Here is an 83,028-nt window from a genome sequence, read left to right on the forward strand (position 1 = left end):
TTACGGGGTTTTTTTTTATTCTGGTTTTATCCCCCCCTGCTTTTTTCTGGGGGGGCACCCCCGCCCCTCCGTGTTGGGGGGGGCTCCCCCCGCGATGCTTTTTGCCCCGAATCGCCTTCGTGCCAAGCCTGCATATCACTCAGCGCACTTGAACTCGTCACCAGTCAAATATGCCTAACAACATACTGAGAATCCCAATCATTACCAACGCCACCCAACACAACGCTCCCAGCAACGCACAGACCAACTCTGTCATCGATAGCTCTGTATTGCCCCTTCCCACAGGATCGAACTCGCAATAATTGATTGCTTGCTGAGCCCGACCAATTATCCAGAAGCACATAACACCCAGCGGAATCAGTACAACCAGTACTTCCGAAACCGGGACCCTTCCATATGTATGCTCACTGATATGAAGCAGCACTGACGGTGACGCGGCCGCGAGCATAACACCCACACTCAACAGTGCTGGCGACCATGCATATTGCCGCCCCGTGGATCGAATCCGACGGTCAACCAAACTCAGCAACAAGTAAAAGGAAAACACGCTCAACAGGCTTCGCCAGACAGGGTCGACGTTTTCTCCTGTGGCTTGCCGATAAAACATCCAATTACGGCAGGACCAGTAAAACGAGTACAGACCCAACGTGAAGAAAGTCATGATGAACAGCTTTTTTATTGAAACCACAAAGAACATCGGCTCACGGCTTATTAGCCGATTGTCATCGCTCGATGCCGGGGGAAGGGTACTTGTAGACATGGGAAAAGTCCTGATGCAGTAGTCCCCCATAGAACCCCGACGCAGCCAAAAAATCCTGTAGTTCCAATCTGTACATGTTGCAGGAATATTCGGAATGCCAACGTGAGCGTGTCCATGGCCTGCCCTCGGACGACACCTCCATTGCCCTGGAGTGCCTGGCGGACGAGTGCGCGTTGAGCGTCAACGGCGCTGCGACCGGTAATAACGCCAGCTTGATGACGATCGGCAGATCGTTATGCTGCCCTGCAATTAGCCCATGGACAAATTACCGTTCAAGGCCGCGAAGCACTTACTCCACCCCTCTTGCGTCCCTTAACCCGAGATAACCACCACAAGCTCCAGACTTTCACTATTTCTGAGCCGACTACCAACATGAACCAAGGGACATAATCTGTAATCCACCTGGGCCAAAGCAATAGCGTGGAGATTGAAGGAATCAAAAACACAACACGAAATGGAATCTGCACCATCGCCAAGTAACAGCCCACTCTCCAACCCACAGCGAACAAGACACACGTCACGATGACGGAAAAATGCGCGATCAAGCCCATTGCCCCCATGACCATGGCAAAGTCGCTGTGGCTATATCCCAATAAAATAATATTGTCTATATCAGTGAGATACGGCACATCGCCTCGCCGAAGGCTGCCTTGCAGATAATACAAAATATAAAAACCATCCATGCCGGCCCAGCATAATTGAAGTTGACGCTGCGGACTCTTCTCTCTCCACCTCAACGATGACCTTCCTTGTACTCGTACACTACGAAGGAACTTGATTAGATTTTTCGCCCTTCTGCCATCAAGGCATGCTTTCCCAGATACCTGCATGAAATTTCCCAACGGCATGGCGTCCAGACATGGACCTGTCCCTCGCTATCACCCTCATCAATCTTGCTGGTCACCTCAGCACCCCGTTCCTACACTCGACCGATCTCATCGACCGGACTGCCGTCATGCCCGAGACCCTGCTCAGCGCCCGCAACCTGGCCTTCGAACTCTACGAAGTGCTCGACGCCGAGGCCCTCACCCAACGCCCGCGTTTTGCCGAACACACTCGCGAAACCTTCGACGCGGCGCTCACCACCGCCCGGACCATCGCCGAGAAGTACTTCGCGCCGCACAACCGCAAGAACGACGAGCACGAGCCGCGCTATGAGAACGGCAAGGCGATCCTGATCCCCGAGGTGAAACCCGCCGTCGATGCCTTCCTCGAAGCCGGTTTTCTCAACGCCACCCGCGATTTCGAGGTCGGCGGCATGCAGTTGCCCACCCTGTTGTCGCAGGCCTGCTTCGCCCACTTCCAGGCCGCCAACGCCGGCACCACGGCCTACCCGTTCCTGACCATGGGCGCCGCCAACCTGATCGAGAGCTTCGGCACTGACGAACAGAAACGCCTGTTCCTGCAACCGATGATCGACGGCCGTTACTTCGGCACCATGGCCCTGACCGAGCCGCACGCCGGCTCGTCGCTGGCCGACATCCGCACCCGCGCCGAACCGGCCGGCGATGGCAGCTACCGTCTGCGTGGCAACAAGATCTTCATTTCAGGCGGCGACCACGAGCTGTCGGAGAACATCGTGCACATGGTCCTGGCCAAGCTGCCGGACGCACCACCGGGGGTGAAGGGCATCTCGCTGTTCACCGTGCCCAAGTACCTGGTCAACGCCGACGGCAGCCTCGGGCCGCGCAACGACGTGCTGCTGGCCGGTCTGTTCCACAAGATGGGCTGGCGCGGCACCACCTCGACCGCGCTGAATTTCGGCGACAACGGCCAGTGCGTCGGCTACCTCGTCGGCAAGCCGCACCAGGGCCTGGCCTGCATGTTCCAGATGATGAACGAGGCGCGCATCGGCGTCGGCATGGGCGCGGTGATGCTCGGCTACGCCGGCTACCTGTACTCGCTGGAGTACGCGCGGCAACGCCCGCAGGGACGCCTGCCGGACAACAAGGACCCGGCCACCGCCGCCGTGCCGATCATCAGCCACAGCGATGTGAAGCGCATGCTGCTGGCGCAGAAAGCCTATGTCGAAGGCGCCTTCGACCTGGGCCTGTATGCGGCGCGCCTGTTCGACGACACCCAGAGCGGCGAGACCGAGGCCCAGCGCCAGCAGGCCCACGAGTTGCTCGACCTGCTCACCCCGATCGTCAAGTCCTGGCCTTCGGAGTTCTGCCTCAAGGCCAACGAACTGGCGATCCAGATCCTCGGCGGCCACGGCTACACCCGCGAGTACCCGGTCGAGCAGTATTACCGCGACAATCGCCTGAACCCCATCCACGAAGGCACCCACGGCATCCAGTCGCTCGACCTGCTCGGCCGCAAGCTGGCGCAGAATGGCGGCGCCGGGCTCAAGCAACTGGTGCGCCTGACCGCCGGCACCTGCGAGCGTGCCTGCCAGTTCAGCAGCCTGGACCCCCTGCGCATGCCCCTGGAGCAGTTGCAGGTACGCCTGCAAAGCGTGACCCTGGAATTGCTCGGCGACCTGGCCCAGGGCCGGGTCAACAGTGCCCTGGCCAATTCGGCGCTGTACCTCAAGGCCTTCGGTCACTGCGTGATCGGCTGGCGCTGGCTGGAACAGGCGATCCACGCCGAACAGGGCCTGGCCCGCGACAATCCGGCGGACCGGGACTTCTACCAGGGCAAGTTGCAGGCCGCGCGTTATTTCCTGACCTGGGAAGTGCCGGGCTGCCATAATGACCTGGCATTGCTCGAGGCCCGCGACGACACCTGCCTGGGCATGCACGACGAGTGGTTCTGAGGGGGAACCACCGTACTCACGGAGGTTCCTGCATGTTCGAAATGACCGCCTTGCTGCGCCAGCGCTTCGCCGCCCTGCGCAGCAATGCCGACTTCTTTTCCCTGCGGCATGTGCAGCAGTCCCAGCAACACCTTTCTGTACGCAAGAACGTTGCCGAGCCACCGTTCCTCCAGCGTGACGAAGGGGTGATGCTGACGGTCCGGCTCAAGGGCGTTGAAGCCTATGCGGCCACCGCCGACCTGTCCCAGGCCGGCCTGCAGCGCGCACTGGAACACGCCGAGGCGCTGGCCCGGCAGATCGGTCGCTGCGCCTTGCTCGACCTGCGTGAACAACCGGTGGCCAGCGCTCGCATGGACTACTGCTCACCGAACCTCGAACAACCCGTGGCCTCCCTGGCCGACTGTTTCGACCTGCTGGCCCGCGAATCGGCCAGCGTCCCCGCTGACAGCCGACTGGTGAACTGGCAGGCAAGCCTGGGCATCAGCCACGTCGAGCAGATCTACCTGAACACCGCCGGCGCCGAGCTGCGCCAGGCCCAGCGCTTCATCTACCCAGGCTTCACGGCCACTGCCTTCGATGGCCAGGACAGCCAGAGCCGCAGCCTGGGCCGGGAGAATTTCGGCCAGCAAGGCGGCATGGATGTGATCGAGCGCTGCGGCCTGGTGAGTGCCGGGGCCAAGGTCGCCGACCAGGCCCTGCAACTGCTGCTGGCGCCCAACACCCCGAGCGGGGTTCGCGACCTGTTGCTGATGCCCGACCAGATGATGCTGCAGATCCACGAATCCATCGGCCACCCGCTGGAAATGGACCGCATCCTCGGTGACGAGCGCAATTACGCCGGCACCAGCTTCGTCAAGGCCAGCGACTTCGGCACCCTGCAATACGGCTCGAAGCTGCTCAATGTCACCTTCGACCCGACCCTGCGCGAAGAGCTGGCCAGCTACAGCCATGACGACGACGGCACCGAGGCCAACAAGCAGTTCCTGATCCGCGACGGCTTGCTGCTGCGCCCTCTGGGTGGCGCCCTGTCGCAGTTCCGCTCGGGCCTGGACGGCGTCGCCAACAGCCGCGCCTGCGGCTGGAACCGGGCGCCCATCGATCGCATGGCCAACCTCAACATCGAGCCGGGCGACCAGAGCCTGGAGCAGCTGATCAACGGCATCGAGCACGGCATCCTGATGCGCACCAACCGCTCCTGGTCCATCGACGACGCGCGCAACAAGTTCCAGTTCGGCTGCGAATGGGGCCAGCTGATCGAGAACGGCGAGCTCAAGGGCGTGGTCAAGAACCCCAACTACCGGGGTATTTCGGCAGGCTTCTGGGGCAACCTCAGCGCCGTCGGCGACGCCAGCACCTTCCAGGTCCTGGGCACGCCCAACTGCGGCAAGGGCGAACCGAACCAGGTGGTGCGGGTTGGCCACGCCTCGCCCGCCTGCGTATTCAGCCAGATCGACGTATTCGGAGGAGACGCCTGATGGCTGCCACCCCTTTGCACAGTTTCCAGCGCCTGGTCGAGCGCCTCCAGGAGCAGCTCCGCGCAGCGGAGCACTTCACCCTGGGCTACAGCGCCGAGCACTCGCAGTTCATCCGTTTCAACCATGCCAAGGTACGTCAGGCCGGTGAAGTGCAGCAGGCCGCTTGCGTGCTCAAGCTGGTCCGGGACGGTCGCCAGGCCGAACTGCAGTTCACCCTGGGCAATGACCCCGAGGTCGATCAGCTGCGCCTGACCCAGGCGCTGGAGCAACTACGCCAGACCCTGCCGCTACTGGAGGCCGACCCCTACCTGCAACTCGACGACAGCGCCTGGCAGAGCCACAGCGTGCAGGACCAGCCGCTACCCGAGGTTGACCAGGTGCTGGCGCAGATCGAACAAGGCGCCGGGCAGCTTGATCTGGTCGGCATCTACGCCGCCGGGCCGATCTGCCGTGGCTTTGCCAGCTCCTTCGGCGCCTTCGGCTGGCACCAGGCCAACAGCTTCAACTTCGACTGGAGCCTGTTCCACAGCAACGGCCAGGCGGTGAAGGCCAACTATGCCGGCCAGCGCTGGGACAGCGACGCCCTGGCCCTGCGCCTGCGCCAGGCCCGGGAACAGCTGGAATACCTCGGCCGCCCGCTCAAGACCCTGGCGCCCGGCGAGTACCGCGCCTACCTGGCCCCGGCGGCGATGGACGAGATCATGGGCATGCTCTGCTGGGGCGGCTTCTCTGCCCAGGCCCTGGCGACCAAGAACAGTCCTCTGCAACGCCTGTACGCCGGCGATGCCACCCTGCACCCTGGCGTCAGCATCGCCGAACAGGTCAGCGGTTCGCTGAGCCCGGCCTTCTCCGATGAAGGCACGCCGCGCAGCGACCTGCGCCTGATCGAACAGGGCCGCGGCCTCGATCGCCTGGTCTGCGCCCGTAGCGCCGCCGAGTTCGAGCTCAGCGCCAACGGCGCCGATGGCCACGAGTCGCCCTGTGCCCTGAGCATGGCCGCCGGTGACCTGCCACAGGCAGACATCCTCGCGCGCCTGGGCACCGGCCTGTACATCAGCAACTTCTGGTACCTGAACTTTTCCGACCTGCCGGCGGCACGCATGACCGGCCTGACCCGCTTCGCCACCTTCTGGGTCGAGGACGGGCAGATCCAGGCGCCGGTCAGCACCATGCGCTTCGACGACAGCGTCTACAGTCTGCTGGGTTCACAGCTGGAAGCCCTGACCCGCGAGCGCGAGCTGATCCTGTCGACCAGCACCTATGATCAGCGCCAGACCAGTTCGAGCCATTTGCCGGGAGCCCTGGTCAAGCGCCTGACCCTGACATTGTGATACGCCTCATCGCGGGGCAAGCCCGCTCCCACAGACCTGTGGGAGCGGGCTTGCCCCGCGATTGCTTCTAGAGATCCGAATGCCGGGTCTCTTTCAGGCACAGCACGGCAATCAGGCTGAGCACAGCCGCCGCCGACACATAGCCCCCTACCCAGCTCAACCCACCCATCGCCACCAGCTTCTGGGCGAAGAACGGTGCCGCCGAGGCCCCGACGATGCCGCCCAGGTTATAGGCCGCCGACGCACCGGTGTAGCGCACATGGGTCGGGAACAGCTCAGGCAGCAAGGCGCCCATGGGTGCGAAGGTCACCCCCATCAAAAACAGCTCGATGGCCAGGAACAGCGCCACCCCGGCGGTGGAGCCCGAGGTCAGCAACGGCTGCATGGTAAAGCCCGAGAGAATCGCCAGGATCGCGCCGACGATCAGCACCGGCTTGCGTCCGTAGCGGTCACTGAGCCAGGCCGACAGCGGAGTGGCCAGGGCCATGAACAGTACTGCAAAGCACAGCAGGCCGAGGAAGGTCTCGCGGCTGTAGCCCAGCGTGCTTACCCCGTAGCTCAAGGAGAACACCGTGGAAATGTAGAACAGCGCGTAGCACACCACCATGGCCGCCGCGCCGAGCAGCACCGGCATCCAGTACTGGGCGAACAGTTCGACCACCGGCATTTTCACCCGCTCGTGGCGCGCCACGGCCTTGGCGAAGATCGGGGTCTCTTCGAGCTTCAGGCGCACGTACAGGCCAACAATCACCAGCGCCGCGCTGAGCAGGAAGGGAATGCGCCAGCCCCAGCTGCGGAACTGCTCGTCGGTCAGGACCATGGCCAGGGTCAGGAACAGGCCGTTGGCAGCCAGGAAGCCAATCGAAGGGCCCAGTTGCGGGAACATGCCGAACCAGGCGCGCTTGTCCTTGGGTGCGTTCTCGGTGGCCAGCAGGGCCGCGCCGCCCCATTCGCCGCCAAGGCCCAGGCCCTGGCCGAAACGCAGCACGCACAGCAGGATCGGTGCCCAGGCGCCGATGCTGTCGTAGCCTGGCAGCACACCGATCAGCGTGGTGCACACGCCCATCAGCAGCAGCGAGGCGACCAGGGTCGATTTGCGCCCGATGCGGTCACCGAAGTGGCCGAACAGCGCCGAACCCAGGGGCCTGGCCAGGAAGGCGATGCCGAAGGTAAGGAAGGCCGAGAGCATCTGTGCGGTGCCCGAGGTCTGCGGGAAGAACACCGGGCCGATCACCAGGGCGGCAGCCGTGGCGTATACGTAGAAGTCGTAGAACTCGATGGCGGTGCCGATGAAGCTGGCGGTGGCCACCCGTGCCGGCGAGTTGCCGGGACTGGCCTGGGTGGTTTCAGAATAGGTGCTGCTGGTCGTCATGCGATTATCCCTGACAGTCGAGTGCTCCATGGGCGATGCGGTCAGACTGCACGGGCAGCCGACAACGCAAACGCGAAGCGAATTGTTATTGGTCGCGTGACTGAGCATACGCCCATAGGGGATAAGGGCGGGCGCGAACACTGTTCGGGGTGTGAAGCAGTGCAGAATTGCGCGCGGTATTCAGTAGTGCGGGCGGGCCGAGCAATGCCTTGCGGGTAGCGGGCTAGACGGCCGGGCTGGGTAAGCGTGACCCGAGTATAGCTAGCGAGTCACGGTCCAGACCAGTATGCGGCTGGCACAATTGTCTTCGGTTTCGAGGATTTCCAGGCGATAGCGGCCGATTTTCAGGCACACGGCACTGGCCGGGATGCTCTCCAGGGCTTCGGTGACCAGGCCGTTGAGGGTCTTGGGGCCGTCGCTGGGCAGGTGCCAGCCCAGGCTGCGGTTCAGTTCGCGGATCGACACGTTGCCTTCGATCACATAGCGCCCGTCGGCCTGGGGGTGGATGTGCGGGTTGTCGAGGCTGTGCTCGTCCTCGAATTCGCCGACGATCTCTTCGAGAATGTCTTCCAGGGTGACGATGCCCTGGACTTCGCCGTACTCGTCGACGACCACGCCCATGCGTCGCTGCTGCTTATGGAAGTTGAGCAGTTGCAGTTGCAGGGGCGTGCTCTCGGGGACGAAATAGGGGTCGTAGCAGGCTGCCTGCAGGGCCTCGCGGGTCAGGGTCGCCTTGGGCAGCAGGTGGCTGATCAGCTTGGTGTTGAGCACCGCTTCGACCTGGTTGATATCGCTGTGATAGACCGGCAGGCGAGTGTGGCGGCTGATGATCAGTTGCTCGATGATCTGCTCGATCGGGTCGTCGAGGTTGATGCCGTCGACTTCGTTGCGCGGCACCAGGATGTCGTTGACCGTGATCTTGTCCAGGGCCAGCAGGCTTTCGGGCAGGTTCATGCGCTGATCGGCCTGTGGCACGTCTTCGGCGGCGCTGTCGTCGTCCTGCTCATGCAGAGCCACGGCATGGGGCTGGATCCGGAACGGGCGCAGCAGTACCCGGGCGCAGCCATCGAGCAGCCAGGCCAGGGGTTGCAGCACCTTGAGCGGCACCCTGAGCAGGCTGTTGCCCAGGCTGATGAAGGTTTGTGGATGACGTCGGGCCAGTTGCCGCGGCAGGTACTCGGCCAGCACCAGCAGCAGGGCGGCGGCGCCCAGGCCGGCCAGCCAGAAGCCATGTTCGCCGCTGAGGCGCTGCCCCATCAGGCAGGCCAGGGCCAGCACCAGCAGCTTGCCCAGGGTCGAGCAGAGCACCAAGGCCTGGGGGGTGACCTTCAGTTCAGGGTGTTCGCCCGTCTGCTCATTGCGCCGGGCGCCGTTGAGTTGCTGCTGGGCGGCATCCACGGCAGTGAACAGTGCCGACCAGAGCAGGGCCAGTGCCAGTACGCCGAGTAAAGGGCCTAGGGGCAGGGCGTCCATTTACCTGTGCCTGTCAGACATGCAGGATGAATTCGCGGACCAGCTTGCTGCCGAAATAGGCCAGCATCAGCAGGCAGAAGCCGGCCAGGGTCCAGCGGATCGCCTTGTGACCGCGCCAGCCGAGGCGGGTGCGGCCCCACAGCAGCACACCGAAGACGATCCAGGCCACGCAGGCCAGCAGGGTCTTGTGTACCAGGTGCTGGGCGAACAGGTTGTCGAGGAACAGCCAGCCGGAAATCAGCGACAGCGACAACAGCCCCCAGCCGGCCCAGAGAAAGCCGAACAACAGGCTTTCCATGGTCTGCAGGGGCGGGAAGTTGCGAATCAGCCCGGAGGGGTGCTTGTGCTTGAGCTGGTGGTCCTGCACCAGCACCAGCAAGGACTGGAACACGGCGATGGTGAACAGCCCGTAGGCCAGGATCGACAGCAGGATATGCGCCAGGATGCCCGGCTCCTCGTTGATCAAGGGCACCGTGCCCGAAGGCGCGAACTGGGCGATCAGGGCCGTGGCCATGCCCAGCGGGAACAGTAACAGCAGCAGGTTCTCCACCGGAATGCGCAGGCAGGCCAGCAGGGTCAGGGCGATCACCGCCGTGGCGATCAGGCTGGCGGCACTGAAGAAGTCCAGGCTCAGGCCCAGGGGCGTGAGCAACTGCCAGCACAGCGCGGTGCCCTGGGCGATGACCGCCAGCGCGCCCAGCAGGCCGAGCAGGCGTTTGTCGGCCTTGGCGCCCTGGGCCAGGCGCGAGCCTTGATAGAAAGTCGCGGCGGCATACAGGCAGGCGGCGATCAGATTGGGTAGCAAGCTGGGTGACAAGGGGAGCATAAGTCCTGTTAGGCAAGCCCGAAAGGAGTCGAGTTTGGCATAGAACGCGCCCGCCAAGGAAGACTGCCAGCCGACGGCGAGGTGTGCGCTGGCTCCAGTCTTCGTTATAATCGCCGACCTGCCCCTGCCCAAGGCCCGTCGAACACGCCGAGGCAGCTGATAAACCTCGGTTCTACAGAGCCCGAAAGGATCACCATGTTTGAAAACCTGACCGACCGCCTGTCACAGACGCTGCGCCATGTCACCGGCAAGGCCAAGCTGACCGAAGACAACATCAAAGACACCCTGCGTGAAGTGCGCATGGCGTTGCTCGAGGCTGACGTCGCTCTGCCGGTGGTCAAGGATTTCGTCAACAAGATCAAAGAGCGTGCAGTCGGCACCGAGGTGTCGCGCAGCCTGACCCCGGGCCAGGCATTCGTGAAGATTGTCCAGGCCGAGCTCGAAGACATGATGGGCGCGGCCAACGAAGAGCTGGCCCTGAACGCAGCGCCACCGGCCGTGGTGCTGATGGCAGGTCTGCAGGGTGCGGGCAAGACCACCACCGCCGGCAAGCTGGCGCGCTTCCTTAAAGAGCGCAAGAAGAAGTCGGTGATGGTGGTGTCGGCCGACGTCTACCGTCCGGCGGCGATCAAGCAGCTGGAAACCCTGGCTGGCGACATCGGCGTGACCTTCTTCCCGTCCGATATCACCCAGAAGCCGGTGGCCATCGCCCAGGCGGCCATCCGCGAAGCCAAGCTCAAGTTCATCGACGTGGTCATCGTCGACACCGCCGGTCGTCTGCACATCGACGCCGAGATGATGAGCGAGATCAAGGACCTGCACGCCGCGGTCAAGCCGATCGAGACCCTGTTCGTGGTCGACGCCATGACCGGCCAGGACGCCGCCAACACCGCCAAGGCCTTCGGCGAGGCGCTACCGCTGACCGGTGTGATCCTCACCAAGGTCGACGGTGACGCCCGTGGTGGTGCCGCGCTGTCGGTGCGGGCCATTACCGGCAAGCCGATCAAGTTCATCGGTATGGGCGAGAAGAGCGAAGCGCTCGAACCCTTCCACCCGGACCGCATCGCCTCGCGCATCCTGGGCATGGGCGACGTGCTCAGCCTGATCGAGCAGGCGGAGCAGACCCTCGACAAGGAAAAGGCCGACAAACTGGCCAAGAAGCTGAAGAAGGGCAAGGGCTTCGACCTCGAAGACTTCCGTGACCAGCTGCAACAGATGAAGAACATGGGCGGCCTCGGCGGCCTGATGGACAAGCTGCCCAGCATCGGCGGGGTCAACCTGGCGCAGATGGGCAATGCCCAGGGCGCAGCCGAGAAACAGTTCAAGCAGATGGAGGCGATCATCAACTCCATGACCCCGGCCGAGCGCCGCGACCCCGAGCTGATCAGCGGTTCGCGCAAGCGCCGGATCGCCCTGGGTTCGGGTACCCAGGTGCAGGATATCGGTCGCCTGATCAAGCAGCACAAGCAGATGCAGAAGATGATGAAGAAGTTTTCTGCCAAAGGCGGCATGGCCAAGATGATGCGCGGCCTGGGCGGCATGATGCCCGGCGGCGGCGTGCCCAAGCTGTAACCCTATTCGCAGGGTCGGCCCGGTAACGGGGCGATCCTCGGAACCCCCGCTTAGGCGGGAACACCGCCGCCTTTGTTTGAAGGCGGCTTAAACCGCAGATCCGCAGGCAGGCCTTTTGCCCATCGCAAAAAGGCATTTGCAAAAGTCCGTGTATTCCTTGAGAATATGCGGCCTTTCGGGCACCCGTGTGCCCGCTGTGCATTATGATTTGCAGCACCGACTACAGGAACGATGTTCAATGCTTACCATCCGTCTTGCCCGTGGCGGCTCCAAAAAGCGCCCATTCTACACCCTGACCGTTACCGATTCGCGTAACCCGGTTACCGGTTCGCACATCGAGCAGGTTGGTTTCTTCAACCCTATCGCTCGCGGCCAGGAAGTTCGTCTGTCCGTTAAAGAAGACCGCGTTGCTCACTGGCTGAGCGTTGGCGCACAGCCGTCCGAGCGCGTTGCTCAACTGCTGAAACAAGCTGCCAAGGCTGCTGCCTGAGCACGATGAACGCGACGCCAGAAAAGGCTGACGACCTGATCGTTGTCGGCAAGATTTTTTCGGTTCACGGCGTTCGCGGCGAGGTGAAGGTCTTTTCCTTTACCGATCCGATTGAAAACCTGTTGGCTTACCGTAACTGGACGCTTCGGCACGAAGGGAAGGTAAAACAGGTCGAGCTGGTCAGTGGCCGTTCCACTCAAAAGGATCTGGTCGCCAAGCTCAAAGGCCTCGACGATCGCGATGAAGCTCGTCTTCTGAGCGGTTATGAGATTTGCATCTCGCGGAGCCTTTTGCCCAACCTGCCTGTCGACGAGTACTACTGGTACCAGTTGGTGGGTCTGAAAGTCATCAATCAGGACGAACAGCTGTTCGGCACGATTGATCACCTGTTGGAGACCGGCGCGAACGATGTAATGGTGGTCAAGCCCTGCGCGGGCAGTCTGGATGATCGGGAGCGCCTGTTGCCCTATACGGAGCAATGCGTGCTGAAGATCGACCTGGTTGCAGGCGAGATGAGGGTGGAATGGGACGCGGACTTCTAAACGATGGCGAGCCTTCGTGTAGACGTCATTACGTTGTTCCCCGAGATGTTCTCGGCCATCACTGAGTACGGCATTACCAGCCGCGCGGTGAAACAGGGGTTGATGCAATTGACCTGCTGGAACCCGCGGGACTACACCACAGATCGCCACCATACGGTGGATGATCGGCCTTTTGGCGGTGGTCCGGGCATGGTGATGAAGATCAAGCCTCTGGAAGACGCCCTGGTGAATGCCAGGCAGGCAACCGGAGAGGCGGCGAAGGTGATCTACCTGAGCCCACAAGGCCGCAAGCTGACTCAGTCGGCGGTCAAGGACCTGGCGAAGCACGAATCGTTGATTCTGATAGCCGGTCGTTATGAAGGCATCGACGAGCGCTTTATCGAGGCTCATGTCGATGAAGAGTGGTCGATTGGTGACTATGTACTGTCTGGCGGCGAGCTGCCGGCGATGGTCCTGATCGATGCGGTTACGCGGCTGCTGCCCGGAGCTTTAGGGCATGCGGACTCGGCGGAGGAAGACTCCTTCACCGATGGTCTGCTCGATTGCCCGCACTACACCCGACCGGAGGTGTATGCGGATCAGCGTGTTCCCGACGTGTTGCTTAGTGGCAACCATGCACACATCCGGCGATGGCGTTTACAGCAGTCCCTTGGGCGGACCTATGAACGACGCGCCGATCTTCTGGAAAGTCGCTCACTTTCTGGAGAAGAGAAGAAGCTGCTCGAGGAGTACCTCCGAGAGCGGGACGATAGTTAACGTATCGATGGTAGATCAGAGATTTACCTTAGGAGCACAGCATGACCAACAAAATCATCCAGCAGCTCGAAGCTGAGCAGATGTCCAAAGAGATCCCGACCTTTGCCCCGGGCGACACCATCGTCGTTCAGGTGAAAGTGAAGGAAGGCGATCGTTCGCGTCTGCAGGCGTTCGAAGGCGTTGTCATCGCCAAGCGTAACCGTGGTCTGAACAGTGCTTTCACTGTTCGCAAGATCTCCAACGGTGTTGGCGTCGAGCGTACTTTCCAGACCTACAGCCCGCAAATCGACAGCCTGGCCGTGAAACGTCGTGGTGACGTGCGTAAAGCCAAGCTGTACTACCTGCGCGACCTGTCCGGTAAAGCCGCTCGCATCAAGGAAAAACTGTCCTGATGACAGTTTGACCGGCGGCTGCGGCCGCCATGCGAAAAAAGCAGCCTTCGGGCTGCTTTTTTGTTGTCTGAAATTTGTACCCGATGTGAAGTTTATGAGCCCCAGAGAGCAGGAAATCGAACGCCGCACCCAACTGTCGGTCACCCGCGTGACCAAGGCGGTGTTCCCGTCCACCACCAACCACCACAACACCTTGTTCGGCGGCACCGCCCTGGCCTGGATGGACGAAGTGTCGTTCATCGCCGCTACGCGCTTTTGCCGCTTGCCGCTGGTGACCGTGTCCACCGACCGGATCGACTTCAAGCACCCGATTGCCGCCGGTTCCATCGTCGAACTGGTGGCGCGGGTGGCCAACGTAGGCAACACCAGCCTCAAGGTCGAGGTTGAAGTGTTTGTCGAAAGCATGAGCTGCGACAGCCGTGAAAAGGCCATGCATGGTCTGTTCAGTTTTGTCGCCATCGATGACGACAAGCGTCCGGTGCCGGTGCTGCCCGGGTTCTGAGCAGGGTAGGGCCGGCCTCATCGCAGGCTTCGCCAGCTCCCACAAATGACTGATAACCCTGTGGGAGCTGGCGAAGCCTGCGATGAGGCCTTCAATCCAGGCTCTGTTCCGGCTGGATCAACGCCACCAGGGTCCACCCGGGCCCGGGCTTCAGCGCACTGTCAGGTCCGAACACATGCACCCAGCCACTGCTATCGCGGGCGAACAGCAAGTTTGCACGTTCGCCATGCAGGGTCTGGTAGTCCTCCCAGCCAAAGGTGTCGGTCAGGTGGGTGCTGTACAGTTCGGCGCCGTCGATCATCTGGTTGGCCAGTTGCGTATAGGTCAGGGCCTGGCTACCCAGCACATGGCCGCGATGCTCGTCACTGGCCCGGTGCTTGTCACTGCGGCGGGCTTCCAGCCCGCTGGCCAGGACGAATAGCCGCGCATGGCCGAAATCATGACGAAAACGGGTACAGGCCAGGGTGTTGAGCTCACCGGCCGGCGACAACCCCAGCAAATGCCCCAGCCCGACCAGGTCCAGATGCGCATCGGCATGTTGCGAGGCCGGGTGGCCAAAATAGGTCGGCAAGCCCTCCATGCGTGCGGCACGGATGTTTTCCCAGCTGGAGTCGGCCAGCAGCACCCGGCAATCGAGTTGTTGCAGCGCCTTGGCCACCATTCGCGCCGGCGAGTTGGCTCCGATGATCAGAAAGCCGCTGGGCGCCGGTTCCGCGACCTTCAGCAGACGGGCCAGGGGGCGCGCCGTGGCGCTTTGCAGCACCACGGTGCCGATGATCACGGCAAAGGTCAGCGGCACCAGCAGCAGCGCACCTTGATGACCGGCCTCGTGCAGGCGAATGGCGAAAATCGCCGACACCGCCGCGGCAACGATGCCGCGTGGGGCGATCCAGCCCAGCAGGGCACGCTCGCGCCAGCTCAGTTGCGAACCCCAGGTCGACAGCGCGATGTTCAATGGGCGGGCGATCAACTGGATCACCAGCAGCAGGGCCAACACGGCCGGGCCCAGCCCCAGCATGGCGTGCAGGTCCAGGCGCGCGGCCAGGAGGATGAACAGTCCGGAGATCAGCAACACACTGAGGTTTTCCTTGAAGTGCAGGATCTGCCGCACATCCACGCCCTTCATATTGGCCAGCCACATGCCCATGAGCGTGACCGCCAAGAGCCCCGACTCATGGATCACCTGGTCGGAGGCAATGAAAATTCCCAGTACCGCCGCCAGCGAGGCCAGGTTGTGCAGGTATTCAGGCAGCCACTGGCGGCGCATGACCTGGCCGAGCAGCCAGCCGCCGACAATACCGAAGGCAGTGCCGCAGAGGATGACCCCGGCGAAGGTCATCAGGCTCTGGCTCAGGCCATCACCCTCGGCGCTGGCGATGATGAAGCTGTACACCACCACCGCCAGCAGGGCGCCGATGGGGTCGATGACAATGCCTTCCCAGCGCAGGATGTTGGCGATCGTCGCTTTCGGTCGCACCACCCGCAGCATGGGCACGATTACGGTCGGGCCGGTGACCAGGGTCAGGCTGCCGAACAGGGTCGCCAGCAGCCAGTCGAAACCGAGCAACCAATGGGTGGCCAGGGTAATGACCGCCCAGGTCGACAGGGCGCCCAGGGTCACCATGCGATGGACGACGCTGCCGATCTCGCGCCATTGCGACAGGTGCAGGGTCAGGCTGCCTTCGAACAGGATCAGTGCCACGGCCAGTGATACCAGCGGCATCAGCAGCGGGCCGAACAGTTCCTGGGGGTCGAGCCAGCCGAGGATAGGGCCGGCAAGGATGCCGCTGAGCAGCAGAAAGAGGATCGCCGGCAGTTTCAGGCGCCAGGCCAGCCACTGGCAGGCGAGGGCGGCGGCACCTATGCCACCGAAGGTCAGCAATATCTGTTGTTCGTTCATTCGGGCTCCCTATGCCGACCGTGTTGTGGAAGACTAGCGGCAATTATTGGTTTTCGTCGTCCGCCACCGAGTTGTCATGCCCGCCCTAGAACACCCCCTGATCGATCAATTCCTGGATGCCCTGTGGCTGGAGAAAGGCCTGGCCGACAACACCCGCGAGTCCTACCGCAGTGACCTGGCGCTGTTCAACGGCTGGTTGCAGGAGCGGGCCATCGCGTTACCGGCTGCCGGGCGCGAGCTGATCCTCGATCACCTTGCCTGGCGCCTGGAGCAGGGCTACAAGCCGCGCTCCACGGCACGTTTTCTCTCTGGTGTGCGTGGCTTCTATCGCTATTTGCTGCGGGAAAAGCTGATCGGCGTCGATCCGACCTTGCAGGTCGAGATGCCGCAACTGGGGCGGCCATTGCCCAAATCCCTGTCGGAGGCCGATGTCGAAGCGCTGTTGCAGGCGCCGGACCTGGGCGAGCCGATCGGCCAGCGCGACCGCGCCATGCTCGAAGTCCTGTATGCCTGCGGCTTGCGCGTCACCGAGCTGGTGAGCCTGACCCTCGACCAGGTCAACCTGCGCCAGGGTGTGCTGCGGGTGATGGGCAAGGGCAGCAAGGAGCGCCTGGTGCCGATGGGCGAGGAGGCGGTGGTGTGGCTGGAGCGTTACCTGCGGGACGGGCGCAACGAACTGCTGGGCGGGCGCCCGAGCGATGTGCTGTTCCCCAGCCTGCGCGGCGAGCAGATGACCCGCCAGACGTTCTGGCACCGGATCAAGCACCAGGCCATGGTCGCCGGCATCGACAAGAGCCTGTCGCCACACACCTTGCGCCACGCCTTTGCCACGCACCTGCTCAACCATGGCGCCGACCTGCGGGTGGTGCAGATGCTGCTCGGCCACAGCGACCTCTCTACTACCCAGATCTACACCCATGTCGCCCGTGCGCGCTTGCAGGAGCTGCATGCCCGTCATCACCCAAGGGGCTGATCGCGTACTGCATGTGTCGCCCGGGGGCGGTCTGCGCGGAAATGATGTGGTAGGCTTGACCGGTTTGCATCGAGGACCGTTCGATCGCCGCCTTTCAAGGACGTGCGTTGCGCTACCGGCCCTTTGCCCGCCTTCAGGAGTTCCCATGCGCGTGACCCAGATTATCGCCACCGCCGCCCTGGCGTTGGTCAGTACTTTTGCCGCCGCGGCCGACAACGCCGAGCAGGCGATCCGCAAGACCCTGCAGTCCCTGGAACTGGGCGTGCCGGTCGACAGCGTTGCTGCCAGCCCGTTGAACGGCCTGTACGAAGTCAAGCTCGAAGGCGGACGCGTGTTGTACGCCAGCGCCGACGGTCAGTTCGTAGTACAGGGCTACCTGTTCCAGATCCAGGACGGCAAGCCGGTCAACCTGACCGAAAAAACCGAGCGTCAGGCCATCGCCAAGACCATCAATGCCATTCCGGCGGCGGAGATGGTGGTTTATCCTGCCAAGGGCGAAACCAAGTCGCACATCACCGTGTTTACCGACACCACCTGCCCGTACTGCCACAAGCTGCACGCCGAAGTGCCCGAGCTCAACCGTCGCGGTATCGAAGTGCGCTACGTCGCCTTCCCGCGCCAGGGCCTGGGGTCGTCGGGTGATGAGCAGTTGCAGGCAGTCTGGTGCTCCAGCGACCGCAAGGCGGCCCTGGACAAGATGATCGACGGCAAGGAAATCAAGGCCGCCAAGTGTGCCAACCCGGTCAGCAAGCAGTTCGCCCTGGGGCAGTCGATCGGCGTCAACGGCACGCCGGCCATTGTCCTGGAGAACGGCCAGGTGATTCCGGGCTACCAGCCGGCGCCGCAAGTGGCCAAGCTGGCATTGGCCAAGTAATTCAATCGCAAGCCGCCACTGGTGGTGGCGGCTGTTTTCACGATCGGCCCAGGGTCGGTCGTTTCATGGGGAGTTCACAGTGAAACCGGTCAAAGTAGGCATCTGTGGGTTGGGGACCGTCGGTGGCGGTACCTTCAATGTACTTCAGCGTAACGCCGAGGAGATCGCCCGCCGTGCCGGGCGTGGTATTGAAGTGGCACAGATTGCCATGCGTTCGCCAAACCCGAATTGCCAGATTACCGGTACCCCCATTACCGCTGATGTGTTCGAGGTCGCAACGAACCCGGAAATCGACATTGTCATCGAACTGATCGGCGGCTACACCATTGCCCGCGAGCTGGTGCTCAAGGCCATCGACAACGGCAAGCACGTGGTCACCGCCAACAAGGCGCTGATTGCCGTGCACGGCAACGAAATCTTCGCCAAGGCCCGCGAGAAGGGCGTCATCGTCGCCTTCGAAGCGGCCGTGGCCGGCGGCATCCCGGTGATCAAGGCGATTCGCGAAGGCCTCTCGGCCAACCGCATCAACTGGCTGGCCGGGATCATCAACGGCACCGGCAACTTCATCCTCACCGAAATGCGTGAAAAAGGCCGGGCCTTCCCCGACGTGCTGGCCGAAGCCCAGGCCCTGGGCTACGCCGAAGCCGACCCGACCTTCGACGTCGAAGGCATCGATGCCGCGCACAAGCTGACCATCCTGGCGTCCATCGCCTTCGGTATCCCGCTGCAGTTCGACAAGGCCTACACCGAAGGCATCACCCAGCTGACCACCGCCGACGTGAACTACGCCGAGGCTCTGGGCTACCGCATCAAGCACCTGGGCGTGGCCCGCAGCACCGCCAATGGCATCGAGCTGCGCGTGCACCCGACCCTGATCCCGGCCGATCGCCTGCTGGCCAATGTCAACGGCGTGATGAACGCGGTCATGGTCAACGGCGACGCCGCCGGTTCGACCCTGTTCTACGGCGCGGGCGCCGGCATGGAGCCTACCGCCTCGTCAGTGGTGGCTGACCTGGTGGACGTGGTCCGGGCCATGACCTCCGACCCGGAGAACCGTGTGCCGCACCTGGCCTTCCAGCCCGACTCGCTGTCGGCGCACCCGATCCTGCCGATCGAAGCGTGCGAAAGTGCCTACTACCTGCGCATCCAGGCCAAGGATCACCCGGGCGTGTTGGCCCAGGTAGCCAGCATCCTGTCGGAGCGTGGCATCAACATCGAGTCGATCATGCAGAAGGAAGTCGAGGAACAGGACGGCCTGGTGCCAATGATCCTGCTCACCCACCGTGTGCTCGAGCAACGCATGAACGACGCCATCACCGCCCTGGAAGCCTTGCAGGACGTGATTGGCAGCGTGGTGCGTATCCGCGTCGAACAACTGAACTGAGCAGTCTTTGCGTTAGAGGAATAGGTCATGCGTTACATCAGTACCCGCGGCCAGGCACCGGCCCTGAATTTCGAAGACGTCCTGCTGGCGGGCCTCGCCAGCGACGGCGGCCTGTACGTGCCGGAGAACCTGCCGCGTTTCACCCAGGAAGAGATCGCTTCCTGGGCCGGCCTGCCGTACCACGAGCTGGCATTCCGGGTAATGCGCCCGTTCGTCACCGGCAGCATCGCCGATACCGACTTCAAGAAGATCCTCGAAGAAACCTACGGTGAGTTCGCCCACGCCGCGGTCGCCCCGCTGCGTCAGCTGAACAGCAACGAATGGGTGCTGGAGCTGTTCCACGGCCCGACCCTGGCGTTCAAGGACTTCGCCCTGCAACTGCTCGGCCGCCTGCTCGACCATGTACTGGCCAAGCGTGGCGAGCGCGTGGTGATCATCGGCGCCACCAGTGGCGATACCGGTTCCGCGGCCATCGAAGGCTGCCGCCGTTGCGACAACGTCGACATCTTCATCCTGCACCCGCACCAGCGCGTGTCGGAAGTCCAGCGCCGGCAGATGACCACCATCTTCGGCGACAACATCCACAACATCGCCATCGAAGGCAACTTCGACGACTGCCAGGAAATGGTCAAGGCCAGCTTCGCCGACCAGGGCTTCCTCAAGGGCACTCGCCTGGTGGCAGTGAACTCGATCAACTGGGCGCGGATCATGGCCCAGATCGTCTACTACTTCCATGCCGCCTTGCAGCTGGGTGGTCCGGCGCGTTCGGTGGCGTTCTCGGTGCCGACCGGCAACTTCGGCGACATCTTCGCCGGCTACCTGGCACGCAACATGGGCCTGCCGGTCAGCCAGCTGATCGTCGCCACCAACCGTAACGACATCCTGCACCGCTTCATGAGCGGCAACCAGTACGTCAAGGAAACCCTGCACGCCACCCTGTCGCCGTCGATGGACATCATGGTCTCGTCGAACTTCGAGCGCCTGCTGTTCGACCTGCACGGTCGCAACGGCGCGGCCATCGCCGGGCTGATGGAGAACTTCAAGCAGGGTGGTGGTTTCAGCGTCGAACAGGACCGCTGGACCGAAGCCCGCAAGCTGTTCGACTCGCTGGCCGTCGATGACGCGCAAACCTGCGAGACCATCGCCGAAGTCTTCGCCCAGACCGGTGAAGTGCTCGACCCGCATACCGCGATTGGCGTCAAGGCCGCACGCGAATGCCGTCGCAGCCTGGACACCCCGATGGTGGTGCTGGGCACCGCGCACCCGGTCAAGTTCCCCGAGGCGGTGGAGAAGGCCGGTGTCGGCAAGGACCTGGAGCTGCCTGCGCACCTGAGCGACCTGTTCGCCCGGGAAGAGAAGTGCACCGTACTGGCCAATGACCTGAAAGCCGTCCAGGCCTTCGTCAGCCAGCATGGCAACCGCGGCAAGCCGCTCTGATCGAGCGCCAGGCCTGTGACAAAGCCCGTCTCTGACGGGCTTTGTTTTTTCTGCAGGTGCGGCGGGGCGACGACTCGACTTGTCCCGCGATCGCGATGTTGTGCTCAATCGCGGGGCAAGCCCGCTCCTACAGAGGTTGCAGGATCAAACCCGGCGAGCCCAGGTGATGGCGGCACTCAAGGCCGATTTCCTGGGGGCGTTGATAAAAGTATCGGCAATCTTTAGGACTTTTCTGATAGGTGAGCGGCGCATTCTTGCCTACTCTGGCCCCCGTGTTGTCGAAGCTGCCCGGGGTAAGCGTTCATGCATTCATTGACTGTTCTGGTCCTTGAAGATCATCCCTTTCAACTGATGGCCCTGCATCAGATGCTCAATGCCAACGGGGTGTTCGATGTGCTCACGGCCGAGTCCGTCGAAGCCGCCTGCCAGACGCTGTCCCGACGTGGCCGGGTCGACATCGCCATTTGCGATCTGCAGATGGACGGCACCGATGGCTTGGCGCTGATCCGTCACCTGGCAGACAACGACCTTGCCGCCGCGCTGATCATCCTCAGTGGCGCCGAGCCGTGCGTGATCGATAGCGTCGGTGAGCTGGCCCGGCAGTTGGGGCTGAACGTCCTGGGCTGCTTGCAGAAACCGGCCAACTCGCTGGTGCTTCTGCAACTGTTGCGACGTTATCTCGACGGTGAGGCCATCGAGCCCCGGTTGCCGCAGGAGCCACAGTATCCGCAGTTGCTGGCTCTCTCGGCGGCGCAACTGGCCGACTGCAAGGCACAGTGGGTGGTGCACTACCAGCCCAAGGTGTGTTTCGGCGGCAAGCTGGCCGGCGTCGAAGCCCTGGTGCGCTGGCAGCATCCCACCCTCGGCCTGCTGTCGCCGGCGCAGTTTTTCCCGGTGATCGAGCGCGCCAACCTGTTCGATATCCTCAGCTGGCATGTGTTGGACCAGGCCCTGGCGCTCAGTGCGCAGCATCGCCTGGCCAAGGGGCGGGCGTTGCCTGTGGCCGTGAATATCGAGCCAAAATTGCTGGCCCGCAGCGATTTTCGCCAGCGTATTACCGCGGCGCTGGAGCGGCACAAGGTCCCGGCCAGCGACCTGACCCTGGAACTGGTCGAAACGCAAGGCAGCACCCTGGACAACCTGCAGCTCGAAGCACTGCTGCACTTGCGCATTCTGGGCTGCCAGCTGTCCATCGACGATTTCGGCCTGGGCGAGTCCAACCTGCAACGTTTGCTGGAACTGCCGTTCAGTGAGTTGAAACTGCCCAGCGAGTTCGTCCGTGGCATGGGCCAGGACGGCAAGAAGGCCGCCGTGGTGGCGGGCGCCTTGATCATGGCCCGGCGCATGAACCTGAAGGTGGTGGTCGAGGGCGTGGAGAGCGCCGATGATCTGCTGGCGCTCAAGGACCTGGGGCGGCCGGTGATGCAGGGCTACTTCATCGCCCGTCCCATGCCGGGGGCCGAGCTCTGCAGCTGGATCAGCGCGCGCACTGGCGCTGGCCTTGAGTCGTCCTGCAAGTAGAGAGACCGTGCACTGATGACGGAACCTTTAGCACTGCAGGCAATCAGATTCTATACGGGCAGTGGTGGGGTGTTTTGCTCCTGCACCCTTCGACTGTCACGAGCAGTCCTGCGGGACTTGTGTTGAACCCCGAGCGGCCTCCCCAACGTTCGGGGTTTTTTTTGCCTGCTCAAAGGCGTTCGCTGAAGAACTGCCGGCTGTCCTGCAGGTACTGATCACGCAACTCCGGGTCGAGCCACAGGGCGTAGAGGTCCGCCAGGGTCTGGCGGCGCGAGGGTTGCAGCAATTGATTGATATGCTTGACCGCCTCGCGCCCCAGGGGCGTGTCGGCGCAGCCCACGCGAATGAACTGGTAACGCGCGACCCCCTGGATGGGGTAGAACCGGTAATCGCTGCTCGACCAGCCTTGCTGCTGGATCATGTAGCGGGCTTCGGGCCAGTAGCCGAGCAACAGTTGCAGGCGCCCCAGTTGCTGCATCTGCAGCAGGTTGGTCGCAGCGTCGTTGCCGTAGTGGCGGCTGAGGGTGTCATTGGGCAAGGTCTTGAGCAGGGCGTCCACCGGCGGGCTGTAACTGCGCTCGGCCACCACGCCCAGCTTGAGCGGGGTATTGGCCATCAGTGCCGGCAGGTCGACCTGCTGGTTCTTCAGGTAGGGCGCCACCAGGGCCTGATCCTGCTGGCGAATCACCAGGCCGCTGCTGAGCATGCCCAGGCTTGGCTGCGAGAAGTGTACGTAACGGGCCCGTTCAGGTGTCCACAGCAGGGTCGGGTCGCAGGTCAAACTGCCTTCCTGCAGCATCTGGATGCCCCGCGCGCGGTTGACGCGGATGATGCTGTGTTCGTACTCGGGCATGTTGTCGATCAACATCGGCAGCAAGTGATCGATCACGCCCTGGCCCTTGCTCGCGCCTTCGTAGATGGTCAGCGGCGGCAGATCACGCAACAACCAGAGCAATCGCTCCTTGGCCCAGGCGCCACCCGGCGCCAAGGCGCAGAGCAGGGCGGCCAGCAAGGGGCCGAGTCGTCGACTGCACTTGGTCATTCGCGAGTCTCCACCAGCGGGCCGGAACAGGTCAGGTGCGAGGCATCAAACGGCGCCCTGCTCGCGCAGGCGGGCGATGCCCGGGGCGTCGTAGCCTAGTTCGCCGAGCAGGCGTTCGGTGTGCTCGCCCAGTTCCGGGCCGACCCACTCGGTGGAGCCCGGCGTCTGCGACAGCTTGGGCACGATACCGGGCATCTTGAACGGCTTGCCGTCAGGCAGTTTGGCCTGGAGGAACATTTCCCGGGCCAGGAACTGCGGGTCGCTGAACATGTCCTCGGCACTGTAGATGCGGCTGGCCGGGACCTGGGCCTCGTTGAGCACCTGCATCAGTGCGTCCAGCGGTACGCTGGCGGCCCAGCGGTCGATGACCCCGTAGAGCTCGTCGCGGCGCAGGTCGCGACCATCGTTGCTGGCCAATTGCGGGTCTTCGGCCAGGTCCTGGCGCCCGATGGCCTGCATGAAGCGCTTGAAGATCGCATCGCCATTGGCGCCGATCTGCACATGCTTGCCATCGGCGCTGGTGTGGATCGACGAGGGTGTGATGCCCGGCATGATGTTGCCGGTGCGCTCGCGGATGAAGCCGAACACGTCAAACTCCGGGACCATGCTTTCCATCATGGCGAAGATCGCCTCGTACAGGGCCACGTCCACCACCTGGCCTTCACCGCCATTGACCTCGCGATGACGCAAGGCCATCAGGGCGCCGATCACGCCCCAGAGCGCGGCGATGGAGTCGCCGATGGAAATCCCGGTACGCACCGGCGGGCGGTCTTCGAAGCCGGTGATGTAGCGCAGCCCGCCCATGGATTCACCGACGGCACCGAAGCCTGGCTGGTCTTTCATCGGGCCGGTCTGGCCGAAGCCGGATAGGCGCACCATGACCAGTTTCGGGTTCAGCGCGTGCAGGGTGTCCCAGCCCAGGCCGAGTTTTTCCAGCACGCCTGGGCGAAAATTCTCGATCAGGATGTCGGCATCGGCCAGCAGTTTCTTGAGGATCTCGATGCCTTCGGGATGCTTGAGGTTGAGGGTCAGCGACTGCTTGTTGCGCGCCTGGACGAACCACCACAGCGAGGTGCCTTCGTACAACTTGCGCCATTTGCGCAAGGGATCGCCGCCGTCGGGCGACTCGACCTTGATCACCTGGGCGCCGAACTCGGCGCAGATGCGAGAGGCGAAGGGGCCGGCGATCAGGGTGCCGAGTTCAACGACTTTAAGACCGGCAAGAGGTTTGCTTGGCGTAGGCATGGTGCATCCGTGGCGGCGGGTCGGAATCTGGGTTTTTATCACAGGCGGGCGCGCTCAGATACTGTCGCGGGGCAAGGATTGCAGGGATCGGTTAGACTGGGCGACTTTTTCTTGCCGCAAGAAGCCCGCCATGGCCCAGCCTTCCACGACCTACAAATTTGAACTGAACCTCACCGACCTTGACCGCGGTGTGTACGAAAGCGTCAAGCAGACCATTGCCCGCCACCCTTCGGAAACCGAAGAGCGCATGGCCGTTCGTTTGCTGGCCTACGCCCTGTGGTACAACGAGCAGTTGTCGTTCGGGCGCGGTCTGTCGGATGTGGACGAAGCCGCCCTGTGGGAGAAGAGCCTGGATGACCGCATCCTGCACTGGATCGAAGTCGGCCAGCCCGATGCCGAGCGCCTGACCTGGTGCTCGCGCCGTACCGAGCGCACCAGCCTGCTGGCCTACGGCAGCCTGCGCGTGTGGCAGAACAAGGTGGTCGATGCGGTCAAGGGCCTGAAGAACCTCAATATCGCCGCCGTGCCCCAGGACGTGCTGGAAACCCTGGCCACCGACATGCCGCGCTCGATCAAGTGGGATGTGATGATCAGCGAAGGCACGGTCTTCGTCACCGATGACCGTGGCCAGCACGAAGTCCAGCTCGAATGGCTGCTGGGCGAGCGCGGCTGAAGTCGCGCACCCCATCCCCTACACCTGATTCACGAGAAGCCCTGTCGCCCCATGCGTATCGAACCACGCCCGCTGCCCTCGACCTTGCCCTTCCTCGGCGACCTGCCGCCCCTGCTGACCCGCCTGTATGCCGCCCGTGGCGTGCAGGCGCCAGAGGAGCTGGACAAGAGCCTGGCACGCCTGTTGCCGTTCCAGCAGCTCAAGGGTATCGACGCGGCGGTGGACCTGCTGGTCGAGGCCCTGGATCAGCGGCAGCGCATCCTGATCGTCGGTGACTTCGATGCCGACGGTGCCACCGCCAGTACCGTCGGTGTGCTGGGCCTGCGCCTGTTGGGCGCAGCCCATGTCGACTACCTGGTGCCCAATCGCTTCGAATATGGCTACGGCCTGACCCCGGAAATCGTCGAGGTTGCCCTACAACGCCAGCCACAGTTGCTGGTGACCGTGGACAACGGCATCTCCAGTGTCGAGGGTGTGGCGGCGGCCAAGGCGGCCGGGCTCAAGGTGCTGGTCACCGACCACCACCTGCCGGGCAGCGAACTGCCGGCTGCCGATGCCATCGTCAACCCCAACCAGCCGGGCTGCGCATTCGCCAGCAAGGCCCTGGCCGGGGTAGGGGTGATGTTCTACGTGTTGATGGCCTTGCGCGCCCGCCTGCGCAGCCTGGGCCATTACGACACCCGACCGCAGCCGAACATCGGCGAGCTGCTCGACCTGGTTGCCCTGGGCAGCGTGGCCGACGTGGTGCCGCTGGATGCCAACAACCGCATCCTGGTGCACCAGGGTCTTGAACGTATCCGTGCCGGGCGCGCCCGGCCGGGGCTCAAGGCGATCCTGGAAGTGGCCCGCCGCGACCACGGACGCATCACCTCCACTGACCTTGGCTTCATCCTCGGCCCGCGCCTGAATGCCGCCGGACGCCTGGACGATATGAGCCTGGGCATCGAATGCCTGCTCAGCGACGACCCGACCCTGGCCCGGGAAATGGCCGTGCAACTGGATGAACTGAACCAGGACCGCAAGTCCATCGAACAGGGCATGCAGCGCGAGGCCCTGGCCCAGCTCAAGGACCTGCCGCTGGAATCGATGCCGTTCGGCCTGTGCCTGTTCGAGCCCGACTGGCACCAGGGAGTAATCGGCATCCTCGCCTCGCGCCTCAAGGAGCGCTACCACCGTCCGACCATCGCCTTTGCCGATGCCGGTGAAGGCATGCTCAAGGGCTCGGCCCGTTCGGTGCCGGGTTTTCATATCCGTGACGCACTGGACGCCGTGGCCGCGCGCCACCCGCACCTGATCAGCAAGTTCGGCGGCCACGCCATGGCTGCCGGCTTGTCGTTGCCAGCGGACAACTTCCCGGCCTTTGCCCAGGCCTTCGACGAGGAAGTACGCCGGCAACTGCGCGAAGACGACCTGACCGGCCGACTGCTGTCCGATGGCACTCTGGCGGTGGAGGAGTTTCACCTGGAACTGGCGCGCGCCCTGCGCCATGCCGGTCCCTGGGGCCAGCACTTCCCCGAACCGCTGTTCCACGGCGTGTTCCAACTGGTCGAGCAACGGGTGGTAGGGGAGCGGCACTTGAAGGTGGTGCTCAAGAGCGAATGCGGCTCGGTCAAGCTCGATGGCATCGCCTTCGGTATCGACCGCGAGGTCTGGCCCAACCCCACGGTGCGCTGGGTGGAGCTGGCCTACAAGCTCGACGTCAACGAGTTTCGCGGACAGGAAAGCGTGCAACTGATGATCGCCCACATGGAGCCGCGCTGAAACTGCGGCGGGCAAAGTGGTCTAGGCTCTAAAGGACCGGCACCGGGCCAAGGGGAAGCATGAGCGTTCGGGTCGGCCTACCATTGGAGTCCCGGGAGGTCCCTCATGAGCCTGCTGCTTGAGCCTTATACCCTGCGCCACCTGACCCTGCCCAACCGCATTGTCGTCTCACCCATGTGCCAGTATTCGGCAGTCGATGGCCTGGCCAACGACTGGCACCTCGTGCACCTGGGCAGCCGGGCGGTGGGCGGCGCCGGGCTGGTGTTCACCGAAGCCACCGCAGTCACCGCCCAAGGGCGCATTACCGCCCAGGACCTGGGCCTGTGGGACGACGCGCAGATTCCGCCGTTGCAACGCATCACCCGCTTCATCACCGCCCAGGGCGCCGTGCCCGGGATCCAGCTGGCCCACGCCGGGCGCAAGGCCAGCACCCACCGGCCCTGGTTGGGCAAGCATGGCAGCGTGAAGGCCGAAGACGGCGGCTGGACGCCCGTGGGCCCTTCGCCGATTGCCTTCGACCCGGAACACGCCAAGCCCACCGAACTGAACAAGGCGCAGATCGACGACATCATCCAGGCCTTTGTCGAGGCGGCACGGCGGGCACTCAAGGCCGGCTTCAAGGTCGTGGAGGTGCATGCTGCCCATGGCTACCTGTTGCATCAGTTCCTTTCACCGCTGAGCAACCAGCGTCGGGATGAATACGGCAGTTGTTTCGAGAACCGCATCCGCCTGACCCTGCAGGTGACTGAAGCCGTGCGCGAGGTCTGGCCGGAGGAGTTGCCGGTGTTCGTGCGCTTGTCGGCCACCGACTGGGTGGAGGATGGCTGGAACCCGGATGAAACCGTGGAGCTGGCCAAGCGCCTGAGGGCGCTGGGCGTCGACCTGATCGATGTGTCTTCGGGGGGCACCTCTGTGAACGCGGAGATTCCCGTGGGGCCGGGCTACCAGACCCGGTTTGCCGAAAGGATCCGCGTCGAGTCGCGCATTCCGACCGGCGCGGTGGGGATGATCACCGATTCGATGCAGGCCGAGCACATCCTGCGCCAACCCCAGGCCGACCTGATCTTCCTGGCCCGGGAACTGCTGCGTGACCCGTATTGGCCGCTGCATGCCGACGAAGACCTGCAGCCGGGGCTCAAGGCCATCTGGCCGGCGCAGTACCAGCGGGCGACCCATCGGGAGCAACCGATCCACGAGTCCGACCTGCGTGATTGATCACAGCCGATCGACTGCAGGTAGGAGCGGGCTTGCCCCGCGATGTGACTGTCAACATGCAATCGCGGGGCAAGCCCGCTCCTACCGAGCCTGACGGCAGCGGCTACGCGCAATGGTGCTTCAGGCGTGCGCTGCCCGGTTCAACACTTCGCTGACCCACTGGTTGATACTCTTGTCGGCCAGTTCAGCCTTTGCAGCCACACTGGCATGCAGTGCGGGCTCCAGACGCAGGCTGAGCTTGCCGGAGTAAGCTTTTTGCGGCTCTCGTCCCAGGCGGGCACAGGTCTGCAAGTAATCGTCGACGGCTTCTTCGAAAGCATTGCGCAACTCGCTGACCGATTCGCCGTGAAAACCGATGACATCGCGGATACCTGCCACATGGCCAATCAGCAATTGGTCTTCATCGCTGTATTCAATGCGGGCGGCATAGCCTTTGTAGGTCATAACATTCATGGGGTCACTCCTGCCTGTTCGAGAAACGGGCGTGCATCGCGAATCTGGTAAGGCTTGGCCTCTTTGTCCGGGTGAGGGCGATGAAAGGTCGCAATCACGCCGTTGAGTTCGAAGCGAACTCGGGAGCCTCTGCCTTCGATGAGCCTGGCCCCTGCGCCGAGCAACAGTGATTCGATGCGGGCCCATTCCAGGCTTCGGGGTAGTGGTTTGCCGAAGATCGACTTCAGTGTGCCGCGTTGATGATTATTCATGGTATCAGATTATGATACCAGCCCATAAGCATCAACGCGGTTCCTGTGGGAAAAGGCCGTGAGTGATGGGGGATCTTGCCTTTAATGCTTGAACATCACATGCCGCACACAGGTGTAATCCTCCAGCCCATACATCGACATGTCCTTGCCATATCCCGACAGCTTCTGCCCACCATGGGGCATTTCGCTGACCAGCATGAAGTGGGTGTTGACCCAGGTGCAGCCGTACTGCAACCGCGCCGACACGCGGTGGGCGCGACCGACATCGGCGGTCCACAGCGACGAGGCCAGGCCGTAATCGGAATCGTTGGCCCAGGCCAGCGCTTGCTCTTCGGTATCGAAGCGGGTCACCGACACTACCGGGCCAAACACTTCACGGCGCACGATCTCGTCATCCTGCCGGGCGTCGGCCAGCACCGTCGGTTCGAAGAAGAAACCATCACCCGGCACCACCTTGCCACCGGTCACCAGGCGGATATGCGGCTGGGCAATGGCGCGCTCGACCATGCCGACAACCTTGTCGCGGTGCTGGGCGCTGACCAGTGGGCCCAGCTCAGTGCCTTCGGCGTCCTGCAGGCCATGCTTGATGCTGGCCACCGCAGCGCCGAGCTTTTCGACGAACTTTTCGTAGATCCCCGCCTGGGCATAGATGCGGCACGCCGCCGTGCAGTCCTGGCCGGCGTTGTAGAAGCCGAAGGTACGGATGCCGTCCACGGCGGCATCGATGTCGGCGTCGTCGAAGATGATCACCGGCGCCTTGCCGCCCAGTTCCATATGGGTGCGTTTGACCGTGTCGGCGGTGCTGGCGACGATATGGGCGCCGGTGGCGATGGACCCTGTCAGCGAGACCATGCGCACTTTCGGGTGGGTCACCAGCGGCGCGCCCACGCTCTGGCCCTTGCCGAACAGGATGTTCAGCACACCGGCCGGGAACAGCGGCGCGGCCAGTTCGCCCAGGCGCAGGGCGGTCAGCGGGGTCAGCTCGGACGGCTTGAGCACCACGGTGTTGCCGGCGGCCAGGGCCGGGGCGATCTTCCAGGCGACCATCATCAACGGGTAGTTCCACGGCGCGATGGACGCCACCACGCCCAGCGGGTCGCGGCGGATCATCGAAGTGTGGCCCGGCAGGTACTCGCCACCGGCCGAACCACTCATGCAGCGATTGGCGCCGGCGAAGAAGCGGAACACGTCGGCAATCGCCGGCAGCTCGTCGTGCAGCGCGGCATGGTAGGGCTTGCCGCAGTTGTTCGATTCCAGGCGCGCCAGCTCCGGGGCATGGGCGTCGATCAGGTCGGCCAGTTTCAACAGCAGCAGCGAGCGCTCCTTGGGCGTGGTCTGCGACCAGGCCTCGAACGCATGGTCGGCGGCGCGCACGGCACTGTCCACCTGGGCCGCCGTGGCCTCGGGGATCTCCACCAGGGTGGTGCCCAGGGCCGGGTTGAGCACGGCATGGCTTGCGCCTTCACCGGTAACCAGTTGGCCGTTGATCAGCAGTTTGGTTTGCATCGGGGAAATCCTCCGGGAGTTATTTGCCGCTGCCGGCAACACTTTCGCCGCCGCGGGTCAGGTAATAGGCGCCAAGGATCGGCAGCATGGTCACCAGCATCACCAGCATGGCGACCACGTTGGTCACCGGTACGTCCCGCGGGCGGCTGAGCTGGTTGAGCAACCAGATCGGCAAGGTGCGTTCGTGACCGGCGGTGAAGGTGGTGACGATGATCTCGTCGAACGACAAGGCAAAGGCCAGCATGCCGCCGGCCAGCAGGGCCGAGCCGAGGTTGGGCAGGATGATGTAGCGGAAGGTCTGCCAGCCGTCGGCGCCCAGGTCCATCGACGCTTCGATCAGGCTCTGGGAGGTGCGCCGCAGGCGGGCGATGACGTTGTTGTAGACGATCACTACGCAGAAGGTCGCGTGGCCGACGACGATGGTGAAGATGCCGGGCTCGATCCCCAAGGTCTTGAAGGCCGACAGCAGGGCGATACCGGTGATGATCCCGGGCAGGGCGATGGGCAGGATCAGCATCAGCGAGATGCTTTCCTTGCCGAAGAAGTTGCGTCGGTACAAGGCCGCCGAGGCCAGGGTGCCGAGCACCAGGGCGATCAGGGTGGCCAGGCACGCGACCTGCAACGACAGCTTGATCGACTCGAGCACGTCGGGCCGTGCGAACGCCACGCTGAACCACTTCAAGGTAAAGCCCTGGGGCGGGAAGCTGAACGCCGCGTCTTCGGTGTTGAAGGCGTAGAGGAAGATGATCAGGATCGGGAAGTGCAGGAACACCAACCCGCCCCAGGCGGCCAGGCGCAGGCCCAGCGAGGCTTTTTCAGAGTGCATCGAAGGCCCCCAGGCGTTTGACGATGGACAGGTACAGGGCGATCAGCACGATGGGCACCAGGGTGAAGGCTGCGGCCATCGGCATGTTGCCGATCGCGCCCTGCTGGGCGTAGACCATGCCGCCGATGAAGTAGCCGGGCGGGCCCACCAGTTGCGGCACGATGAAGTCGCCCAGGGTCAGCGAGAAGGTGAAGATCGAGCCGGCGGCAATGCCCGGCACCGACAGCGGCAGGACCACCTGCATGAAGGTCTGCCGCGGCCGTGCACCGAGGTCGGCCGAGGCCTGCAGCAGCGACGGCGGCAGGCGCTCGAGCGAGGCCTGGATCGGCAGGATCATGAACGGCAGCCAGATGTAGACGAACACCAGAAAACGCCCCAGGTGCGAGGTCGACAGGGTGCTGCCGCCCACCCCCGGGATGCCGAGGATGAACTGCAGCACGGCTTCCAGGTGCAGTTGCTGGACGAACCACTGGGCCACGCCGCCCTTGGCCAGCAGCAGGGTCCAGGCGTAGGCCTTGACGATGTAGCTGGCCCACATCGGCATCATCACCGCGATGTAGAAGAACGCCTTGGTCTTGCCGGTGGTGTAGCGCGCCATGTAGTAGGCGATCGGGAAGGCCAGGGTGGCGCTGGCGAGGGATACGGCGATGGCCATCACCAGGGTGCGCAGGATGATGTCGAAGTTCGCCGGGTTGAACAGCGCGGCGAAGTTGGCCAGGGTCAGGTCCGGCGTCACCGCCATGGTGAAGTCGTCGAAGGTGTAGAAACCCTGCCACAAGAGGTTCAGCAGCGAGCCGAGGTAGATCGCGCCGAACCACAGCAGCGGCGGGATCAGCAGCATCAGCAGGTACAGGTTGGGGCGCCGGTAGAGCAGGTTGGAGAGGCGCCGAAGCGGCGAGTCCGCCGGCTGCACGGCCGGTTTTTCCAGGGCCAGGCTCATCTCAGCGGCCCTCGCCCAGGACGGTTTCCTGCAGCGCGGTCATCGCCTCGCGGGCCCAGCGGGCCTGCACGCGCTGGCCGGGTTGCCAGCTCTGTGCCTGCTCCTGCCATTGGTTGTTGGCCTGGCTCACCGCCAGCAGCTGGCCGTTGTCCAGCTTCAGTTCGAAGCGGGTGGCGCTGCCCTGGTACTGGATATCGTGGAGCAGGCCGCTGACCTGTACTTCATGGCTGGCGGCGGTGCCCTCCAGGCGAATGTGTTCGGGGCGGATGGAGAAGGGCAACTGGCTGCCGTTGAGCTGTTCGGCCAATTCGCCGCGGACCACGTTGGAGGTGCCGACGAACTCGGCGACGAAGGTGGTGGCCGGTTTCATGTACAGGTTGCGCGGGGTGTCGACCTGTTCGATGCGCCCGCGGTTGAACACCGCCACGCGGTCGGACATCGACAGCGCCTCGGTCTGGTCGTGGGTGACGAAGATGAAGGTGATGCCCAGTTGGCGCTGGAGTTTCTTCAGTTCGCTCTGCATCTGCTCGCGCAGCTTCAGGTCCAGGGCACCGAGGGGCTCATCGAGCAGCAGCACCCGTGGTCGGTTGACCAGGGCGCGGGCCAGGGCCACGCGCTGGCGCTGGCCGCCGGACAGCTGCGCCGGCTTGCGTTCGCCATAACCGCCCAGGGCGACCATGGCCAGGGCCTCCTCGGCGCGGGCGTGACGCTCCTGCTTGCCGACGCCCTTGACCTTCAGGCCATAGGCGACGTTGTCGCGTACGTTCATGTGCGGGAACAGCGCGTAGTCCTGGAACACCGTGTTCACGTCGCGCTGGTAGGGCGGCAGGCCTGCGGCCTCGGCGCCGTGGATGCGGATCGAGCCGCTGCTGGGTTGTTCGAAGCCGGCGATCAGGCGCAGGCAGGTGGTCTTGCCCGAGCCTGAGGGGCCGAGCATGGAAAAGAACTCGCCGTCCTGAATGTCGATGGAAACCCGGTCGACGGCCTTGACCTCGCCGAAGGTGCGGGAAACCTGGGTGAACTGGACTGCAAGGGTCATGATGGTGTTGCTCCGGGGGAAGGCTTTTGAATGCTGGCGAGGCGGGGCTCGCAATCGCGGGGCAAGCCCGCTCCTACCGGATCTGTAGGAGCGGGCTTGCCCCGCGATAGGGCCTCAACGGCCGCCCATGATCGCGATGTAATCCTGGGTCCAGCGGCTATAGGGCACGAACTTGCCGCCTTCGGCCTGCGGGGTTTTCCAGAAGGCGATCTTGTCGAAATTGTCGAAACCGTTGGTCTTGCAGCCTTCGGCGCCGAGCAGTTCACTGCCGGTGCAGGCCGCCGGTACCGCCGGCAATGAGCCGAACCAGGCCGCCACGTCGCCCTGGACCTTCGGTTGCAGCGACCAGTCCATCCACTTGTAGGCACAGTTCGGATGCTTGGCTTCGGCATGCAGCATGGTGGTATCGGCCCAACCGGTGGCGCCTTCCTTCGGAATGGTCGAGGACACCGGCTGCTTGTCTGCCTGCAGGCCGTTGACCATGTAGCCCCACGAACTGCTGGCCACCACGCCTTCGTTCTTCACGTCGCTCATCTGCACGGTCGCGTCGTGCCAGTAGCGATGGATCAGCGGCTGCTGCTGGCGCAGCAGGTCGAGCACGGCCTTGTACTGGGTTTCGTTCAGCTCATAGGGGTTCTGGATGCCCAGTTCCGGCTTGGCCGACTTCAGGTACAGCGCTGCGTCGGCGATGTAGATCGGCCCGTCATAGGCTTGCACGCGGCCCTTGTTCGGCTTGCCGTCGGGCAGCTCTTGCGGTTCGAACACCACGCTCCAGCTGGTCGGCGCCTGCGTGAACACGTTGGTGTTGTACATCAGTACGTTCGGACCCCACTGGTAAGGGGTGCCATAGGCTTGCTTGTTCACCGTGTACCAGGCGCCATCCTTCAGGCGCGGGTCGATGTTCTTCCAGTTGGGGATCAGCGCGGTGTTGATCGGTTGCACCCGCTTGCCGACGATCAGGCGCAGCGAAGCGTCGCCCGAGGCGGTCACCAGGTCATAGCCACCCTTGGTCATCAGGCTGACCATCTCGTCGGAGGTGGCGGCGGTCTTGACGTTGACCTTGCAGCCGGTCTCTTTCTCGAAACCGGTCACCCAGTCGTAGGCCTTGTCGCTTTCGCCGCGCTCGATGTAGCCGGGCCAGGCGACGATGTCCAATTGGCCTTCACCAGCACCCACCGCCTTGAGCGGCTCGGCGGCCTGCAGGCCGGTGCTGACCAGCAGGGCGGTACTCAGGGCGCTGAGCAATGCGGTCTTGTGCGCTGACATGGTGTTCCCTCTTGTTTGAAATTATGGTCGGGGCAGTGGCAAACAAAGGTACAAGCGTAGTGCGGTTATGGTCGGTTCATTCAAGGTGCTCGCCATGGCGCGCCATGATGTGGCGCACCACGCTGTAGTCCTGCAGCGAATCGCTGGACAGGTCCTTGCCGTAGCCCGAGCGCTTCAGGCCACCATGGGGCATCTCGCTGACCAGCATGAAATGACTGTTGATCCAGGTGCAGCCGTACTGCAGGCGGTTGGCGATCTGCATGGCCTTGTCCAGGTTGCGGGTCCACACCGAAGAGGCCAGGCCGTATTCGGAGTCGTTGGCCCAGTCCACGGCCTGGCTCAGTTCGTCGAAGCGGGTCACCGTGACCACCGGGCCGAACACCTCGCGCTGGACGATCTCGTCGCTCTGCCGACAGCCCGCCAGCAGCGTCGGCTGGTAAAAGAAACCCGGGCCCGAATGCACGGCGGCACCGGTCACCCGTTCGATATGCGGCTGGCTCAGGGCGCGCTCGACGAAACTGGCGACGCGGTCGCGCTGGCGCGGGGTGATCAGCGGGCCGATCTCGTTGTCGGCGTCGCGCTTGCCGGCAAAACGCAGGCTCGATACCGCGCTGCCCAGCTCCGCCACCAGCCGGTCGTGGATGCCGGCCTGGGCGTAGATGCGACAGGCGGCGGTGCAGTCCTGGCCAGCGTTGTAATAACCGTAGCTGCGCACACCTTCGATCACGGCCTGTAGGTCGGCGTCGTTGCAGACGATCACCGGGGCCTTGCCACCCAGTTCCAGATGGGTGCGCTTGAGTGTGCGGGAGGCGGCCTGGAGAATTTTCTGGCCGGTGACGATATCGCCAGTCAGCGACACCATGCGCACCCTGGCGTGGCTGACCAGGTGGCTGCCGACGCTTTCGCCACCCCCGCAGACAATGTTCAGCACACCGGCCGGCAGCAGTTCGTTGAGCGCCGGCGCCAGGGCCAGGATCGACAGCGGGGTGTGCTCGGAGGGCTTGAACACCAAGGTGTTGCCGGCCGCCAGCGCCGGGGCGATCTTCCAGGCGGCCATCATGATCGGGTAGTTCCAGGGGGCGATGGAGGCGACCACGCCGAGCGGGTCGCGGCGCACCATGCTGGTGTAGCCGGGCAGGTATTCGCCCGCCAGCTGGCCGGTCTGGCAACGCACGGCACCGGCGAAGAAGCGGAACACATCGATGGCCGCCGGCAGGTCGTCCTGGCGCGCCAGGTGCAGGGGCTTGCCGCAGTTCAGGGCTTCCAGGCGGGCGATGGGTTCAAGTTGTTTTTGCAGGGCATCGGCGATGGCCAGCAGCACATTGGCGCGTTGTTGCGGGGTGCTGCGCGACCAGCTGGCGAAGGCACGGTGTGCGGCCTGGATGGCCGCCTCGACCTGCTCGGCGCTGGCTTCGGGCACCTGGGCAAGGACTTCACCGGTGGCCGGGTTGAAGATGGCCTCGGCGCGACCGGCGCCGGCCACCAGCTCACCATCGATCAGCAGCGCGGTACACAGCGGGGTAGAAGATGTAGCTGGCATGCGGGCTCTCTTTGTTCTTGTGGCGGCCGTTGCATCAGCCTAGAGACTAGAGTGGCCCGCGCAGGCCGACAAATTCTAAATATTGAAGGCGGCGTTCGATTAAATCGAATGCCTGCGACCGCCGGCCGGTTGTTCCCTCGCCACGGTCAGGAACGGGTCGACCAGCGCCGGGCGAGCCGTGCCCCGGCGCCAGGCCAGGCCGACGTCGAGGGTCTGGTTCAGGTCGGCCAGCGGCCGTGCTTCGATGATGTCACCTTCCAGCGACCAGGGGCGGTAGGTCATGTCGGGCTGGATCGACACCCCCAGGCCTGCCGCCACCAGGCTGCGCACCGCTTCGGTGGAGGCGGTGCGCAGGCTGATATTGGCCTGTAGCCCGGCGTCGGCCCAGATGCGCCGGGCATTGTCTTCCATCTCGTCGACATTGAGCTGGATCAGCGGCTCCTCGGCCACCTCGGCGAGGCTGATGCTGTCGCGCTCCAGCAGCGGGTGCTGGGCCGGCAGCCAGAGGCGGTGGGGCGAGTGGGTGAGGACTTCGGTCTGCAGGGCCAGGCGGTCCTCCAGGTTGGAGAGGATCAGTACGCCGACGTCGATCTCGCCGCTGACCAACAGGTGTTCGATGTAGGGGCGTTCGTCTTCGGTGACGCGAATCTCGACATTGGGGTAGGCGCGCTGGAAGCGGGTCAACAGGTCGGCCAGGTAGTAGCCGGCGACCAGGCTGGTCACGCCGATGGTCAACTGCCCGGCGATCTGGTCGGTGCTCTGCTGCAGGCTGCGCTTGGCGTTGTCGACGGTGGCCAGGATCAGGTGCGCCTGGCGCAGGAACTGATGGCCCTGGTGGGTCAGGGTCATGCCCTTGGCGTGGCGGTTGAAAAGGCTGACGCCAATTTCCTGTTCAAGCTGCTGGATGGCCAGGGTGAGGGTCGACTGGGAAATGAACACGGCCTGGGCGGCAGCGGAAATCGAGCCGGTTTCGGCGACGGCGATGAAGTGCCGGATCTGGCGCAGGGTCATCATGAGGGAGGCTTCGTATTGATTTTATCGTTTGATGGAAGTGTATATCTTATTTTTCGATGGTGATGTGCTGCCCACATCGCGGGGCAAGCCCGCTCCCACAGGGGGATCTGGAAATGTTGTGACAAGATTGCGCCAGGCCGGGGCGGCGAGGAGGGCTTATTCTTGGCGTTCATTTCCCGCACCGTGGAGACACGCGATGAATACCCGTGGTTTGCTCGACCAGTTGCTCAAGTCCGGCCAGGAGCTGTTGCAGAACCCGTCCGGCAAGGCTTCCGCTGGCAAGTCCGGTGGCAGCGGTGGCCTGGGCAGCCTGCTCTCCGGTGCCGGCGGCGGCGCCCTCGCAGCCGGGGTCATGGGGTTGCTGATGAGCAGCAAGAAGGCCCGCAAATATGGTGGCAAGGCAGTGACCTATGGCGGCCTGGCGGCGCTCGGGGTGCTTGCCTACAAGGCCTATGGCAACTGGCAGGCCAAGCAGGGCGCGGCTGCCCGGGGCGAGCCGCAGACCCTCGACCGCCTGCCGCCGGCCCAGGTCGAACAACACAGCCAGGCCATCCTCAAGGCCCTGGTGGCAGCGGCCAAGTCCGATGGTCATGTCGATGAGCGCGAGCGGGCCCTGATCGAGGGCGAATTCGTCAAGCTGTCCAATAACGACCAGGAGTTGCAGCACTGGCTGCACGACGAGCTCAACAAGCCCCTGGACCCTGCCGATGTGGCGCGCGCTGCCCGCTCCCCGGAAATGGCGGCCGAAATGTACATCGCCAGCGTCATGCTGGTGGATGAGGAGCATTTCATGGAGCGCGCCTACCTGGACGAGCTGGCCCGTCAGCTCAAGCTCGATCCGGCCCTCAAGGTCGAACTGGAAAACCAGGTGAAGCAGGCGACCGGTCAATAATTACGGGCTAATTGCCAGCAGGGTGTGAAGCCGTTCCGGTTCTGCCCGAAAGTCAGCCGCAAAAGCGCGTGGCGCCTGGGCTATACTTCGCCCATTTTTCTGCGCGCGTAGAACACTTGGGGGCTGACTGTGAAAAACTGGACCTTGCGCCAACGGATTCTGGCGAGCTTCGCCGTGATCATCGCCATCATGCTGCTGATGGTGGTCGCCGCCTATTCACGGCTGGTGACAATCGAGTCCGGCGAGGAAGCGGTGCGCACCAACAGCATCCCCGGGGTCTACTACAGCTCGATGATCCGCAGCGCCTGGGTCGACAGTTATGTGGCGACCCAGCAACTGGTGGGCTTGAGCAACCACCGCGAGATCACCGCGACCGACCTTGATCAGTACAAGGGCTTCGAGGAACGTCTCAAGCAGCACATGGCCAGTTACCAGGCCACTATCCAGGATGCCGACGACCAGGCCAGTTTCAATGAGTTCGGTCGCCTTGAAGACGACTACATGAAGTCCATCGACACGGTGCTCGAAGCCTACCGCCGCAAGGACTACGTCGAAGCCCAGCGGCTGATCAGCGAAGTCCTGACCCCGGCCTGGATCACCGGCCGCAAGCACCTGAACGGCGTGATCGAGCGCAACCGGCAGTCGGCCGAAGAAGCGGCGGAGTCGATTGTCGGCGCCGTGGTCGCTGCCAAGATCAGCATGATCATTTCCCTGGTCCTGGCGGTCATCGCCGCGGCCATCTGCGGCTTGCTGCTGATGCGCGCCATCACTGCACCGATGCAGCGCATCGTCCAGGCCCTGGACAAACTTCGCAGCGGCGACCTGAGCGTGCGCATGAACCTGGACCGCAAGGACGAGTTCGGCGCCGTCGAAACCGGCTTCAACGACATGATGGGCGAGCTGACCAACCTGGTGTCCCAGGCCCAGCGCTCCTCGGTGCAGGTCACCACCTCGGTGACCGAGATCGCCGCCACCTCCAAGCAACAACAGGCCACCGCCACCGAGACGGCGGCCACCACCACGGAAATCGGCGCCACCTCGCGGGAAATCGCCGCCACCTCCCGTGACCTGGTGCGGACCATGACCGAGGTCACCTCGGCCGCCGACCAGGCCTCGATCCTCGCCGGATCCGGCCAGCAGGGCCTGGCGCGCATGGAAGAGACCATGCACCAGGTGATGGGCGCTGCCGATCTGGTCAACAACAAGCTGGCGATCCTCAACGAGAAGGCCGGCAACATCAACCAGGTGGTGGTGACCATCGTCAAGGTCGCCGACCAGACCAACCTGCTGTCGCTCAATGCTGCCATCGAGGCGGAAAAGGCCGGCGAATATGGTCGCGGCTTTGCCGTGGTGGCCACCGAGGTGCGTCGCCTGGCCGACCAGACTGCCGTGGCCACCTACGACATCGAGCAGATGGTCCGCGAGATCCAGTCGGCGGTCTCGGCCGGGGTCATGGGCATGGACAAGTTCTCCGAAGAAGTGCGCCGCGGCATGTTCGAGGTGCAGCAGGTGGGCGAGCAACTGAGCCAGATCATCCATCAGGTCCAGGCCCTGGCGCCGCGGGTGCTGATGGTCAACGAGGGCATGCAGGCCCAGGCCACCGGCGCCGAACAGATCAACCACGCCCTGGCGCAACTGGGTGATGCCAGCAGCCAGACCGTGGAGTCGCTGCGCCAGGCCAGTTTTGCCATCGACGAGTTGAGCCAGGTCGCTGCCGGACTGCGTGGCGGTGTCTCGCGGTTCAAAGTCTGATCCGCCGATGAACGACCTTCTGTTTCGCCGTCGCCAGCAGGCGAGCGACCACGGCACGCTGTACCTGCTGTTCAGGATTGCCGAGCAGCGTTTCGCCCTCGATGCCCATGAGGTCGCCGAAGTCCTGCCGCGCCTGCCGCTCAAGCCCATCGCCCAGACGCCTGCCTGGGTGGCCGGGGTGCTGGCCCATCGCGCGGCACTGGTGCCGGTGATCGATGTGGGGGCCCTGAGTTTCGGCGTGCCGGCACCTGTTCGCACCAGTACCCGCCTGGTGCTGGTGCACTACCGGGTCGATCCGCAGCGGCCGGAGCTGCTGCTGGGCTTGATTCTCGAACAGGCCACCCAGACCCTGCGTTGCCAGCCCGACGAGTTCCAGCCCTATGGCCTGGATAACCAGCAGGCGCCCTACCTTGGGCCGGTGCGCGAGGATGCCGAGGGGCTGGTGCAGCGCATCCGCGTCCAGGACCTGCTCAGCGACGAGGTGCGGGCCTTGCTGTTTCCACTGCCTGACCAGGCCGGTGACGGGCTGGAGCAGCCATGAGCAGCGGACAGCGGTTTTTCCGCTTCTTGCAGGAACGCATCGGCCTGGATGTCGCCTCGGTCGGCGCTCCCATGGTCGAGCGCGCCTTGCGCCAGCGCTGTGCGGCGCTGGAGGCACGCGACCTGGATGACTACTGGCTGCATCTGCAGCAGTCGGGCCAGGAACAACAGGCGCTGATCGAAGCGGTGATCGTCCCGGAGACCTGGTTCTTCCGCTACCCGGAGTCCTTCACCGCCCTGGCGAGCCTTGCCGGCAAGCGCCTGGCGGAGCTTGCCGGGATGCGTCCCCTGCGGATCCTCAGCCTGCCATGCTCGACCGGCGAGGAGCCGTACTCCATCGCCATGGCCTTGCTGGACGCCGGCATTGCCGCGCAGGCCTTCCGGGTCGACGGCATCGACATCAGCCCCAATTCGGTCGCCCGGGCCGAGCAGGCCCTGTACGGGCGCAACTCCTTTCGTGGTACTCACCTGGATTTTCGCCAGCGCCATTTCGATGAGTCCGAGCAAGGCCACAGCCTCCATGAGCGGGTACGCCAGCAGGTCAACCTGCAGGTGGGCAATGTGCTGGATCCGGCGTTGAAAGCCCGGGAAGGCAGCTACGATTTTGTCTTTTGCCGCAACTTGCTGATCTATTTCGATGTACCCACCCAGCAGCGCGTGTTCGAGGTGCTCAAGCGCCTGATCCATGAGCAGGGCGTGCTGTTCATCGGTCCGGCCGAGGGCAGCCTGCTGGCGCGCATGGGCATGCGCCCGCTGGGGATCGCCCAGTCGTTCGCCTACGTGCGCCAGGGGGAAGTGGAGCCTGCGCCTGTCAGCAAGCCCGCGGTTGCCCTGCCGCTGGCGCAAGCACCCGCGCCCGCCAGTCTGTCGCGTCCGATGGTGATCCCGGTGCGCAGGCCCAAGGCCGTCATGCCCAAGCGCGTCCCCCGGGCGCAGGTCGCCGACCCGAGCAGCGAATTGCTGGCACAGATTGCCCAGCTCGCCAACGCCGGCAGCAGCAGTGAAGCCCGGGCGGCGTGCTCGCGCTATCTGCAGCAGTATCCGCCCAGTGCCCAGGTGTTCTATTGGCAGGGGTTGCTCAGCGATACCGCTGGCGACAGCCAGGACGCCATCAGTCAGTACCGCAAGGCGCTGTACCTGGATCCGCAGCACCACGAAGCGCTGGTACACCTGGCCATGTTGCTCGATTCCCAGGGTGACAGCGCCGGTGCCCGGCGTCTGCAGGAGCGCGCCGCGCGCCGGGCTGAGCGGGAGTCTGATCAATGAAGGGAGAGCACGACGTGCAGCTGGTTGCCTCTGATGCCGCCGCCATCGATGACTGCTGGAACCGTATCGGTGTGCAGGGCGACAAGAGTTGTCCGCTGCTGGTGGAGCATATCCATTGTCGCAACTGTTCGGTCTATGCCGCCGCAGCCACGCGCCTGCTGGACCGTTATTCGCTGTCCCAGGGCGTGCACGAGCAGGCCCTGGCGCAGGAGGAGGGCGGCGGTCGGTCGATGCTGCTGTTCCGCCTCGGCGAGGAGTGGCTGGCCCTGGCCACCCGTTGCCTGGTCGAAGTCGCCCCGTTGCAACCGGTGCATTCGTTGCCCCATCAGCGCTCGCGGGTATTGCAGGGCGTCGCCAATGTCCGCGGGGCCCTGGTGCCGTGCCTGTCCATGGCTGACCTGCTGGGCCTGGAGGTGGCCGGTAATGGCGCTGCCTCGGCCCGGGTCATGCCGCGCATGCTGATCATCGCCGCCACCGGCGGGTCGGTGGTGGTGCGCGTGGATGAGGTCGATGGTATCCATGGCCTGGATCCGCAGCGGCTGCAGCAGGAACGTGCCGAAGCGCGTTTTACCGCTGCGGTACTGCAATGGCGTGGTCGCAGTGTGCGGGTGCTGGATGAAGAGCAAGTGCTGTCTGCCGTGAACCGGAGCCTGTCATGACCCCAGAGCAAATGCGCGATGCTTCATTGCTCGAACTGTTCAGCCTGGAGGCCGAGGCCCAGACCCAGGTCCTGAGTGCCGGCTTGCTGGCACTGGAGCGTAACCCGACCCAGGCCGACCAGCTGGAGGCCTGCATGCGTGCGGCCCACTCGCTCAAGGGCGCTGCGCGTATCGTTGGCGTCGATGCCGGGGTCAGCGTGGCCCATGTGATGGAAGACTGCCTGGTCGGCGCCCAGGAAGGGCGTCTGCTGCTGCGTGCCGAGCATATCGATACCTTGCTGCAGGGCACCGACCTGCTGATGCGGGTCGCCACCCCGGGGGATGCGAGCATCGAATCGGCGGTGCAGGCGTTCCTGGTGCAGATGGCTGCATTGCTCGATCCTGCCAGCGCGGTGAGTACCCCTGTGGCCGACCTGCCACCCCGCACAGTGCAAACGGTCGTGGCCCCCGCGCCGGCAGATCCGCTGGCCGAGCCTGCGGTACTCGACGCCGACCCTGAACCCGCCCCGGTAGCCAAGGGCGCGCGTGGCGGCGAGCGGGTGCTGCGGGTCACCGCCGAACGCCTGAACAGCTTGCTCGACCTGTCGAGCAAGTCGCTGGTCGAAACCCAGCGCCTCAAGCCTTACCTGGCCACCCTGCAGCGCCTCAAGCGTCTGCATGGCCAGAGCGTTCGCGCACTGGACGGCCTCAAGACCCAGCTCGAAGCCAGCGGCCAGAGCCCGGAAGTCCAGGAGGCCCTGGCCCAGGCCCAGCAACTACTGGGACAGACCCAGCAGATGCTGCTGCAACAGGCTGCCGACCTCGATGAATTCGGCTGGCAGGCCAGCCAGCGTGCGCAATTGCTCTATGACACGGCGCTGGCCTGCCGCATGCGTCCGTTTGCCGATGTACTGACCGGGCAGAGCCGCATGGTCCGCGACCTGGGGCGCAGCCTGGGCAAGCAGGTGAGCCTGGAGATCGAAGGCGAGAAGACCCAGGTCGATCGCGATGTCCTGGAGAAACTCGAAGCGCCCCTGACCCACCTGCTGCGCAACGCCGTCGACCATGGCATCGAGCTGCCGGAACGGCGCTTGCTGGCCGGCAAGTCGCTGGAAGGGCAGATCCGCCTGCGTGCTTCGCACCAGGCCGGCCTGCTGGTACTGGAAATCAGCGACGATGGCGGCGGCGTCGACCTTGAACGCCTGCGCCAGAGCATCGTCGAGCGCCAGTTGTCACCGGCCCAGACCGTGGCGCAGATGAGCGAGGCCGAGCTGCTGACCTTCCTGTTCCTGCCGGGCTTCAGCCTGCGTGACCAGGTCACCGAGGTGTCCGGTCGCGGTGTCGGCCTGGATGCGGTCCAGCACATGGTTCGCGAGTTGCGCGGTTCGATCGAGTTGACCCAGACCAGCGGCCAGGGCAGTTGCTTCCACCTGGAAGTGCCGCTGACGCTGTCGGTGGTGCGCAGCCTGGTGGTGGAAGTCGGTGCCGAGGCCTATGCCTTTCCCCTGGCGCATATCGAGCGCACCCTGGAGCTGCCGGCCGAGGCCATCGTGCAGATCGAGGGGCGCCAGCACTTCTGGCACGAAGGCCGGCATATTGGCCTGGTCGCGGCCAGCCAGTTGCTCAATCGACCGCCCAGCCAGGCCGACGGGCAGACCATCAAGGTGGTGGTGATTCGCGAGCGCGAGATGCTCTATGGCGTGGCGGTCGAACGCCTGGTCGGCGAGCGGGTGCTGGTGGTCATGCCGCTCGATGCGCGGCTGGGCAAGGTCCAGGACATTTCCGCCGGTGCCTTGCTCGATGATGGCGCCGTGGTGCTGATCATCGATGTCGAAGACCTGTTGCGTTCGGTCGACAAGCTGCTCAGCACCGGCCGCCTGGAGCGCATCGAGCGGGGCATGCGCGGTGCCCGCGAGGCAGCCCGCAAGCGGGTGCTGGTGGTCGACGACTCGCTGACCGTACGCGAACTGCAACGCAAGCTGCTGAGCAATCGCGGTTACGAGGTGGCGGTGGCGGTCGATGGCATGGATGGCTGGAACGCCTTGCGCAGCGAGGACTTCGACCTGCTGATCACCGACATCGACATGCCGCGCATGGACGGTATCGAACTGGTGACCTTGCTGCGCCGCGACAACCGCCTGCAGTCGCTGCCGGTCATGGTGGTTTCCTATAAGGACCGTGAAGAAGATCGCCGCCGTGGACTGGATGCCGGAGCCGACTACTATTTGGCAAAGGCCAGTTTCCACGATGATGCCTTGCTAGATGCCGTGGTCGAGTTGATCGGGGGAGCCCAGGGATGAAGATCGCTATCGTCAACGACATGCCCATGGCCGTGGAAGCCTTGCGTCGGGCGTTGGCCTTCGAGCCTGCGCACCAGGTGATCTGGGTGGCGGGTAACGGCGCCGAGGCGGTCAAGCTGTGTGCCGAGCAGACCCCCGACCTGATCCTGATGGACCTGATCATGCCGGTCATGGACGGGGTCGAGGCGACCCGGCGGATCATGGCCGAGACACCGTGCGCCATCGTCATCGTCACCGTGGACCGCCAGCAGAACGTCCACCGGGTGTTCGAGGCCATGGGCCATGGCGCCCTGGATGTGGTCGACACCCCGGCCCTGGGCGCCGGTGATCCCAGGGAGGCGGCGGCGCCCTTGCTACGCAAGATCCTCAACATCGGCTGGTTGATTGGCCAGCAGCGCAGTAATGCGCCGCGCCCCCTGGCCGCGCCGCTGCGTGAAGAAGTGCAGCGCCAGCGCCTGGTGGCCATCGGCTCCTCGGCCGGTGGCCCGGCGGCCCTGGAAGTGCTGCTCAAGGGCTTGCCGCGAGATTTTCCGGCGGCCATCGTGCTGGTCCAGCATGTCGACCAGGTCTTCGCCGCAGGGATGGCAGACTGGCTCAGCAGTGCCTCCGGGCTACCGGTGCGCCTGGCCTGTGAAGGCGAGGCGCCGCAGCCCGGCCAGGTCCTGCTGGCCGGCACCAACCACCACATCCGCCTGCTCAAGAGCGGCACCCTGGCCTACACCGCGGAGCCGGTGAACGAAATCTACCGGCCTTCGATCGACGTATTTTTTGAAAGCGTGGCCCGCTACTGGCGTGGCGACGCGGTTGGCGTGCTGTTGACCGGCATGGGCCGCGATGGCGCCCAGGGCCTGAAACTGATGCGCCAGCAGAACTTCCTGACCATTGCTCAGGACCAACACAGCAGCGCCGTTTACGGCATGCCCAAAGCGGCGGCGGCGATCGATGCGGCGGTGGAGATCCGCCCGCTGGAACGCATCGCTGCACGACTGATGGAAATTTTTCCGAAATGACGATATGTATTGAGCCACGCCGGTCCGCCGGCAGTGACCAGGTGACAGCGCATGAATGACTTACCGCTCGACGGTTTCCCGAGCATGAATGAAAACTCGGCAATGGTCCTGTTGGTCGACGATCAGGCCATGATTGGCGAGGCGGTGCGTCGTGGCCTGGCCCACGAAGAGAACATCGACTTCCACTTCTGCGCCGACCCGCACCAGGCGGTCGCCCAGGCCATCCGGATCAAGCCGACGGTGATCCTCCAGGACCTGATCATGCCCGGTCTCGACGGCCTGACCCTGGTGCGCGAGTACCGCAACAACCCGGCCACCCAGGACATTCCGATCATCGTCCTGTCGACCAAGGAAGACCCGTTGGTCAAAAGCGCGGCCTTTGCCGCCGGTGCCAACGACTACCTGGTCAAGCTGCCGGACAATATCGAACTGGTGGCGCGCATTCGCTACCACTCGCGCTCCTACCTGACCCTGTTGCAGCGCGACGAGGCCTATCGCGCCTTGCGCGTCAGCCAGCAGCAACTGCTCGACACCAACCTGGTGCTGCAGCGGCTGATGAACTCCGACGGCCTCACCGGGTTGTCCAACCGTCGTCATTTCGACGAATACCTGGAGCTGGAATGGCGCCGGGCCATGCGCGAGCAGGCCCAGCTGTCGTTGCTGATGATCGATGTCGACTATTTCAAGTCGTACAACGATACCTTCGGCCACCTGGCGGGTGACGAGGCGCTGCGCAAGGTCGCCGATGCCATTCGCGGCTCCTGCGCACGGCCCAGCGACCTGCCGGCGCGCTATGGCGGCGAGGAGTTCGCCCTGGTGCTTCCCAACACCTCGCCGGGCGGTGCCCGCCTGGTGGCGGAAAAACTGCGCCAGTCGGTGGCGGCGATGAAAATCGCCCACAACATGCCCGAAGCCGACTCCAGCCTGACCGTCAGCATCGGCCTGGCCACCCAGACGCCGGCCATGGGCAGCAACTGCCGGCAACTGATCTCGGCGGCGGACAAGGGCCTGTACCTGGCCAAGCACAACGGCCGCAACCAGGTCCGGGTGGATTGAACCGAGCCTGGCGGCCCGGGTTCGTGTAGGAGCGGGCTTGCCCCGCGATTGCGTACCGGCAATCACAGTGCATCGCGGGGCAAGCCCGCTCCTACGGTGGTTTGGCCCGCACCATTTTCCAAGCCGCCCGACGGGCTGCCGTCGGCTTTCAGACTCGGTTATACTCTCCGGCTTTTCTACAGAATACGCACGAGAGCTGCCCGCCCATGGAAATCCAACCGATCCTGAATACCATCAAGGACCTGACCGAGCGTTCCGAATCTATTCGGGGGTATCTTTGACTACGATCAAAAGCATGAGCGCCTGATCGAAGTCAACCGCGAGCTGGAAGACCCTGCCGTCTGGAACAAGCCCGAGTATGCCCAGGGCCTGGGGCGCGAGCGTGCGCTTCTGGCGCAGGTCGTCGAGACCCTGGACAAGCTGTCCGGTGGCCTGGCCGACTGCAAGGACCTGCTCGACATGGCCGTCGAGGAAGATGACGAAGGCGCCGTCGGCGACGTCATCAGCGAGTTGGAGGGCCTGGACGAGTCCCTGGCCAAGCTCGAATTCCGTCGCATGTTCAGCGGCGAGATGGACATGAACAACGCCTACCTGGACATCCAGGCCGGTTCCGGCGGCACCGAAGCCCAGGACTGGGCCAACATCCTGCTGCGCATGTACCTGCGCTGGGCCGACAAGCGCGGCTTCGATGCCACCATCATCGAACTGTCCGAAGGCGAAGTCGCCGGCATCAAGGGCGCCACCGTGCACATCAAGGGCGAGTACGCCTTCGGCTGGCTGCGCACCGAGATCGGCGTGCACCGCCTGGTGCGCAAGAGCCCGTTCGACTCCGGCGCCCGTCGCCACACCTCGTTCTCGGCGGTGTTCGTGTCCCCCGAGATCGACGACAAGGTCGAGATCGATATCAACCCGTCCGACCTGCGCATCGACACCTACCGCTCCTCGGGTGCCGGTGGTCAGCACGTCAACACCACCGACTCGGCGGTACGTATCACCCACGTGCCGACCAACACCGTGGTGGCCTGCCAGAACGAACGTTCCCAGCACGCCAACAAGGACACCGCCATGAAAATGCTGCGGGCCAAGTTGTATGAGCTGGAAATGCAGAAGCGCAACGCCGCTTCCCAGGCACTGGAAGACAGCAAGTCCGACATCGGCTGGGGCCACCAGATCCGCTCCTATGTACTCGATGACTCGCGCATCAAGGACCTGCGTACCGGCGTCGAGCGCAGCGACTGCCAGAAGGTCCTGGACGGCGACCTCGACCAGTACCTGGAAGCGAGCCTCAAGCAGGGACTGTAAACCGCACACCACCGCCGCGATACGAGGCCATCGGCCCGTATCGCGTGCCCTGCCCGACAAGGGCAACGAATACCTGATGGAAAGAATGACGACATGAGCGACCTCAATCTCGACCCGCAAGACCTGCAACAGGAAGAAAACAACCTGATCGCGCTGCGCAAGGAAAAGCTTGCTGCCGAGCGCGCCAAGGGTAATGCCTTCCCCAACGACTTCCGCCGTGACAGCTACTGCAACGACCTGCAGAAGCAATATGTCGACAAGACCAAGGAAGAGCTGGAAGCTGCAGCGATTCCGGTCAAGGTTGCCGGCCGCATCATGCTCAACCGTGGCTCGTTCATGGTGATCCAGGACATGACCGGTCGCATCCAGGTCTACGTCAACCGCAAGACCCTGCCAGAAGAAACCCTGGCCGCGGTCAAGACCTGGGACCTGGGCGACATCATCGCCGCCGAAGGTACCCTGGCCCGTTCCGGCAAGGGTGACCTGTACGTCGAGATGACCAACGTGCGTCTGCTGACCAAGTCGCTGCGCCCGCTGCCGGACAAGCACCACGGCCTGACCGATACCGAACAGCGCTATCGCCAGCGCTACGTCGACCTGATGGTCAACGAGGAAACTCGTCACACCTTCCGCGTTCGCTCGCAGGTCATCGCCCACATCCGCAACTTCCTGATGGCGCGCGACTTCCTCGAAGTGGAAACGCCGATGCTGCAGACCATCCCCGGTGGTGCCGCGGCCAAGCCGTTCGAAACCCACCACAACGCGCTGGACATGCAGATGTTCCTGCGTATCGCCCCGGAGCTGTACCTCAAGCGCCTGGTGGTCGGTGGCTTCGAGAAAGTCTTCGAAATCAACCGCAACTTCCGTAACGAAGGCGTTTCGACCCGGCACAACCCCGAGTTCACCATGCTCGAGTTCTACCAGGCCCACGCCGACTACGAAGACAACATGGACCTGACCGAGGAGCTGTTCCGCGAACTGGCGCAGCTTGTACTGGGGACTACCGACGTGCCGTATGGCGACAAGGTGTTCCACTTCGGCGAGCCGTTCGTGCGCCTGTCGGTGTTCGACTCGATCCTCAAGTACAACCCCGAGATCACTGCCGCCGACCTCAACGACATCGACAAGGCCCGTGAAATCGCCAAGAAAGCCGGTGCCAAGGTCCTGGGCTTCGAAGGCCTGGGCAAGCTGCAGGTGATGATTTTCGAAGAGCTGGTCGAGCACAAGCTGGAGCAGCCGCACTTCATCACCCAGTACCCGTTCGAAGTCTCGCCGCTGGCCCGTCGCAACGACGAGAATCCGAACGTCACCGACCGTTTCGAGCTGTTCATCGGTGGCCGCGAGATCGCCAACGCCTACTCCGAGCTCAACGATGCCGAAGACCAGGCCGAGCGCTTCATGGCCCAGGTGGCCGAGAAGGACGCCGGTGACGACGAAGCCATGCACTACGATGCCGACTTCGTTCGCGCCCTGGAATACGGCATGCCGCCGACCGCCGGTGAAGGCATCGGTATCGACCGTCTGGTGATGCTGCTGACCAACTCGCCGTCGATCCGCGACGTGATCCTGTTCCCGCACATGCGCCCGCAGGCCTGAGTGTCCTGAACAAGCCGCCTTTCGAGGCGGCTTTTTCTTGTCTGTCGATAATTTTTCATCGGATCCAACCAGGGGGAGACCTGCAGTGACTCCTGCAATGGCTCAACAAGGTGCGGCGGGCGTAGCTACGGCCGTCGCGGAAAGCGTGCAGTACCAGGGCCGCAAGGCCAGTCGCCAGGGCAGCGAACAGCGCCGCCAGGACATCCTCGACGCAGCCATGCGCATTGTCGTGCGCGACGGCGTGCGCGGTGTGCGCCACCGCGCGGTGGCGACCGAGGCCGGGGTTCCGCTGTCGGCGACCACTTACTACTTCAAGGACATCGAGGACCTGCTCACCGACACCTTCGCCCAGTACGTGGAGCGTAGTGCGGCCTACATGGCCAAACTGTGGGAAAGCGCCGAGGTGGTGCTGCGCCAGTTGCTCGCCCAGGGCGACGGCAGCCCGCAGAGCAGGGCACACCTGGCTGATGAGGTGGCGAAGATGACCGCCGATTACGTGCAGCGCCAGTTGCACAATCGCCGCGATTTCCTGATGGCCGAGCAGGCTTTTCGCCAGGAGGCCCTGCTGTGTCCGCGCCTGGCCGAGTTGGTCAGGCTGCACGAGCAGATTCTGCTGCGTGGTACCTGCCAGATGCTCCAGGTCGTGGGCTCGCGCCAGCCGCAGCAGGATGCGCTGGTGTTGACGGCGATTATCGAGCAGATGGAATATCAGGGCCTGCTCGACGGCTCACGCGTCGAGGCGCCTGCGCAGATGCTCGCTATCCTTACCCGGTACCTGCATCTGGTGCTGGCCGCCGCGTGAGGCGCGGCCCTATTTCAAGGAGAACCCGATGAAAGCCAGAAGTCTGCTGTTGGCGCTGTCGTTCCTGCTGCTTGGCGGTTGTCTGGTGACCTTCAATGAGCCGATTCCGGCGAACGAGGCGGCGCCGCGCGCCCTGCTCGGCAAATGGACCAGCAAGGACGCCTGGGGCGAGCCGCTGAACCTGGTGATCAGCCGCAGCGGTGGCAATGCCTACAAGGCCGTGGCCACCGGCAAGGACAAGAAGCACGACGAGTACGCCTTCACCGTGTCCCGACATGGCAATCGCTGGTACCTCTCGGCCGGTGTGCCCAAGCGCCTGGGCGGCAACTTCCTGATCGGCGGGTTCGATGTGATCGACGGCAAGGAGCTGGTGATCTACAACCTCGACGTCGAGCAGGTCAACCAGGCCGTGGAGAAGAAAGAGCTCAGCGGCCGTACCTACGAGGTGCCGGACGACAACGGTGAAGGCGTACTGATCGACAGCCCGGTGGAGCGGGTCATGGCCTACCTGGACGATCCGGCCAACTCCGACCTGTTCATCGAAGTGGCGCGGTTCCAGCGGGCCGGCAAGTAATACTGACGATTCAAGGAGTCAAGGGTGGACGAGTACCAGCAGACGATACGTGCCCTGTCTGATCGCATTGTCCTGGCGCAAACGCCCATTCGCGTGCTCGATGCGGTGAAGTGGGACGATAGCATTCGCCAGGGCTTCCTCAAGGCCAAGGGCCGGGAGATGCCGGCGGTGGATCGCGCCTATTACCTGGCGCGACCGCTGTCGTTCGATTCCAGCGCGGTGAAGCTTGAATTCCAGAACATCGAGCGTGACATCACCCGCCAGCTGGGCCAGTTCAACCCGGTCGGGCAGATCATGCGGCGCATGTGCAAGGAATACCGCATGGTGGTGCGCATGCTCGAGGCGCGTGGCACCGAGGACTTCGGCCTGATCTCCCAGGAACTCTATGGCGCGGCCTCCGATGCCTTCCATGCCGGCGATCCGACCCTGTCGGACCTGGGGCTGATGCTCTCGGATTACCTGAACAACATCGATGGCCGGGGCGATCTCAAGGACGAACCGAAGGACCTCACCGCCAAGCAGGCCGTGGAGATGCTCCAGCGGCGCCTGAACAAAGTGTTCAACGAGGCCGAGGACACCATCCGCGTGTTCGAGTCCGATGGCATCGTCGCCGATGCCGCCGCCGGCGCCGACTACATCAAGATCCGCAGCGACGCCATGTTCAACAGCCGCGACGTGCGCGCCCTGGAGGTCCATGAGGGGCTGGTGCACGTGGGCACCACCTTGAACGGCCTGAACCAGCCGATCTGCACCTTCCTGGCCAAGGGCCCGCCCTCGTCGACCGTGACCCAGGAAGGCCTGGCGATCCTCATGGAGGTGATCGCCTTCGCCTCCTACCCCAGCCGCCTGCGCAAGCTGACCAACCGCACCCGGGCCATCCACATGGTCGAGGAGGGCGCCGATTTCATGCAGATCTACGAGTTCTTCCGCGCCCAGGGCTTTGGCATGCCGGAAAGCTACGGCAACGCCAGCCGGGTGTTCCGCGGCTCGGTGCCCAATGGTCTGCCATTTACCAAGGACTTGTCCTACCTCAAGGGCTTCATCATGGTTTACAACTATATTCAGTTGGCCGTGCGCAAGGGCAAGCTCGAACAGATCCCCTTGCTGTTCTGCGGCAAGACCACCCTTGAAGACATGCGCACGATGCGCCAACTGGTCGATGAAGGCCTGGTGGAACCGCCCAAGTACTTGCCGGAACAGTTCCGCGACCTCAACGCGCTGTCGGCCTGGATGTGTTTCTCCAACTTCCTCAACCACCTGAGCCTGGACCGGATTGAAGCCGACTATTCGAACATTCTCTGAAGCAGGGCGCAGGTGCCTGGGCCTGCTGCTGGTGTTGCTGAGTCTGGGCGGCTGCAGTTCGCTGCTGTTCTATCCCGAGCCCGGCCAGCCGTTCACTCCGGAGAAGGCCAAGCTGCAGTTTCGCGATGTCACCCTGACGGCGGCCGACGGCACTCGCTTGCACGGCTGGTGGCTGCCGGCCAAGGCCGGCGTCGAGGTCAAGGGCACGGTGCTGCACCTGCATGGCAATGGCGGCAACCTGGCCTGGCATCTTGGCGGCAGTTGGTGGTTGCCCGAGCAGGGCTATCAGGTGCTGCTGCTGGATTACCGCGGTTACGGGCTGTCCCAGGGCAAGCCGGCCTTGCCACAGGTTTACCAGGACATCGCCGCCGCCCTCGACTGGCTGGAGCGTGCCCCCGAGGTGCAGGGCAAGCCCCAGGTGTTGTTGGGGCAGAGCCTGGGCGGCGCCATGGCCATCCATTACCTGGCCGAGCATCCGCAGCAGGCCCGCCGCTTCAAGGCCATGGTGTTCGACGGCGTGCCGGCCAGCTATCGCCAGGTCGGACGCTTTGCCCTGAGCAATCACTGGATGACCTGGCCCTTGCAGGTGCCGCTGTCCTGGTTGGTGCCCGACGGCGACAGCGCGATTCATTCGATCGAGCAGCTCAAGGCGACGCCCAAGTTGTTCTTCCACAGCATCGATGATCCGATCGTGCCGCTGGCCAACGGCATCCAGCTGTACCAGGCGGCGCCACCGCCGAGAGTGTTGCAACTGACCCGTGGCGGCCATGTGCAGACCTTTTCCGACAAGACCTGGCGCCAGGTGATGCTGCGCTTTCTCGATGACCCTGAACATTTCAATGGATTGCGGCGCCTGGCCGAAGTCCCTAATTACCCTGACGAGACGTCACAATGAGTGAAGAACGTAACGCGATTCCCCTGATCATCACTGGAGTCTGCAGCATCATCGGTACGGTGGGTGCCCTGTGGTACTACGGCTACCTGCACTTCGCCAAGCCCGAGGATGCCCTGTTGCTGTCGGACTTCACCATGCTCAAGACCATTCCTGGGGAGGACTACAAGATCTCCCTGCAACCGGCGACCCAGGTGGCCCAGTGTGTCGATGGCGTGCTGGTGCTGTTCGATACCGCGCAAAAGGGCCTGACCGGCGTGCTGGTGAACAGCAAGAAGCAGGCGGTGCGCTGCCTGGGCCAGGAAACCCCACAAGAGGTTCAGGAGTAACAACTGCTCGCCGGTGGGAGCGGGCTTGCCCCGCGATTGCGTGCTGGGCGTCACAACGCATCGCGGGTCAAGCCCGCTCCCACATGTCCCCCTGTAGGAGCGGGCTTGCCCCGCGAATAATGCCACTTCAATGCGTTGATTCGTCCTTGCGGCTGTCCATGGCCTGCAGGTAACGACGCGACAGGGCTAGAAAGCGCGGGGTCGGGCCGATGTCTTCGTACAGCGGATCACCTTCCTCGTCGGTGGCGATCACTTGCTGGCCCTTGACGTAGGGGAAGCTGGCTTCCAGTTCCTCCAGGGCCGCTCCCACCAGTTCACCGAGCAGTTCTTCCGGCCGGCGCTTGGGGTACATCTCGGCCAGGGCGGCCAGGCGCGCCGCCGATTCCACATCCAGATGCAGGACGTGGCCGGTGGGGCTCAGGCGACCCTTGGCGTTGCGTTCCCAATGCCGGGCAAGCTCACGGATTTTCATGATGACCTCGTAAAGACCTGGGTATCAGTATTCAGCGTAGTCACTGCACAGCCTTTGGTCTGCCTTGAAAGCATGACCGGTAGTGGGGCACTCTGGTCCCAGAGCGGTTTTCCAGGAATGCCGGAGACAAGGCTGATGACTGATATCGATGTGCGCTTGCGTGAAGATGTTCATCTGTTGGGCGAGTTGTTGGGCGATACCGTGCGCGAGCAGTACGGCGAGGCGTTCCTGCAGAAGATCGAGGCCATTCGCCGCAGCGCCAAGGCCGACCGCAGTGGCAGCGCCGAGCAGTTGAGTTCGACCCTGGGCGACCTTGCCGAAGACGAATTGCTGCCGGTGGCCAGGGCCTTCAACCAGTTCCTCAACCTGGCCAACATCGCCGAGCAGTACCAGTTGATCCGCCGTCGTGATGCCGGCCAGCCCGAGCCCTTCGAAGCCCGGGTGTTGCCCGAACTGCTGGCGCGGCTCAAGGCCGCCGGGCACAGTGAAGATGCCCTGGCGCGCCAGCTGGGCAAACTCAATATCGAATTGGTGCTGACCGCGCACCCCACCGAAGTGGCGCGCCGTACGCTGATCCAGAAGTACGACGCCATCGCCGCGCAGCTGGCCGCCCAGGATCACCGCGATCTGATACCGGCCGAGCGCGAGCAGATCCGCACCCGCCTGCAGCGGTTGATCGCCGAGGCCTGGCACACCGAAGAAATCCGCCGCACCCGGCCGACGCCGGTGGACGAAGCCAAATGGGGCTTTGCGGTCATCGAACACTCGCTCTGGCAGGCCATTCCCCATCACCTGCGCAAGGTCGACAAGGCCCTGCATGAGGCCACCGGCCTGCGCCTGCCGCTGGAGGCCGCACCGATCCGTTTCGCCTCGTGGATGGGTGGCGACCGCGACGGCAACCCCAATGTCACTGCGCCCGTGACCCGTGAAGTCCTGTTGCTGGCGCGCTGGATGGCCGCCGACCTGTTCTTGCGTGATATCGACTCCCTGGCTGCCGAGCTGTCCATGCAGCAAGCCAGCGACGCCCTCCGGGCCAGGGTCGGCGACTCGGCCGAGCCTTACCGCACGCTGCTCAAGCAGTTGCGTGACCGCCTGCGCGAAACCCGTGCCTGGGCGCAGAGTGCCCTGACTACGCCACATGCGCCGTCGCCCCTGGTATTGCAGGACAACCAGGAACTGTTCGAACCCCTGCAGCTGTGCTTCGACTCGCTGCACGCCTGCGGCATGGGCGTGATTGCCGACGGCCCGCTGCTCGACTGCCTGCGCCGGGCGGTGACCTTTGGCCTGTTCCTGGTGCGCCTGGACGTGCGCCAGGACGCTGCACGGCATACCGCGGCGCTCAGTGAAATCACCGATTACCTGGGCCTGGGGCGCTATGCCGACTGGGACGAAGAGGCGCGCATCGCCTTCCTCCAGCAGGAACTCAACAGCCGGCGGCCACTGCTGCCGGGTTACTTCAAACCCCAGGCCGACACCGCCGAAGTGCTCGCCACCTGCCGCGAGATCGCCGCGGCGCCGGCGGCCTCGCTGGGCTCCTATGTGATTTCCATGGCCGGCGCCGCTTCCGACGTGCTCGCTGTGCAACTGTTGCTCAAGGAAGCCGGCGTACTGCGCCCGATGCGCGTGGTGCCGTTGTTCGAAACCCTGGCCGACCTCGATAACGCTGGCCCGGTGATGGAGCGCCTGCTCGGTTTGCCGGGCTACCGCAGTGGCTTGCATGGCCCGCAGGAAGTGATGATCGGTTATTCCGACTCGGCCAAGGATGCCGGCACCACGGCCGCGGCCTGGGCGCAGTACCGGGCCCAGGAGACGCTGGTGCGCATCTGCCGTGAGCAGCAGGTCGAGTTGCTGCTGTTCCATGGTCGTGGTGGCACCGTCGGGCGCGGCGGCGGTCCGGCCCATGCGGCGATCCTGTCGCAGCCGCCAGGCTCGGTGGCGGGGCGCTTCCGTACCACCGAGCAGGGCGAGATGATCCGCTTCAAGTTCGGCTTGCCGGATATCGCCGAGCAGAACCTCAACCTGTACCTGGCCGCCGTGCTCGAAGCGACCCTGCTGCCGCCACCGCCGCCGCAACCGGCCTGGCGCGAACTGATGGACCAATTGGCCGCCGACGGGGTCAAGGCCTACCGTGGGGTGGTGCGCGACAACCCCGAGTTCGTCGAGTACTTCCGCCAGTCCACCCCGGAACAGGAACTGGGGCGCCTGCCTTTGGGCAGCCGACCGGCCAAGCGCCGCGCCGGTGGTATCGAAAGCCTGCGGGCGATCCCGTGGATCTTCGGCTGGACCCAGACCCGCCTGATGTTGCCGGCCTGGCTGGGCTGGGAAGCGGCGCTGAACAACGCCCTGGCTCGCGGGCAAGGTGAGTTGCTGGCGCAGATGCGCGAGCAGTGGCCGTTCTTCCGCACCCGCATCGACATGCTGGAGATGGTCCTGGCCAAGGCCGACAGCGATATCGCCCGATCCTACGACCAACGTCTGGTGCAACCAGAACTGCGACCTTTGGGTGCACATTTGCGCGACCTATTGTCGCAGGCGTGCGCGGTGGTGCTGGGTCTGACCGGGCAGCCGGTGCTACTGGAACATAGCCCTGAGACCCTGGAATTCATCCGCTTGCGCAACACCTACCTGGACCCGCTGCATCTATTGCAGGCCGAGTTGCTGGCCCGTTCGCGCAGCCGCGAAGCCGCTCTGGACAGCCCGCTGGAGCAGGCGTTGCTGGTTACCGTGGCGGGTATCGCGGCGGGTTTGCGCAATACCGGCTGAGCACGGGTTGCGATGGCCCGGCCCTGCCGTGAGGCGGACAAGAGTGCTTGCAAAGCAACAGGTTGCGCTGGGCGCAACCTGCGGCTGGCAGAGTCGATGCGTGGGGTTTTTTCCGACTTTCGACCGCTTGTGTGGCATTAAAGCGCTGTGTATCTTGAGCAGCCTTTTGACCAATTTGTGGTCATGACCCAATTCCGGACTTGGCCCTCTGCGCCGACTCCATTGATTTGCTTACAAAAATGAGGAGCACAAGATGCGCGTAATTCTGCTGGGAGCTCCCGGGGCCGGTAAAGGTACTCAGGCACAGTTCATCACCGAAAAATTCGGTATTCCACAGATTTCCACCGGCGACATGCTGCGCGCCGCCGTCAAGGCCGGCACCCCGCTGGGCCTGGAACTGAAAAAAGTCATGGATGCCGGCCAGCTGGTCTCCGACGAGCTGATCATCAGCCTGGTCAAGGAACGCATCGCCCAGCCTGACTGCGCCAAAGGCTGCCTGTTCGACGGTTTCCCACGCACCATTCCACAGGCTGAGGCCATGGTTGCTGCGGGCGTCGACATCGACGCCGTGGTCGAGATCGCCGTCGACGACGAAGAGATCGTCGGTCGCATGGCCGGTCGCCGCGTGCACCTGGCTTCGGGTCGTACCTACCACATCCAGTACAACCCGCCGAAGGTCGAAGGCAAGGACGACGCCACCGGCGAAGACCTGATCCAGCGTGATGACGACAAGGAAGAGACCGTGCGTCATCGCCTGTCGGTCTATCACACCCAGACCAAGCCACTGGTGGACTTCTACCAGAAGCTGTCGGCCGCCAACGCCGGCAAACCGAAGTACAGCCGCATCGAAGGCGTCGGCTCGGTCGAAGCCATCACCGCCAAGGTCCTGGCAGCCCTGAGCTGATCAGTACCCTCTGGTGCAGACAACGGCCCGCTTGCGGGCCGTTGTTGTTTATAATGCCGCTCTTTTTTCATTTGCCTGGATACACCGATGACCACCTTGCTGGCCCTGGATACCGCCACTGAAGCCTGCTCCGTTGCCTTGCTGCATGACGGCAAGGTTTCCAGCCATTACGAGGTGATCCCGCGCCTGCATGCGCAGAAGCTGCTGCCGATGATCCAGCAGTTGCTGGCCGACGCCGGCACCACGTTGTCGGCGCTCGACGCCATTGCCTTCGGCCGTGGCCCGGGCGCCTTCACCGGCGTGCGCATCGCCATCGGCGTGGTCCAGGGCCTGGCCTTCGCCCTGGAGCGTCCGGTGCTGCCGGTGTCCAACCTGGCGGTGCTGGCCCAGCGGGCCCTGCGCGAGCGGGGCGTCTCGCAGGTGGCGGCGGCCATCGATGCGCGCATGGATGAAGTGTACTGGGGCTGCTACCAGGCGGTAGCCGGCGAGATGCGCCTGGTCGGCAGCGAAGCGGTGTTGGCGCCAGAGCGGGCACAACTGCCTGCCGATGCCAGCGGCGAGTGGTTCGGTGCCGGTACCGGCTGGAACTACGCCGAGCGCATCGGCGTTACCCCGAGCGGTCACGACGCCACCCTGCTGCCCCATGCCCAGGACCTGCTGACCCTGGCCACCTTCGCCTGGCAGCGGGGCGAGGCGATTGCCGCCGACCTCGCCCAGCCGGTCTACCTGCGCGACAACGTGGCGACGCCCAAGGCTCGCTGAGTGCACTTCGTCGGTTATTCCCAGGCCAAATAAAACCTTTTGCCCGATCTGTGGTCCAGTTATCAGTCAGGCATTAGCGAAGGATCACTGGTGCTGCTAAATTGCCATCAGTGCTTCCGAGTAGATCGCCATGCGAATCGACGGTTTTTCCTCACAGTCCTATCCGATCAAGCGAGCCCCGCGCAAAGCGCCGGTGCGTAACGATGACGTGGACGAGGACCTGCCGGGCGAATACGAAGTGCAGCCCCAGGCCAGCTCCGGCCAGGCGCGCAGTTCCGGTCTGCCGGCCCGCCAGCAGGACATGATCTTCCCCCGGGCGCGGGACAAGCGCACCGCCCAGGCCCTGGCCAGCTACCTGACCACCTCGGGGTTTGTCGACTGGGAGATGGAAGTGCTGGGGCTGGACCTGTACATTTGATGGATGAGTCTGTCCACACTGCCTTATTTTCTCGGTTGCCCGTCCTGGAGTGAAAACGCCTGGCGCGAGTACCTGTACCCCGCAGACGCCAAGAGCGGCGATTTTCTCGGCCTCTACAGCCAGGTCTTCAATGCCGTTGAAGGCAACACCACCTTTTATGCCCGCCCGGCCCCGGCGACCGTCGAACGCTGGGCCCGGATCATGCCTGCGCATTTTCGCTTCACTGCCAAGTTTCCCGGTGACATCAGTCATGGCGGCGACCTGCGCGGGCAGCTGACGGCGGCGCAGACCTTCATCGAATTGCTCAAGCCCCTGGGCGAGCGCGTGGCCCCTTACTGGCTGCAATTGCCGGCGACTTTCGGCCCGGTGCGGCTGGGGGAGCTGGTGACCTTTCTCGACGAACTCGACGTGCCCATTGCCGTCGAGGTGCGCAACGATGCCTTCTTCGCCCGGGGCGATGAAGAGCGCCTGCTCAACCGCCTGCTGCTCGACCGTGGCATCGAGCGCATCTGCCTGGACCCGCGCGCCTTGTTCAGTTGCACCTCGCGCGAGCCGGGCGTGTTGCATGCCCAGGCGAAAAAGCCACGTGTGCCGCCGCGCCCGACAGCCTTCAGCCAGCACCCGCAGGTGCGCTTCATCGGTCACCCGGAACTGCACGCCAACGAATCCTATCTACTACCATGGCTGGACAAGGTCGCTGCCTGGATCGAGGAAGGGCGCAGCCCTTATGTTTTCCTGCATACTGCCGACAACCGCCTGGCCGCAGCCCTGGCCCAGCGCTTTCATCGCGGACTGATGGAGCGCCTGCCGGGACTGGCGGCCTTGCCTGAACTGGACAGGACGCCTGAGGCCGAACAGCTCGGCCTGCTCTGAACGCGTCCTGCCGCTTGCCCGGGAGCCGTGATCATGGATGTACAAACCCTGCGTGCCCAAGCCTTCAAAGCCCTGCATGAGCGTGACACGGCCTTCGTCATTCCCAACCCCTGGGATGCCGGGTCCGCCAAGCTGCTGGCGAGCCTGGGGTTCGAGGCCCTGGCCACCACCAGTGCCGGTCTTGCCTTCTCGCTGGGGCGGCCGGATGCCGAAGGGGCGATGACACTGGCCGAGACCCTGGACAACGCCCGCGCCATTGCCGATGCCACGGCCTTGCCGGTGGCGGCCGACCTGGAAAACGGCTTCAGCGATGACCCTGAAGGCTGCGCCGCGGCCATTGTGCAGGCCGCGCAGGCAGGCCTGGTGGGCGCTTCCATCGAAGATGCCAGCGGTAATCCCGAGGAGCCGATCTACAGCTTCCATCACGCCGTGGCACGCGTCGAAGCCGCAGTGGCTGCCGCCCGCAGCCTGGACTTTCCCTTCGTGCTCTGCGCCCGGGCCGAGAACCTGCTGCATGGCTGCCAGGACCTGGATGACACCATTGCCCGCCTGCAGGCCTTTGCCGAAGCCGGCGCCGATGTGCTCTACGCGCCCGGTCTGCGTACCGCAGAGGAAATCCGCGCCGTGGTCCAGGCCGTGGCACCCAAGCCTGTGAACGTGTTGATGGGCATGGCTGGGGTGGACTTGAGCGTCAACCAGTTGCAGGACCTGGGGGTGCGGCGCATCAGCGTCGGCTCGTCACTGGCCCGGGCAGCCTATGGCGCGTTTTTTCGGGGGGCCGAGGAAATCATGCACCAGGGTCGTTTCAGCTACGGTGAACAGGCGCTCCCATTCGATCAGTTGAACCGATTGTTCCGACGTTGAAGCGGGATGGGCGGTCGCTGAAACTCAGGCAGCGATGCGCACGTTGTTCAGCACCACCGGGCGGGCCCAGCGGGTGTCGAAGTCCAGTGCCGATTGCTGGGCCACCAGGGTAGGTGCGTCGAACGGCTCGGGCGCCTTGTCCAGCAGGTCCATCTCGAATTCGGCGATCGGCAGATACAGCGACTTGGGCTCAGGGCCAGGGCCTGGCTCGGGCAGCGGGTGGCCCTGGCTCATGACCACCGGGCGCACCCAGCTGTTGCTGATGTCCAGCTGGCGCTGTTGCTCGATCAGTTCGGCGTCGCTGAAGGGCGGGGCGAGCTTTTCCAGCAGCTCGGGCTCGAACTCGGCAATCGGCAGGAACAGCGGCTCGGGCGGGGCGATCTCGGTGTCCTGGACATTGCACAGGCGCTGGCTATGGATCTGCGCCAGCACCTGGGTGCCGCCCAGAGGCTCCCCGGTGAGTTTGTCGACGGGGGCGGGCGAGAAGCTGCCCGGTTCACTGCCTTCAGCCTGCTGCTCGGCCAGGGCGCGGGCAAAGAAATCCTGCCACAGGTGGCTGACGCCGCCCAATGCCTGGGTGTTGTGCCGGCCATAATTGCCTACGGGCGATAAATAGCCTGAGCTGAGCTGAAGAATATCGGTCATGGCAGTCGCAGGCCGTCCCGGTCTGGCAAAATAGCGAATACTGCGTATATCGGCCGCGGCCGACGATCATTTAATTTTTTTGAGTACAGGATGTGAAGGTGGAGCAACAGGCGGACGGCGGTATCCGGGTCGAGGCGCTGACGGCCGAGTATCAGGCGCAAGCCGAAGAGTGGGCACGGCGCCTGGACCTGCCTCTGGAAGACGACACGGCCGGGTTTGCCGTGCAGGTGGGCGTCGATGGCCTGCAGATCCAGCAGTTGGGGCCGCAGGCACCCGGGCCTGTGCGGGTCGACTTCGTCGAGGGCGCGGCGGCGCACCGGCGGGTGTATGGCGGCGGCAGCGGGCAGATGATCGCCAAGGCCGTGGGCATCGCCCAGGGCGTGCGCCCGCAGGTGCTCGATGCCACGGCCGGGCTGGGCAAGGATGCGTTCGTGCTGGCCAGCCTGGGCTGCCAGATGACCCTGATCGAGCGCCAGCCGCTGGTTGCCGCGCTGCTCCAGGACGGCCTGGCCCGCGCCGCCAGCGATGCCGAGGTCGGTCCTATCGTCGCACGCATGCAGCTGCTGACCGGCAATGCCATCGAGCGCATGCGCAGCTGGCAGGGCGAGCCGCCCCAGGTGATCTACCTCGACCCGATGTTCCCGCACCGCGACAAGAGCGCCCTGGTGAAAAAGGAAATGCGCGTGTTCCGCCCGTTGGTGGGAGACGATCTGGATGCGCCGGCCTTGCTCGAAGCCGCCCTGGCCCTGGCCAGCCACCGGGTGGTGGTCAAGCGTCCGCGCAAGGCGCCGATCATCGACGGGCCAAAGCCGAGCCACAGCCTGGAAGGCAAGTCGAGCCGCTACGACATCTACCCGAAAAAAGCCCTCAAGGGCTGATCAGGGGCGATACGCGCGCATGAACATCTCCACCACTTCGTGCACATGGGCCTGGGCGGCATCGGCGTCCAGGGCCGGGGCATAGCCGAGCAACAGGCGGTAGTTCGGCGCGCCCTTGAGCAGGCAGAAGAAGTGTTCCGCCGCCCTGTCGGGGTGCTCGATACGCAGCAGGTTGCGCTGGTCGACCCGCTGCAGCAACGCCTCCATCTCGCGCAGGACCCGCAACGGGCCGGCTTCGAAGAAAATCTGGCTGAGCTTGGGGTCCTGGGCGCCCAGGGTCATGATCAGGCGGGTCAGCTGCACGGACTGGTCGCTGCTGATCAATGCCTGAAAACCACAACCGATGTTGAACAGTACCTGCTCCAGCGGCACGTTGTCGGGCAGCTCGAAGATCAGCTCCGGCAGCTGCGCCGTGCAGGTGGCCGAGATCGCCGAGGTGAACAGCGTCTCCTTGTCGGTGAAGTGGCTGTAGACCGTCAGTTTTGAAACACCTGCCGCTGTCGCGACCGCATCCATGCTGGTGCTGGCATAGCCAAGGGTAAGAAACAGCTGCTTGGCCGCCTCGAGAATGGCCTGGCGCTTGGCCAGGTCTTTGGGCCGGCCAGGGCCGGCGGGAGCGGTGAGATCGTTGGGCATGGGGGCGTTTAAAGGTTCCAGTAGGTGCATATGGTACATCGCCGGCCCGGCCCGGGCTGGCAGTTATCGACATAAGGGAGACGTGTTAATACGTTTTTTCTCTTGGGCCGACGCTTCCCCGGTGTGGTTCCCTGATTTAATATACTCGCGAGTATAAATATTCCAAGCGTCACTCGCGAAAGGTCATTCATCATGTTGCGCCATGCCTTGCCCCTCGCCCTGCCCATCGCTCTTGCCGCGCTGCTGTCTGCCTGCGGGCAGGAGAGTGCGCCGCAGACGTCCCTGCGCCCCGCCATGGTGGTGCAGCCGCAGCCGGCCAGTGCCGCCGCCGACAGCTACCCGGGCGAGGTGCGCGCGCGCTTCGAGCCGGAGCTGGCGTTTCGCATCGGTGGCAAGGTCAGCAAGCGCCTGGTCGAGGAAGGGCAGCGGGTCAAGGCCGAGCAGCCGCTGGCCGAGCTGGACCCGCAGGACGTGCGCCTGCAGCTGGAAGCCAGCCGCGCGCAACTGGCCGCCGCCGAAGCCAACCTGAGCCTGGTCAAGGCCGAACGCGATCGCTACAAGACCCTGATGGACCGGCAGATGGTCAGCCGCTCCCAGTTCGACAATGCCGAAAACCTCTATCGTGCCGGCCAGGCCCGGCTCAAGCAGGTGCGCGCCGAGTTCGACGTGGCCGGCAACCAGGCCGAGTACGCGGTGCTGCGGGCTTCCCAGGACGGAGTGATTGCCAAGCGCCAGGTGGAAGTGGGGCAAGTGGTGTCCGCCGGTCAGACCGTGTTCACCCTGGCCGCAGATGGCGAGCGTGAAGTGCTGATCGGCCTGCCGGAGCAGCAGTTCGGTCGCTTCAAGGTCGGCCAGGCGGTGTCGGTTGAGCTCTGGTCACAACCGGACGAACGTTTCACTGGTCGTATCCGCGAGCTGTCGCCATCGGCCGATCCACGCTCGCGCACCTTCGCCGCACGTATCGCCTTCAGCGCCGGCAAGGTTCCGGCCGAGCTGGGCCAGAGCGCCCGAGTCTATATCCAGCATGCCGAACAGGTGCCGCTGTCGGTGCCGCTGTCGGCGCTGACCGCGGAGAATGGCCAGACCTACGTCTGGCGCGTGGACGCCAATAACACCCTCAAGCGTGTACCGGTGCGGGTGGGCGCCTATGGCGAAAGCAGTGTTCCGGTGCTCGAAGGCCTCAATGCCTCGGACTGGGTAGTGGCGGCCGGCGTACATGTGCTCCAGGAGGGGCAACAGGTACGTCCGGTGGATCGTTCCAATCGTGTGGTGAATCTGGCGGCCAAGGAGTAAGTCCCGATGGGTTTCAACCTTTCCGCCTGGGCCCTGCGCAATCGGCAGATCGTACTGTTTTTGATGATTCTTCTGGCGGTGGTCGGCGCCTTGTCCTACACCAAGCTGGGGCAGAGCGAAGACCCGCCATTCACCTTCAAGGCCATGGTGATCCGCACCAACTGGCCGGGGGCCAGCGCCGAGGAAGTCTCGCGCCAGGTCACCGAGCGCATCGAAAAGAAGCTGATGGAGACCGGCGAGTACGAGAAGATCGTGTCCTTCTCGCGCCCCGGCGAGTCCCAGGTCACCTTCATGGCCCGCGACTCCATGCATTCAGCCGATATCCCCGAGCTGTGGTACCAGATCCGCAAGAAGGTCGCCGATATCCGCCATACCCTGCCGCCAGGGATCCAGGGGCCGTTCTTCAACGACGAGTTCGGCACCACCTTCGGCAACATCTATGCGCTGACCGGCGAAGGTTTCGACTATGCCGTGCTCAAGGACTATGCCGACCGGGTGCAGATCCAGCTGCAACGGGTCAAGGACGTGGGCAAGGTCGAGTTGCTGGGCCTGCAGGACGAGAAGATCTGGATCGAGCTGTCCAACCTCAAGCTGGCCACCCTCGGCCTGCCGCTGGCCGCCGTGCAACAGGCCCTGGAAGAGCAGAACGCGGTCAGTACCGCAGGCTTTTTCGAGACCCCCAGCGAGCGCCTGCAACTGCGGGTGAGCGGGCGCTTCGATACCGTCGAGCAGATCGAACAGTTTCCGATCCGGGTCGGTGATCGTACTTTCCGTATCGGCGATGTGGCGCAGGTGCGCCGTGGTTTCAACGACCCGCCCGCACCGCGCATGCGCTTCATGGGCGAAAACGCCATCGGCCTGGCCGTGTCGATGAAACCCGGCGGCGATATCCTGGTGCTGGGCAAGGCCCTGGAAACCGAGTTCGCCCGCATCGCCCACAACCTGCCGGCCGGTATGGAGTTGCGCAAGGTCTCCGACCAGCCGGCTGCGGTGAAGACCGGCGTCGGCGAGTTCGTCCAGGTGCTGGTCGAGGCCCTGGCCATCGTTCTGGTGGTGAGCTTCTTCTCCCTGGGGATGCGCACCGGTCTGGTGGTGGCCCTGGCCATCCCGCTGGTGCTGGCGATGACCTTCGCCACCATGTACTACCTGGGGATCGGCCTGCACAAGATCTCCCTGGGCGCGCTGGTACTGGCCCTGGGCTTGCTGGTGGATGATGCGATCATTGCCGTCGAGATGATGGCGATCAAGATGGAGCAGGGCTTCGACCGCCTCAAGGCCGCCAGCTATGCCTGGACCAGCACCGCATTCCCGATGCTCACCGGCACCCTGATCACCGCGGCAGGCTTCCTGCCGATCGCTACCGCGCAATCCGGCACCGGTGAATATACCCGCTCGATCTTTCAGGTGGTGACCATCGCCTTGCTGGCCTCCTGGGTCGCCGCGGTGGTCTTTGTCCCTTACCTGGGCGAGCGCCTGCTGCCTGACCTGGCCAAGCTGCATGCGGCCAAGCATGGTACCGCCGACGGCGGCCCGGACCCCTACGGCACGCCGTTCTACCAGCGGGTACGACGCCTGGTGGGCTGGTGCGTGGAGCAGCGCAAGACGGTGATCGTGGCGACCATCGCGCTGTTCGTCGGCAGTATCCTGCTGTTCCGTTTCGTGCCCCAGCAGTTCTTCCCGGCCTCCGGGCGGCTGGAACTGATGGTCGACCTGAAGCTGGCCGAGGGGGCGTCGCTGAGCAACACCACCGAACAGGTCAAGCGCCTGGAAGCGATGCTCAAGGAGCGCACCGGGATCGACAACTACGTGGCCTATGTCGGCACCGGTTCACCACGCTACTACCTGCCGCTGGACCAGCAACTGCCGGCGGCCAGCTTTGCCCAGTTCGTGGTGCTGGCCAAGACCATCGAAGAACGCGAAGCCCTGCGCAGCTGGTTGATCAGCACCCTCGACGAGCAGTTCCCCGACCTGCGCTCGCGGGTCACGCGCCTGGAGAACGGTCCGCCCGTGGGCTACCCGGTGCAGTTCCGCGTCACCGGCGAGCACATCGAGCAAGTGCGGGCCCTGGCGCGCAAGGTGGCGGCCAAGGTGCGCGAGAACCCCCATGTGGTCAACGTGCACCTGGACTGGGAGGAGCCGAGCAAGGTGGTCTACCTGAACATCGACCAGGACCGCGCCCGCGCCCTGGGGGTGAGCACCGCCAACCTGGCTAAATTCCTGCAGAGTTCGCTGACCGGCTCCTCGGTCAGCCAGTTCCGCGAAGACAACGAGCTGATCGAGATCCTCCTGCGCGGCACCCAGCAGGAGCGCACCGAGCTGGCCAACCTGCCGAGCCTGGCGGTGCCCACCGACAATGGTCGCAGCGTGGCCCTGTCGCAGGTGGCGACCCTGGAGTACGGCTTCGAGGAAGGCATCATCTGGCACCGCAACCGCCTGCCTAACGTCACGGTACGGGCCGATATCTACGGCAAGGAGCAGCCGGTCACCCTGGTCAAGCAGATCCTGCCGACCCTGGACCCGGTTCGCGCCGAACTGCCCGATGGCTACCTGCTGGAAGTGGGCGGCACGGTGGAAGACTCCACCCGCGGGCAGAAGTCGGTGAACGCCGGTGTGCCGCTGTTCATCGTGGTGGTGCTGACCTTGCTGATGCTGCAGCTGCGCAGCTTCTCGCGCACGGTGATGGTGTTCCTTACCGCGCCCTTGGGGTTGATCGGCGTGACTCTGTTCCTGCTGGTGTTCCGCCAGCCGTTCGGCTTTGTCGCGATGCTCGGGACCATTGCCCTGTCGGGGATGATCATGCGCAACTCGGTGATCCTGGTCGATCAGATCGAACAGGACATCGCTGCTGGTCTTGACCGCTGGCAGGCAATCATCGAGGCGACGGTCAGGCGTTTCCGGCCGATCGTGCTGACCGCCCTGGCGGCGGTGCTGGCGATGATCCCGCTGTCGCGCAGCGTGTTCTTCGGGCCGATGGCGGTGGCGATCATGGGCGGGTTGATCGTGGCGACGGCACTGACGCTGTTGTTCCTGCCGGCGCTGTATGCGGCGTGGTTCAGGGTGAAGAAGGGCTGAAGTGCTGATCGCGGGGCAAGCCCGCTCCTACGGTATTGTAGGAGCGGGCTTGCCCCGCGATGCTTTTCGAACTACAGCACGCCAAACACCTTCTTGGCCATGCTGGTCGCCGCTGCCGCCGGGTTCTGGCGAATGCTTTCTTCCTGCTTGGCAATCATCTCGAACAGGCCGTTGAGCGCCTGCTCGGTCACGTAGCCTTCGACATTGGCGTTCTTGGCATCCAGCACGCCCAGGCTCGCGGCTTGCCCGGCGAAGCTGTTGTACTGCTGGGCCAGGCCGACCTGATCGGTGGCTTGCTTGACGATCGGCAGGAACTTGGCGCGGATCTGCTCGCGGCTGGTCTTGTCCAGGTACTGGGTGGCCGAGTCGGTGCCGCCACTCAAGATGCCCTTGGCGTCTTCGACGGTCATTTTCTTCACGGCATCGACCAGCAGCGCCTGGGCCTGGGGCACGGCGGCTTCGGCGGCCTGGTTCATGCTGGCTTCCAGTTGCTCGACCTGGGCACCCATGCCGAATTTCTTCATGGTCTTGGCCGCCTTGCCCAGGTTGCCCGGCAGTTCGATGCGCACATCGGGGTTGCTGCTGAAGCCGCCCGGGGTACCCAGTTGTTTGACGGCAACCTGCGCACCCTGGGTCAGGGCGTCCTTGAGGCCGGTAGAGGCGTCTTTCTGGGTCAGGTCGGTGAGCGACAGCGCCATGGCACTGGCCGAGAGCAGCAGGCCGGCACACAGGCCGGTGAAGGTGAGAGCGGGGCGAAACATGGCAGCATCCTTATCAGCGGTTGGAACGGGCAATCAGCGAACGGCGTCGACCTTGATCCGCAGCGGTTGCGGGTCGTTGCCATCCAGTTGCACGCCATGGTGCTCGGTGTTGATGAACAGCAGCTTGCCGTCCAGTTCGATCCGCGCGCTGACCGCATAGCGGTGGCCAGGCTTGATCTGGGCCGGGTCGTAGCTCAGGTGGAAAGGCAGTGGCACCTGGCCTTTGACCGGGCCGTTCTGGCTGGCCAGGGTAACGGCGGGGGCGTCCATCAGCGAAACGTCCTGCAGGCTGACGCTCAAGGTGGCGGCAGGCGGCAGGGCGATGCGTTGCAAGTAGTAGACCTCGCCGTCGAGCGAGGCCTTGGGGGCAGGGGTAGTGCTTGAGCAAGCAGTGAGCAGGGCGCCTAGGCACAGCGTCAGCAGTTTCTTCATTGGAGCTCCATTCAATTGATGTCGACAGTTTCATCGACTTCCTTGAACTTTAACGGATTTTCCGCTGGAGATCAGTCAAAACGGCCACTGCTTGCCGGAATCACCCTCGATCGGTGGAAACCTGTTCCATCCTCAGGTGCACCGGTTTGCCAGGCAACTTGTTCAGGTCAACGGTGTGGGCACTGGTGCTGGTCCAGATCAGCCGTCCTTCATGCTCGATGCGAGCACGAACGCTGTAGACGTGATTGTCTTTGATCACGCTGGGGTCGTAGCGCAACTTGAAGGTGAAGGGGACGCCATTGTCGGTACGCAGACTCTGGCTGGCCAGGGTCAGCGCAGCTACATCCTGACGGGAGACGTCCTCGAGATTGACGCTGACCAGCACTTCGCCAGGCAGGGCCATACGCTCGAGGTAGAAGACTTCGACTTCAAGGCAGGGGGTGATTTCGTTGTTCATGATGAATCTCCAGGATAGGGTGAGTGTGTGGCTGGACCACCCTATCGCCGGAGGATTCGTTGAGTCAGAGGGAAGTGGTTTCTGCCGGTTCTTCTCGCTGCAAGGCAACCTGGCGAATCGACAGGCGCACCTCCGCCGACAGTACGCGCTTGGCCGCACCTTCGGCCAGTTCGCTGAGTTTTTCGTGGTAGCCCAGCTTGCCGTTGCTGTCGGGACGCAGCACGCCCTGCTCGATCTGGGTCTGGATGAAGTGGCGGAACAGGGTCTTGTCGAAGAATTCCGGGGCATTGAGCCCGTGCAGGATCGACAGGCGCTGGGCCATGACCACGCACAGGTCTTCCAGTTCTTCGGCGCTGAGGCTGTGCTGGCCGCTGTTGAGCAGCAGGGCGGTGGCCATGTAGAAGCGTTGCAGGGTCTGGGTGATCGCCCGGGCCAGCAGGGTCAGCAGCACGAACTGCCGTGAACTGGGCGCCGGGCGCAGGTACACGCCGTTCTCGAAACGCAGCAGGCCCTGGTCGATGAAGGCTTGCAGCCACTGGTCGATGACCGCGTCCAGGGTGTCGAGCTCCCAGCGAATGAACAGCTCCGACTGCAGGTAGGGGTACAGCGCCCGGGTGTACTGCAGGATCATCTCGCGGCTCATCCGCGAACTGCTGAGGAAGAAGCTCGCCAGCAGCGCCGGCAGGGCAAAGATGTGCAGGACGTTGTTGCGGTAGTAGGTCATCAGTACCGCGTTCTGTTCGTCCAGGTAGAGGATCCTGCCCAGTGCGTCGCTCTGTTCGGCCAGCAGGTCCATGCCCCCGACGTGCTTGATCAGCGCCAGGCCGTCGCCCTCGGGCAAGGTGGTGTGCGGCGAGTAGGGCACCTGGCGCAGCAGTGCCAGGTACAGGTCCAGCACCCGCGCCAGGGCGCGCTCGTCCAGGGCCAGGCGGCTGGTGGACAACAGCGCCAGGGCCACCAGGTTGACCGGGTTGATCGCCGCCGCTTCGTTCATGTGGCGGGCGACTTTTTCACCCAGGCGCGAGGTCGTCTCGTTGAGCCAGGCCGGGCGGAACTGTGGTGCGTGGGTCTGTTCGCGCCAACCAGGTTGCTGCTGGTCGAGGAAGGCGCCCAGGCGAATCGGCTCGCCGAAGTTCACCGCCACCTGGCCGAAGCGCTGCTTGAGGGCGCCCAGCACCTTGAAGATGTCGAAGATCGACTCTTTCTTCTTGCTGGCACCGCGCAGTTCGCCCAGGTAGGTGCGACCTTCGAGCACACGTTCGTAGCCGATATACACCGGAACGAAGACGATCGGCGTGCGCGAGGAGCGCAGGTAGCTGCGCAGGGTGATGGCCAGCATGCCGGTTTTCGGCTGCAACATGCGCCCGGTGCGCGAACGGCCGCCCTCGACGAAGTACTCCACCGGAAAGCCCTTGGTGAACAGGGTATGCAGGTACTCATTGAACACCGCGGTGTACAGCGGGTTGCCCTTGAAGGTGCGGCGCATGAAGAAGGCGCCGCCACGGCGCAGCAGGCCGCCGATTACAGGCATGTTGAGATTGATCCCGGCGGCGATGTGCGGCGGGGTCAGGCCGTTGCGGAACAACAGGTAGGACAGCAGCAGGTAATCCATATGGCTGCGGTGGCAGGGCACATAGATCACCTCATGGCCCGGGGCGATGCCCTGCACCTGCTCGATGTTGTTGACCTTGATGCCGTCGTAGATCTTGTTCCAGAACCAGCTCAGTACCACTTCCATGAAGCGGATGGCGGTGTAGGTGTAGTCCGAGGCGATCTCGTTGCCGTAGCGCAGGGCCTGGGCCTCGGCCTTGGCCAGCGGGATGTTCTCGCGTTCGGCCTCATCGGCAATGGCCTGGCGTACCAGCGGGTCGTGGACCAGGCCCTTGACCAGGTTGCGCCGGTGCGAGATGTCCGGGCCGATGACCGCGGTCTTGAGGTTGCGAAAGTGCACCCGCAGTAGGCGCTGGGCCATGCGCACGGTACGTTCGTGGCCCTTGTTGTGCTGGACCAGTTCGCGCAGGTGAATGGGCGCGGAGAACTGCACGCGGGTCTTGCGCCCCAGGATCAGTACGGTGAGCAAGCGGCGCAAGCGACCGGTGACCGCCCAGCTGTCGGCGAACAGCAGCTTCCACGGGCTGGACTCGCTGGCTGGCGACTGGCCCCAGAACACACTGACCGGAATGATCTGTGCGTCTTCCTCGGCATGCTGGCTGATGGCATTGACCAGGCGGGCGAGGGTGGGCGGTGCGCCGCGCTTGTCCTGGCGGCCGAGCCAGTCCGGGTCAGGGGTCAGGTAGAAGAAGGCGGCCGGCTCCTGCAGCGTGCCGACCGCCACCGGCAGGATCGGGCGCGGCAGCCCGGCTTTGGTGCACTCGCGGTCGAGCACCGCCAGGTCTGTCAGTGAGGGCGATTGCAGGGCGTAGAACACCGGGCGGCTGCGGTCCAGGTTCAGGGTGAAGGATGACTGGTTGATGGTCTCGGAGCGAACCCACAGGTACAACAGGCGACGCAGGGCGCCAAAGATCAGGCGGCGCAGGGGGGAACGGGTCATACGGTGTGTGCTCTGCAGGGAGTTTTCGAGTAATTGCTCAGTCGGCAAGTGTGCCGTATCTGCGCAAGTTCAGCAAAAAGCGCCACGGTCATGAAAAATAATTTAAGTGTGGCATATACTCGGTCCGCAGCTTGCAGGAGATTTCTGCAAGCTGCGTCGGCAGAGGGTGGTGACCCCTCTGCATGCAAGGCGATTCCAAAATAAAAATCCGGAGTAGTTCAGATGTCGTCTCGTGAGACTGGAAGTGTTAAGTGGTTCAACGACGCCAAAGGTTATGGCTTCATCCAGCGTGAGGGTGGTGCGGACGTGTTCGTTCACTACCGTGCCATTCGGGGTGAGGGGCATCGCACCCTGATCGAAGGCCAGCAGGTCGAATACAGCCTGACGCAGGGCCAGAAAGGCCTGCAGGCAGAAGACGTAATCGGGCTGTAAGCGCTTTAGATCGCATGTTTGAAGCTACAAGCTGCAAGCCGGCCGTGCCAGGTTTGTAACTTGTAGCTTGCAGCCTGATCCAGGTCGGTCAGCTTGTCCGCCAGGTGATTTCCTCTTCACCGTCGGCACTGATGCGGATCCAGCGATCGGCATCCTCTTCACCTTCTTCCTCGACCCAGCTGCCCGGTGCACAGCGCACTTCGACGTTCAGCGCGGCGAACGCGGCGCGGGCGCAAGCGATGTCATCCGCCCAGGGCGTCTGGTCGCTCTCCAGGTAAAGACTGTTCCATTTACCTACAGCCTTCGGTAACCAGGTAACTGGAATGTTACCGGCCTTGCACTTCCAGGTCTGGCCTTTCTGTTGCCATTCGCTGCAAGGGCCCAGGGCCTGGCCAAGCCACTCGGCAATCTGTTTGTGAGTGACGTCGGCGTCTTTGAGGTAAATCTCGATATCGGGTTGGCGCATGGGGGGCTCCGGGTGTGCTCAGTCTTGGCGCACGAAATAATCGTAACGCATCGATACCGTGACCTCGAACGGTTCGGCTTGCTCGATGACGCGGGCGCGTTTTTCCGCGCTGGCGCGCCAGCCATGGGGGGTCATGGCCAGCAGGTCGGCGCGCGACTTGCCATCGACAAGGCTCAGGCGGAATTTCAGGGTTTCGCTGTGGGCATGCTGCATGCCGGCAGGCACCAGGGCCAGGTGCTTGTCGTCGGCGTAGTCGCGCACTTCGTCGTAGAGCTTCTGGCGCAATTCGATCAGGTGCTCGCTGGTCGGGCCGACACGCATCAGGCCGCCGCCGGGCGCCAGCAGGCGCAGGGCCTCCTGCCAGTCGAGGGGGCTGAACACGCTGGCCAGGAACTGGCAGCTGGCATCGGCCAGGGGCACCCGGGCCATGCTCGCCACCAGCCAGGTCACCGCCGGATCGCGCTTGCAGGCACGCTTGACCGCTTCGCGGGAGATGTCCAGGGCGTAGCCGTCGGCCTGGGGCAGCGCCTGGGCGATCTGCGCCGTGTAGTAGCCCTCGCCACAGCCGATGTCGAGCCAGCGCGCCGGGGCGCGCTCGGCGGCAAGTTCGGCCAGGCGCCGGGCAACGGGGGCGTAGTGACCGGCATTGAGGAAGTCGCGGCGAGCCTCGACCATGGCCTGGTTGTCGCCCGGGTCACGGCTGTTCTTGTGCTGCACCGGCAACAGGTTCAGGTAACCCTGGCGGGCGCGGTCGAAACGGTGGCCGGCGGGGCAGGCCACGCCGTTGTCGACCGCGCTCAGTGTGGCGCTGCAAATGGGGCAGGTGAGCATCAGGCAAGCAACCGGGTCAGGGTCTGGTAATAGATCTCGGTCAGGACATCGAGATCGCTGGCCAGGATCCGCTCGTTGACCTGGTGGATGGTGGCGTTGACCGGGCCCAGCTCGACCACCTGGGTACCCAGGGTGGCGATGAAGCGGCCATCGGAGGTGCCGCCGCTGGTCGACGGGGTGGTTTCGCGGCCGGTGACCGCCTTGATGCTGGCCGCCACGGCGTCGAGCAGGTCGCCCGGCTCGGTCAGGAACGGCAGGCCCGACAGCGCCCAGTCCACATGCCAGTCCAGCTGGTGCTTGTCGAGGATCGCCGCGACGCGCTGCTGCAGGCCTTCGACGGTCGACTCGGTGGAGAAGCGGAAGTTGAACAGCGCGGTCAGCTCGCCCGGGACCACGTTGGTGGCGCCAGTGCCGGAATTGACGTTGGAAATCTGGAAGCTGGTCGGCGGGAAAAAGGCATTGCCTTCATCCCAGTGCTCAGCTGCCAGCTCCGCCAGGGCCGGTGCGGCCAGGTGGATCGGGTTCTTCGCCAGGTGCGGATAGGCCACATGGCCCTGCACGCCGCGCACGGTCAGTTTGGCGCCGAGCGAGCCACGACGGCCGTTCTTGACCACGTCGCCGACCAGGCTGGTGCTCGACGGCTCACCGACGATGCACCAGTCCAGACGCTCCTTGCGCGCAGCCAAGCGTTCGACCACGGCCTTGGTACCGTGGTGCGCCGGGCCTTCTTCGTCGCTGGTGATCAGGAAAGCGACCTTGCCGCGATGGTTCGGGTAGTCGGCGACGAAGCGCTCGCAGGCCACCACCATGGCTGCCAGGCTGCCTTTCATGTCGGCGGCGCCGCGGCCGCAGAGCATGCCGTCGGCATCGATCAGGGCTTCGAACGGGTCGTTCTGCCAGGCCTGCACGGGGCCGGTGGGCACCACGTCGGTGTGGCCGGCGAAGCACAACACCGGGCCGTCCTGGGTGCCGTGGGTGGCCCAGAAGTTGTCGACGTCTTCGATACGCATCGGCTCGAGCATGAAGCCGGCATCGCCCAGGCGCTGCATCATCTGTTTCTGGCAATCGGCGTCAACCGGGGTCACCGAGGGGCGACGAATCAGGTCGCAGGCCAGTTCAAGGGTAGGCGAGAGGTCGGCAGGGGCCGTCATTGGGGAACTCCGGGGGCAAGGCAGGGCACGAATTCGAGGGGGGTTATCTTATAGCAAAAGACCGGCGTCCGGACTTCGGATCAGTGTCGTTTGTCAGCGGCGGCCCCCACAGGCTGGCTGTGAGCCAATCCTGTGGGCGCAACTGTCTTTGTAGGAGCGGGCTTGCCCCGCGATGCACTGTGCCTGCCAGGACGCAATCGCGGGGCAAGCCCGCTCCTACAGTGGTTCGGCCGGTATCAGGACGCCTGGGCAGGCTGGGGCGCGTCCACCGGCTTGGGCAGCGACGACAGCATCGCCATGATCAGCGCCGCCAGGTACGGCAGCGACTGCACCAGCAGCATGGTCACCCAGAAGCGCATGTCGTTGCTCGGCAGGCCCTGGACCAGGTAGATCCCGGCCGCCGCGCCCCATAGCAGCAACATGATGAACAGCTCTTCACGGGCTTCGGAAAGCGCCACCAGCAAGCCATGGCTGTCGGCGTTCTTAGGCGTGCGGAAGAACGGAATGCTGCTGGTGAAGAACCCGTACAGCACCGCCTTGGCAATGGTGTGCGACAGCGCCAGGCCCGCCAGGGCCGCGGCGAAGGCGTCCTTGAGGTTGACCCCGACCGCACGGCGGTAGAGGAACACAATCTTGCCGACCTTGAACACGAACAGGGCCAGGGGAGGGATGGCGAAGATCAGCAGCGGCGGGTCGACCCGTTGCGGCACGATGATCATCGCCGCCGACCAGAGCAGGGCACCGACGGTGAAGAAGATGTTCATGCCATCGGCGATCCACGGCAGCCAGCCGGCCAGGAAGTGGTAGCGCTGGCCGCGGGTCAGTTCCGAATCCTTGCCGCGCAGCAGGCTGGCGGCATGGCGCTTGATGATCTGGATAGCACCGTAGGCCCAGCGGAAGCGCTGCTTCTTGAAGTCGATGAAGGTGTCGGGCATCAGGCCCTTGCCATAGCTTTCGTGGGAGTAGGCGGCCGAATAGCCTTTCTCGAACACGCGCAGGCCCAGCTCGGCGTCTTCACAGATGCACCAGTCGGCCCAGCCCAGCTCCTCGAGCACCGAGCGACGGGTCATGGTCATGGTGCCGTGCTGGATGATCGCGTCGCGGTCGTTGCGGGTGACCATGCCGATATGGAAGAAGCCCTTGTATTCGCTGTAGCACAGCTTCTTGAAGGTGCTTTCGTGCTGGTCGCGGTAGTCCTGGGGCGATTGCACCACGGCGATCTTCGGGTCGGCGAAGTGCGGCACCATGTGCTTGAGCCAGTTGCGGTCCACGCAGTAGTCCGAGTCGATCACCGCGATCACTTCGGCGTCCTTGGCCGTGTGCGGGATCAGGTAGTTCAGCGCGCCACCCTTGAAGCCGGCCAGGGGCGAGACGTGGAAGAACTTGAAGCGCTCGCCGAGCATTTCGCAGTGGGCCTTGATCGGCTCCCAGACGGCGGGGTCCTTGGTGTTGTTGTCGATGATCAGGACTTCGTAGTCCGGATAATCCAGGGCGGCCAGGGCATTGAGGGTCTGTTTGACCATCTCCGGCGGCTCGTTGTAGCACGGCACATGCACCGACACCTTCGGTCGATAGGCGCTGTCGGCCTGCACCGGCAGGAACTCGCGGCGGCGCTTGTGGATCCACACCGCCTCGGCCAGTTCATGGGCTTCGGTCAGCAGCACGATGAACACCCCGAGGGCACCGAGTGCCAGCAGCAAGCCCACCGTCAGGCTGAACCAGGTGCTGTATTGCTGGCTGTAGTCGTAGCCGATCCACACCAGCACCGAACCGCACAGGAAGGCAATGAAGGTCAGGAAGGTACGACCGCGCTGGCGCAGCGCCGAGCCGTCGATCAGCAGCAGGGTCAGCGAAAGCATCGCCAGCACCACCGAGCCTACCGCCAGCACACGCCATTGCGGAATGGCCACCACCGGCCCTTCGAAGTTGAATTTCTGCTGGCGGGCCGCGTTGAACACGCCCCAGTAGGCGCCCACCGAGCCTTCGTCGCTGGCTTTCCACGGCTGGTCATAGGCTTCGATGACGAAGTAGTTGTAGCCCTGGCGGTTGAGTTTGTTGACCAGGGTTCGCAGGTAGATGGCCTGGTCCGCCTGGGTGGCTTCGGCGCCGCCGCGCATGCGGCCGTTGCTCGGCCAGCCGACCTCGGACAGCAGCAGCGGCTTGCGCGGGAACAGTTGCTTGAGGTCGCGGGCGCGGTCCAGCACGAACTGGCCGGCGTCCTTCATCGGGATGAACTCCCAGTAGGGCAGGATGTGCGCCGCTACCAGGTCGACGTGCTTGGCAAGCTCGGGGTGTTCCTTCCAGATGTGCCACTGTTCGCTGGTGGTCACCGGCACCTTGACCGCGGCACGCACCCGGTCCAGGTACTGGATCAGCGCTTCGGGGGTGATTTCTTTGCGGAACAGGGCCTCGTTGCCGATCATGACCCGCACGACACTGCGCGAACTGTTGGCCAGTTCGATGGCTTTCTGGATTTCCCGCTCGTTGCGCTCCAGGTCCGGGCTGATCCACACCCCGAGGGTCACCCGCAGGCCGAATTCCTCGGCCAGGCGCGGAATCTCGGCCTGGGTGCCTTCGACCGTGTAGATGCGGATGCTGTCAGTGAGCTTGCTCAGCTGTTCGAGGTCCTGGCGCAGTTCATCCTCGCTGGGATACTGGCCTTTTTGCGGGCTTTCTCCGAGGCGGAACGGCGAATAGGAAAAGCCGGAAATCTGCTCCGGCCAGTCGGGGGCGGAAACCGGGCGGTTGATCAGCGCCCAGAACCCGGTGAATAGCGCGGCAATGGCCATGACTATCACCAGGTTGATACCAAATTTACGCGATGACATAGATAGTTCGGGTTCCGAAGGGTGGAACGGGCAAGCGCCACAGGGCGCGGATCCTGCGCTTTGACCGCCTATTCTGTGTAGGAAAAGGGCGGCGCAACAGGTTAGATTGACTTCACGTGATGAAGTTCTGAGGCCCGTGCAGTTGTCGTCCAGGACTTGGGATTGCCGGGACCATTAAAACAGGATTACGCCGGCTTTTACTAATTCCTACGCAGGCGAGCGGTCCGAAGCAGGATGCCATCGCGCGGCAAGCAGCCTATAATGCGCGCCGGTTTTTTCGGGGTATGGCCATGAGTACAGATGATCCACGCTTTGCCGGTGTTGCCCGGTTGTACGGTGACAGCGGCTTGCAGCGCCTGCGCGAGGCCCATGTGGCCATCGTCGGCATTGGTGGCGTGGGCTCCTGGGCGGCCGAGGCCATGGCCCGTAGCGGCGTGGGTGAAATCTCCCTGTTCGACCTGGATGACGTCTGCGTCAGCAATACCAACCGCCAGTTGCATGCAATGGAAGGCAACGTCGGTCGCCCCAAGGTCGAGGTCATGGCCGAGCGCCTGCGGGCGATCAACCCGGCCTGCACGGTGCACGCGGTGGTCGATTTCGTCACCAAGGAGACCTTGCCCGAGTACATCGGCGAGGACATCGACTGCGTGATCGACTGCATCGACAGTGTCATGGCCAAGGCCGCCCTGATCGGCTGGTGCCGGCGCCGCAAGATGACCATCATCACCACCGGTGGTGCCGGCGGGCAGATCGACCCGACCCAGATCCAGGTGGCCGACCTGAACAAGACCTTCAACGACCCGCTGGCCTCGCGGGTGCGTTCGACCCTGCGGCGCGACTACAACTTCTCCCGCAATGTCTCGCGTAACTACAGCGTGCCCTGCGTGTTCTCCACCGAGCAGCTGCGTTACCCCAAGGGTGATGGCAGTGTCTGCCTGCAAAAGAGTTTTGTTGGCGAGGGCGTCAAGCTCGACTGCTCGGGCGGCTTTGGCGCAGTGATGATGGTGACGGCGACCTTCGGCATGGTCGCCGCCAGCAAGGCGGTGGAAAAACTCGTGGCCGGTGTGCGCCGTCCGTCCGAGCGCAAGGCTCAGGCGCCAGCGGCGAGCTGAGCCATGCGTTGCAGCACGGCGTTCAGGCCGTTGCTGCGCGAGGGAGAAAGCTGGCGACCCAGGCCCAGCTGATTGAACCAGCCGGGCAGGTCCAGTTGCGCGAGTTCCACGCTGGACAGGCCTTCAACCCGAATCAGCAGCAGGGCCAGCAGGCCACGAATGATGCGCGCATCGCTGGCGCCCTTGAAGCGCCACTGGCCGTCGAGCTGCTCGGCCACCAGCCAGACTTGGCTTTCGCAGCCATGCACGCGGTTGGCTTCGGATTTTTCCCCATCGCCCAGCGGCTCCAGGCGTTCGCCCCATTGCATCAGCAAGCGGGCGCGCTGTTCCCAGCCGGCGGCCTGTTCGAAGCTGGCGAGCGCATCCTGTGCACTGGCACTCAGGCTCATCGCAGCAGCTCCAGGCTCTGATCCAGCGCCTCGAAGAAGCGCTGCAGGTCATCGGCATCGTTGTACAGCCCCAGGGAAACCCGGATGGCACCGTCCAGACCGAGGCTGTTGAGCAGCGGCATGGCGCAATGATGACCGGCGCGCACGGCAATGCCCTGCTCGGTGAGCAGGTGGGCCAGGTCGGCGTTGTGCACGCCCTCGACCACGAAACTGGCAAGCGCCAGGTTCGGTTGTCCGAGCAGGCGGATGCCTTCGCGATCGCTCAAGCCGCGCATCAGGTGGCGGTGCAAGGCGGCTTCGTGCTCGGCGACCGCCTGTGCATCGAGCCCGGCCAGGTAGTCGAGGCTGGCGCCCAGGCCGATCACCCCGGCGATGGGCGGGGTACCGGCCTCGAAGCCCAGGGGGGCGGAGCGAAAGCTGGCGTCATGGTAATCGGCCATCTGCACCATCTCGCCGCCGAATTGCCAGTGGCGCAGGCGCGCAAGGGCCTCGGTACGGCCATAGAGCACGCCGACCCCGTCGGGGCCGTAGAGCTTGTGGCTGGAGAACACATAGAAGTCGCAGCCCAGTTGCTGCATGTCCTGGCGGCCATGGACCACGCCCTGGGCGCCGTCGACCACGGTCAGGCAGCCCTGGGCATGGGCGTGGGCCAGCAGCGGCGCCAGGGGTTGCCAGGCGCCGAGCACGTTGGACAACTGGCTCACGGCCAGCAGGCGGGTGCGCGGGCCGATCAGTTGCAGGGCGAGCTCAAGATCGATCAGGCCGCGGCTGTCCAGCGGCAGTATTACCAGCTTGAGCCCGCGACGCCGGGCCAGCTGTTGCCAGGGCAGCAGGTTGGCGTGGTGCTCCAGGGCGCTGACGGCGATCTCGTCGCCGGCTTCGAACAGCCCTTCAAGGCCATAGGCCAACAGGTTCAGGGCCGAGGTCGCGCCATGGGTGAAAACGATCTGCTGGGTGTCGCTGGCGTTGAGCCAGGCGGCGACCTTTTCGCGGCTGCGTTCGAAGGCCTGGGTGGCCAGGGCGCCGGGAAGGTGCTGGGCACGGTGCACATTGGCGGCACCATGACTGTAATAGTGGCTCAGGGTATCGAGCAGGATTTGCGGTTTTTGCGTGGTGGCAGCGCTGTCCAGGTAGGTCTGGTGCTGGCGTTGCAGGGCGGCGATGGCCGGGAAGTCGGCTCGCCACGGGGAGGGCTGGAACATGATGATCGGACCTGGGTATCGGGCCTGGCGTTGGCCAGACCCGATGGTACCACTTAGTTGTGGGCGTGCAGTGCTTCGTTCAGCTCGATGGCCGACTTGTGGGTCTTGCACTCCACGGCGCCGTTCAGCGAGTTGCGACGGAACAGCAGGTCGGTCTGGCCGGCCAGGTCGCGGGCCTTGACCACTTTGACCAGCTGGTTGTTCTCGTCCAGCAGGTTCACCTTGGTACCGGCAGTGATGTACAGGCCGGCTTCGACGGTGTTGCGATCGCCCAGCGGAATGCCGATACCGGCGTTGGCGCCGATCAGGCAGCCTTCGCCGACCTTGATGACGATGTTGCCGCCACCGGACAGGGTGCCCATGGTCGAGCAGCCGCCACCCAGGTCCGAACCCTTGCCGACGAATACGCCAGCCGATACGCGGCCTTCGATCATGCCCGGGCCTTCGGTGCCGGCGTTAAAGTTGACGAAGCCTTCGTGCATGATGGTGGTGCCTTCGCCGATGTAGGCACCCAGGCGCACACGGGCACTGTCGGCGATACGCACGCCGGCCGGCACGACGTAGTCGGTCATTTTCGGGAACTTGTCCACCGAAAACACTTCCAGCAGTTCGCCCTTCAGGCGCGCTTCCAGTTGCTGCTCGGCAAGCTCGGCCAGGTCGATGGCGCCCTGGCTGGTCCAGGCCACGTTCGGCAGCAGCGGGAAGATGCCGGCCAGGCTCAGGCCGTGAGGCTTGACCAGACGGTGCGAGAGCAGGTGCAGCTTGAGGTAGGCTTCCGGGGTCGAGGTCAGTGCGGCGTCTTCGGCCAGCAGGGTAGCGACCAGCGGCTTGCTGCTTTCGGCCAGGCGGGTCAGCAGGGCAGCCTGGGCAGCGTCGATGCCCTTGACGGCTTCGGCCAGTTGCGCGGCCTGGGCGTTGGTGAAGGCGATGGCCTGGTTGCCACCTTGGTAACCCAGTACCGGGGCAACGGCGGCGACCAGTTCGGCGCTCGGGTTGATCAAGGGTTGCGCGTAGAAGACTTCCAGCCAGGCGCCTTGACGGTTCTGGGTGCCGACGCCGAAGGCCAGGCTGAACAGGGTAGTGGACATGCAGTTACCTCTTGCGAATTTGAATGAAAGCGTGGCGCCGCGTTATTGAAAGGCGGCTGCGTACAGGTCGGGCTTGAAGCCGACCAACGTCCGCTCGCCGAGGTCGAGCACCGGGCGCTTGATCATCGACGGTTGGGCCAGCATCAGTTCGATGGCCCTGGCCTGGTCGAGATCGGCCTTCTGGGCGTCTTCGAGCTTGCGGAAGGTAGTGCCGGCACGGTTGAGGACGGTTTCCCAACCATGCTCGTCGCACCAGCGGGTCAGGCTGGCACGGTCGATGCCTTGGGTCTTGTAGTCGTGAAAGTCGTAGCCCAGGCCTTGGTCTTCCAGCCAGGTACGGGCTTTCTTCATGGTGTCGCAGGCCTTGATTCCATAAAGGTGCAATGGCGTGTCGCGTTTGGTCATGTCTTGCCCCTCCTGGGAAAAAATGGTGAAGGATTATGCCACGGTCAGCCGGGTTGGGTTGGCTTTGGTCGGGGTCTTTGTAGCATTGTGTTACACGTTTCGGCGGCCTCTGCGACTTTTGTGCAGCGGTGCGCCCACAGCGTGAGCGGCTACTATGTCGGTTCAATGGCAGAGCCTGGCCTGGCTGATCGTCATGCCATTGACTGCGTTTGAATTGAACAGGAACACGCCGCATGCAATCAGCCTACACCGTTCTCATCCTGCTGATGCTGGTGAGTGTCTCCAAACTCGTCGGTCGGGTCATCCCGCTGCCGCTGCCGCTGGTTCAGATCGGCGCGGGGGCCTTGCTGGCCTGGCCGACCCTGGGGCTGCACGTGGCCCTGGACCCGGAATTGTTTCTCTTTCTGTTCCTGCCGCCGTTGCTGTTCGCCGACGGCTGGCGCATGCCCAAGCGCGACCTCTGGCGGCTACGTGGCCCGATCCTGACCCTGGCCGTGGGCTTGGTGCTGTTCACCGTGGTCGGTGCCGGTTATTTCATTCACTGGATCCTGCCGAGCATTCCGCTGCCGGTGGCCTTTGCCCTGGCCGCCGTGCTGTCGCCAACCGACGCCGTGGCCGTTTCGGCCATTACCCAGGACCGCTTGCCGACGCCCTTGATGCACATGCTCCAGGGCGAGGCGCTGATGAACGATGCCTCGGGCCTGGTGACCTTCAAGTTCGCCCTGGTGGCGGCCATCACCGGGGTGTTTTCCCTGGGCGAGGCCAGCCTGACCTTCGTGCTGGTGGCAGTGGGCGGGCTGGCCATCGGTGTCGCCCTGAGCTGGCTGGTGGGGCGCCTGCGGGCCTGGATGATTGCCCGCGGCTGGGATGATCCGGCCACCCACGTGGTGTTCATGCTGGTGCTGCCCTTTGCCGCCTATGTACTGGCCGAGCGCCTGGGCGCCTCGGGCATTCTTTCGGCGGTGGCCGCCGGCATGATGCAGAGCTGGCTCGACCTGCTGCCGCGCCAGACCAGCACACGCCTGCTCAACCGCAGTGTCTGGTCGCTGCTGGAGTTCAGCTTCAACGGCCTGATTTTCCTGCTGCTGGGGCTGCAACTGCCCGACATCATCAAGGCGGTCACCAGTCACGAAGCCTCGCTGTGGCCGACCCTGGCGTGGCGCTGCCTGGATGTGCTGGCGATCTTTGTGGTGCTGCTGGTACTGCGTTTCGTCTGGGTGCAGAGCGTCTGGCGGCTGATCGGCGTGATCCGCCGCTGGCGCGGCAAGGAAGACCTGGTGTTGTTGCCCAATGCCCGTTCGGCCTGGTTGCTGACGGTGGGCGGGGTGCGCGGGGCGGTGACCCTGGCGGGTGTGATGTCGGTGCCGTTGCTGATCAGTGCCGGCAAGGCCTTCCCCGAGCGTGACCTGCTGATCTTCATCGCTGCCGGGGTGATTCTGCTGTCGCTGGTGTCGGCCTGCATTGCCCTGCCGTTGTTGCTGCGCGGGGTGGCCAAGAGCCCGGACGACGCGGTGCGCCAGGAGGCCAAGGAGGCCTGGCGGCAAACGGCAGAAGCGGCGATCCACGCCCTTGAAGCCGAAGACCTGGCCGAACCTGGCGTACCCCAGGATGCGACCCAGGCGGCCCTGGCGGCGGAGCTCAAGGCGCGCCTGATGGCCGAATACCGGCATCAGCTGGACAATTTCAATGACAGTGCCGAAGCCCAGGCCCTGGCCGAGCAGATGGACCAGCTGGAGCGGCGGTTGCGCCTGCGGGCGCTGCGGGCGCAGCGGCTGGAGCTGTACAAGCTGCACCGTCATCACAAGGTCGGCGATGACGTGGTGCGCCAGGTGCTGGGGGAGCTGGATATGAGCGAGGCGAATCTGGGGCCGGTCAAGTAGCCTTGAGGGCCTCATCGTGGGGGGAGCCCCCGCCGGGAGGGGGGGGGGGGGCCCCCCCACCCCTAAACCCAGCCGCGACCCGCCCCAACCCCGCGCCCCGGGC

76 protein-coding genes are annotated in these 83,028 nt (G+C 64.2%); 44 read left to right on the forward strand and 32 right to left on the reverse strand.

The genetic code is table 11. The annotated features are described in order from the left end of the window. Positions 1-157 precede the first annotated feature (157 nt). The gene (locus M2D63_RS16490; protein WP_285864012.1) at positions 158-760 is read right to left on the reverse strand and encodes a hypothetical protein; all 603 of its coding nucleotides are present in this window, start codon (positions 758-760) and stop codon (positions 158-160) included. Positions 761-1,032: 272 nt separating this feature from the next. After that, on the reverse strand, positions 1,033-1,443 hold the full coding sequence (locus M2D63_RS16495; RefSeq protein WP_285864013.1) for a hypothetical protein: 411 nt from the start codon (positions 1,441-1,443) through the stop codon (positions 1,033-1,035). Between the two features lie 272 nt (positions 1,444-1,715). Between M2D63_RS16495 and M2D63_RS16500 the strand changes: the two genes are divergently transcribed. From M2D63_RS16500 to M2D63_RS16510, 3 genes are read left to right on the forward strand one after another with little or no spacing between them, the layout of a single operon-like run. After that, positions 1,716-3,518, forward strand: coding sequence for an acyl-CoA dehydrogenase (locus M2D63_RS16500; RefSeq protein WP_285864014.1), 1,803 nt, complete (start codon positions 1,716-1,718; stop codon positions 3,516-3,518). Positions 3,519-3,550: 32 nt separating this feature from the next. Continuing rightward, on the forward strand, positions 3,551-4,993 hold the full coding sequence (locus M2D63_RS16505; protein WP_285864015.1) for a TldD/PmbA family protein: 1,443 nt from the start codon (positions 3,551-3,553) through the stop codon (positions 4,991-4,993). After that, entirely contained in the window at positions 4,993-6,324 is a 1,332-nt protein-coding gene (locus M2D63_RS16510) for a TldD/PmbA family protein (protein WP_285864016.1), read from the forward strand. Before M2D63_RS16505 ends, M2D63_RS16510 begins: the two co-directional genes overlap by 1 nt. A gap of 67 nt (positions 6,325-6,391) precedes the next feature. Here the strand turns inward: M2D63_RS16510 and M2D63_RS16515 are convergent, their stop codons facing one another. The 3 genes from M2D63_RS16515 to M2D63_RS16525 form a co-directional block, all read right to left on the reverse strand. After that, positions 6,392-7,696: an MFS transporter gene (locus tag M2D63_RS16515; RefSeq protein WP_285864017.1), complete on the reverse strand. Its 1,305-nt coding sequence runs from the start codon at positions 7,694-7,696 to the stop codon at positions 6,392-6,394. Between the two features lie 261 nt (positions 7,697-7,957). Continuing rightward, positions 7,958-9,169 carry a transporter associated domain-containing protein gene (locus M2D63_RS16520; RefSeq protein WP_285864018.1) on the reverse strand — a complete coding sequence of 404 codons (1,212 nt, stop codon included), beginning with the start codon at positions 9,167-9,169 and terminating at the stop codon, positions 7,958-7,960. A gap of 13 nt (positions 9,170-9,182) precedes the next feature. Then, positions 9,183-9,995 carry an inner membrane protein YpjD gene (locus tag M2D63_RS16525; protein ID WP_405310348.1) on the reverse strand — a complete coding sequence of 271 codons (813 nt, stop codon included), beginning with the start codon at positions 9,993-9,995 and terminating at the stop codon, positions 9,183-9,185. A 195-nt stretch (positions 9,996-10,190) separates the two neighbouring features. Between M2D63_RS16525 and ffh the strand changes: the two genes are divergently transcribed. From ffh to M2D63_RS16555, 6 genes are all read left to right on the forward strand, one after another. Continuing rightward, a complete protein-coding gene (ffh, locus tag M2D63_RS16530) occupies positions 10,191-11,567 on the forward strand; it encodes a signal recognition particle protein (protein ID WP_285864020.1) in 1,377 nt (458 codons plus the stop codon). Between the two features lie 238 nt (positions 11,568-11,805). Beyond that, complete coding sequence (gene rpsP / locus M2D63_RS16535) at positions 11,806-12,057, forward strand: 30S ribosomal protein S16 (protein ID WP_038614163.1); 252 nt, start codon at positions 11,806-11,808, stop codon at positions 12,055-12,057. A gap of 5 nt (positions 12,058-12,062) precedes the next feature. Further along, entirely contained in the window at positions 12,063-12,599 is a 537-nt protein-coding gene (rimM, locus tag M2D63_RS16540; RefSeq protein WP_285864021.1) for a ribosome maturation factor RimM, read from the forward strand. A gap of 3 nt (positions 12,600-12,602) precedes the next feature. Beyond that, positions 12,603-13,355, forward strand: a complete 753-nt coding sequence (trmD, locus tag M2D63_RS16545; RefSeq protein ID WP_285864022.1) for a tRNA (guanosine(37)-N1)-methyltransferase TrmD — start codon at positions 12,603-12,605, stop codon at positions 13,353-13,355. 41 nt (positions 13,356-13,396) lie between these two features. Continuing rightward, complete coding sequence (gene rplS, locus M2D63_RS16550; RefSeq protein ID WP_133216976.1) at positions 13,397-13,747, forward strand: 50S ribosomal protein L19; 351 nt, start codon at positions 13,397-13,399, stop codon at positions 13,745-13,747. A 94-nt stretch (positions 13,748-13,841) separates the two neighbouring features. Then, positions 13,842-14,249 carry an acyl-CoA thioesterase gene (locus tag M2D63_RS16555; protein ID WP_285864023.1) on the forward strand — a complete coding sequence of 136 codons (408 nt, stop codon included), beginning with the start codon at positions 13,842-13,844 and terminating at the stop codon, positions 14,247-14,249. A gap of 91 nt (positions 14,250-14,340) precedes the next feature. On the opposite strand, the gene M2D63_RS16560 is transcribed toward M2D63_RS16555, so the two are convergent. Continuing rightward, complete coding sequence (locus M2D63_RS16560) at positions 14,341-16,149, reverse strand: sodium:proton antiporter (protein ID WP_285864024.1); 1,809 nt, start codon at positions 16,147-16,149, stop codon at positions 14,341-14,343. A gap of 76 nt (positions 16,150-16,225) precedes the next feature. On the opposite strand from M2D63_RS16560, the gene xerD reads away from it, so the two are divergent. The 5 genes from xerD to M2D63_RS16585 all read left to right on the forward strand — a co-directional run bounded on the left by xerD (position 16,226) and on the right by M2D63_RS16585 (position 22,338). Continuing rightward, the gene (gene xerD, locus M2D63_RS16565) at positions 16,226-17,122 is read left to right on the forward strand and encodes a site-specific tyrosine recombinase XerD (RefSeq protein ID WP_285864025.1); all 897 of its coding nucleotides are present in this window, start codon (positions 16,226-16,228) and stop codon (positions 17,120-17,122) included. A gap of 145 nt (positions 17,123-17,267) precedes the next feature. Next, the gene (dsbC, locus tag M2D63_RS16570; protein ID WP_285864026.1) at positions 17,268-17,996 is read left to right on the forward strand and encodes a bifunctional protein-disulfide isomerase/oxidoreductase DsbC; all 729 of its coding nucleotides are present in this window, start codon (positions 17,268-17,270) and stop codon (positions 17,994-17,996) included. A 79-nt stretch (positions 17,997-18,075) separates the two neighbouring features. Continuing rightward, positions 18,076-19,380 carry a homoserine dehydrogenase gene (locus tag M2D63_RS16575; protein WP_285864027.1) on the forward strand — a complete coding sequence of 435 codons (1,305 nt, stop codon included), beginning with the start codon at positions 18,076-18,078 and terminating at the stop codon, positions 19,378-19,380. Between the two features lie 27 nt (positions 19,381-19,407). Continuing rightward, complete coding sequence (gene thrC / locus M2D63_RS16580) at positions 19,408-20,817, forward strand: threonine synthase (protein ID WP_285864028.1); 1,410 nt, start codon at positions 19,408-19,410, stop codon at positions 20,815-20,817. Between the two features lie 303 nt (positions 20,818-21,120). Further along, positions 21,121-22,338 carry an EAL domain-containing protein gene (locus M2D63_RS16585; RefSeq protein ID WP_285864029.1) on the forward strand — a complete coding sequence of 406 codons (1,218 nt, stop codon included), beginning with the start codon at positions 21,121-21,123 and terminating at the stop codon, positions 22,336-22,338. A 169-nt stretch (positions 22,339-22,507) separates the two neighbouring features. Here M2D63_RS16585 and M2D63_RS16590 read toward each other — a convergent pair whose 3' ends face one another. Both M2D63_RS16590 and M2D63_RS16595 read right to left on the reverse strand, forming a co-directional pair. Next, entirely contained in the window at positions 22,508-23,380 is an 873-nt protein-coding gene (locus M2D63_RS16590; protein ID WP_285864030.1) for a TIGR02285 family protein, read from the reverse strand. A 45-nt stretch (positions 23,381-23,425) separates the two neighbouring features. Continuing rightward, positions 23,426-24,625, reverse strand: coding sequence for a CaiB/BaiF CoA-transferase family protein (locus M2D63_RS16595; RefSeq protein ID WP_285864031.1), 1,200 nt, complete (start codon positions 24,623-24,625; stop codon positions 23,426-23,428). Positions 24,626-24,755: 130 nt separating this feature from the next. Between M2D63_RS16595 and M2D63_RS16600 the strand changes: the two genes are divergently transcribed. From M2D63_RS16600 to M2D63_RS16610, 3 genes are all read left to right on the forward strand, one after another. Continuing rightward, a complete protein-coding gene (locus M2D63_RS16600) occupies positions 24,756-25,298 on the forward strand; it encodes a YaeQ family protein (protein WP_285864032.1) in 543 nt (180 codons plus the stop codon). Between the two features lie 51 nt (positions 25,299-25,349). After that, positions 25,350-27,059, forward strand: a complete 1,710-nt coding sequence (gene recJ, locus M2D63_RS16605; RefSeq protein WP_285864033.1) for a single-stranded-DNA-specific exonuclease RecJ — start codon at positions 25,350-25,352, stop codon at positions 27,057-27,059. 105 nt (positions 27,060-27,164) lie between these two features. Then, entirely contained in the window at positions 27,165-28,274 is a 1,110-nt protein-coding gene (locus M2D63_RS16610) for an NADH:flavin oxidoreductase/NADH oxidase (protein ID WP_285864034.1), read from the forward strand. Between the two features lie 120 nt (positions 28,275-28,394). Here the strand turns inward: M2D63_RS16610 and M2D63_RS16615 are convergent, their stop codons facing one another. The 9 genes from M2D63_RS16615 to M2D63_RS16655 form a co-directional block, all read right to left on the reverse strand. Then, entirely contained in the window at positions 28,395-28,727 is a 333-nt protein-coding gene (locus M2D63_RS16615) for a type II toxin-antitoxin system HicB family antitoxin (RefSeq protein WP_285864035.1), read from the reverse strand. Then, complete coding sequence (locus tag M2D63_RS16620) at positions 28,724-28,978, reverse strand: type II toxin-antitoxin system HicA family toxin (RefSeq protein ID WP_285864036.1); 255 nt, start codon at positions 28,976-28,978, stop codon at positions 28,724-28,726. The genes M2D63_RS16615 and M2D63_RS16620 overlap by 4 nt, the downstream gene beginning before the upstream one ends. A gap of 81 nt (positions 28,979-29,059) precedes the next feature. Further along, positions 29,060-30,484, reverse strand: a complete 1,425-nt coding sequence (locus M2D63_RS16625; protein WP_285864037.1) for a gamma-aminobutyraldehyde dehydrogenase — start codon at positions 30,482-30,484, stop codon at positions 29,060-29,062. Between the two features lie 19 nt (positions 30,485-30,503). Then, positions 30,504-31,310, reverse strand: coding sequence for an ABC transporter permease (locus M2D63_RS16630; protein ID WP_285864038.1), 807 nt, complete (start codon positions 31,308-31,310; stop codon positions 30,504-30,506). Further along, a complete protein-coding gene (locus M2D63_RS16635) occupies positions 31,300-32,250 on the reverse strand; it encodes an ABC transporter permease (protein WP_285864039.1) in 951 nt (316 codons plus the stop codon). Before M2D63_RS16635 ends, M2D63_RS16630 begins: the two co-directional genes overlap by 11 nt. Position 32,251: 1 nt before the next feature. Continuing rightward, entirely contained in the window at positions 32,252-33,289 is a 1,038-nt protein-coding gene (locus tag M2D63_RS16640) for an ABC transporter ATP-binding protein (RefSeq protein WP_285864040.1), read from the reverse strand. A gap of 114 nt (positions 33,290-33,403) precedes the next feature. Then, entirely contained in the window at positions 33,404-34,555 is a 1,152-nt protein-coding gene (ydcS, locus tag M2D63_RS16645; protein ID WP_285864041.1) for a putative ABC transporter substrate-binding protein YdcS, read from the reverse strand. Between the two features lie 76 nt (positions 34,556-34,631). Next, positions 34,632-36,095 carry a gamma-aminobutyraldehyde dehydrogenase gene (locus tag M2D63_RS16650; RefSeq protein WP_285864042.1) on the reverse strand — a complete coding sequence of 488 codons (1,464 nt, stop codon included), beginning with the start codon at positions 36,093-36,095 and terminating at the stop codon, positions 34,632-34,634. Positions 36,096-36,194: 99 nt separating this feature from the next. Next, the gene (locus M2D63_RS16655; protein ID WP_285864043.1) at positions 36,195-37,109 is read right to left on the reverse strand and encodes a LysR family transcriptional regulator; all 915 of its coding nucleotides are present in this window, start codon (positions 37,107-37,109) and stop codon (positions 36,195-36,197) included. A gap of 196 nt (positions 37,110-37,305) precedes the next feature. On the opposite strand from M2D63_RS16655, the gene M2D63_RS16660 reads away from it, so the two are divergent. From M2D63_RS16660 to M2D63_RS16730, 15 genes are all read left to right on the forward strand, one after another. Continuing rightward, positions 37,306-38,001 carry a tellurite resistance TerB family protein gene (locus M2D63_RS16660; RefSeq protein WP_285864044.1) on the forward strand — a complete coding sequence of 232 codons (696 nt, stop codon included), beginning with the start codon at positions 37,306-37,308 and terminating at the stop codon, positions 37,999-38,001. 189 nt (positions 38,002-38,190) lie between these two features. Then, a complete protein-coding gene (locus M2D63_RS16665) occupies positions 38,191-39,753 on the forward strand; it encodes a methyl-accepting chemotaxis protein (RefSeq protein WP_405310383.1) in 1,563 nt (520 codons plus the stop codon). A 7-nt stretch (positions 39,754-39,760) separates the two neighbouring features. Beyond that, the gene (locus M2D63_RS16670) at positions 39,761-40,294 is read left to right on the forward strand and encodes a chemotaxis protein CheW (RefSeq protein WP_285864046.1); all 534 of its coding nucleotides are present in this window, start codon (positions 39,761-39,763) and stop codon (positions 40,292-40,294) included. After that, positions 40,291-41,559 (forward strand): protein-glutamate O-methyltransferase CheR, encoded by a 1,269-nt coding sequence (locus M2D63_RS16675; protein WP_285864047.1) that lies wholly within the window; start codon positions 40,291-40,293, stop codon positions 41,557-41,559. The genes M2D63_RS16670 and M2D63_RS16675 overlap by 4 nt, the downstream gene beginning before the upstream one ends. After that, on the forward strand, positions 41,556-42,218 hold the full coding sequence (locus M2D63_RS16680) for a chemotaxis protein CheW (protein ID WP_285864048.1): 663 nt from the start codon (positions 41,556-41,558) through the stop codon (positions 42,216-42,218). Before M2D63_RS16675 ends, M2D63_RS16680 begins: the two co-directional genes overlap by 4 nt. After that, complete coding sequence (locus M2D63_RS16685) at positions 42,215-44,497, forward strand: hybrid sensor histidine kinase/response regulator (RefSeq protein WP_285864049.1); 2,283 nt, start codon at positions 42,215-42,217, stop codon at positions 44,495-44,497. The genes M2D63_RS16680 and M2D63_RS16685 overlap by 4 nt, the downstream gene beginning before the upstream one ends. Next, positions 44,494-45,507: a chemotaxis response regulator protein-glutamate methylesterase gene (locus M2D63_RS16690; protein ID WP_285864050.1), complete on the forward strand. Its 1,014-nt coding sequence runs from the start codon at positions 44,494-44,496 to the stop codon at positions 45,505-45,507. The genes M2D63_RS16685 and M2D63_RS16690 overlap by 4 nt, the downstream gene beginning before the upstream one ends. A gap of 51 nt (positions 45,508-45,558) precedes the next feature. Beyond that, complete coding sequence (locus M2D63_RS16695; protein ID WP_285864051.1) at positions 45,559-46,563, forward strand: PleD family two-component system response regulator; 1,005 nt, start codon at positions 45,559-45,561, stop codon at positions 46,561-46,563. Between the two features lie 206 nt (positions 46,564-46,769). Continuing rightward, positions 46,770-47,865 (forward strand): peptide chain release factor 2 gene (gene prfB, locus M2D63_RS16700; RefSeq protein ID WP_285864052.1). Its coding sequence is split into 2 segments (ribosomal slippage): positions 46,770-46,841 and positions 46,843-47,865, totalling 1,095 coding nucleotides; the frame shifts between segments, so codons are not numbered across the junction. Positions 47,866-47,958: 93 nt separating this feature from the next. Further along, positions 47,959-49,461: a lysine--tRNA ligase gene (lysS, locus tag M2D63_RS16705; protein WP_285864053.1), complete on the forward strand. Its 1,503-nt coding sequence runs from the start codon at positions 47,959-47,961 to the stop codon at positions 49,459-49,461. Positions 49,462-49,558: 97 nt separating this feature from the next. Then, complete coding sequence (locus M2D63_RS16710) at positions 49,559-50,263, forward strand: TetR/AcrR family transcriptional regulator (protein ID WP_285864054.1); 705 nt, start codon at positions 49,559-49,561, stop codon at positions 50,261-50,263. Positions 50,264-50,291: 28 nt separating this feature from the next. Further along, a complete protein-coding gene (locus M2D63_RS16715) occupies positions 50,292-50,837 on the forward strand; it encodes a hypothetical protein (protein ID WP_285864055.1) in 546 nt (181 codons plus the stop codon). A gap of 24 nt (positions 50,838-50,861) precedes the next feature. Then, entirely contained in the window at positions 50,862-52,139 is a 1,278-nt protein-coding gene (locus M2D63_RS16720; protein WP_285864056.1) for a flavohemoglobin expression-modulating QEGLA motif protein, read from the forward strand. Continuing rightward, positions 52,111-53,034, forward strand: a complete 924-nt coding sequence (locus tag M2D63_RS16725) for an alpha/beta hydrolase (RefSeq protein ID WP_285864057.1) — start codon at positions 52,111-52,113, stop codon at positions 53,032-53,034. The genes M2D63_RS16720 and M2D63_RS16725 overlap by 29 nt, the downstream gene beginning before the upstream one ends. After that, a complete protein-coding gene (locus M2D63_RS16730; protein WP_285864058.1) occupies positions 53,031-53,360 on the forward strand; it encodes a hypothetical protein in 330 nt (109 codons plus the stop codon). The genes M2D63_RS16725 and M2D63_RS16730 overlap by 4 nt, the downstream gene beginning before the upstream one ends. A 127-nt stretch (positions 53,361-53,487) precedes the next feature. On the opposite strand, the gene M2D63_RS16735 is transcribed toward M2D63_RS16730, so the two are convergent. Then, entirely contained in the window at positions 53,488-53,832 is a 345-nt protein-coding gene (locus M2D63_RS16735; protein ID WP_285864059.1) for a pilin assembly protein, read from the reverse strand. A gap of 135 nt (positions 53,833-53,967) precedes the next feature. Between M2D63_RS16735 and ppc the strand changes: the two genes are divergently transcribed. From ppc to M2D63_RS16765, 6 genes are all read left to right on the forward strand, one after another. Beyond that, positions 53,968-56,595: a phosphoenolpyruvate carboxylase gene (gene ppc, locus M2D63_RS16740; protein ID WP_285864060.1), complete on the forward strand. Its 2,628-nt coding sequence runs from the start codon at positions 53,968-53,970 to the stop codon at positions 56,593-56,595. A 253-nt stretch (positions 56,596-56,848) separates the two neighbouring features. Further along, positions 56,849-57,499 carry an adenylate kinase gene (gene adk, locus M2D63_RS16745; protein ID WP_285864061.1) on the forward strand — a complete coding sequence of 217 codons (651 nt, stop codon included), beginning with the start codon at positions 56,849-56,851 and terminating at the stop codon, positions 57,497-57,499. An 87-nt stretch (positions 57,500-57,586) separates the two neighbouring features. Then, complete coding sequence (gene tsaB, locus M2D63_RS16750; protein ID WP_285864062.1) at positions 57,587-58,261, forward strand: tRNA (adenosine(37)-N6)-threonylcarbamoyltransferase complex dimerization subunit type 1 TsaB; 675 nt, start codon at positions 57,587-57,589, stop codon at positions 58,259-58,261. A gap of 130 nt (positions 58,262-58,391) precedes the next feature. Continuing rightward, a complete protein-coding gene (locus M2D63_RS16755; protein ID WP_285864063.1) occupies positions 58,392-58,679 on the forward strand; it encodes a hypothetical protein in 288 nt (95 codons plus the stop codon). 3 nt (positions 58,680-58,682) lie between these two features. Next, positions 58,683-59,552 (forward strand): DUF72 domain-containing protein, encoded by an 870-nt coding sequence (locus M2D63_RS16760; protein WP_285864064.1) that lies wholly within the window; start codon positions 58,683-58,685, stop codon positions 59,550-59,552. Positions 59,553-59,585: 33 nt separating this feature from the next. Further along, positions 59,586-60,416, forward strand: coding sequence for an oxaloacetate decarboxylase (locus tag M2D63_RS16765; protein WP_285864065.1), 831 nt, complete (start codon positions 59,586-59,588; stop codon positions 60,414-60,416). 24 nt (positions 60,417-60,440) lie between these two features. Here M2D63_RS16765 and M2D63_RS16770 read toward each other — a convergent pair whose 3' ends face one another. Next, the gene (locus tag M2D63_RS16770; protein WP_285864066.1) at positions 60,441-61,061 is read right to left on the reverse strand and encodes an energy transducer TonB; all 621 of its coding nucleotides are present in this window, start codon (positions 61,059-61,061) and stop codon (positions 60,441-60,443) included. A gap of 98 nt (positions 61,062-61,159) precedes the next feature. On the opposite strand from M2D63_RS16770, the gene M2D63_RS16775 reads away from it, so the two are divergent. Beyond that, positions 61,160-61,939 (forward strand): class I SAM-dependent methyltransferase, encoded by a 780-nt coding sequence (locus M2D63_RS16775; RefSeq protein WP_285864067.1) that lies wholly within the window; start codon positions 61,160-61,162, stop codon positions 61,937-61,939. Here M2D63_RS16775 and M2D63_RS16780 read toward each other — a convergent pair whose 3' ends face one another. After that, entirely contained in the window at positions 61,940-62,575 is a 636-nt protein-coding gene (locus M2D63_RS16780; RefSeq protein WP_285864068.1) for a TetR/AcrR family transcriptional regulator, read from the reverse strand. 192 nt (positions 62,576-62,767) lie between these two features. On the opposite strand from M2D63_RS16780, the gene M2D63_RS16785 reads away from it, so the two are divergent. Continuing rightward, the gene (locus M2D63_RS16785) at positions 62,768-63,868 is read left to right on the forward strand and encodes an efflux RND transporter periplasmic adaptor subunit (RefSeq protein ID WP_285864069.1); all 1,101 of its coding nucleotides are present in this window, start codon (positions 62,768-62,770) and stop codon (positions 63,866-63,868) included. A gap of 6 nt (positions 63,869-63,874) precedes the next feature. Further along, complete coding sequence (locus M2D63_RS16790) at positions 63,875-66,940, forward strand: efflux RND transporter permease subunit (RefSeq protein ID WP_285864070.1); 3,066 nt, start codon at positions 63,875-63,877, stop codon at positions 66,938-66,940. 71 nt (positions 66,941-67,011) lie between these two features. Here M2D63_RS16790 and M2D63_RS16795 read toward each other — a convergent pair whose 3' ends face one another. From M2D63_RS16795 to plsB, 4 genes are all read right to left on the reverse strand, one after another. Beyond that, the gene (locus M2D63_RS16795) at positions 67,012-67,701 is read right to left on the reverse strand and encodes a DUF4197 domain-containing protein (protein ID WP_285864071.1); all 690 of its coding nucleotides are present in this window, start codon (positions 67,699-67,701) and stop codon (positions 67,012-67,014) included. 33 nt (positions 67,702-67,734) lie between these two features. Further along, positions 67,735-68,133: a YbaY family lipoprotein gene (locus tag M2D63_RS16800; RefSeq protein WP_285864072.1), complete on the reverse strand. Its 399-nt coding sequence runs from the start codon at positions 68,131-68,133 to the stop codon at positions 67,735-67,737. 100 nt (positions 68,134-68,233) lie between these two features. Further along, positions 68,234-68,590, reverse strand: a complete 357-nt coding sequence (locus tag M2D63_RS16805) for a YbaY family lipoprotein (protein ID WP_285864073.1) — start codon at positions 68,588-68,590, stop codon at positions 68,234-68,236. Between the two features lie 64 nt (positions 68,591-68,654). Continuing rightward, complete coding sequence (plsB, locus tag M2D63_RS16810) at positions 68,655-71,141, reverse strand: glycerol-3-phosphate 1-O-acyltransferase PlsB (RefSeq protein ID WP_285864074.1); 2,487 nt, start codon at positions 71,139-71,141, stop codon at positions 68,655-68,657. A 222-nt stretch (positions 71,142-71,363) separates the two neighbouring features. Between plsB and M2D63_RS16815 the strand changes: the two genes are divergently transcribed. Continuing rightward, on the forward strand, positions 71,364-71,573 hold the full coding sequence (locus M2D63_RS16815; RefSeq protein WP_028942973.1) for a cold-shock protein: 210 nt from the start codon (positions 71,364-71,366) through the stop codon (positions 71,571-71,573). An 88-nt stretch (positions 71,574-71,661) separates the two neighbouring features. On the opposite strand, the gene M2D63_RS16820 is transcribed toward M2D63_RS16815, so the two are convergent. The 4 genes from M2D63_RS16820 to M2D63_RS16835 form a co-directional block, all read right to left on the reverse strand. Then, on the reverse strand, positions 71,662-72,039 hold the full coding sequence (locus M2D63_RS16820) for a hypothetical protein (protein WP_285864075.1): 378 nt from the start codon (positions 72,037-72,039) through the stop codon (positions 71,662-71,664). 18 nt (positions 72,040-72,057) lie between these two features. Beyond that, positions 72,058-72,870 carry a putative RNA methyltransferase gene (locus M2D63_RS16825; RefSeq protein WP_285864076.1) on the reverse strand — a complete coding sequence of 271 codons (813 nt, stop codon included), beginning with the start codon at positions 72,868-72,870 and terminating at the stop codon, positions 72,058-72,060. Beyond that, on the reverse strand, positions 72,870-74,021 hold the full coding sequence (gene dapE / locus M2D63_RS16830; RefSeq protein WP_285864077.1) for a succinyl-diaminopimelate desuccinylase: 1,152 nt from the start codon (positions 74,019-74,021) through the stop codon (positions 72,870-72,872). Before dapE ends, M2D63_RS16825 begins: the two co-directional genes overlap by 1 nt. A gap of 236 nt (positions 74,022-74,257) precedes the next feature. After that, positions 74,258-76,849 carry a glycosyltransferase gene (locus M2D63_RS16835; RefSeq protein WP_285864078.1) on the reverse strand — a complete coding sequence of 864 codons (2,592 nt, stop codon included), beginning with the start codon at positions 76,847-76,849 and terminating at the stop codon, positions 74,258-74,260. 290 nt (positions 76,850-77,139) lie between these two features. Between M2D63_RS16835 and tcdA the strand changes: the two genes are divergently transcribed. Beyond that, entirely contained in the window at positions 77,140-77,961 is an 822-nt protein-coding gene (gene tcdA, locus M2D63_RS16840; RefSeq protein WP_285864079.1) for a tRNA cyclic N6-threonylcarbamoyladenosine(37) synthase TcdA, read from the forward strand. Here the strand turns inward: tcdA and M2D63_RS16845 are convergent. Genes M2D63_RS16845 through M2D63_RS16860 form a run of 4 tightly spaced genes read right to left on the reverse strand, consistent with a single transcriptional unit; the run spans position 77,940 to position 81,045 of the window. After that, positions 77,940-78,350, reverse strand: coding sequence for a SufE family protein (locus tag M2D63_RS16845; RefSeq protein WP_285864080.1), 411 nt, complete (start codon positions 78,348-78,350; stop codon positions 77,940-77,942). The two genes, tcdA and M2D63_RS16845, sit on opposite strands and share 22 nt — an antisense overlap. Continuing rightward, complete coding sequence (locus M2D63_RS16850) at positions 78,347-79,552, reverse strand: aminotransferase class V-fold PLP-dependent enzyme (protein ID WP_285864081.1); 1,206 nt, start codon at positions 79,550-79,552, stop codon at positions 78,347-78,349. The genes M2D63_RS16845 and M2D63_RS16850 overlap by 4 nt, the downstream gene beginning before the upstream one ends. Before the next feature lie 53 nt (positions 79,553-79,605). Beyond that, positions 79,606-80,640, reverse strand: a complete 1,035-nt coding sequence (gene dapD, locus M2D63_RS16855) for a 2,3,4,5-tetrahydropyridine-2,6-dicarboxylate N-succinyltransferase (protein WP_285864082.1) — start codon at positions 80,638-80,640, stop codon at positions 79,606-79,608. A gap of 42 nt (positions 80,641-80,682) precedes the next feature. Beyond that, complete coding sequence (locus M2D63_RS16860; protein ID WP_285864083.1) at positions 80,683-81,045, reverse strand: ArsC family reductase; 363 nt, start codon at positions 81,043-81,045, stop codon at positions 80,683-80,685. 233 nt (positions 81,046-81,278) lie between these two features. Between M2D63_RS16860 and M2D63_RS16865 the strand changes: the two genes are divergently transcribed. Then, positions 81,279-82,925 carry a Na+/H+ antiporter gene (locus M2D63_RS16865; RefSeq protein ID WP_285864084.1) on the forward strand — a complete coding sequence of 549 codons (1,647 nt, stop codon included), beginning with the start codon at positions 81,279-81,281 and terminating at the stop codon, positions 82,923-82,925. Positions 82,926-83,028 lie beyond the last annotated feature (103 nt).

It is taken from the genome of Pseudomonas sp. BJa5, assembly GCF_030272875.2.
GTDB lineage: Bacteria > Pseudomonadota > Gammaproteobacteria > Pseudomonadales > Pseudomonadaceae > Aquipseudomonas.

Bases quoted from the DNA above. Each gene is read 5' to 3' on its own strand.
- M2D63_RS16490 (WP_285864012.1), bottom strand. From the start codon at position 760: ATGTCTACAAGTACCCTTCCCCCGGCATCGAGCGATGACAATCGGCTA.
- M2D63_RS16495 (WP_285864013.1), bottom strand. From the start codon at position 1,443: ATGGATGGTTTTTATATTTTGTATTATCTGCAAGGCAGCCTTCGGCGA.
- M2D63_RS16500 (WP_285864014.1), top strand. From the start codon at position 1,716: ATGCCCGAGACCCTGCTCAGCGCCCGCAACCTGGCCTTCGAACTCTAC.
- M2D63_RS16505 (WP_285864015.1), top strand. From the start codon at position 3,551: ATGTTCGAAATGACCGCCTTGCTGCGCCAGCGCTTCGCCGCCCTGCGC.
- M2D63_RS16510 (WP_285864016.1), top strand. From the start codon at position 4,993: ATGGCTGCCACCCCTTTGCACAGTTTCCAGCGCCTGGTCGAGCGCCTC.
- M2D63_RS16515 (WP_285864017.1), bottom strand. From the start codon at position 7,696: ATGACGACCAGCAGCACCTATTCTGAAACCACCCAGGCCAGTCCCGGC.
- M2D63_RS16520 (WP_285864018.1), bottom strand. From the start codon at position 9,169: ATGGACGCCCTGCCCCTAGGCCCTTTACTCGGCGTACTGGCACTGGCC.
- M2D63_RS16525 (WP_405310348.1), bottom strand. From the start codon at position 9,995: ATGCTCCCCTTGTCACCCAGCTTGCTACCCAATCTGATCGCCGCCTGC.
- ffh (WP_285864020.1), top strand. From the start codon at position 10,191: ATGTTTGAAAACCTGACCGACCGCCTGTCACAGACGCTGCGCCATGTC.
- rpsP (WP_038614163.1), top strand. From the start codon at position 11,806: ATGCTTACCATCCGTCTTGCCCGTGGCGGCTCCAAAAAGCGCCCATTC.
- rimM (WP_285864021.1), top strand. From the start codon at position 12,063: ATGAACGCGACGCCAGAAAAGGCTGACGACCTGATCGTTGTCGGCAAG.
- trmD (WP_285864022.1), top strand. From the start codon at position 12,603: ATGGCGAGCCTTCGTGTAGACGTCATTACGTTGTTCCCCGAGATGTTC.
- rplS (WP_133216976.1), top strand. From the start codon at position 13,397: ATGACCAACAAAATCATCCAGCAGCTCGAAGCTGAGCAGATGTCCAAA.
- M2D63_RS16555 (WP_285864023.1), top strand. From the start codon at position 13,842: ATGAGCCCCAGAGAGCAGGAAATCGAACGCCGCACCCAACTGTCGGTC.
- M2D63_RS16560 (WP_285864024.1), bottom strand. From the start codon at position 16,149: ATGAACGAACAACAGATATTGCTGACCTTCGGTGGCATAGGTGCCGCC.
- xerD (WP_285864025.1), top strand. From the start codon at position 16,226: ATGCCCGCCCTAGAACACCCCCTGATCGATCAATTCCTGGATGCCCTG.
- dsbC (WP_285864026.1), top strand. From the start codon at position 17,268: ATGCGCGTGACCCAGATTATCGCCACCGCCGCCCTGGCGTTGGTCAGT.
- thrC (WP_285864028.1), top strand. From the start codon at position 19,408: ATGCGTTACATCAGTACCCGCGGCCAGGCACCGGCCCTGAATTTCGAA.
- M2D63_RS16585 (WP_285864029.1), top strand. From the start codon at position 21,121: ATGCATTCATTGACTGTTCTGGTCCTTGAAGATCATCCCTTTCAACTG.
- M2D63_RS16590 (WP_285864030.1), bottom strand. From the start codon at position 23,380: ATGACCAAGTGCAGTCGACGACTCGGCCCCTTGCTGGCCGCCCTGCTC.
- M2D63_RS16595 (WP_285864031.1), bottom strand. From the start codon at position 24,625: ATGCCTACGCCAAGCAAACCTCTTGCCGGTCTTAAAGTCGTTGAACTC.
- M2D63_RS16600 (WP_285864032.1), top strand. From the start codon at position 24,756: ATGGCCCAGCCTTCCACGACCTACAAATTTGAACTGAACCTCACCGAC.
- recJ (WP_285864033.1), top strand. From the start codon at position 25,350: ATGCGTATCGAACCACGCCCGCTGCCCTCGACCTTGCCCTTCCTCGGC.
- M2D63_RS16610 (WP_285864034.1), top strand. From the start codon at position 27,165: ATGAGCCTGCTGCTTGAGCCTTATACCCTGCGCCACCTGACCCTGCCC.
- M2D63_RS16615 (WP_285864035.1), bottom strand. From the start codon at position 28,727: ATGAATGTTATGACCTACAAAGGCTATGCCGCCCGCATTGAATACAGC.
- M2D63_RS16620 (WP_285864036.1), bottom strand. From the start codon at position 28,978: ATGAATAATCATCAACGCGGCACACTGAAGTCGATCTTCGGCAAACCA.
- M2D63_RS16625 (WP_285864037.1), bottom strand. From the start codon at position 30,484: ATGCAAACCAAACTGCTGATCAACGGCCAACTGGTTACCGGTGAAGGC.
- M2D63_RS16630 (WP_285864038.1), bottom strand. From the start codon at position 31,310: ATGCACTCTGAAAAAGCCTCGCTGGGCCTGCGCCTGGCCGCCTGGGGC.
- M2D63_RS16635 (WP_285864039.1), bottom strand. From the start codon at position 32,250: ATGAGCCTGGCCCTGGAAAAACCGGCCGTGCAGCCGGCGGACTCGCCG.
- M2D63_RS16640 (WP_285864040.1), bottom strand. From the start codon at position 33,289: ATGACCCTTGCAGTCCAGTTCACCCAGGTTTCCCGCACCTTCGGCGAG.
- ydcS (WP_285864041.1), bottom strand. From the start codon at position 34,555: ATGTCAGCGCACAAGACCGCATTGCTCAGCGCCCTGAGTACCGCCCTG.
- M2D63_RS16650 (WP_285864042.1), bottom strand. From the start codon at position 36,095: ATGCCAGCTACATCTTCTACCCCGCTGTGTACCGCGCTGCTGATCGAT.
- M2D63_RS16655 (WP_285864043.1), bottom strand. From the start codon at position 37,109: ATGATGACCCTGCGCCAGATCCGGCACTTCATCGCCGTCGCCGAAACC.
- M2D63_RS16660 (WP_285864044.1), top strand. From the start codon at position 37,306: ATGAATACCCGTGGTTTGCTCGACCAGTTGCTCAAGTCCGGCCAGGAG.
- M2D63_RS16665 (WP_405310383.1), top strand. From the start codon at position 38,191: ATGCTGCTGATGGTGGTCGCCGCCTATTCACGGCTGGTGACAATCGAG.
- M2D63_RS16670 (WP_285864046.1), top strand. From the start codon at position 39,761: ATGAACGACCTTCTGTTTCGCCGTCGCCAGCAGGCGAGCGACCACGGC.
- M2D63_RS16675 (WP_285864047.1), top strand. From the start codon at position 40,291: ATGAGCAGCGGACAGCGGTTTTTCCGCTTCTTGCAGGAACGCATCGGC.
- M2D63_RS16680 (WP_285864048.1), top strand. From the start codon at position 41,556: ATGAAGGGAGAGCACGACGTGCAGCTGGTTGCCTCTGATGCCGCCGCC.
- M2D63_RS16685 (WP_285864049.1), top strand. From the start codon at position 42,215: ATGACCCCAGAGCAAATGCGCGATGCTTCATTGCTCGAACTGTTCAGC.
- M2D63_RS16690 (WP_285864050.1), top strand. From the start codon at position 44,494: ATGAAGATCGCTATCGTCAACGACATGCCCATGGCCGTGGAAGCCTTG.
- M2D63_RS16695 (WP_285864051.1), top strand. From the start codon at position 45,559: ATGAATGACTTACCGCTCGACGGTTTCCCGAGCATGAATGAAAACTCG.
- lysS (WP_285864053.1), top strand. From the start codon at position 47,959: ATGAGCGACCTCAATCTCGACCCGCAAGACCTGCAACAGGAAGAAAAC.
- M2D63_RS16710 (WP_285864054.1), top strand. From the start codon at position 49,559: ATGGCTCAACAAGGTGCGGCGGGCGTAGCTACGGCCGTCGCGGAAAGC.
- M2D63_RS16715 (WP_285864055.1), top strand. From the start codon at position 50,292: ATGAAAGCCAGAAGTCTGCTGTTGGCGCTGTCGTTCCTGCTGCTTGGC.
- M2D63_RS16730 (WP_285864058.1), top strand. From the start codon at position 53,031: ATGAGTGAAGAACGTAACGCGATTCCCCTGATCATCACTGGAGTCTGC.
- M2D63_RS16735 (WP_285864059.1), bottom strand. From the start codon at position 53,832: ATGAAAATCCGTGAGCTTGCCCGGCATTGGGAACGCAACGCCAAGGGT.
- ppc (WP_285864060.1), top strand. From the start codon at position 53,968: ATGACTGATATCGATGTGCGCTTGCGTGAAGATGTTCATCTGTTGGGC.
- adk (WP_285864061.1), top strand. From the start codon at position 56,849: ATGCGCGTAATTCTGCTGGGAGCTCCCGGGGCCGGTAAAGGTACTCAG.
- tsaB (WP_285864062.1), top strand. From the start codon at position 57,587: ATGACCACCTTGCTGGCCCTGGATACCGCCACTGAAGCCTGCTCCGTT.
- M2D63_RS16755 (WP_285864063.1), top strand. From the start codon at position 58,392: ATGCGAATCGACGGTTTTTCCTCACAGTCCTATCCGATCAAGCGAGCC.
- M2D63_RS16760 (WP_285864064.1), top strand. From the start codon at position 58,683: ATGAGTCTGTCCACACTGCCTTATTTTCTCGGTTGCCCGTCCTGGAGT.
- M2D63_RS16765 (WP_285864065.1), top strand. From the start codon at position 59,586: ATGGATGTACAAACCCTGCGTGCCCAAGCCTTCAAAGCCCTGCATGAG.
- M2D63_RS16770 (WP_285864066.1), bottom strand. From the start codon at position 61,061: ATGACCGATATTCTTCAGCTCAGCTCAGGCTATTTATCGCCCGTAGGC.
- M2D63_RS16780 (WP_285864068.1), bottom strand. From the start codon at position 62,575: ATGCCCAACGATCTCACCGCTCCCGCCGGCCCTGGCCGGCCCAAAGAC.
- M2D63_RS16785 (WP_285864069.1), top strand. From the start codon at position 62,768: ATGTTGCGCCATGCCTTGCCCCTCGCCCTGCCCATCGCTCTTGCCGCG.
- M2D63_RS16790 (WP_285864070.1), top strand. From the start codon at position 63,875: ATGGGTTTCAACCTTTCCGCCTGGGCCCTGCGCAATCGGCAGATCGTA.
- M2D63_RS16795 (WP_285864071.1), bottom strand. From the start codon at position 67,701: ATGTTTCGCCCCGCTCTCACCTTCACCGGCCTGTGTGCCGGCCTGCTG.
- M2D63_RS16800 (WP_285864072.1), bottom strand. From the start codon at position 68,133: ATGAAGAAACTGCTGACGCTGTGCCTAGGCGCCCTGCTCACTGCTTGC.
- M2D63_RS16805 (WP_285864073.1), bottom strand. From the start codon at position 68,590: ATGAACAACGAAATCACCCCCTGCCTTGAAGTCGAAGTCTTCTACCTC.
- plsB (WP_285864074.1), bottom strand. From the start codon at position 71,141: ATGACCCGTTCCCCCCTGCGCCGCCTGATCTTTGGCGCCCTGCGTCGC.
- M2D63_RS16815 (WP_028942973.1), top strand. From the start codon at position 71,364: ATGTCGTCTCGTGAGACTGGAAGTGTTAAGTGGTTCAACGACGCCAAA.
- M2D63_RS16820 (WP_285864075.1), bottom strand. From the start codon at position 72,039: ATGCGCCAACCCGATATCGAGATTTACCTCAAAGACGCCGACGTCACT.
- M2D63_RS16825 (WP_285864076.1), bottom strand. From the start codon at position 72,870: ATGCTCACCTGCCCCATTTGCAGCGCCACACTGAGCGCGGTCGACAAC.
- dapE (WP_285864077.1), bottom strand. From the start codon at position 74,021: ATGACGGCCCCTGCCGACCTCTCGCCTACCCTTGAACTGGCCTGCGAC.
- M2D63_RS16835 (WP_285864078.1), bottom strand. From the start codon at position 76,849: ATGTCATCGCGTAAATTTGGTATCAACCTGGTGATAGTCATGGCCATT.
- tcdA (WP_285864079.1), top strand. From the start codon at position 77,140: ATGAGTACAGATGATCCACGCTTTGCCGGTGTTGCCCGGTTGTACGGT.
- M2D63_RS16845 (WP_285864080.1), bottom strand. From the start codon at position 78,350: ATGAGCCTGAGTGCCAGTGCACAGGATGCGCTCGCCAGCTTCGAACAG.
- M2D63_RS16850 (WP_285864081.1), bottom strand. From the start codon at position 79,552: ATGTTCCAGCCCTCCCCGTGGCGAGCCGACTTCCCGGCCATCGCCGCC.
- dapD (WP_285864082.1), bottom strand. From the start codon at position 80,640: ATGTCCACTACCCTGTTCAGCCTGGCCTTCGGCGTCGGCACCCAGAAC.
- M2D63_RS16860 (WP_285864083.1), bottom strand. From the start codon at position 81,045: ATGACCAAACGCGACACGCCATTGCACCTTTATGGAATCAAGGCCTGC.
- M2D63_RS16865 (WP_285864084.1), top strand. From the start codon at position 81,279: ATGCAATCAGCCTACACCGTTCTCATCCTGCTGATGCTGGTGAGTGTC.